The following is a 115,343-nucleotide window of genomic DNA, read 5'->3' on the forward strand; positions in this document are numbered from 1 at the left end:
ACCGGACCCTTGCGGCGCGTCGAAGCGGCCATCGAGCACGATCTTCAGTTCGACTTCGTCTGCGGTGCCCGCGTAGCGTGTGAGCAACTCGTCCTCGGCCGCGCGCACCGCATCCGGCGCCGGCTTGCCCTTGACGATGCCCCATGCCGTCAGGCCATAAAGCGCACAGCACAGCTGCGAGCGCACGTGGCCGTGCGTGACGACGCTTTGCTTGCACGCAAGCCGGATCGCGTCGTCGCGCGAGGCGGCGACCATCACCACCGGGAAGCAGCGCATCAGCGAGCCGTTGCCGTTGTCGCGCTCGCCGTCAGGGCCGGCAACGGCGGGCGCCGCGCCGGCCGCCAGCGCATGGAACGCACGCTGCGTCTGCAGGCCGACATCGAACACGCGGCCGTCCGGCGTGAAGGCGCCGCGATGAAACCAGTCCTGCAGGTTGCGGGCGAACGTGTCGAGATTCAGGTCACGGTCATCCGCGAGCGCGTCGAGCAGCGCGAGCGCCTGCGCGCCGTCGTCGCTCCAGGTGCCGGGCGGCACGCCGTCGTGTGCACGCGCAAAGCCGGGCGGCGGCGTCATGTCGATCGCGGCGGGCGGCGGGATCGACGCGGCATCGTGGAATTCGTACGGCACGCCCAGTGCGTCGCCGATCAGCAGGCCAAGCAGGCCGCCGCGCAGGCGGGATTGTCGGTTCGGAAGGGTCGTCATCGGAAGAGGTTGGGGTTGGCGGCTCGCGTTGCAGATTAGACCAATCGCATTCGCGTGCCTAGCCGGCGCATGCCGAAGGGCCGTAGGCAGCGGTGCGCGCGAATCGCCGGAGGTATGCTTGCGAGTCAGGACCGGATTCGCTGACCGACTGCGGAGCGGGTGGCGCCGAGTAGGGAGCAACGACATGAAACAGATCGTGGTAACGCGCGTCGCAGCGTATTCCGTCGACAGTGAATACGCGGAAGTGACGCCATGCTGCGGCGAGCACGAGATCACGGTGTTCTCGTTCGGCGGCACGGCGCGCTGCCATGCGGTGGCGCGGTCGAATTCGAGTGTCTGCGGCTCGACCTCTGAGCGGCCGAGCGACTGACGGCCTTGCCGGATTGCCGGCGCAAACTTACGCTTGGCCGGCACCCCGGCCCACGAACAGGATCGACCATGCAAGCCCATCCTCTGCGTCTTTCCCCCGGCGACGATCTGCGCCGTTCGATCGAGGAAGCATTGCGCCCGCACGGTGCGCACGCGGCCTTCGTGATCCAGGGCATCGGCAGCCTGAGTGTCGCGCAATTGCGCTTCGCCGGCGTCGACCAGCCGACCGAATTGCGCGGCGACCTCGAAATTCTGACGCTGGCCGGTTCGGTGTCGCCGGACGGCGCGCACCTGCACATGTCCGTTTCCGACGCGAGCGGCCGCGTGTCGGGCGGCCATGTGGTGAGTGGTTGCGTGGTGCGCACGACCGCCGAGATCCTGCTCGCGCTGCTGCCCGCCCATCGTTTCTCTCGCGAACCCGATGCGGGCACCGGCTTCAACGAGCTGGTGATCCGGCGAGAGCCGGGCGGCGAAACGGCATAAAAAAGCGCCGCAGGCCTTTCAGCCTGCGGCGCCATTGCGCGGCGCTGCGACGTGTCAACCGCCCGTCGCAGCTCGCCGTGCGTGCTTACATCTGCACGGTGTCGGCCACTTCCTTGAAGTCTTCGATCTGGTCGAAGTTCATGTACTTGTAGATCTTGTCGCCGTTGGCGCTGAGCACGCCCATGTCCGCCATGTACTCTTCCTTGGTCGGGATCTTGCCCAGACGCGAGCAGATGGCCGCCAGTTCCGCCGAGCCGAGATACACGTTCGTGTTCTTGCCGAGACGGTTCGGGAAGTTGCGGGTCGACGTCGACATGACCGTCGCGCCTTCGCGCACCTGGGCCTGGTTACCCATGCACAGCGAGCAGCCCGGCATTTCGGTACGCGCACCGGCCGTGCCGAACACGCCGTAGTGGCCTTCTTCCGTCAGCTGCTTCTGGTCCATCTTGGTCGGCGGCGCGACCCACAGCTTGACCGGGATGTCGCGCTTGCCTTCGAGCAGCTTCGACGCGGCGCGGAAGTGACCGATGTTGGTCATGCACGAGCCGATGAACACTTCGTCGATCTTGGCGCCGGCGACGTCCGACAGCGTCTTCACGTCGTCCGGGTCGTTCGGGCAGGCGACGATCGGCTCGTGGATGTCGGCGAGGTCGATCTCGATGACGGCCGCGTACTCGGCGTCGGCATCCGGCGACAGCAGTTGCGGGTCGGCCAGCCACTGCTCCATCGCCGCGATACGGCGCTGCAGGCTGCGCGGATCCTGGTAGCCCTGCGCGATCATCCACTTCAGCAGCGTGATGTTGCTGTTCAGGTATTCGATGATCGGTTCCTTGTTCAGGCGCACCGAGCAACCGGCGGCCGAACGCTCGGCGGACGCATCCGACAGCTCGAACGCTTGCTCGACCTTCAGGTCGGGCAGGCCTTCGATTTCGAGGATGCGGCCCGAGAAGATGTTCTTCTTGCCTTGCTTGGCGACCGTCAGCATGCCTTGCTTGATCGCGTACAGCGGGATCGCGTTGACGAGGTCACGCAGCGTGACGCCCGGCTGCATCTTGCCCTTGAAGCGGACCAGCACCGATTCCGGCATGTCCAGCGGCATCGTGCCGGTGGCGGCCGCGAACGCGACCAGGCCCGAACCTGCCGGGAAGCTGATGCCGATCGGGAAACGCGTGTGCGAATCGCCGCCGGTGCCGACGGTGTCGGGCAGCAGCATGCGGTTCAGCCACGAGTGGATCACGCCGTCGCCCGGGCGCAGCGCGATGCCGCCACGCGTGCTGATGAAGTTCGGCAGCGTCTGGTGCGTCTTCACGTCGACCGGCTTCGGATATGCGGCGGTGTGGCAGAACGACTGCATCACGAGGTCGGCCGAGAAGCCGAGGCAGGCGAGATCCTTCAGTTCGTCGCGGGTCATCGGGCCCGTGGTGTCCTGCGAGCCGACCGAGGTCATCTTCGGTTCGCAGTACGTGCCCGGGCGCACGCCCTGGCCTTCCGGCAGACCGCATGCGCGGCCGACCATCTTCTGCGCGAGCGAGAAGCCCTTGCCGCTGTCGGCCGGCTGGTGCGGCAGGCGGAACAGCGTCGACGGCGCGAGGCCCAGCGCTTCACGCGCCTTCGCGGTCAGGCCGCGGCCGATGATCAGCGGAATGCGGCCGCCGGCGCGCACTTCGTCGAACAGCACGTCGGACTTGACCTGGAATTCGGCGATCACGTTGCCGTCCTTCAGCGCCTTGCCTTCATACGGGCGCAGTTCGACCACGTCGCCCATTTCCATCTGCGACACGTCGAGCTCGATCGGCAGCGCGCCGGCGTCTTCCATCGTGTTGTAGAAGATCGGGGCGATCTTGCCGCCGAGGCACACGCCGCCGAAGCGCTTGTTCGGCACGAACGGGATGTCTTCGCCCGTGAACCACAGCACCGAGTTGGTGGCCGACTTGCGCGAGGAGCCGGTGCCGACCACGTCGCCCACGTAGGCGACCAGGTGACCCTTTTCCTTCAGCGATTCGATGAACTTGACCGGGCCGCGCTTGCCGTCTTCTTCCGGCGTGATGCCCGGGCGGGCGTTCTTCAGCATCGCCAGCGCGTGCATCGGGATGTCCGGGCGGGTGGTGGCGTCCGGGGCCGGCGACAGGTCGTCGGTGTTCGTTTCGCCCGTCACCTTGAACACGGTGATGGTCAGGCTTTGCGGCACTTCCGGACGGCTCGTGAACCATTCGGCGTCGGCCCAGCTTTGCAGCACGGCCTTCGCGTGCGCGTTGCCCTTGTCGGCGAGTTCCTTGACGTCATGGAACTGGTCGAACATCAGCAGGGTTTTCTTCAGTGCGTCAGCGGCGACGGCAGCGACTGCCTCGTCGGACAGCAGCTCGATCAGCGGCTGGATGTTGTAGCCGCCCAGCATCGTGCCGAGCAGTTCGGTGGCGCGTTCGCGCGAGATCAGCGGGCAGGCGGTCTCGCCCTTGGCCACGGCGGCCAGGAAGCCGGCCTTCACGCGGGCGGCTTCGTCGACGCCGGCCGGCACGCGATGGGTGATCAGGTCGACGAGCGTCTGCTCTTCGCCGGCGGGCGGGTTGGTCAGCAGTTCCACCAGTTCGGCGGTCTGCTGAGCCGTCAGCGGCAGGGGAGGAATACCGAGCGCGGCGCGGGCGGCCACGTGAGCACGAAAGTTTTCAAGCATGGGGAGACCTGCTGATATTGCGTTTGAGGGGAAGGCCTTGCCGGCACTCCGGGGCTGTTCCAGGCACTGCTTTGAGCGGGATTCTAATCTCAATGATCTGTAACGTCAAATGTCTTATGTCTTATATAAGAGTTGAGACTTGGGTACGGGAAAGTGCGGTGGCGCGGGGGAGCCGGTGTTTGCGGACGTGTTTCGGCGGCGCGCCGGGGCATGCCTGCGGGCGCGGTGTCTCGGGTGTCCCGACTGTTGATGCGAGGAGCGGGGCGGCGGTGTGCGTGACCGGGATCCGGGGTGTCCGTCTGCGTCGTGTCGCCCGCGTCGCGGCGCTGGCCGCTGTCGTGTGAACAGGCAAGGGGCGCCCGAGGCTGCCGCCCGCGCGGGGGCGCTGCTGGTTACGAATCCCGGAAGCCCGGAATCCCGGAAGCCGGCGGCGCACATTTCTGCACAAGCACACAGGAAACGGTACACACATACCGCTTTCGGGCGCCTACGCTGTATTTCACGTGCCTTTCAGCGATATTTCAAAAAAAGTGGGGCATTGGCGCGTGCCGGTCGCTTCGTCGTGAACGGCCGGCCGCGAACCCTCAAGTCCCGTCAATCCGGAACATGCGATCCAGAGAATCGATTTTCGTTGTCCTGTCGCTCGTCGCGTCGTCGCTCGTTCATGCGGCGGCGGCCGACGACGAAACGCGCGGCTTCGACAGCCGTCCCGTCGCACTGGTCTATCGCGGCCCGGCCGCATGCGACGGTTGCCCCGAGACGATTGCGAGGCGCCTGCGGGAATCCGAGCACAAGTTCCGGGTGCTTTACGTCGGGCCCGCGGAAAAACGCCGGATCACGCCTGCTGTCCTCGCCGGCGCCGCGCTGTATGTCCAGCCCGGCGGCGGGCAGGACATTCCCGGCGCGGCGGCCAGCATCGGGAAAGCCTCGATCGAGGCCGTGCGGCAATACGTGTCGAACGGCGGGCGCTATCTGGGCATCTGCATGGGCGCCTACCTGGCGGGCGACCCGGGTTTCGGGCTGGTCGCGGGCGAGATCGACTCGGAGGTCGACCGGCCGCGCTCGACGCTTCACGGTATCGCGGACACGGTGACGCCGGTGGTATGGCGCGGGAAAAAACGCTGGATCTACTTCCAGGACGGCGCGATGCTCCCGGCCGCCCCCGGCGCGGCCGTGCTGGCGACCTATCCGAACCGCGATATCGCAGCCGCGACCTATCGCTACGGCAAAGGGCGCGTCGGTCTTGTCGGCCCGCATCCCGAAGCCGACGAAAGCTGGTATCGCGAGTACGGTCTCCGGAATCCGGACGGGGTTCTGCCGGACATGGCGTACGACCTGATCAACGCGACGATGAAGCCATGACGGTGCGCGAGCTAATTCCGCCGTGCGCGATACGCGTCAAGATTCTTCCGCGCCTGTGCGCGGATCGCGCGTTGCACGAAAGGCGTCCAGCCGAGCAGCGCGCCTTTCAGTCCAAGCGCCTGACGCGCCCAGCGCCACAGGTCGAAGCTGTCGCGATGCTCGACGATGCGCCCGTCGCGAAACCGGAACCGCGCGTTAATCCGGTTGACCACCATCCGGCCGGTCGTGGTGAACCGGTAATGGGCGATCCATTCGGCGCGCCCGGCCTGCTGATCCGCGGCGACGTCGCTGAACGTCAGGGAAAAGTCCTGCGCACGCGCGACCAGCATGCGCCACATGTCGCGTGCGAGGTCGCCGCGCAGCTCGCCGAACGCGGGATCGCTGAAGACGACGTCATCGGCATAGCAGGCGAGCATCGCGTCGATGTCGCGCTGCTGGAACGCCGTGTAGAAGCGCTGGATCAACTCGGTGTGCGGATGGCTCATCGTTGGGTGGGGTGTCGTTGCAGATGAAACGGAGTCTCGACGCGGCGGCCGGACATTCGACCGGTTGATCGACGGGGGCGCGCCATACGGCAGGAATGCCCCGATCGAGCGGATGTCGACGTGTCTTCCGCGCGACGATGCAGGTCACGTGCGGGCGTTCGGCGTGACCGCCGCCCTGAACGTGACATGCGTCGCGGCATGTCGCGATATCGATCGAAACAAGCGGGAAGGGATAAGGGCGTGCGCGGCTCCACCGGTTCAGCCGTCGCGACCGGAACCCGGCCGGAGCGTCGGCGAATGCACGTCAGCGGTTCGCCAGCGCCACGTCCTGGTTGCCGCGCCCCGTCACCAGGCAGCCCGACATGAATGCCTCGCCCTGGCTGCTGGCCGCTGCTTCGCCGAAGCCGCGGCCGAGCGCGTCGACCTTCACTTGCGCGGCGCCCTGTTCGCACGCGAGCGGGCTGGTGTCGCGGCCCTGCGCATGCAGGATCGCGCGATCGCCGATGAGATACGCCAGCAGCGCGAAAACAGCGATATGTACGGCTCGTCTCATGGTTCGTCTCCTCGTCGCACAAGCGTAACGCGGACACGTTCGACGAAGCACTTGGGGGTTCCCCCGGTAAACGTCTGCTGAATCGGGGGGCGGGCGGGGTGATCGTGTCCCGTTTTCGCGTGTTGCGGGCGGAGCGAAGGCACGGTTTCCATGCGGCCGGCGGGCGAAACCGGACGTGCGGCGAGACATTCGAGCGATGGTTTTCAGCGCGACAGGCACGCGATTCGCGCGAGTTTGACGAATGTCAGGAGACGGGCGGGAGGGGGCGGTCGGACGGCCGTTCACAGCGATAGCATGAACGCATGATTTGACGGAACGCGATCGCGGAGGAGTGCATCGGTTCCGGCAAGCAGGTGCGTGTTGAACATCGCTGTCGAAATAGTGAGGAATCCAAATGCTTAACGTCTCTTCCGTCCTGATCAGCCTCGCTCCGATGTGGGCCATCCTGCTCGTTGCGTCTTCGGCAGCCGCCTATTTCGTGTTCTGGCGCAAGGTCATCAAGTAAGCGCGGCGAGAAGGCCGGTGCGTGCGTGGGCGGTAACGCGGAACGCGCACGAGTGTCGCACCGCTCGCTGCAAACCTGCGGTCCGTCAGCGAACGGCCGCCGTCGCGTTGCCGCGCGTCATCGCCGTCATTGCACGGCCGTGACCGGCACGTTCGAAATCCGCACCAGCCGGCTCATCACGCTGCGGCGGAACACCGACATCAGCGCATGCAACGGATCGTGCCGCGGCGCGACGACCACGATCTCGTCGCACCCCATCTCCGCCGCTACGGCCGCGATCGTATCGGCCACCGGGCCGACCTTCATCACGACGCTGTACTTGACGCCGGCTTCCCGCAGGATCCGCTCGGCCGTGGCCAGATCGGCGGACGCGAACTTCTCCTCGATCGAACGCAGCCGCGACAGCGGATGGTAGGCCTCGAGCCGCGTCGATTCGAGCGGCGCCTGTACGTTGATCAGTACGATTTCCGACGCGCACCGTTCGCGATACAGGAATGTCGCGTGGCGAACCGCCTGTAGCGAGCGGGGAGAGTGGCCGACCGGAACCAGCAGCTTGAGCATGAACGTTGTCCAGGAAACGAGATGATTCCAGCGTAGCGTGCCGCCGGGACGAACGATCTAAAGAGAACGGCCGACCGCGTAAAAATGTCGTTAACGCGCGCCGTCTCGTGCTGCGCCTGATAGAAATATAAGAAATTTAAGTTTATGCGCATAAACGATTTCATCCGCGAGGGCGGCGCGTGCGCAGCGTGGCATGTCGCCCCGATTTAGTCGGAACCGCAATGAATCGCGGCGGAAAATATCGGAGGTTGCCGATCCGGCGTCGCGTAGAGTAGTGCATCGGCCGCGGCGCGGCCCCGCCCGTCCGTTTCGGGGGGCGTCCGCCGCCAGGCGGCCCGCCATCCCGTTCCGATTCCAGGAGACTCCGCATGCCGCACGGCGCCCCGCAGCTTCTCGCTCCCGCTTCCATCCCCGTCGACCCGATCGTGCGCCTGTCGGCCGGCGAACTCGCGTCGGCGATCCGCGGCAAGGCCGTGTCGTGCGTCGAGACGATGCGCGCGTATCTCGATCACGTCGAGCGCGTGAACGGTGCGGTCAACGCGATCGTCGCGCTGCGCGATCGCGACGCGCTGCTCGCCGAAGCCGCGGAAAAGGATGCCGCACTGGCGCGTGGCGAGTACCACGGCTGGATGCACGGGATGCCGCAGGCGCCGAAGGATCTGGCGATGACGAAGGGGCTGCGGACGACCTACGGCTCGCCGATCTTTCGCGAAAACGTGCCGCAGGCCGATTCCGTGTGCGTCGCGCGGATGCGCGCGGCCGGCGCGATCTTCATCGGCAAGACCAACACGCCCGAATTCGGGCTCGGCTCGCACACGTTCAACGAAGTCTTCGGCGCGACGCGCAACCCTTACGACCTGACGAAAAGCGCGGGCGGCAGCAGCGGCGGCACGGCGGCGGCGCTCGCGTCGCGGATGCTGCCGGTCGCGGACGGCAGCGACTTCGGTGGTTCGCTGCGCAATCCGGCCGCGTTCTGCAACATCTACGGCTTCCGCCCGTCTCAGGGGCGCGTGCCGCGCTGGCCGGGCGTCGACGTGTTCGTGCAGCAGCTCGGCATCGAAGGGCCGATGGGCCGCACGGTCGGCGACGTCGCGCAGCTGCTCGCGATCCAGGCCGGCTACGACCGCAACGATCCGCTGTCGCTCGCGGAGGATCCGGCCGTGTTCGCGCAGCCGCTCGACACCGACCTGCGCGGCAAGCGCGTCGCGTGGGTCGGCGACTGGAACGGCTATCTCGCGACCGAGGCCGGCGTGCTCGCGCTGTGCGAACAGGGGCTGGCGACGCTGCGCGAGATCGGCTGCGACGTCGACGCCGCACTGCCGGCGTTCGCGCCCGACCGGATCTGGCGCCTGTGGCTCGCGCACCGGCACTTGTTGTCCGGCGGCGGGCTGCTGGCGCACTATCGCGACCCGGCGCGGCGCGCGTTGCTGAAGCCCGAGGCGATCTACGAGGTCGAAGGGCTGCTCGCGATGCAGGGCGCGGCCGTGTTCGAGGCGAGCGTCGAGCGCACCGCGTGGCATCAGGCCGTGCTGAGCTTCTTCGACCGTTACGACTTCATCGCGGCGCCGACCGCGCAGGTGTTCCCGTTCGACGTCGACCAGCGCTGGCCGACGGAGATCGCGGGCCGTGCGATGGATACCTACCACCGCTGGATGGAAACGGTCGTGCCGTGGACGCTGGCCGGCTGCCCGGTGATCAGCGTGCCGGTCGGCTTCAACGACGCGGGGCTGCCGATGGGGATGCAACTGATCGGGCGCCCGCGTGCCGATCTCGCCGTGTTGCAGCTCGCGCGCGGCTACGAGCAGGCGGCCGGCTGGGTGGACGGGCGGCTGCCGGCGTGGATGGCGGGGTGATACGGCGGCCGGGCGATAGCCGGTAGCGGATGGCGGATGACCAAGCGGGCGGCGGCAAGCCGCTCGTTTTGCTTTTGTTTTCGAACGTGTTGCCGGGGCATGTCAGGCCGAGCCCGTGGCACGGGCGCATGTGCGCGACGGCGTGGCGTCATGTCAATGACGCGGCACGGCACGTTCCGCGTCACGCTGCGCCGTGCTGTTCGTCGGCGCGCATCATGCTGATCCCGGCACGGGCGCATTTGCGCGACGGTGTGGCGTCATGTGATTGACGCGGCACGGCACGTTCCGCGTCACATACCGCCGGTCGATGTTGAATCCGACGTGCGGTTCAAGACGTGCGACGGCTGGCAGGCCACCGGCCGCGTCACCGTGCAGACGCCGACATTCGCCGCCATTGATGCGCCTCGAGAACGAATGTCGGCACACGCGCGATATCGCGCGGCAAACCGGGACAAATCCACTCGAGCGCGTACGCCGGCCGCGGAATTACAAGCCTCCGTGCCTCATGATTTCGTTTCGATGTGTTTCAGTCGTTGCGGCGGCGCGCGGCGCGCTTCGACAATATCGGCCTCGATCATTCCGGCACGAGGAACACACATGAAACACATTCGCGCGACGGGCCGGTACCTGGCCTCGGCAGGCATCGCGTTCGGCATCCTGGCAAGCGGCGCCGCACACGCGCAGCTCGACCTGCAGTCGCTCGGCGCGTCGCTGCTCGGCGGCGGGCAGCAGCAGGTGGCACCCGCGCAGGGCGGCGTTTCCCAATTGCTGCAGGCTTACGTCGGCGCGAACCAGCAGGTGCTGACCGGCCAGTCTTCGCTCGCGTCGGCGATGGGCCTGACCGGCGCGGCCGGGCAGGCGCAGCAGGCCGCGAGCCAGCTGGCCGGCGGCGATGCGCTGACGCCGGCCGCGCTGTCGCAGATGGGCGGCGCGCAGCAATCGGTGTCGCAGGCGCTCGGCCAGGCGTTCGCGAGCGGCGGCGCGACGCACGGGCCGATCGACAAGCAGGCGTTCAGCAACGGCCTCGCGTCGCTCGGGCAGGGGCTCACGCAGTATTCGCAGCTGCAGTCGGGGCTCGGCAATCTCGGCTCGACGAGCGCGGCGTCGCTGTTGCAGTCGGGCCTGAACCCGCAGAACATGCAGGCTGCGTCATATATCGCGCAAAGTGCGCCGGGCCAGTTGCAGTCGCTCGCGGCGACGCTCAGCCAGGCCGTGCAGTTCGCGACGAGCCAGGGTATTTCGGTGCCGTCGGTCGCATCGTCCGCGCTGAAGCTGCTGCCGTAACGTTGCGCGGGGCCGCGCGATGCTGTGCCGGCATCGCGCGCGACGACGAAGATCGCCCCGCACAACATGGGGATTTCGCGCGATGTTATCGTGGCGTGTCCCTTTTTTCGGTGCAGGTTCATGACTGACTCGTTCGACCTCTCGCGCTATTTCTCCCGCATCGGCTACGACGGCCCGGTCGAGCCGACGCTCGACGTGCTGCGCCGGCTGCACCTGCTGCACCCGCAAGCGATTCCGTTCGAAAACCTCAATCCGCTGACCGGCGCGCGCGTCGCGCTCGACCTGCCCGCGATCGTCGACAAGGTGATCGAACGCCGCCGCGGCGGCTACTGCTTCGAACTCAACAAGCTGTTCTACACCGCGCTCACGACGATCGGCTTTCGCGTGACGCCGATGATCGCGCGTGTGCGCTGGATGCAGCCGCCGGAAGTCGCCACCGCGCATACGCACATGCTGCTGCGCATCGATCTCGACGGCGCGGCGTGGCTCGCCGACATCGGCTTCGGCAGCGCCACGCTGACCGCGCCGCTACGGTTCGTGCCGGACGAGCGGCAACTGACGCCGCACGGCGCGTTCCGCGTCGTCGCCGCGCCGGTCGACGGTGAATTCGACATGCAGTTCGAGACGCCCGACGGCTGGCAGACCACCTACCGCTTCCAGTCGAAGCGGGTCGAATGGATCGATTACGACGCCGCGAACTGGTTTACGTCGACGTATCCCGAATCGATCTTCCTGCACAACCTGATCGCATGCCGCGTGCTGCCGGACGGCCGCGCTGCGCTGCGCAACACCACGCTGACGATCCGCGATGCAGCGGGCGCCGGGCACTCCGTCACGTTCGACGATGCGGCCGCATGGGGCGCGTGCCTGCGCGACACGATCGGCATCGATACGACGGGATTCGATCTCGACGCGCTGTTCGCGCGGCTGGCGGCGCGCGCTGCGACGTAACGCGGGCTCACGATACCCGATCGCGGCCCGCGCAAATGGGCTGCATCCGCACTTGATTTTTGCTAGATTGCTAGCATACTAGCCATCATGACCGACGAAGAAGTGAAGCAATTCAACGTGTACCTGCCGCCGAGCCTGATCCGGCAGGTCAAGCATCGCGCCATCGAAACGGAGCAGTCGCTGTCCGCGCTGGTGGCCGATGCATTGCGCGCGTACCTGGCCGCGCCGCAGCCGGGCGCGGGGCCGTCCATCGAGGAGGAGTGACATGTCATCCGAGCGAATCGAAGCCGTGTACCTGACGACGCACAACTGGGGCAAGTCGGCGAAGTTTTTCCAGGCGCTGGGCTTTACGCTGGAGTTCGAAACCGATCACAACTCGGGCCAGCTGCGTCGTGGCGACGGCCCCTTCCTGTTCATCGCCGAAGTGCCGCCGGGCGAAACGCCGGACATGCAGGTCGTGCTCAAGGTGCCGAATGAACAGGCGGTGCAGCCGCAGCCGATCGTCGACGTCGTCACGCCGTTCGAGGACACGCACTGGGGCACGCGCGACATGACCGTACGCGATCCGGACGGTCGCGTGTGGCGCCTGCAGGCGCCAGGGCAGCAGGGCGCGTGAGGCCGACATGACCGAACCCCGCGAAAGCGCCCCCGACAGCACCGCCGCGCGCGTCGCGCTGTGGCGTGCGCTGCACGTCGAACTCGATGCGCCGCCGCATGTGCTCGCCGACGAAGTCGGGCGGCAATTGCTCGCACCGGAACCCGGCTGGCAGCAGCGCGGTGACATGGATCCGCAGTTCACGCGGCCGTTTCGCGCGTCGATCGTCGCGCGGGCGCGCTTCATCGAGGATCTCGTGGTGGAGCAGGCCGCGCGCGGCGTGCGCCAGTACGTGATCCTCGGCGCAGGGCTCGACAGCTTCGTGCAGCGTCGGCCCGACATGGCGTCGCGTGTGACCGTCTTCGAAGTCGACCAGCCGGCGCCGCAGCGCTGGAAGCAACGGCGCCTCGTCGAGCTGGGTTTCGGCGTGCCCGACTGGCTGCGTTTCGTGCCGGTCGATTTCGAGGCGAAACAGTCGTGGCGCGCGGCGCTCGTCGGTGCGGGCTTCGATGCCGGCAAGCCGGCGGTCGTCGTGTCCACCGGCGTCAGCATGTACCTGACGCGCGAGGCGAACGCGGCCGCGTTGCGCGAAGTCGCCTCGCTCGCGCCGGGCTCGACGCTCGCGATGACGTTCCTGCTGCCGCTGGAAAATGCCGATCCGGACGTGCGTCCGGGGCTGGAAATGGCCGCGAAGGGCGCGCGCGCAAGCGGCACGCCGTTCATCAGCTTCTTCATGCCGGCGCAGATGCAGGCGCTCGCGCGGGAGGCCGGCTTCACGAAGACCGAGCACGTTTCGGCTGCCGAACTGACGCGCCGCTATTTCGCGGATCGTGCGGACGGACTCAGGCCGCCGAACAACGCGGAGGAACTGCTGGTCGCGACGGTCTAGCCTCGCGCGTACGCAAGCATGCCGGCAGCGCGCCGGTTCCGGTCACGCGGAACCGGCCAGCCTGGTCACGCGCGTTCGAGCACGGCCATTTCCCGCACGACCACGAGCAGCACCGCGAGGCTCGCGCCGCCGGACGCGCGCAAGTCGGCGAGCAGGTGCTCGTAGCGTGCGAGCGCGGCTTCGCGGCGCGCGCGCCACGCGCCGACGATCGTCTCCGGCGTGGTCGAATCCGGCGATTCCGCAAGCGCGCTCGCCGCGAGCGTGCGCTTGAGGCGCGCGACTTCCGCGAGCGCGGCCGCGCGCGCCAGCATGTCCCAGTGCGTCGGGGTCGGCAGCGTCGCCGCGCGCTCGCCGATCCAGCTGTAATTGAGCAGCGTGCCGAGCGAGAAATACACGCCCGCGACGAGTTCGAGGCTGCGGTTGCTGGTCGCGGCCACTTCGGCGATGTCGAGTAGCGCGGCCGAGATGTCGCCGCTCGCGACGCGCACCGCGAGCGCGCTGTCGACGCCGGCTTCCACCAGCACGCGCTGCCGCTCGGACAGCGCTTCGAGATCATCGGCCGGCAACAGCGACGGCAGTTGCGGCGCAAGCCGCTCGGCCGCGTCGCGGCAGCGCGCGATCAGCTCGGCGACGCCGCCGTCGGCCACCGCGCCGGATTGCAGATGCCGCAGGAACCACAGCGCCGCGCGTTCCAGCAGGCGCGCGACGTCGACGAACATGCGCGCCTGCACGTCGTCGGCGACGCGGTTGTCGAGCGCATCGATGTCGCGCCACACCGCATCGAGGTCGAACACGTCGCGCGCCATGATGCACGCCCGCACGATGTCGCCGGGCTTCGCGTCGGTTTCCTCCATCAGCCGATGCACGAATGCGCAGCCGACGCGGTTCACGAGCGCGTTGGTCAGATGCGTCGCGAGAATCTCGCGGCGCAGCGGATGGCGGCGCATCGGTTCGCTGAAGCGCTGCTGCAACGGCTTGGGGAAGTAGTCGACGAGCATCGCGGCAACCAGCGGATCCTCGGGCACGTCGGATTCGAGCAGCGCGTCATACAGCCACATCTTGCTGTACGCGAGCAGCACCGCGCGTTCCGGCGACGTGAGGCCGAGCTTCGCGGCTTGCCGTTCGGCGACTTCGTCGTCGGTCGGCAGGAATTCGATCACGCGGTTCAGGCGGCCCGCGCGTTCGAGCCAGCGCATCAGGCGCGCCTCGGCATCGAGCTGCTCGACCGCATAACGACCGGCGATCGACAGCGCCTGCGTCTGGTAGTAGTTGTCGCGCAGCACGAGCAGCCCGACTTCGTCGGTCATCTCCGCGAGCAGGGCGTTGCGCTGCTTCTCGGTCATCTCGCCGTCGGACACGACGAGCCCGAGCAGGATCTTGATGTTGACTTCGTGATCCGAACAATCGACGCCGGCCGAGTTGTCGATCGCGTCGGTGTTGATGCGGCCGCCGCGCTGCGCGAACTCGATCCGGCCAAATTGCGTGCAACCGAGGTTGCCGCCTTCGCCGACGACCTTGCAGCGCAGATCCGCGCCGTTCACGCGCACCGCGTCGTTTGCGCGGTCGCCCACTTGCAGGTGGGTTTCGCGCGCCGCCTTCACGTAGGTGCCGATGCCGCCGTTGTACAGCAGGTCGACCGGCGCCTGCAGGATCGCGCGGATCAGCTCGGCCGGCGGCAGCGCGTGCGCGTCGATGCCGAGCGCGGCCTGCACGGCGGGCGACAGCGGGATCGTTTTCGCGGTGCGCGGATAGACGCCGCCGCCCGACGAGATCGCGGCCGGATCGTAGTCGGCCCAGCTCGAGCGTTCGAGCGCGAACATGCGCGCGCGCTCCGCGAAGCTCGTCGCGGGATCGGGGTTCGGGTCGAGGAACACGTGCCGGTGATCGAACGCGGCGACGAGCCGGATATGCGGCGACAGCAGCATCCCGTTGCCGAACACGTCGCCCGACATGTCGCCGACGCCGACCACCGTGAAGTCGGTCGTCTGCGTATCGATGCCCATCTCGCGGAAGTGGCGCTTGACCGATTCCCACGCGCCGCGCGCGGTGATCGCCATCTTCTTGTGGTCGTAGCCGACCGAGCCGCCGGACGCGAACGCGTCGTCGAGCCAGAAGCCGTATTCGTGCGAGATCGCGTTCGCGTAGTCGGAGAAGGTGGCCGTGCCCTTGTCGGCGGCGACCACCAGGTACGGATCGTCGGGGTCGTGCCGCACCACGTCGGGCGGCGGCACGATCGCGTTGCCGGCCAGGTTGTCGGTCAGGTCGAGCAGGCCGCGCAGGAAGGTCTGGTAACACGCGATGCCTTCGCGCATCCACGCTTCGCGATCGCTCGGCGGCGGCGGGTTCTTCACGACGAAGCCGCCTTTCGAGCCGACCGGCACGATCACGACGTTCTTCACCATCTGCGCCTTCATCAGCCCGAGCACTTCGGTGCGGAAATCCTCGCGGCGATCCGACCAGCGCAGGCCGCCGCGCGCGACGCGCCCGCCGCGCAGGTGCACGCCCTCGACACGCGGCGAGTACACCCAGATCTCGAACATCGGCTTCGGTTCGGGCAGCCCGGGCACCTTCGCCGGATTGAACTTGAACGACAGGTACGGTTTCGACTCACCGTTTGCGTCGACGAGGAAGTAGTTCGTGCGCTCGGTCGCGTTGATCACGCCGAGGAACTGCCGCAGGATGCGGTCTTCGTCGAGGTTCGGCACCTGGTCGAGCGCGCCTTCGATCGCCTTCAGCAGCCGCTCGGCCTGCACGTCGCGCGTGTCGCCGGTGGCCGGGTCGAAGCGCAGCAGGAACAGCTCGACGAGCTGCCGTGCGATCGCCGGGTTGCCGGTCAGCGCGCGCTCGATATATGCGTCGCTGAAGGTCGAGCCGACTTGCCGCAGATACTTCGCATACGCGCGCAGGATCGTCACTTCGCGCGCACTCAGATGGGCGCGCAGCACGAGGCGGTTGAAGTCGTCGTTCTCGATCCGGCCGCTCCAGATCTGGTCGAACGCATCCTCGAACAGGCCTTTCACGCGCTCGATGTCGAATTCGGTGTCGTCCGCGAGCTCGAGGCCGAAGTCGTGCACCCACGCATGCGCGGCGTCCTGCGTCTGGATCCGGTACGGCCGCTCCTCGTCCACGCGCACGCCGAGATGCTCGAGCATCGGCAGGCTGCGCGACAGCGCGATCGGGTCGCCCGCGCGAAAGACCTTGAAGCGGAACGCACGCGCTTCCGCCTCGATCGGCCGGTACAGGTTCATCGCGAGCTGCCCCGAATCCTTCACCCGCTCGATCAGCTCGATGTCGCGCACGGCCGTGCGCGCCGGATAGTCGTCGCGGTAGCCGGCCGGGAACGAATCGGCATAGCGCTGCAGCAGCCGGTTGCCTTGCTCTTCGCCGAAGGCGTCGAGCAGCGCGTCGGCGAGATCGTCCTGCCAGCGGCGCGTGACCTGCACGAGCCGCGTTTCGAGCTCGCGCGTGTCGACGTCGGGCATCGTGCCCGGTTCCGCATGCACGACGAAATGAATGCGCGCGATCGCCGATTCCGACAGCAGCGGCGTGAATTCGACGTTCACGCCGTTGTACGCATCGACGAGCAGCTTCGCGATGCGCCGGCGCAGGTCGGTGTTGTACTTGTCGCGCGGCACGAACACGAGGCACGACACGAAGCGGTCGAAGCGGTCGCGCCGCACGAACAGGCGCGTGCGCTGGTGTTCCTGCAGCCGCAGGACGCCGAGCGCGATGTCGTAGAGCTGGTCTTCGTCGGCCTGGAACAGTTCGTCGCGCGGATAGGTTTCGAGCACCGTCACGAGCGACTTGCCGAGATGGCCCTTCGGCAGGAAGCCCGCGCGCCGCACGATGTTCGCGCACTTGCGGCGCACGATCGGGATCTCGGTATACGAACCGAAATAGGCGGTCGACGTATAGAGCCCGATGAAGCGGCGTTCGCCGGCGACCTTGCCGTCGGCGCCGACGAGTTTCACGCCGACGTAGTCGAGATAGCCGGGCCGGTGCACGGTCGCGCGCGAATTCGCCTTGGTCAGGAAGATCGGCCAGGGGCCGGTGATGATGTCGGCGGCGGCCTGCGGCAGCGGCGTGACGTCGGGGGCGCCGGACGTGCGCAGCGATTCGCGCAGGATGCCGAAGCCGGTGCCCTCGATGCCGCGCAGCCCGAAGCCCGTGCCGTCGGACACGAGCGCGTAGTCGCGCTGGCCGAGGAACGTGAAGTGATCGGCGGCCATCCATTCGAGGAACGCGCGCGCCTCGATGTCTTCCGCGGTCGATTCGCGCGCCTTCATCTCCTTGATCGTCGCGCGGGCGATGTCGACGATCTTCGGCCAGTCTTCCACCGATGCGCGCACGTCGCCGAGCACGTGCGCGATGTCGTTGCGCAAGGTGTTGAGCAGCGCGGCATCGCCGCAGCGATCGACTTCGAAATGGATGAACGACGCGAGCTGCGACTGGCCGTCGCCGGGCGTCGCGCCGCCCGCATCGACGCGCTCGATGCCGCCATCGGCGCCGCGCCAGATGCGGAACACCGGGTGCAGTGCCGAATGCAGCGCGAGCCCGAGGCGGTTGACGGCCATCGTCACCGAATCGACGAGGAACGGCATGTCGTCGTTGACGATCTCGATGACCGTGTGGTCGGAATGCCAGCCGTGCTGTTCGAGGATCGGGTTGTACACGCGCAGCCGTTCGCTGCCGGGCACGAATTTCTGGGCGGTCTGCCAGTGCGCCATCGCGGCGCCGTAGAGATCCGCGATGCTGCGGCTCTGCAGATCGTCGGCATCGGCGAAATCGTAGTAATGACGCAGGAAGGGTTCGACGATCCGGAACGTGGCTTCGGGCAGGCGCCCGCGCGCGAATTCGACGACGTCCGAGAGCAGGTGTGCGACGACTTCCTCGTTCTTCGCTTCCATGGCGGTCTCCTCGTCGGGTGGCCATCGGCTGCTGCGTCTGAGCCGCATTATATGCACCGATCGCGTGACAATGCGATGTGCGCGCGCACAACGGGAAGCGGAGAAGGAAGCCGCCTGCAGCGCCGCCTGGCGGGCGCCGCAGGTGATGTATCAGTGCGATGCAGGCGGGTGTTCAAGCATCGCCGGGTGTGACGTTCAGCGCTCGTCGCTCCACAGCTTCCCGGCCGTCGCCCAGTTCTCCTTCTTCACGTCGGTCAGGATGATGTCGACCGCGCCCGGCTCGCAGCCGAGCGTCTCGCACGTGACGCGCGTGATTGCTTCGACGAATTCGCGCTTCTGTTCGACGGTGCGGCCTTCGAAGAGCTGGATATTGAAAGTCGGCATGACAAGTGCTCCGGTTGAGTGTGTCGGGTTCGGCCGCGATCGCGGCCAGGGATGCGGCGTCAGTCGCGATACGACGGATCGATCCGGTCGAGCCGGCGCAGCAGCGCCGGCCATTCCAGTTCGCCCTCGATCGCGCCGCCGTCGCGCAGTTGTTCGGCGGTGCGGTCGGCCACCGCCGGGTCGGGCAGCACGAGCGGCCCGCCGCCGGCCTGCGCGCGCACCTGGATATCGCAGGCCTTGATCAGCGTGTCCATCAGCACATAGGCTTCGGCGACGGTGCGGCCGACCGTCAGCGTGCCGTGGTTGCGCAGCAGCATCGCGGATTTCGCGCCGAGGCTCGCGGTCAGCCGCGCGCCTTCGGCCGGCGAGAACGCGAGCGCCTCGTAGTCGTGGTACGCGAGGTCGCCGTGAAAGCGCAGCGCGTGCTGCGACGCGGGCAGCAGCCCGTCGCGCTGGATCGATACGGCGATGCCGGCCGTATTGTGCAGATGCATCACGCAGACGGCGTCGGCGCGGGCGGCATGCACGGCCGCATGCAGCGCGAAGCCCGTCACGTTGACCGCGTGCTCGCCGGCGCCGATCCGGTTGCCGGCCAGGTCGATCTTCACGAGGTTCGATGCGCGGACCTCGTCGAACGTCAGGCCGAACGGATTGATCAGGAAGTGGCCGGGCTCGCCGGGCACGGTCGCGGAAAGATGCGTGTAGATCAGGTCGTCCCAGCCGTTCAGCGCGACGAGCCGGTAGGCGGCGGCGAGGTCGACGCGCAGCCGGCGTTCGGCGTCCGAGATCGGGCCGCCGGGTTTCACGGCATCAGGACGGTGTGCGAATGACGACATCGGGTTCTCCGAAGGTGAGGCGGCGCGCGACGGCTACGGTCACCCACGATGCAAGGGCGAACGGCGCCGTGAACACGGGGACGCCGGCACGCATCGCGAGCCACTGGATCAGCGCGGCGAGTGCGGCGGCTGCAAGTGCCGCGCGCGGGCCGCGCGACATCAGCGCCAGTGCGGCGAGCGCGCCGTTGAAGCCGAGCAGGCCGTCGGCTAACAGCGCGCCGGTCGCGCCGAGCATGAGCAGCAGCACGGTCGACACGATCGCGCCGCCGAGCGCGAACGCGGCCGCGCGGCGCGACGCGACGGCGAGGCCCGCGACGATCAGCGCGCCGGCCCATGCGCCTTGCGCGAAGGTGGTCTGAGCAACTCCCGACAGCAATGCGCCGGTGACGGACGACGGCGTCAGTGCCGCGCCGGCCATCGCATCGGTCGCGTGTTGCGGTGCGACAAACGGCAGCCACAGCGCGGTGACGGCGAGGCACGGGCTCGAATACGGGCACTGGCGCCAGCGGGCGAGCGGCATGCGCATCGCGCGCTGCACGAGCGCCGCGCCGATCGCGGCCAGCGGCGCCAGCGTGACGGCCGCAAGGGAAGCGGGCGCGAACAGCGCCGCGATCAGCGCGGCGAGCGCGCCGTTGAAGCCGTGCAGCCCCTGTTCGACGTCGTGGCGCTCGGCGCCCGTCAGCACGGCGGTCATGCTGGCGGCGGCCGAGCCGAGCAGCGCCGCGCATGCCAGCCGCAGATCGGTCAGCGCCAGCGCGGCGAGCAGCAGCGCGCCGGTGAGCGCGTTCGCCTGCAGTACGATCTGACCGATGCCGCGCAGCAGAATGCGCAGGTCGATCGACGGCGAGGCGGGGCGGGCGATAGGCATGATGGCGGCGGAACAGGACGAGCCGCGAGCATAGGACACAATCCGATGCACCGGAATAGGGAATTCTGGATAGTCAGGATTTGTCGGCGCTGCCCCGAAATGGGGAATGCGGGTGGCTGGCCGTGTCCTGGCGGGCGTTGCATTGGCGTTTTTCGGGGCGAACGTTTCGTGGTGAGGGAATTCAGGCATCCGCCGGCGTTTTCGTCGGTGGATTCGTGCGACAGTGTCCCGCAGCGGGGAAACCGGGAGGGGGAACGATGCGTGAAGTGCGATGGGCGTCGCTCGAAGGCGACGGGGTCGAACATCTGGCGTTCGACCGGAGCGGCGGCGGGATCGTCGTCGAAAGCGCGGTGGTCGGCCAGCGGTACGGCCGTGCGTACGGGCTCGCGTATCGCGTCGAGTGCGACGCGCACTGGCGCGTGACGTATGCGGTGTTGAAGGTGATGGGCGGCGGCACGCTCGAACTGCGCGGCGACGGCGAAGGCCACTGGCGCGACGGCACGGGCCGCGCGCTGCCCGAACTCGACGGCTGCATCGACATCGACATCGCGGCGACGCCGTTCACGAACGCGCTGCCGATCGGCCGCCTCGGGCTCGCGCGCGGCGAGCGGCGGCCGATCGACGTCGCGTACATCTCGACGCCGGACCTGACGGTCACGCCGGTCAAGCAGGCTTACGCGTGCATCGAGCCGGGCCGGCGCTACCGCTACGAAGGCATCTTCCGGAATTTCACGGCCGAGATGGACATCGACGAAGACGGGCTCGTGATCGACTACGAGACGCTGTTCAGACGCCTGCCGGCGCCGACGGGCCGCTGAGCCGCGGCGTTCTCGACGGCCGGCCGCTCCTGCGCGGACGCGAAGCGGTCGATCCGCGACGCGATGATGTCGGGGTGGCGCAGCACGACCCAGTGGCTGCCGTCGATTTCCTCGCGCACGTGGTCGCCGAGCCAGCGGTCGAGGTCGACCGACATTTCGGGCGTCACGTAGCGGTCGCGCACCGGCACGAGGATCTGCACCGGCGCCTGCGCATACCGTTCGCGCGGTTTGCGCGCCCGCGCAAGGAAGTTCGCGCGGTAAAGCTGCATGCCGTTCAGCGCATTCTTCAGTTGCACGGGATCGCGCTCGGCACGCACGCGTTCGGTGATCTGCAGCCAGCGCGGCCACAGCGCCGCGCCGCCGAGCCGCCACACCAGCGACGGCACGACCGGCAGGTGGAAGAACGCGATGTACCACGACTTCAGGCTCTGCTTGAGCCGCATCTTCGCGCGGAACACGTGATCGAGGCAGGGGCCCGAGATCGACGTGTACGACGCGATCCGGCCGCGGAACGCGGGGTCGGTCACGGCCTCCCAGCACTGGATCGAGCCCCAGTCGTGGCCGACCAGATGGAACGGCCGGCCGCCGCAGGTCGCGTCGGCCACGGCCTTCAGGTCGCCAGCGAGCCGTTCGAGCGTGTAGTCGGCGCGGCGGCGCGGTGCATCGGACGCGCCGGCGCCGCGCACGTCGTACGCGATCACGCGGTAGCGCTTCGCGAGCCGCGCGCGGATCGGCGCCCACACGGCCGCCGAATCGGGGTAGCCGTGCACGAGGATCAGCGGCGGGGCGCGACGCGACCCGCTCACGTAGACGGCGAGTTTCACGTCGCCGGACTGGACGGTCAGCATCTCGTGGGCGCGCGCCATGGCGTCATGCCTGCGCAACCGGGTGCAGCGGCACGCGGCGCGGGGCGGCTTGCGCGGCGTAGCGCGCGTTGGTCGCGTCGATGTTCTCGAGCAGCGTGTTGAGCCCCTGCAGGTACTGGTGGTTGTCGTGGTCCCACGGGTGGAAGCCGGGGCGGAAGTAGTCGAGCCATTCGCGCGCGATGCTCGGGAACACGCCGTGTTTCGGGCCGTACAGGTACTTCACGAGCCGCCACATGCCGCCGAACTTGCCGTGTTCGCGACGGTGCGCGCGCATCAGGCGCACGTGGAAGTCGAACACGATCGTCCAGAAGAACACGGTCGTCGTCAGCATCGTGCCCGTGCGCAGCAGGTAGCTGCCGAGGCCCGGCTTCATCACGGTGGTCCATACGTCGTACGACACGGCCTTGTGCTCGGTTTCCTCCATCGCATGCCACATCCACATCTGCTGGTAGCCTTCGACCGAGCCGTCGATCCGGTGCTCGTGGCCCGACAGCAACTGGTTCGCGAGGATCGCCGTGTAGTGCTCGAGCGCGATCGTGATCGCGAGCTGCATCGAATGCGGCAGCACCTTCTTGAACCAGCCGAGGATCGTCCACAGGCGCTTGTCGAGCTTGTGCGCGGGCAGGCCGGACGACTGCAGCAGGTCGTTGTATTCGATGTGCTCTCGCGTGTGCATCGCTTCCTGGCCGATGAAGCCGAGTACCTGCTTCTTCAGTTCGGGATCCTCGATCCGGTCGCGATAGTTGCGCACCGAGTCCATGAAGAAGCGTTCGCCGGCCGGGAACAGCAGCGACAGCGCGTTCATGAAGTGCGTGACCGGCACGCCCTGTACATGCCAGTCCTTCGCGCGTTCCGGCGGCAGCGCGAAACGGATGTCGCGCCGCACCGGCATCATGTTCGGGGTCGTCATGATTGTTCTCCTCCCTGATTGCCTGCATTGTTGTAGGTGGCATGCAGCGGCGCGGGCGCCGGCGTGCCGCGGGCGGCGTCACGGCGCGCGCGGGCGGCCTCGCGGCGCGTCGCGAACACGACGAGCGCCTGGTACGCGGACGGCAGCACGCGCGCCATCCAGTCGCCGGCCTTCGCGTCGCGGCCGATCAGCACGCGGCGCTTGTTCTTGCGCACGCCCGCGAGGATCGTGCGCGCGGCATCGTCGGCGGTCGTGATGAAGAACTTCTCGAACGTGTCGCGGCCTTGCTGCTCGCTCGCGACCATGAAGCCGACCATGTTCTTCGACACGCGGCTCGCCTGCGCGATGTTCGTGCGGATGCCGCCCGGATGCACGCAGGTCGCCGATACGCCGCACTTCATCATGTCGAGTTCCTGGCGCAGCGATTCGGTGAAGCCGCGCACCGCGAACTTGGTCGCGTTGTAGCCGCTCATGCCCGGTTGCGCGAAGATCCCGAACAGGCTCGACGTGTTGATCACGTGGCCGTCGCCCGATGCCTTCAGGTACGGCAGGAACGCCTTCGTGCCGTGCACGACGCCCCAGAAATTGATGTTCACGATCCACTCGAGATCGTTGTAGTCCATCCCTTCGATCGTGCTCGACAGCGCGACGCCCGCGTTGTTGAAGACCAGGTTGACCTTGCCGTGTTCTTTCGCGGTGTCGTCGGCCCACGCGAACATCGCATCGCGCTCGCCGACGTCGAGCACGCGCGTCGAGACACGCACGTTCGGCGCGATCGTGCGGACGATCCGTTCGGTTTCGGCGAGGCCCACGCCGTTCTTGTCGGCGAGCGACACGTGGCAGCTTGCCTGTGCGAGCTGGATCGCGAGCGAGCGGCCCATGCCCGAGCCGGCACCCGTGATCGCGGCGACCTTGTTGGCGAAATCTCTCATGTCGGTTGCTCCTTGTCTGGCTCAGGCTGCTTCGGCGGAAGTCGAAGTCGAAGCAGCAGCGGCCGGCGCGGCGGCGGGCTGCGCCGTGGTGTCGAGTTGCGGCGCGCGATACGCGTGGTAATCGGCGATCGAGAAATGGGCGGTCGCCTGGCGGAAGCGCCACGTGAAGCCCGGCCACAGCGTGGTGTTCTTGCCGGTGCGCGGATCGAGGTACCAGCTCTTGCAGCCGCCCGTCGACCAGATCGCCTTTTTCAGCTTGCCCTGCAGGTCGCTGTTGAATTGCGCCTCGACGAGCGGGCGTACCTCGATCGCATCCGCGCGTTCGCGACGCATCGCCTGCAATGCGCCGAGGATGTACTCGATCTGCGACTCGATCATGAACACCATCGAGTTGTGGCCGAGGCCCGTGTTCGGGCCGACGATCATGAAGAAGTTCGGGTAGCCGGGGAGCGTCGAGCCGAGATACGCGTGCGCGCCGTCGCGCCATGCGTCGACGATGTCGAGCCCGCCGCGGCCGATGATCGCGCCGCGCGGAAACGGATCGGCCACCTGGAAGCCGGTGCCGTAGATCAGGCAGTCGACTTCATGGCGGCGGCCGTCGGTCGTCACGACCGCGTCGGCTTCGATGTGGTCGATGCCGGTCGTGATCACGTCGACGTTCTTGCGCGACAGCGCCGGGTAGTAGTCGTTCGAGATCAGCACGCGCTTGCAGCCGAGCGTGTAGTTCGGCGTGACGGTCTTGCGCAGCTCCGGATCGGGAATCTGCTTGCGGATGTGGCGCAGCGCGAGCTTCTGCACGTTCTTCATCAGCGACGGATGGATCGCGAAGCCGAGCACGCGCGATTCGAGCATCCAGTAGATGCCGCTGCGCACGGCCTTCTGCGTGAACGGCAGCGTACGGAACAGCCACTTCTCGAACCCGGTCAGGTTGCGGTCGGGCTTCGGCATGATCCACGGCGGCGTGCGCTGGAACAGCGCGAGTGCCTTCACGCGCGGCGCGATCTGCGGCACGAACTGGATGGCGCTCGCGCCGGTGCCGATCACCGCGACGCGCTTGCCTTCGAGCGCATAGTCGTGATCCCAGTGCTGCGAGTGGAACGCGCGGCCCTTGAAGTTCTCGACGCCGGGTATCGACGGCAGCGCGGCGCGCGACAGGCCGCCCATCCCGGACACCAGCACGCGTGCCGACAGCCGCTTGCCGTTCGCGAACGTGAGGCGCCAGCGTTGCGCGGCGTCGTCGTATTCGGCGCGCTGCAGTTCGTGGTTCAGGCGCAGGTGCGCGCCGATCCCGAAGCGCTGCACGCAGTCTTCCAGGTATGCGCGGATCTCGGGTTGCGGCGCGAACATGCGCGTCCAGCGCGGGTTCGGCGCGAACGAGAACGAATAGACGTGCGATTGCACGTCGCATGCACACCCGGGGTAATGATTGTCGCGCCACGTGCCGCCGACCGACGCGGCCTTCTCGAGGACGACGAAGTCGGTCACGCCTGTTTGCCGCAGGCGGATCGCCATCCCGAGGCCGGCGAAGCCGGTGCCGATGATGGCGATGTCGATGGTTTCGTCCAGGCCGTCGTGGCCGGGCGGACCGAAAGGCAACGTGCGAGCATTCATCCGGGTGTCTCCGATTTGGCTCATTTTCGAATGTTACATTGTTTGATGTAACGATAGTGGGTGAACCCGGAAACCGCAAGAGGCTAGAAGCGGCGCTCTAAGGGCCGGAAGCCAGGCTGGAAAAGGCTGAGCGGGGTTTGGAACAGGCCGGTTTCCGCATCGCGGAATGCGCGGAAAGGGCCGTCGGCAGGGCAAGAGAGGGAGCGGACGAGACCGCCGGCGTGCGGCGGTCTGTTTGAAACGGTATCAGGGACGGATCGGTTGGGCGGCCGTCTCATGGAAAACCCCGGCCACGATCGTGACCTGCGCGAGCGCGTAGAGGCCCCAGATCAGGTACTCGATGCCCGGAAAGCCGCCGAGGAAACGGCCGACGCCGATCAGCGTATCGGAGCCGACGAAGATCAGGCTGCCGACGGCCACCAGCGGGCCGCGCGTGCGGGCCGCGAGCGCGAAGCTCGCCATCACGCAGAGCACGAGCATGTAGACGGCGACGGGTGCGAGCAGCTCGCCGAGGTGCGGGAAGAACGCCACGTAGAACGCCGGGGCGGCGATCCACAGCCCGACGAGCGCGACGACGCGCCAGCCGTGCGGCCGTGCGCGCCAGCGCATGAAGATCGCGCAATAGCACAGGTGCGTGAGCAGGAACGCGCCGAGGCCGAGGACGAACGACAGCGGCCAGTCGGGCAGCGCGAGCAGCACGTCGCCGAGCACGGCGGTCACGAGCGCCGCGCACAGCCACGCGCGTTCGCGCGCCGCGCCGCAGGTGCTGCCCGCCGCGAGCAGCAGGATGCCCATCGCGGCTTTCGCGGCGGCCTGGCCCGGATAGGGGGCGGCAGCGAGCGACAGCCCGTACAGCAGCGCGGCGACGACGGCAAGCGGCCAGAGCCGGCGGTAGGTGGCGGGAAGCGTGGCGATCAAGGCGGGTGTCTCCGGTTTGTTGTTGTCTGCGGTGGACGGCGCACGGTCGAGGGCGCGGCTGCCGGCCATTATCCGGAAGAACGGGCGCGGGAAAACCGGCGAATCCTTCTAGGACGCGGCAGGCAGGGTACGCAAAGGCGCCTGGCCGCAGCCATGGCGATCCGGCGTTGCCGCGCGCACGACGGGCGAACGCCTTCACCCGGTTTCTTCGACGTGTTGCCCCGGTCGAGCCGTGGCAACGACATCAATTCGGCTTGTTATGATCGCCGCGGTATTGCCGTTGTCGTTGTTCCGCCCGGCCGCGTGACAGGATGCGCAAGCCGGTGTGTGCCCGATGAATCCATGCCGTGCCCGCTCCGCGCGTCGATGCAACGCGGCGCGGGCCGGCCCCCACGAAAAATGGTCCGACCATGACCGAACTTCTCCATGGCGACGGCGCGATCCGTCGCACGACGCCGTACGGCTCGTCGATCGAAAACACCTATGCGGGCGTGCTGTCGTTCATGCGCCGCAACTATTCGCGCGCGCTCGACGGGGTCGACGTCGCGATCTCCGGCGTGCCGCTCGACCTCGCGACGACCTATCGCTCCGGCGCGCGGCTCGGCCCGGCCGCGATTCGCGCGGCGAGCGTGCAGCTCGCGGAGCTTCACCCGTATCCGTGGGGTTTCAACCCGTTCGACGATCTCGCGGCCGTCGACTACGGCGACTGCTGGTTCGACGCGCACAACCCGCTGTCGATCAAGCCCGCGATCGTCGAGCATGCGCGCACGATCCTGCGCTCGGGCGCGAAGATGCTGACGCTCGGCGGCGACCACTACATCACGTATCCGCTGCTGGTCGCGCACGCGGAGCGCTACGGCAAGCCGCTGTCGCTGATCCATTTCGACGCGCACTGCGATACGTGGGCCGACGACGATCCGGACAGCCTCAATCACGGGACGATGTTCTACAAGGCCGTGAAGGAAGGGCTGATCGATCCCGCGACGTCGGTGCAGGTCGGCATCCGCACGTGGAACGACGATTTCCTCGGGATCGAGCGGCTCGATGCCGCGTGGGTGCACGACCACGGTGCGCGCGCGGCGGTCGAGCGGATCGTCGACATCGTCGGCGCGCGGCCCGCGTACCTGACGTTCGACATCGATTGCCTCGATCCGGCGTTCGCGCCCGGCACCGGTACGCCGGTCGCGGGCGGGCTGTCGTCGGCACAGGCCCTCGCGATCGTGCGCGCGCTCGGCGCGATCGACCTGGTCGGTGCGGATGTGGTCGAGGTGGCACCTGCGTACGACCACGCGGACATCACGGCGATCGCGGCCGCGCATGTCGCGTGTGACTTGCTGTGTCTGTGGCGGCAGAAGAAGGTGGCGGGGGCGCTGAAGTAAGCGGGCATGCCGGGTGCGCGCGTGCCGACGGCGCGGCGCGCGCACGTTGTCGGCTCGGCTGGGCTCGGCTCGATGCGCGGTGTGCCGATTGCCGTTTGCATCCGGTGGATCCGGCAACAGGCCATCGGGGAATTCCGCGGAAGGTTCTTGCCGATCCGTTGGCGACATCAGCGAAACGTCAGCGGGTGGCTGCCTTCGTCTGCCGGCGAGGCATTCGCGTGTCACCGATGCTGCGTGCCGGCGTCATCGAGCGAAAAGCTATCGATTCCTGAAGAAAGCGGAAAGCATGTCGTCGACCGGAGCAGCACGATGCTGCGTCGCTCGCTGCTTTCCCGATCGTCCGCGGGATCGCGCGCGATCCGGCTCGACACCGGTGCCAACCGGCCATGTTCCTGTATAAACCGCACGCGGCCGGATGAGATCGGATTGCGCGCGCTGCTCCAGCCCGTGCGCGATCCAGCCGATCGAGCGGCCCAGTGCGAACAGGCCGAATGCTGCACCGACGGGAAGCCGCAAATGTCTGCGCAGTGCCTCCAGCGCGAGATCCACGGAGGGCTTCTGGCCGGTGAGCGCGCTCCCTGCATCGAGCATCCTGTTCCATTGAGGGTGGCGCGGCAGGATCCGCGACAACAGGTACGTCGCGCGCACGTCGCCGTCGGGATAGAGCGAATGCCCGAAGCCCGGCAAGCCGTCACCCCGGGCGAGACGCTCGCTCATTTTCCGTTCGACATCCTTATTGCCGATTTCGTCCCACAGCGCTTCGCCGCGCGCCGTGGTGGCGCCGTGACGTTCGCCCGACAGGCCGGCCAGGCCGCCGACCACGACGGCCCGCAGGCTCGCGTTCGTCGACGCAATGCACCGGCCCGTGAAGCTCGACGCGTTCAGTTCGTGATCCGCGCACAGCACGAGCGCCGCCCTGATCAGCTCGGCGCCCGCGGGCCCGACGCCCCATGCCCGCGCGCATTGCACGTGGACGGGGGCCGTATCGATCCGGGTGCGCAGCAGGCACGCCGCCAGAATCCGCACGAGATCGCCGCAGCCCTGTGCGTGACGATCGGACGATTGCTGCCAGATCGCCGTCGGCGCGTCCTCGCTCGCGACGGTGAAGAGCGGCAGCAGCGCCTGCTCGGCACGTTGGTCGCCGTAGTGCCTGAAGAGCGTTCGCAGTACCGCGGGCGTAGCAGGGGCCTGGCGGCCGAAAGCGGTCTGCTCGTCGTTTCGCCATAGCAGCGCCGCGACTTCCTCGAGGCTCGCCCGGCTCGCGAGATCGAGCGCATCCGTACCGCGATAGAAGAGCCGGCCGCCGTCGATCAACGTGATGCTCGATTCGAGCACCGGGGCACCCCAGTTCAGCGCGGCCTTTGCCACTTCCTTCGGCTTGCGGCCTCGTGCGCGTTGATCCGCGAGCCGGTCGACGTCGGCCGCGAGGTAGCGGCTTTCACGGTGGCTGCCGCCGGGTTCCGCGCGAAGCAGGCCGCGGCTGACGTATGCATAAAGCGTTTGCCGCGAGACGCCGAGCCTTGCCGCGGCGTCGGTCGAATTCAGGTAGTTCGACATCGTGCGCAGAGTGAATCGTTCGACAGGTTGATCAGGATAATCAACGTTGACAGCAAATGCGAGCGAGACGATCTTTGCGTCACCTAATTCATGCGAGGCGAACATGCGTGTCGATCAAATATCGCGGGAACGGGCCACGGACGACGAGGATCGGGTGTCGCGCCATCTGCGGACGTTCTGGCTGGCGGCCGGCGGCTCTCCGGCGTTCCTCGAATCGTGCAGCTTCAGCGGCGCCGGAGAACTGGTCTCCGCGTTTCGCGTAACCGACATGGCCGCGGCGGCAATCGGGGCGGCGGGGACGTCCGTCGCCGAATTGCTGCATGCATCGGCAGGAACGTTGCCGGCGGTACAGGTCGACCGGCGCATGGCGTCGCTGTGGTTCGGCACGTCGCTGCGTCCGCAGGGCTGGACGATGCCGCCTCAATGGGATCCGGTGGCCGGCAACTATCGGGCGCGCGATCGCTGGATCAGGTTGCACACCAACGCGCCGCATCATCGACTGGCCGCGTTGTCGGTACTCGGCTGTGCCGCCGATGCGGAGTCGGTCGCGCAGGCGGTGAGTCGCTGGGATGCCGGCGCGCTCGAGGCGGCGATCGTCGAACGTGGCGGGTGTGCCGCGGCGATGTACTCGGCGCAGGAGTGGGCCGGGCATCCGCAGGGGCAGGCGGTCGCAACTGAACCGTTGCTGCACGTTCATCCCGCGACGGATGCCGTCGCGCATGCGTGGCGGCCTTCGAGCGACCGGCCGCTGCGCGGCATTCGCGTGCTCGACCTGACGCGCATTCTCGCCGGCCCCGTGGCGACACGATTTCTCGCGGGCCTGGGTGCCGAGGTGCTGCGCATCGATCCGTACGGCTGGGAAGAACCGGGTACGGTGCCCGAAGTCGTCCTCGGCAAGCGCTGTGCGCGGCTGAACCTGAAGGATGCCGCGGACCTCGATACGCTCAGGCAGTTGCTGCGCCGCGCGGATATCGTCGTGCACGGTTACCGGTCGGATGCGCTCGCGCGCCTCGGGCTCGATGCCGCGCAACGGCGCGAACTGAATCCCGCGCTCATCGACGTGTCGCTCGACGCCTATGGCTGGACCGGCGCGTGGCGTTGCCGACGCGGCTTCGACAGCCTCATTCAGATGAGCACGGGAATCGCCGAGGCGGGCATGCGCGTGACGGGCAGCGATGAACCGGTGAACCTGCCGGTCCAGGCGATCGACCATGCGACGGGCTACCTGATGGCGACGGCCGCCATCCGCGGGCTGACGACGCGAATGACGCAGGGTGTCGGTACCGAGGTCCGCGCCTCGCTGGCGCGCACGGCGGCCGTCTTGCAGTTGCGCCCGGAGCCGATGAGCGAGGTGGTCGAACTGGTCGCCGACGGTCAGCGAGATCGGGCGGACCACGTCGAGCTCACATCGTGGGGGCCGGCATCGCGGCTCCGCCCGCCATTGCAGATCGACGATGCGCCGCTGCGATGGTTTTATCCGGCACGTGCACTGGGTGCATATGAACCCGGGTGGTTGTCGTCGAACGACGATCTTTGAGGAAGCGCGTTTCCCGGTCTTCGGCGCCGCCCGCCCGGAAGGTCAACGTGACGCGATGAAGGCACAGGCGATGAACGGCCGGACGGCTGCCGACACCGTCGGCCGGCACGTGACCACATGGAGCAACCGGGTCAATGGAGGCGCGGAGCGGGGACGTTGGCGAAGCGGGCAGTTGCTCGCCGCCCGGATTCCGCAACGTCGGGCAGTGCAGAAAAGGCCGGCGGGCAGTGTGCCCGTCGGCCTTTTTCGTATGGACGTGTGCGAGCGTGGGTTCGCGCTACTTCGCGGCGAGCGCGGATGCGATGCTCTTGTCGCTCCACGCGTTGTCGGCCACGCTCAGCTTCTGCGGAATCAGCTTCGCCGCGTAGAACGCATCGGCGACGCCTTGCTGGGCCGCGACGATCCGGTCGTCGATCGGCACCGCGCCAAACGGGACACGCTTGATCCACGTCTCGACGAGCGGTTGCGGCAGGCCGACCTTCGGCGCGATCAGCGCGGCGGTGTCGGCCGGATGCGCGTTGACCCACAGGCCCGTCTCGCGCGCCTGCTTCAGGATCGCGCCGACCACGTCGGGATGCTGCTGCGCGAAGTCCCGCGTCGCTTCGTAGAAGTTGTTGGTCGCCGCGAGGCCCGTGTAGTCGGACAGCGTGCGTACCTTCAGCGTGTTTTGCGCGGCCGCGTAGTACGGATCCCAGACGACCCACGCATCGACGTTGCCGCTTTCGAACGCGGCACGCGCGTCGGCCGGCGCAAGGTACACGGGGTGGATTTCGTCGTAGCGCACGCCGGCCTTCTGCAAGGCTTCGAGCAGCAGGTAGTTCGCGCTCGAGCCCTTCTGCAGCGCGATTTTCTTGCCGCGCAGGCCCGTAACCGAACGGATCGGCGAATCGGCCTTCACGAGCACGGCTTCGTTGTGCGGCGCCGGCGGTTCCGCGCCGACGTAGACGAAGTGCACGCCGGCCGCCTGCGCGAACACGGGCGGCGGCGCGCCCGTATAGCCGAAGTCGATGCTGTTCGCGTTCAGTGCTTCGAGCAGTTGCGGCCCGGCCGGGAATTCGAACCACTGGACGCCATAACCGAGCGGCTTGAGCCGCGCTTCGAGCGAACCTTGGGCCTTGACGACCGACAGCAGGCCGGCCTTCTGGTAGCCGATGCGCACGACCTTGTCGGCGCTACCTTGTGCGAAGGCCGATGCCGCAGACAGCGTGACGAGCGTGACGGCGGCGGTGCGGGCGATCCAGCGGGTGAAACGAATCATCGAACGGACTCCATGCAAAACGTCTTCGGGCGAGCGGCTGTGCCGCTCGGTTGGAAGAATCGTCGCATGGGCGGTCGCGCCCGCAAACGAAGCATTGCCGATATGAATATGACGGCGGTGCGCCTATGCTTCGTCGTCGTGTTCCGATGCCGGCGTGCCGGACTGCCGTGCGGCCTCGTCGCTGAGCTTTTTGTCGAGGATCGTCGCGACGCGGCCGCCGAGATAGGCGCTCGCGGCGGTTTCCAGCGCGCGGTTCGTCTCGCCTTCGACGAACACGGCCGCGAGCGGACGCAGGCGCCAGATCGCGTCGACCAGCTCGGGCACGTCGGTGGCGGGCGGCAGCGTGCCGGCGTCGTAGCGGTCGAGCCGCTTCACGACGAGATCGACGAGCAGCCGCGCGATCGCGTCGAAATGCGGCCGCGCGAGGCTGATCACGTCGAGCAGCTCGCGCGGCGGGATGCCTTCCTTCGTCATCGCGGCCGCCGCTTCGAGCAGCGCGGGGCTCTTCGCGACGAACGACAGGCCGCGCCGTTCGAGCAGGCCGAGTTCGGTGACGCGAGACAACTGCGTGGTCGCCTGCGGGCCGAACATCTGCGCGAGCGCGGCGAGCGAATAGGTTTTCGGCAGTTCGTGCGACCAGCGGCCGCCGATCGCGTTTTCGAGGCCGAGGATCGAGCGCAGGTCGTGGCCTTCGTCGATCGCCTTGATCAGGTCCTGGATGTTCGACAGCGTGTAGCCGCGCGCGAGCAGGTGGTTGATCAGCTTCAGGCGCGCGACGTGCGTGTCGTCGTAAATGCCGACGCGGCCGCGCTTTTCCGGCGGCGCGAGCAAGCCGCGATCCTGGTACGCGCGGACATTGCGCACGGTCGTGTCGGACACGCGCGCAAGCTCGTCGACCGTGTACTCGTTGCGGGAGTCCGGCGCGGCCTCGTCGGGTGTGGAATGAGTCTGTTTTGACATGCGGCCATTCTAGCGCGACGTGGCGCGCCAGGGTCCGTTCACGCGCATGAAGGGCCGGCGCGAGCCGGTCATTCGCATGACCGGACCTTATGGCGAGACGGGGAGCGTGCGCGCGCCGTCGCCGAGCGGCCGCTGCAGCAGCGCCGTATCGATCCAGCGGCCGTGCTTGAAACCGGCCGCCTTCAGCATGCCGGCCGGCTCGAAGCCGAACGCGTGATGCAGCGACGTCGAGCCGCCGGTGCCGCCATCGGCGATCACCGCGATCATCTGCCGCCACGGGCCGGCCTCGCAGCGTTTGATCAGCGCCGCGAGCAGCGCGCGGCCGATCCCGCGCCCGCGCTGCGCATCGTCGATGTAGATCGAATCCTCGATCGTGAAGCGGTACGCGCTACGCGCGCGGTACGGCGTCGCGTATGCGTAGCCGGCCACGCGGCCGTCGCATTCGGCGACGAGGTACGGCAGCCCGTGGCCCAGTACCGCGTCGCGGCGCGCGCGTAGTTCGGCGACGTCGGGCGGCGTTTCCTCGAAGGAGGCGACGCTGTGGTGCACGTGGTGCGCATAGATCGCGTGGATCGCGTCGAGATCGGCGTCGATCGCGTCGCGGACGACGCAGGCGGCTGGCGAGATGGACATGGCGACGGAGCGACAGGGTGGGGTGCGGGAAAACCACTACTATGCGGGCGAATGCCCGGCGCGTAAAGCGGTGGCTGCGGCGATGGCGATGGCGATGGCGATGGCGATGGCGATGGCGATGGCGATGGCGAGCGGCGAGCGGCGAGCGGCGAGCGGCGAGCGGCGGCGACTGCGGCGGTAACCGCGTGTCCGGCGCCGCGGGGTTCAGTTCGGCGCCCGCTTCTTCTGCGTGTCGCGCGGCAACTCGTCGAAGCGGGCGAAGTAGTAGGCGGAAAAGCGGCCGAGGTGCCCGAAGCCGAACGTCAGCGCCGTATCGGTGATGCTGGCGGCCGGGTCGGTCAGCAACTGCACGCGCGCGGCGTCCAGCCGGATGTTGCGCAGCAGCTCCATCGGGGTCGCGCCGTGATAGCGGCGACACAGCACGTTCAGCGTCCGCAGGCTGACACCGGCCGCGCGGGCGAGATCCTCGAGCGAGATCGGCGCGCAGAGCCGCGCGTGGATGAATTCGTGCAGCGCATCCATCTGCCGGATGTCGCCACGCGATCCGGCTTGCGCGGGGGCGCCGCGTGCTTGCAGCGCCGGGCCGGCTTGCACGGCGGCGGGCGACGGCGGGCAATGCACGAGCAGGAACAGCGCGAGGCTCTGTTCGAAGTGGTCGCGCCATTCGGCCCGTATGCCGCCGTCGTCGGCAACGGCGAGCACGTTGAGCAGCGACTGCGCGATCAGATCCCACTGCGACGCAAGCGCCGTCGGCAACAGGAAGCCTGGCGCGAGGCCGGGCGCCGCGTCGTCGGGCCGGCGGCCGCAGACTGCGCGCATCAGCGAATCGGGCACCTTGACGATCAGCTGCCGGGTGCCGGTTCGCCAGCGGAGGCGGATGCGCGACGTCGGTGCCAGCACGGCGGTGCGCCCTTCGGACACGCCCATCACGTGCCCGTCGCACTCGATTTCGGCGCCGCCCGCGAGGGACGTGTGGACGAGCGAAAAGCCGTCGAACGGGCGCGGGGCGACTTCGACCTCGGCGCCGTACTGCAGCGCGTAGACGCTCAGGTGATTCAGTTGCCCCTTGAACAGCGCTGCGTCGGGTACGCCCTGCTTCCAGCGCAGCGCATGCTCGGCCAGTTCCAGCGAGACCTGCTCGTGCGCATCCGTGCGCAGGCCGGATCGGAACACGCAATTCCGATACAGCGCGGACAATGCGTCCGCATTCGGGGTGAGGGGCATGGGGCGTCTCCTGCGTGGCGTTTTTCGCGCAGCACATCAGCTGGCCGCGGATGCGCGTCGTGCCACATCGGTTTCTCTTGTGAGCGAGATATCCTGAAAGGATGATATTGATCTTTGTCAGGCTTGTCGAAAGTTTCGCAAGAATCGGATAGTCCCGTCCCCGCCGGGGAAAAATCCGGATAGCGCACGGCGTGCCGCACGAGAAAAACGAACCGGATTCGCGAGCGGCCTGCAAATTCCGGATAGTGGAAATCATTGTGGCTTCCTACACTGCGCCGGCAGCCGGACGAACAGCGGCGCATTTCATGGCAATGATTCGTACAACTACTAAATTGATGGGTCGATCGACCGTATTGGTTCGAACTCGCGTCATGCGACGGCTACCGCCGGGCCCGGATCCCCTCTGGAAAAGGAAGGAAGCTCCATGCGTCAAATCAACCTGCAGGCGCTCTCGGACGATGCGCGGCTGGGCAAGCTGCACGGCGTCGTGCTGTTCTGGTGCGCGCTGATCATCGTGTTCGACGGTTACGACCTGGCAGTGGCCGGCATCGCGCTGCCGGCGATCATGAACGAGATGGGCGTCAACCCCGCGCAGGCCGGCTTCATGGTCAGCTCGGCGCTGTTCGGCATGATGTTCGGCAACATCGTGTTCGGGACCGTCGCCGAGAGGATCGGGCGCCGCCGGGCCATCGCGGCCTGCCTGACGTTGTTCAGCGTCTTTACCGCGGCGGCCGGGTTGGCGCCGACGCCCGTGCTGTTCGGCGTCGCGCGCTTCCTCGCGGGCATCGGCATCGGCGGCGTCATGCCGAACGTGATCGCCCACATGACCGAATACGCGCCGCGCCGCGTGCGCAATACGCTGGTGACGCTGATGTTCAGCGGCTATTCCGTCGGCGGCATGCTGGCGGCGGTCATGGGCAAGGGGATGATCGACGCCCATGGATGGCAATCCGTGTTCGTCGCCGCGGGCGCGCCGGTGTTGCTCGTCCCGCTGCTCATGAAATGGATGCCGGAATCGCTGCCGTTCCTGATCCGGCACGGCAGGACGGACGAACTCGCGCGCATCGCGCAGCGGCTCGATCCCGCCTATCGGCCGCAACCGGGCGACTGTTATGTCGTTCCGCGCGCCGACCACGCGGGCAACGCGCCGGTCCGGCAGCTGTTCGACGACGGCCGCGGGTTCAGCACGGTCATGTTCTGGATCGCGTGCTTCATGTGCCTGTTCATGGTGTACGCGCTCAGTTCGTGGTTGACGCGGCTGATGGCGGGCGCCGGCTACAGCCTCGGCTCGGCGTTGACGTTCGTGCTGGTGCTGAACGCCGGCGCGATGGCCGGCGCGATCGGCGGCGGCTGGCTGGCCGATCGCCTGCCGATCAAGACGGTGCTCGTGTCGATGTACCTCCTTGCCGCCGTGTCGATCACGCTGCTCGGCTACCCGATGCCGACCGCGCTGCTGTTCGTGCTGGTCGGCCTCGCGGGTGCGTCGACGATCGGCACGCAGATCGTCAACTGCGCATATGCGGGGCAGTTCTATCCGATGGCGATCCGATCGACCGGTATCGGCTGGACGTTGGGTGTGGGCCGCAGCGGCGCGATCCTGGCGCCGATCGTCATCGGCGTGCTGGTGGGCATCGATCTGCCGCTGGCACAGAACTTCATGGCGATCGGGCTGCCCGCGCTGGTGGCGGCCGTCGCGGTCGGCTTGATCGATCAGCGGCGCTCGGCGTCGCGCCACGGCCTGGCGGCTTCGGCCGCCGAACGGCACGTGCCGTCCGCCCGGCAGTCCTGAACGGCTTATCCGCGGCGCCGGCGCGCGGCCGCCGGCCGTTCGCGCACGGCGACGCCGCGGCCCGCATCCTGTGAAGGGGACAGTCAGTCATGCATCTCGATTCAAGGGCGTCGAAGGCGATGCTGGGGTGGAGTGTGTTCGCATCGTCGCTGACCGCGACGACGGGCACCGTACAGGCGCAGGGCAGTGTGACGCTGTACGGCATCGTCGACACCGGCGTTTCGTACTACAACCATGCGGCGAAGGGCGGATCGGCGGTGGGCATGCCGCATCTGACCGGCGAATTGCCGTCGCGGTGGGGCGTGAAGGGTACCGAAGACCTGGGGGGCGGCAACCGGGCGTTTTTCGTGCTGGAGAACGGCTTTCAGCCCGGCACCGGTCGGCTCAACTACGGCGGGCGACTGTTTGGCCGGCAGGCGAACGTGGGGCTGAGCAGCGCATACGGAACGCTCACGCTCGGCAGGCAAATGAACATGACGGCCCATGCGCTGGCCAACGCCGACGTGATCGGGCCGTCCATTCATTCGCCGAGCAACTTCGACGCCTATCTGCCGAATGCGCGCAGCGACAACGCGATCGGTTACCTGGGCAAGTTCCGCGGGCTCACGATCGGCGGCACCTACAGCTTCGGCCGCGATGCCGCCGGGCCGGCCGGGCCTTCCGCGACCGGCTGCGCGGGGCAGGTGCCGGGCAATCCGCTCGCCTGCCGGCAATATACGGCGCTGGTCGCTTACGACGCGGCGCGCTTTGGCGTCGCGGCGTCCTACGACGTGAAGCGCGGCGGGGCGGGCGCGTCGGCGCCGCTCGACAGCAGCGCCCATACGAGCACGCACGGCGTCGTCGGCGGCTATGCGGTGGTGGGGCGCGCGAAGCTCGGTGCGGGATGGATCAGGAACAACGTCGCGGCGGCCGGCCATTTGCAGACCGATATTGTCTTCGCGGGCGTTGCCTATGTGCTGACGCCTGCGGTCACGTTCGATGCACAAGGCACGCGTTATCTGCAACGCGGGCCCGCGAGCAATGCGAACGCGACGTTGCTGGCCGGGCGCGCCAACCATCAGCTGTCCAAGCGGACGCGCGTCTATACGTCGGTCGGCTACATGCTGAACGGCGCGACCGCAGGCAAGGCGGTCGCCGCCGGTGGCACGGTCGAAACGGGGCAGAGCCAGCTGGGGATCATGGCCGGGCTACAGCAGCGGTTCTGACGAAGCCGGGGCGTCAGAGCCGCCCATCCGCCGCGCGAACCGCCTCGGCGATCGCATCCGCGACACGCTGTACGCGCGGCGAGCGGCGCACGTCCGGGTGGACGACGAGCCAGATTTCGCGCTCGATATCGCAACGCGGCGCGGCGGTCAGTTCGACGAGCGGCGCACCGGCCTGCGCGGCCGGATCGTCGACGAGAAAGCGCGGCAGCAGCGCGACGCCGGCGCCCGCCGCGCACGCGCGATGCTGCGCGGCGAGGTCGTTCGCGATGAACGCGAAACGGCGCCCGGCCGCGAAACGCTCGAGCCACTGCTGCTGCGGCGTTTGCGCGAGCGCGTCGTCGTAGCCGACGAACGTCCAGGTGTCGGGCGGCGCGCTCGCCCATTCCGGCGATGCGCACAGCGCGAAGCGCATCGTGCCGAGCCGCCGCGCCGCGAGCCCCGGCTCGGTCGGCCGCGACAGCCGCACCGCGAGATCGGCTTCGCGCGCGTACAGGTTCGCCGCGTGCATCTCGCCCATCAGGTCGATCCGCAGCGCCGGCCATGCGCGCTGCGCGCGGGCCAGACGCGGCGCGAGGAAATGGCTGGCAAACACCGGCGACGCCGATACGCGTACCACGCCGTCGAGCGCAGCCGCACCCTGGGCGGCGCGCGCGAACGCATGCGCGTCCGCTTCGAGGCGTGCGGCGTGCTCGGCAAGGTGCAGCCCTTCGTCGGTGGGCGGCCAGCCGCGCGGCAGCCGGTCGAACAGCCGGATGCCGAGCGCGGATTCCAGCGTGTCGATGCGGCGCGCGACCGTCGAATGCTGAACCTGCAGCGTCCGCGCGGCCGCCGACAGGCTGCCGCCGCGCATCACCGCGAGGAAGTAGCGGATGTCGTCCCAGCTCATCGGCGGCGCGGCCGTGGATGTGGATGCTCGATCGGTCGAATTTTGCACAGTAGATGGGCGATCAGCGGGAATTCCGATCGATTATGCACGATGGGATGATCGTGTCACTTCATTCGATTGCGAGGAACGTCATGACCCAAACCACGACCGCCATCCGGATCGGGATCGACCGCTACGGCGACGCCGGCGTGCTGCGCCGCGTCGATGCACCCGTCGCGCCGCCCGATGCCGGCGAGGTACGGATTCGCCAGACCGCGATCGGCGTGAATTTCGTCGACATCTATTTCAGGACGGGCGCGCATGCGTTGCCCGCGCTGCCGGACGCGCTCGGCGTCGAGGCGGCGGGTGTGATCGACGCGGTCGGGCCGGGCGTGACGGATCTCGTCCCCGGCCAGCGCGTCGCGTATGCGGGCATGCCGACCGGCAGCTATGCGAGCCTGCGCACGATGCCGGCCGAGCGCGTGGTGCCGATCCCCGACGGCTTGAGCGATGATGCAGCGGCCGCCGGGCTGCTGAAAGGGATCACCGTCTACATGCTGATGCATCGCGTCCGGCAGGTCCGCGCGGGCGACACGGTGCTCGTGCATGCTGCCGCCGGCGGTGTAGGACTGCTGGCGACGCAATGGGCGCGTGCGCTCGGTGCGCGGGTGATCGGCACGGTCGGGTCGGCGGCGAAAGCCGCGCTCGTGCGCACGCATGGCGCCGAGGCGGTCGTCGATTATCGCGAGGAGGATTTCGTCGCGGCGGCGCGCGCGTTCGGCGGCGGCACCGGGGTCGATTACGCGATCGACGGAATCGGCGGCGACGTGCTGACGCGCACGCTCGGTGCGGTCCGTCCGTTCGGGATGGTCGCGAGCATCGGGCAGGTGGCCGCGATCGGCGCACGGCACACGTTCGATCTCGACGAACTGGGGCCGGCGCGCTCGATCGCGCTGGCGCGGCCGAGCGTGCTCGGCTTCATCGCGCGCGACGTCGACGGTTATCGGGAGGCTGCGCGCGCGACACTCGAACGGCTGGCGAGCGGGATGCACGTGGAGATCGGTGCGCGGCTGCCGCTCGAACAGGCGGCCGACGCGCACCGGCTGCTGGAGTCGCGCGCGACGACGGGCGGGGTCGTGCTGGTGCCGTAACGGCGGGTGGCGGCGAATCGCGAGGCGGCCCGGCGGCTGCATCGCGGTTCACCGGCCAGTCAGTTGTGCTTGCGCAACGGCGCATCCTCGACGAACCACGCGAGCACGAACGCGATCGCGATGACCGTCGCCGCCGCGAGATAGACGACGTGCAGCGAACCGGCGAACGCATGCAGGTACGCGTCGCGCACGGCATCCGGCAACTGCTGCACGGCGGCCGGGCCGAGCGCGGGCGGCAGCTCCGTGCCGGCCGGCAGCGCAGCCGTCACCCGCGACTGCAGCCCGTGCGAGAACAGCGCGCCGAACGCCGCGACGCCGAGCGAGCCGCCGATCGAGCGGAACAGCGTCGCACCCGACGTCGCGACGCCCATGTGCCGGAATTCGACCGTGTTCTGCACGGCGAGCGTGAGCACGGGCATCACCATGCCGAGGCCGATCCCGAGCAGCGCCATGTACGCATACATCGTGTGCAGCGGCGTATCGAGCGTCAGTGTGGACAGCAGCGCCATCGCGACGCCGCCGGTCAGCGTGCCCAGGATCGGAAACATCCGGTACGAGCCGAGCCGCGAGATCAGCCGGCCGCTGACGACCGACGTCACGAGCATCCCGCCCATCATCGGCAACAGCTGCATCCCGGCCTGCGACGGCGTCGAACCCTTCACGACCTGCAGGTAAAGCGGAATGAACGTGACCGAGCCGAACAGCGCGATGCCGACGACGAAGCCGATCAGGCTGACCAGCACGAAGGTGCGATGGCGGAACAGTTCGAGCGGCATGATCGGCTCGGCCGCGAGCCGTTCTTCGTAAATGAAGCCGCCGATCGCGACGACGCCGAGCACGAGCGTCATCCACAGCTGCGGCGACGTCCACGGCAGCAGCGAGCCGCCTTCGCTCGTGAACAGGATCACGCAGGTGAGGGCGGTGGCGAGGAACGCGGCGCCCATGTAGTCGATCCGGTGCTTCACGTGCGCGGTGTGCGGGCGGAACGCGACGCCGATCACCGCGAGCGCGAGAAAGCCGAGCGGCAGGTTGATCGTGAAGATCCAGCGCCACGACAGGTGCTCGACCAGGAAGCCGCCGAGCAGCGGGCCGACGATCGTCGCGAGGCCGTACACGCCGCCGAACATCCCCTGATAGCGCGCGCGGCGATCGGGCGGCACCAGATCGCCGATCGCGGCCATCGTCACGACCATCAGGCCGCCGCCGCCGAGCCCCTGCAGCGCGCGCAGCACGATCAGCTGCGTCATGTCCTGCGCGACGCCGCACAGCGCGGAGCCGGCGAGGAACAGCACGATCGCGGCCTGCAGCACGATCTTGCGGCCGTACAGGTCGCCGAGCTTGCCGTACAACGGCAGCACGACGGTGGACGACAGCAGGTACGCGGTAACGACCCACGACAACTGGTCGAGCCCGCCGAGCTCGCCGACGATCGTCGGCAGCGCGGTCGACACGATCGTCTGGTCGAGCGCGGACAGCAGCATGACGAGCAGCAGCGCGGCGACGATCAGCCCGGTCGGCGCGTCGCGGCGGGCCGTTTCGGCGGCCGGCGGAGTGAGGAGGGTGTCGGTAGTCATCGATATATCTGCCATGGCAGGGAATTGGTTCGAACTATAGCGATGGATAGTTGACCAGTCAATTTCTGCCCAGCCTCGATCTGTTGCAACCGTAACCGTAGATTGCCGACGCAAAAAATTGACCGGGATCAGTCGGATAGCAGGGCCGGACTCAAGTTTTTTGCAGGCAATCCGTAATACAGCGTGCTGCGGACCGATTTCCGCGGCACTTTTCACCGCTCACGTCCCGTCATGAACCTGAACGCCCTGTTTTCCCGTTTCTCGATCCGCACGCGGATCTTCTCCACGCTCGGCCTTGTCGCCGTGCTGCTCGTCGTGTCGGGGCTGATCGGCCTCGCCGGCATGCAGAGCTCGAACCGCGCGCTCGACGAGGCCTATACGCAGCAGCTGGCGGCGAAGACCGCGCTGTCGACGGCCAGTCTCAACCTGACGATCGTGCGCACGACGCTCGACCGCGCGCTGCTGCACCCGGAAGCGCCGGACGTGCCCGATCTCGTCAAGAAGGCCGAGAGTTATCTCGCGAAGGCCGACACCGCGTGGCGCGGCTACGCGTCGATGCCGCACGACGGCGACGAAGGCCCGCTCGCGAGCCGCCTCGATGCCGCGCGCCAGGCGCTGATCGGGCAGGCGCTGAAGCCGATGATCGACGCGGTCCGCGACGGCCGCCGCGACGAGGCCGACCGGCTGCTGATGTCGGTCGCGCCGCCGCTGTCGGTTGCGCTCACGCAGGCGACCGATGCGCTCGATGCGTACCAGGGCGCACGCGGCAAGGAGGTGTACGACACCGCGCAGACCTACTACGGCTGGATGCGTGCGGGCGCGATCGCGGGTATCGCGTTCGGCCTGGCCGCGTGCCTCGGCTGCGCGATCGGCCTGCATTACGCGATCACGCAGCCGGTGAACCGCCTGCTGTCGCATTTCCGCCGCCTGTCGGAAGGCGACCTGACGTCGGAAGTGCGCTGGTCGTCGCGCGACGAGATGGCCGAACTGGTCAACGGCGTGACCGGCATGCAGCGCAGCCTCGCGGACACCGTGCGCCAGGTCAGCCAGGGTTCCGAGGCGATCTCGACGGCGACGCACCAGATCGCGGCCGGCAACACCGACCTGTCGCAGCGTACCGAGGAACAGGCGTCCGCATTGCAGGAGACTGCCGCGAGCATGGAGCAGCTCACCGCGACCGTGAAGCAGAACGCGGACAACGCGGTGGAGGCGCAGGCCTGCGCGGACACCGCGAGCGAGATCGCCACGCGCGGCGCGACCGTGGTCGGCGAGGTGATCGGCACGATGAACGAGATCGACCAGAGCTCGCAGAAGGTCGCCGACATCATCGGCACGATCGAGGGGATCGCGTTCCAGACCAACATCCTCGCGCTGAATGCGGCGGTCGAAGCCGCGCGTGCCGGCGAGCAGGGCCGCGGCTTCGCGGTGGTCGCGGGCGAGGTGCGCACGCTCGCGCAACGCTCGGCGTCGGCGGCGAAGGAAATCCGCACGCTGATCGGCGAATCGGTCGAGCGCGTCGCGAACGGCTCGCGGCTCGTCGGCGTGGCCGGTACGACGATGCAGGACATCCAGCAGGCGATCGGCCGCGTGACGGGCATCATGACGGAGATCGCGGCCGCGTCGAACGAGCAGCGCGACGGGATCGAGCAGGTGAACCGCGCGGTGTCGCAGATGGACCAGGTCTCGCAGCAGAACGCGGCGCTCGTCGAGCAGGCTGCGGCTGCGGCGGCTTCGCTGGAGGAGCAGGCGGACGGGTTGCGTCGCGCGGTGGGGGCGTTCCGGGTGGCTTGAGCGACGGCGTGGCGTGGTGGCGGGTTTGTCGGTTGACGTAACCCGTCTCGCGGATCAGTCCGTGTGCTCGCGGATGATCCGGTCGAGCAGATCGGGGATGTCGGAAGGTGCCTCTGAACCCGTGAACGTACACACTTCGATGTGCCCGTCACGAAATACGTCTACTTCGACGCGCAGTGCGACTATCGTCATCGAGACCAGCACGCTGTCCGGTCGGTTGCGGCTCAACGTGTAATGGATCTTCGCGGTATCGAGGCGGTCGAGCAGGTTGAATAGCGGATGTGTGGTCATGACCCGAAGGATTGTTTGCTGAACACGTGCCCTTGCGTGATCGCCCAAGTAGTTCGCTTGCCACTTCATGCCGCCGCAAGTTCAAACGCCCGGGGCCAGGCTCAACCCGATCGCCTCGCACAGCACGGCGACTTCCGCGCCGCATGAAGGCTCGAGCACGAACAACGCCTTGCGATTCGCGTCGAGATCGGCCAGATATTGATCGAGCAGCGCCTCGTCGACGCTTGCTGCTTCGAAATCTTCCCGGCTGTGCATCCACTTCAGCCACTCGCATACGTCGGCCGCCGAAAACGCGTATGCGGGGGATATCAGAAGGCGTGACACGACATTCTGTTCCGCAAAATCGATTACGCGTTGGGAGATGACGCCGGTGAAGCGAAACGTGCCGACCCTTCCGTCGATTCGACGAAACCGAAGCCGCAATTCCCGAGCAGTCGGACGATGGTCAATGGTGACGAGTTCGGCATCGTGGAAGGTCGGCATGTCGTCGAGCCCGATCACGCTTTGGTAAGTCACGTTGCCCATGAATGAAATCCCCTGCCGGTGTATGTAATCCAGCGCTCTGTGCGTGTCGTTCGCGACGCTTGCGGCCGGCTCGTCCGTGTCTCGTCTTGGTTGGAACGTCAATGCGCCCGGAGAAACGGGATTGTTCCAGGTGGCTTGCCTGCCGAAATCTAAAGCGATTTCAACCCGCCGCGAGCTGCGCGGCCGCGCGCGACGACGCGACGATCAGCAGCTTCATCGTCGCGCGCGTCGCGCCGACGAACAGCTTGCGCGCGGCACGCGCGTCGAGCGTGTCGAAGTCGACCTCGGTGAGGATCACGCAAGGCGCCGACTGGCCCTTGAAGCGGTAGATCGAATCGAGCAGCACGTCGCCTTCGCGATATTCCGGGTTGCCGAACAGGTCGTACTTGCCGGTGAAACTCTTGAGCCGATGCGGGCCGAGCTGGTCGAGCGGCGCGAGCACCGAGCCTTCGCGGCCGCGATACGACAGCACCGCGATGTCCTGCTTGCGAAAGCCAAGCGACAGCGCGTGCGTGATCGCCCGCTTGGTCGCGTCGACGCAGGCTTCGGCCAACGCGTCTTGCGACGCGCCTTCTTCCCCGTACGCCGACACCGACGGATCCGAACCGTCGAACGGGCTGCCCGAGCGCAGCTCGGCCGCGAGCGGCTCGACCCTGCCGACGATGTCGCGCACGAATTCGAGCAGGTCGCGCGGGCTCCGGTAGTTCGTGAGCGCCTTCAGCGTGACCCAGCCCGGCAGCGCGACGGGCTCGCGCATGTACAGGTTCTGCAGCGGATCTTCCAGCCACCACCATGCGCCGTCCGGCACCAGCAGGCGTTCCAGCGCGGCCGCCCACGGCGCATGGAAATCCTGCCCTTCGTCGACGACCAGCACGTCGAAGCGCCAGCGTTCGGAAATGGGCGTTTGCGCGAAGCGCGCCTCGAGCCGTTCGAATTCGCCGGGCACCTGGAAGTCCGGCGTATAACCGCCGTCGCGCGCGACCCAGTCGCACAGCTGGTGGTAATTCGCGATCTTCGCGCCGGGCGGCGCGATGCGCGTGATGTAGTCGGCGAGCGGCCGGTTGAAGCACACATAGAGCACGCGCTTGCCGGCCGCGACGGCATCGCGCATCGCCTGCACCGCGAGCTGCGTCTTGCCCGAGCCGGCCGTGCCGGTGACGCGCAGCCGGAACGGCGCGAATTCGAGCTGGCGCGCCCATGCGGCGAGCCCGCCCGACAGCCGCGTGACAAGCGTGCCGGCCTGCCCGACGAGCGCGCTCGTATCGGGCGTGAGTGCGAGCTCGTCCGCGAGGAAATGGTGGAGTTTCGGCGCGTTCGGAAAGTGCTCGTCGTCCTCGGGCAGGATCCGCAGGATCACCTGCGCGAGCTGCGCCTTGCGCGACGCGTCGACGATGCGGTCGGCCGCGACGCCGGCGATCGACGCGTCGCGGATCGAGTAGTCGGGGCAGTACAGCAGCGCCTCGACGCCGTAGACACCCGCGCCGAGCGCGGCCGTCAGGCGCCGGTGCAGCGTTTCCTGCGTGCGCGCGAGCTGGATCGGGACGTTGCGTTCCTTCTGCAGATAGACCTTCACGAGCCCCTTCGGCGTTTCGCGCAGGAAGCCGGCTTTCTGCTCGATCAGCAGCACGCGGCCGGCCGGGCTCACGACGACGAACGCGGCCTCGCCGAACACCGAGAACGCCTGGTCGGCGCGCGTCCAGTGCACGCCGTGATACACGGTGTAGCCGTCGGGCAGCGCGTGTTCGAGGGCCGCGAGCGTTTCGCGCTCGCGTTCGGCCGCGCCGGTCGCGGCGAGGCTTTTCCAGTCGTCGGGGATGAGGCGGGCCATGGCGTCGGGCGGCGGATGCCGGCGTGGGCGTGAACGGGTGCGGCTATTGTACTGATCCACGACCCTGTTCACGACCGCCGTGCCGCGCGGACGATGGCCGTCCGGACGGGGAACGGCCCGGGGACGTTACCCGCGTGCGAGCCGTTTCGCGAGATCGGCGCTGAGGATCGCCATGCGCGCGGGTTTTTCGTAGCAGACGACGTCGAACGCGCGGATCACTTCGCTGATGTCGGCCTCGCTCGCGCGGCCGGTGAGCAGGTCGCCCGTCAGCACGAAGATCGGCGCGCCCGGGTTGTCGGACGTGCGCACGGCCTTGATCGCGGTGGCGGCCGTGCTGTCGTCGAACAGCCATTCGGTCAGGACCGCGTCGAACGCCTGGCCCTGCAGCGCGTCGACGAACGGCGCGAGGCCGTCGAATGCGGCCGTCGCGAAACCCTGGCGTTCGAGATAGCGGCACAGCTCGGTCGCGCTGACGCGATCGGGGTCGATCACCGCGACGACGAGCTTGTCGCTCTCCGCGCGGCGCGGATAGATCTCGATCTTGTGCACGTCGTACGCGTTCTGGTACAGCACGCCGGTGTGGCGCAGCACGCGCCAGCGGCCGTTCTGTTCGTACGCGACGAATTCGGGGCGCGCGCCGGCTTCGAGCGGCGCGCCGATCCATGCGGTGCACGGAATCTCGGCGACGCCCGCATAAAGTACGGCCTCCTGCGAATAGGCGCCGACCATGCCGGGGTCGAGCGTTTGCGCGCCGAACAGCTGGGCGGCGGGTTCGCCGTACGCTTCGGCGACTTTCTTGATCTGCGCGAGCGTCCAGGGGCTGCTGCCGCGCAGCTTACGATGGCCTTGCGAAAAGCTCAGGTCGAGGATGCGGCATAGCTCGGTGGTCTGCTGGCGCTTGCCGATGCCGTTGCGGGTCATCAGCTCGCGCACGCGCTCGGCAACCGCGAGGGAATCCGTGGTGATTGCTTCAGTGGTCATGCTACGGGAACGGATCGTGACGTTCAGAACGACGCCTTGCGGCAGTCTCGACGGACAGTCTTCGTGACGTCCAGGGGCGAGCCGACCGGCCACGCGCGGAAAAGATAACTTTACCGCAAAATGGTCGTTATTCAGCGTCGTGAAAGGTGCGTTTGTGTGAAAGGTGTGTCACGACGTTACCACCGCCGCCCGTATCCGGATGTATTAACCCCTGACAGGAAACAATGACGACCACCTATCCGCTGCACGATGCCCTGACCCTTGGCGATACGCCATTCCCGGCCGACGCCGACGTCGTGATCGCCGGCGCCGGCATCATGGGCTGCGCAGCCGCGTATTACCTGGGTCTGCGCGGCCTGAAGGCCGTCGTGCTCGACAAGTCGCGTATCGCCGGGCAGCAGTCGACACGGGCGTGGGGCTTCGTGCGGCAGCAGGGCCGGGAAGCTGCCGAGGTGCCGCTGATGATGGCCGGCATGCGGATCTGGGAAACGTTAGAGGAAACCCTCGGTTTCGATCTCGAATGGCGGCAGGGCGGCTGTCTTTATATTGCGGACAACGAAACGGACTGGGCGTCGTTCAACGCGTGGCTCGCGGTCGCGCGCGAGCACGGACTCGACACGCGCACGCTGACGCGCGCGCAGATCGACGAGCGCGTCAGCGGCCTTTCGCCGCAGGCACGCACGCTCGGCGGGCTGTATACGGCGACCGACGGGCAGGCCGAGCCGCGCCGGGTGGCTGCCGCGTTCGCCGCGCGTGCCGTCGAGGCCGGCGCGCGCTTCTTCGAAGGCTGCGGCGTGACCGCGATCGAGACGGCCGGCGGCGCGGTGGTCGGCGTCGTGACCGAGCGCGGCACGATCCGCACGCGGCGCGTGATCTGCGCGGCGGGCGCGACCAGCTTCCGGCTGCTCGACGGCGTCGGCATCCGGCTGCCGCAGCAGGCCGTCCGCGGTACCTGCATGCGCACCAATGTGGTGCCGCCGGTGTCGGCGTCGACGGTGTGGGGGCACGGCCTCGGCATCCGGCAGCGCAAGAACGGCGCGATCAATCTCGCCGACGACATGCAGGTCGACGTCGACCTGACGCTCGGCCACCTGCGCGGGTTGAGCCTGTTCTGGCCGGAGTTCTGGTCGCAGCGCGACAAATTCCGGCTGCACGTGAACGGGGCTGCCTGGCGCGATGCGCTTGCGCGCATCAACGGTGCGACCGGGCCGATCGAGCCGCGCGATCCGCAGCCGCAGCCGAATCGCGCGCATGCGCCGCGTGCACTCGCGAAACTCAAGACGATCTTTCCCGCGCTGAAGGACGCGCAGATCGTCGAGGCCTGGGCCGGCCTGATCGACGTGCTGCCCGACGGCATTCCGGTGATCGACGCGCCGGGCACGCCGTCCGGGCTCGCGATTGCGACGGGGTTCTGCGGCCACGGTTTCGCGATGGGGCCGATCGTCGGGCGGCTGCTTGCCGAATGGATCGACACCGGCGCGCCGTCGCTCGACCTGTCGGCGTTTCGCGCGCAGCGCTTCGTCGACGGGACGATGGTGCGGCCGCGCAGCATGCTGTAACGGACGAATCGATGCGATGACGTCGGCCGGTCGCGGCCGACCCATCGTAGAATCGAGCCCGCATCCTTCAGGAGATTCCCCGTTGGCATCGCCCTCCGCCCAGCGCCGTTCGTTGCGCTCACGCCTGCGTCGCGCGCGCAACCCGTGGCAGGCGCCGCGCGCGCGCACGCTGTTCACGCGTCGCGCGACGTCGCCGCGCCGCACGCTGCTGTTCCGTCTCGGCGCGGTCGCGCTGCTGTGCACGCTCGCGTTCCTCGTGCTGTATCTCGATCGCGACGGGTTGCGCGATTCGACCAAGAGCACGCCGATGACCGTCGCCGATCTCGTGTACTTCACGATGGTCACGGTCGCGACGGTCGGCTACGGCGACATCGTGCCCATCACCGCACGGGCGCGTCTCATCGATGCGTTCTTCATCGTGCCGATCCGCATCGTCATCTGGTTCATTTTCCTGGGCACGGCCTATCAGTTCGTGATCCAGCGCGTCGTCGAGGAATTCCGCATGAAACGCCTGCAAAAGCAATTGTCCGATCACATCGTCGTATGCGGTTATGGCCTGTCGGGCTCGATCGCGGTACGCGAATTGCTCGAGAGCGGCGTCGATCCGGCGACGGTCATCGTGATCGATTCGCAGCAGCAGGCGCTCGAGGCCGCGACGTCGCTCGGTGTGACGGGGCTGCTCGGCGATCCCGCGCACGAGGATCTGCTGCAGCAGGCGCAGGTGCGTTCGGCGAAGGCGGTGATCATTTCGGTGACCGACGATCCGACCGCGATCCTGCTGACGCTGTCGGTGCGCAGCATCGCGCCCGATACGAAGATCGTCGTCCGGATCCAGGAGAACCTGTACCAGCGGCAACTGCGGCAGGCGGGTGCCGACGTGATCGTGTCGTCGACGAAGATCGGCGCGCTGCTGCTCGCGGACGCCGTGCATAGCCGCTATATCGTGCCGTTCGTGAACGACATGCTGTCGACGCGAGGGCGCGCGACGCTGCTGGAGCGCGAGGCGATGCCGCAAGAGGTCGGCTGCATGACGAACGTCGTGCCGGGTGCGATCGTCGTCGGGCTCGATCGGTGCGGGAAGATTTTTTCGTTCTACGAGGACCCGCCTTGCCGGATCGAGGCAGGGGACACGCTGGTTGTGATTCAGTCGGCGCGGATTCCGGATCCGGATGTTTAGGGTTGGATGATTCTTAAAAAAATAATATTTTCAATGTATTGCGTTCGTTTCCCTCGATAAATTTTTTGTTTCATTCCTCATGTGTAGGCACCGTGTAGGCGTTCTGGAGGAACTTATATCAACGCCGATCGCCGCAGGTGCGCTGTCTGGTGCGACTGTGTGTGCGCATACTCGAGGAATGGCGCGCTCATTTGGACGAAGCCGGCATAGCACATTCGTTGGCGCTCATCGGTGCCTTAGCTGGCTTTTTGTGATTGAGGGGTGTGACGGCGAAACCGCTTCGCCCACGGGGGATGCGAAAACGGTAAAAGACTACGACCTGCAACAAGGACAATCGAATCGAGGCTTTAAGCGCATGCGCAGCGATGGCACTTTCGACCCGGTAGTTCTTGAATTTTCCGAGGCCGCAGGTCGCATGCTCGATAGCATGCCGCAAATGATCAAGGCGCGGTTCTGGAGCGTCGGACAATTGCCTGAAATGGAGCCGTATCTATTGCGGCTTCCCGTTCTCATGGCGCGAACTGCTGGCGTACTTCATCGCTTCGAAGGCGATGAAGGGCTGATCTCGGTTGCAACGATGCGGGTGGCTGCTGAGCTGGGGTTCTGGTTGGCGCAGGAGACGAGCCAGGTGCTTTTGCGCTCGAAAGAGCCTTCAGCAGCGGACAAGAACGACATCGACATACTCGTGCACATGCTACGTGTCCATGTTCTCCGGTGCCGCCGTCCGTTTGTCACCAGAGGAGAGCTCGCGGACATGGCCCCTGGATTTGGTCTCGACGATGCCCGTTGCAAGCGGGCGCTGCATGCCTTGTGTCAAGCCCACTGGGTGTCGCTGGACAGCCGCGGGAGTGCCAAGTTCATTCGCCTGAGGGTGAGGGCGCCCAGGTCGTTGCACCGATCCAGCAAGGCGACTCCTTCGGATGCCGAGCAGTAGTGGTGGCTTACTCCGAATGGTGGGCCACCGGCGCACGGATCTAGCCTTCATTGCTGACACGGACTAGCCATTTTTTCGGCCGGAAGATGAAATCCGTTTGAACTCGGAAAAGCTGGTGAGCGACTACGATACGTACTCAATCGTCACGACCACGGACCTGTTTCACGACGAGGCGTGCCGGCACATCGAGCGAGAGCATCATGCGGAGAGACGTCACCTCGCTTGCCGCTGAATGTCTGATGGCGATGAGTCGCTTGGCCGGGTGTTGCTTTCGCGTTTCAGCTGGACGCAACTGGACAAGACTTGTCCTGAGTTTCCGATATCTTTCAGCAGGCTTGACCGAAGTAATGCGCAACTGACTTGTCCGGAGGTTAGGACGGCATGAAAATTAACGGGTGACTGGATGAGCCGTATCGGATGGATCGATTTTTCTTCGACGGATCGCAAGCGCGTGCACGAAGTGCTCGCGCTGATGAAAGAACCGGGCACACTAGATGAGCTGGGCTTCGGACAACTCCGAGATGCATACGCGGACACGCTCTTTCCCGGCTTCACTACGGTTCAGACGCGCGCAAGGTATTTCCTCGCCGTGCCGAAGATCATGCTGGACTGGGCGGAGTTGCCAGACGCGAAGCGCCGCCGCCGACCGCTCGACGAATATCTGAAGATCGCGGAGAACGAATTCGCCAGGACGCTCAAGACCAACTACGATGCGGCGGATCTGGAACCTGAAGGCGTGATCGGTCACACCGTGGTGGAGCAGGGCGGTGTTGCGCGACGTCCGTCCTCAACTTACTGGAACGGCCTGCGCGTGTTTGAAATCGTACGCACGAAAAGTTCGCTCGCGGAATTCTGCCGCTACTGGCATCGCGACGGGGATGCTCAGGAAGCCGTAAGCTCCGAGGAAGGCAGCGATGACGCCGGGCAACGCGTCGAATCCGTCGTGCGTCGGCCGCCCGGATCGCGAGGCGACTGGCCGGCCGGTCTCACCTTGAAATTGGACGAGGATGAAGCGCGTTTCCTGCGCGAGCGCTTCACTACCGCGCGTGACCTTGATGACACGGTTTGCGCCCAGTTGCTTTCCAACGACCTGACGGTCAGTGCGCTGAGCGACGATCACGCCAGCTTTGCCGCGTTCAGCGCATGGGCAGCCAGACAAATTTCGCTCAGCCAGACATGCCGCAACAACATCGCGGCAGCGCAGCGCTTCAGCCTTGCAGTCGAGGGCGCGCATATCGTTTTCAACCGGCTGATTGCGGAAGGCATCGACGATGACCGTCTGCACGCGGTCTGCGATGAGCTCTACTCCGATTGGCGCGTAACAGTCAAACTCGCCGGTATCTTCCATCCGGGTGCGGATCTCGAGTGGCTGAGCGTCGCCGAAGCGGGCGGCACGCGTGTGAAGCGGCGGACCATCGAATTCCTCGAACGATGGAATGCGCTGAATCAGGCTGACGCGCCAAAGCAGGCCGATCTCGATGCACTTGTCCGTACTCAGGCCGTCGACAACAAGCCCGCGCGCTCGTTGTTGATCAAACTACCGCGCGAGCGTGCCGACTGGTACGGCATGAGTGCGCTCGACTACCGCTGGCAGACCGTGCGGCGCATGTTGAACGATATCGTCGAGGTGTTGCCTTGCTGACGCTCGAAAACGATCGTCTCGACTACGGCGGTCAATTGCGCGCGCCGCCGGGCTATGCGTTGCACTCAGCTATCGCAACCACCTTCTCGCTCGATCTCGAAACGCTCGCCGCCGCTTCGCTCGCGCTCACGCTGGATCAGACGCTGGAAGAAGAGGAGGAAGGCGAACTGTCGGGCGAGCGTGTGGCGTTGCTCGAATCCATCGATCAGCTTCAGAAGCGCCTGATGGTGTTTTATCAGCGCGGCAACATCAAGGTGCCGGGCAAGTTCAATCGCCTCTTTACGTTGCTCGAGCCGCTGCTCGTGCCGGTCGTCGCGCTCGAAGGCGCAGACGGCGCGTTCGCGTCGTTCCATCCTAAAGTGTGGCTGCTACGCTTCACCGCGCTGGATGAGGATGGTGCGGATCGCTGGCGCTTGCTGGTGTTGTCGCGCAACCTCACGTTTGATCGTAGCTGGGATCTCGCCGTGTCGATCGACGGCGAAACGGCACGCAACGGCAACGGCGATCCGCGCCTCCTCGCGTTTCTGCGTTCTCTGGCGCAGGACGCTCACAACATTGCGGAGATCGAAGCCTGGTGCGATGCCCTCGGACACGTCGCCTGGACGGCGCCCGATCAGTTCGACCCGGCGTTCGAGGTGCTGCCGGGCTTTCACGGCGACGAGAAGACCGCTGGCGTGCCGCTGGATCTGCCGGACAAGTTCGACGATTTGCTGGTCGTGTCACCTTTTCTCGATGCCGATGGACAAAGCATGCTCGCCGAGCTGGCCAGCCGCACGCGCGATGACGCGAGACGCACGCTCATCAGCCGGGGTGACACGCTCGACAAGATTGGCAGAGACGCGCTGGACAACTGGGATTGCCTGTCGCTGTCGGAGCGCGTGGTCGACGGCGAGGAGCGGCTCGAAAGCCGCGCGCCAGCGCAACAGAATCTTCACGCCAAGCTCATCGTCGCGAAGTACGGCGCGCAGGCCATCTGGCATGTTGGTTCGGCCAATATGACGAACGCCGCGTTCGGGCAGCCGGGCAAGCTGGCGCCGCCCCGCAATCGCGAACTGATGCTGCGACTGACGGGCAGGAACCGCAAGATCGGTCCCGACGCCTTGCTGGAAGCATGGAAGACGTCCAACGTGTTCCATAAGCACGAGTTTCGCGAGGCCGGGCCGGCCAGCCCCGAGGAAGACAGCGCGATGCGCCGCGCCGTGCATGCACTAAGTTCCGCCGGGTGGCTGCTCCACGTGAAGGAATATCGGAGTGAGCCGGGCCGGTTCGACCTGCGGCTCGACATGCAGCCTGACGGCGCGGCCGTACGATTGCCGGCGGGCTATGAGGCCACCGCGCGCCTGCTCTGCCGCGACGATCCGCGCGCGCTCGGCGCTTCGATGACGTGGACCGGCGTCAGCCTGACGGACATTAGCGCATTCCTGCCGGTCGAGATCGTGTCGCCGAAGGGCGTGCGCAAGCGATTCGTCGTGCAGGCGGCGTTGTCCGTCGACTTGCTCGAGCGGCGCAAGGGTGCGCTGTTCCGGGATATCGTCGGCGACGGCCGAAAGCTCCTGCGTTACCTCGAATTGATTCTGCACCTGGATCCGTCGCGCACCGACTGGTCGCGCGCCGACGGCAACGGGCAGGGCGCAGACGTGTTCGGGCTCGACGGCAAGGGCGCGCTCTACGAGCAACTTCTGCGGGCGGCCTCCCGCGCGCCGCGCCGGATGAGCCGTGCCGTCGATATTTACCGGCGCATTCGCGCCGAGGTCGAGACTTTGCCGGAAGGGCTGGACGCGCTCTTCGACAGTTTTGTCGCCTACCATCGGGAACGAAACGCATGATGCATGAAGCGCAACAGCGCATCCAGGACGCGCTCGGTGACTTGAGGGACTTTCAGCGCGCAACAGTCACGCAAGCGTGCATGCGTCTCGATGGCCCGAACGGACTGCACGGCCGGCTGCTGGTCGGCGATGAAGTTGGACTTGGCAAGACGCTGGTGGCGCGCGGGGTCGTGGCTTCGCTTTTGAGCCGCCGCCTGGAAGACAATCTTGCGGCGCAACCGCTCAGAGTGGTCTATATCTGCTCGAATCAAGCGCTCGCGCACGAGAACGCGGGCAAGCTCGCAGTGTTCAGCGGCAGTGAACAGGAGCAGTGGGTCAGTTCGCTGAAATTCGGCCGTCTCGCGGAACTCGGTCTCAAGCAGGACGACCCGGAACCCGGCACGCTGATGGAATCGTGCTCGCTCACGCCAGCGACTTCGTTTTCGCTGAGCCGGGGAGGCGGGAACGCGCTGGAGCGCTACATTCTCTGGCTCGCCGTGAGGAGCGCACGCCAGATTAATGACACCGAGCAACTGGAAGAATTCTTTCGCAACGGCGTGAAGGGCGCATGGGAGTATGCCGCGTGTTATTGCGATAACCGGGAGCTTGAGGCTCAGGCGCTCGCGGAGTTCATTGGGCGCCTCAAGGAGCGGCCGAAGCTCGATGCGTCCGCGCGAACCGCGGCGAAAGCGTTGCAACTGAATCTGCATTCGTGGGCCACGCTGATCCAGAGCCTATCCGAAGCGGCGGCGGAAGATGTCAGGGCGATCAAACACGGCACGCATCTGACGACCTGTGTGCGCGGCGGCATCCGGCAGATGTTTGTCGAAGCCTGCGCGCGCAATCTGAAGGCGGATATCTTCATCCTGGATGAATTCCAGCGGTTTTCGGCACTGCTGCACGCCGGCTCCGTTACGGCGGATGCGGCTACCGGCGAGGACGCCGTTTCGGAGGAGCAGATCATCGCGCGGCGGGTGCTGCATGAAGGCACCGGCTATGCAACGCTTCTGTTATCGGCAACGCCGTTCAAGGCGCTGACGCATCTGGACGAAGATCAGGAAGGCCAGGCGCACGAGAAGCAGCTCAACGAGCTGCTCGGCTACCTGTGCCGGGACAATAAGGACGTGCTCTGTCATTACGCTAGGGCGCGCGATGCCCTGCTGCGCCAATTGCTGACGCTGCCGGCAGCACCGCTTGTACCGGGCACGCTCAGCACGGCCGAGCGCGACCGCGTCGAGGATGCGCTACGTCCTTATATCTGCCGTTCTGAGCGGGGTGCAATCGAGCCGGACATCGAGAAGATCTTCGTGACAGTACGGGCGCACGAACTGGATGCACGCCCGCAAACGGCGGAGATCGATGGATTCGTCGCGCTCGACCGGCTCGCCCAGGCGCTCAAGTCGGTTAGCCGTGGTCACGCCGTGAGCGATGTCATGCAGTTCCACAAGGCCGCGCCCTGGAGCCTGTCTTTCCTGAGCGGCTATCAGCTTCGTGAGACGCTGCGCCTGCATGCCAGAGAGACGCCCGTCAAGGAGGCGCTGAAGGAAGCCGGCGCGGGCTGGATTCCGTACCAGCGCTTCCGGAACTACAGTCTGGATCTGACGCGCGAGGCGCCGAGCGGACGCTTCGCGCAAGTGTTGCGTGCGGCCGCGCCAGAGGGCGCCGAACGCTTGCTCTGGGTGCCGCCGAGCCTGTCCAACTATGCAGGCTGCGGCCCCTTCAAGGACAAGGAAGGCTTCAGCAAGACATTGTTGTTTTCCTCGCTTGTACTGGCTCCGCGTGCGCTGAGCAGCTACGTTTCGTACGAGTGCGAACGGCGTTTGCTGGCCAGGGGGCGCAGGCGTCACGATTATCTCGACAACCGCGACGCGTACAAAGGCACCTTGCTGTTCGACGGATCGAAGATCGGCCCGGCGTGGGGGCTGATTTATCCGTCCGCGCGTCTGGCGGCCGTGCCGGTATGTCATCCCGGCGCCTCGCTCGATGAAGTCAGGCAGCGCGTGCGCGACGAACTGACGGCGGATTTCCGCCTGCTGTGCGAGCGCTACGGGCACGGCGCGCAGCGTTACAGCGCGCGCTGGTACGCGCTCGCGCCGTTCCTGCTCGACATGATTCGCGATGGGGACAACGACACGCAGGCAAGCGTGACGCGCTGGGCGCGCGCATTCGAGCGATTTTCGGCGGCCAGTCAGGCGCGTAAGGCTCACGTGCCGCGCGTTCTGGAGCTCCTTGCCCGCGCCGGTGGCGGACTCGGTGAGCCGCCTGACGACCTGCTCGGCTGGCTCGTGGATCTTGCCATCGCCGGGCCGGCGGTGTGTATGCGGCGCACGCTCTGGACGGTCTGGGAGACCGGCGCGGCCGACGAGTCCGACGACAAACTGCTAGCGCACGCGACGGACTGCGCATCGTCGTTCATCGACAAGATGAACCGCATGGAATCGCAGCGTGTGCTACGGGCCGTGCTGCCGGGCGCCAAGCCCTGGGTAGCCGTCTCATCGTACGCTGCGATGGGCAATTTGCAGGCCGTGTTCGACGAGTTCCTGCATCTGCTCAAATCGGTTTATCGCGGCATAGACGAGTCGGTCGGGGCGTTTCACGTGGCCATTGCGCCGGGTGCGGTGTCGCTCACGGCGCAGACCGCACTGCCGCCGCTGAAAGGCCAGGTGAAACGGCACGACGTGACGTTCCACTGCCACTATGCCGTGCCGTTCGGTAATCAAAGCAGCACAGAGGAAGAGGGCATCAAGCGGATCGCCAACGTGCGTGCATCGTTCAATTCGCCGTTCTGGCCGTTCATGCTCAATTCGACGTCCATCGGTCAGGAAGGACTTGATTTTCACTGGTATTGCCGGCGCGTCGTGCATTGGAGCCTGCCTGCCAATCCGATCGATCTCGAGCAACGTGAAGGGCGCATCAACCGCTATAAATCGCTGGTGGTGCGCCAGCGTGTCGCGCAGGCTTATGGCAACGCGTTGACTTTCCCAGTGGCGTCGCAGTCACTCGACGTATGGACGCGTCTTTTCGATTTGGCAAGCAAGGATGAGCGCCGCACGGATCTCGTGCCGTACTGGTACGTCCCGCGTGGCTACGCGTGCCTAGAACGGATCGTGCCGGTGGCACCGTTCAGCAGCGAAATTGACCGGCTTGATGAGATTCTGCGGATTCTCTCTCTTTATCGATTGTCGTTCGGCCAGCCGAGACAGCAGGAACTCATCGAGAACCTGCTTAGGCGGAATTACGAGGACGCCGATCTGCGAGAGGGGGGTGTCAGGATTTCCGTGTTCAAGGCGGGTTGAGATTCACACGGATGGTCGAACGAATCGATCCTCGTAAAGGATGGCGAACTGGTTCATAGCCGCCTTCCAGTCATGAGCAGCACGCCCCCAATCGGCGGTGATGTTGCGCAGTGCCAGCCAGATGAGCTTGGTGGCAGCCTCATCGGTCGGGAAGTGTCCTCGAGTCTTGATGATCTTGCGCAGCTGCGAGTTGATGTTCTCGATGGCGTTCGTAGTGTATATAACCTTGCGAACCGCCGGCGGAAACGCGAAGAACGGAATCACACGATCCCAGGCGTTGCGCCATGCCGCACTGACTGTCGGGAATTTCTGGCCCCATGGCCCTGCGGCAAAGGCGTCGAGTTCTGCCTGAGCCGCCTCCGCACTCGGTGCGCAGTAGATTGGGCGAATCACTGCGGCTAATCCTCGACGGTCTTTCCAGCTGGCGTAATCGAGGCTGTTGCGGATCAGGTGAACGATGCAGGTCTGCAGCGTGGTCGCCGGAAACACGGCAGCCAGCGCCTCGGGCATGCCTTTGAGGCCGTCGGTCACGGCGATTAGGATGTCGTGAACGCCACGTGTCTTGAGATCGTTGAACACCTTCATCCAGAACTTGGCGCCTTCGGTGCCTTCGATCCACAAGCCTAGAATATCGCGCGTGCCGTCGGGCAGAACGCCCAGCGCAAGGTAGATCGCCTTGTTGCGCACCACGGCGTCTTCGCGAATCTTGACCCGCAGCGCGTCAAAGAACACCACCGGATACATCGGCTCGAGCGGCCGCGCTTGCCAGGCGGTCACTTCGGCCATGACCTCGTCGGTGACCGAGCTGATGAAATCGGGCGAAACCTCGGTACCGTATTGCTCTTGCAAAAATCCCTGAATCTCACGCACGGTCATGCCCCGGGCGTACATGGCGACGATCTTGTCGTCGAAGCCCGTGAAGCGTCGTTCGTGTTTGGGAATCAGCAGCGGTTCGAAGCTGCCGTCGCGGTCACGAGGCACCTCGATACGGATCGGGCCGTCCTCGGTCAGCACCGTCTTGGCGCCCGTGCCATTGCGCTGATTGGTTACGGCGCTCGGCTTGGCCGCGCCAGGCGGGTAGCCCAGATGATGACTCATCTCACCGCCCAGTGCTCGCTCGATCAGCGCCTTCTTGAGGGCCATCGTTGCGGCGTTGATCGCTTCGGCCGTCATCGGACCGCTGCCGAATTGCTCAAGCAACGCGGCGGGAATCGCCGGCAGGTCTATCGGTTTGGCTTTCGGTTTGCGAGGCATATAGTCTCCTTCGGAGCATCATATGCCTTGAACACGAAATTGCTGACAGGCCCCTGCGAGAGATCCGCAGAGCGCTTCTAGTCGATCTAGCGCCGATCAACCATGTTCTCAAAGCGGCATGCAAAGACTGCGCAGACGCGGCTTGAGGAAACGCCCCGGCAGTTGCCATCCGGCCGTTGCAACGCCGCTCCGCCTATTCTTCTGTCACCACTCGCCTTCAAAGGTCATCCGTCCGCCGCTCCTAGAAACCGGACTCGTCGTGGGGAGCGATTTCCATCACTGTCTGAACGCCACTTCGTGTCGTTCAGAGACGTTCGCGTCGTGCCAGAACCGCCATTCGCGGTCGCGTGCCAATCCTGACGTCGGGATGAACGCGACAGCGAGATTGGGAACCTTATCACCATGGCGCGATGGTCGGTTCAAACTCAGGTTCCGCATACCGCGTGGTTGCTGATGCCAGCTTCCCGGGAAGTTGACATCGCTCCTCGCGACTCTGGGCTCGGTGACAATGCGGTGACTGGACGTGCTCCGGCGGCCCAGAATTGACGCGTAATATATTGGACTGGCTTTGCTTGGGCGATCGCCCGAGCACGATATCGCTTTGCTGGCGTTCGACAAATTCTCCAAGACTCCCACATGCGTATCCCTCCGCTCAAGGCGATCATCGCGTTCGAAAGCGTCGCCCGGACCAAAAGCGTCAACCGAGCGGCGGAAGAGCTCGGCCTGACCGCGTCCGCCGTCAGTCACCAGCTCAGCAACCTCGAAGCGCAGATCGGTCAACCGCTGTTTCAGCGCTCGGGGCGAGGCCTCGTCCTCACGCCGACCGGCGAACGCTACCTGGCCGACGTCACCGGCTCGCTGGCCGACCTCAGCCGCGCGACCGAGCGCGCGTCGAGCCGCACCGAAGTCGATATCCTGCGCGTGCATTCGAGCCCGAGCTTCGGGCTGATGTGGCTGCTGCCGCGGCTGTCGTCGTTTCAGGAGGCGAACGGCGATATCCAGCTGAACCTCGCGTGCTCGTACGAAAACGTGTCGTTCTCGAACGGCTTCTACGATATCGACGTCCGGCACGGCTATGGCAACTGGGACAACCTCGAGGTGAAGACGGTGCGCGGCGAGTTCATCGCGCCGCTCGCGTCACCGCGGTACCTCGAGCAACATCCGGTGCACGCACCGGAAGACCTGCTCGCCCATCGTCTGATCTATTCCGAAACGCCGCTGGTCCAGTGGAAGCAGTGGTTCGGTCGCACCGGCGTGCCGCTGGCGGCGCAGAAAACCTTCGACTTCTCGTTCGACCGCTCGTACATGTCGCTCGAAACCGCCGCGCTCGGCCTCGGCATCGCGCTCGAAAGCCTGATGCTCGCGTCGGTGAAGATCCGTCAAGGGCTGCTGGTGCCGGTGTTCGGCGAGCGCCATGCGGTCGAAGTCGGTGCTCATCATCTCGTTTACCCGCGGCAGAACGCGGAATTGCCGCGCGTGAAGCGCTTCCTGGCGTGGATCGAGCGGGAAGTCGCCGCTCATCGGCAAGCGGGTTGACCGCGTCATCCGGCGGCACGCCCCGCGATATTGCGCTGCAGCACCGGCTATTCGCCGTCATCTGAAATTTTCTCAACTATGGCTGAGCGTTTCCGCGTTGATGCGGGTGTCCGGTAAGCCGACACTCCGGACAACACATCAACACAGGAGACAAGCGATGTTGCTCGACAACAGGACCATCATCGTGACCGGCGCCGCATCGCCACGCGGAATCGGCAAGGCAACGGCCCGCGCGCTGGCCGCGCACGGCGCACGGGTGGCGATCCTCGACCTTCGCCGCGACGACGCGGAAGCGGCCGCCGCCGAACTGGGCGCCGGCCATCTCGGCCTCGCCTGCGACGTAACCGACCGCGACGCGTGCGCGGCGGCAGCCCGCGTCGCGCTTGAGCACTTCGGCCGCATCGACGGCCTCGTGAACAACGCCGGCATCACGCAGCCGGTGCGCACGCTGGAGATCTCGGCGCGCGACTTCGATGCGATCGTCGACGTGAACCTGCGCGGCACGCTGTACATGTCGCAAGCGGTGCTACCCGCGATGAAAGAGCAGCGCGGCGGCAGCATCGTCTGCATGTCGTCGGTGTCCGCGCAACGCGGCGGCGGCATCTTCGGCGGGCCGCACTATAGCGCCGCCAAGGCCGGCGTGCTCGGCCTCGCGAAGGCGATGGCGCGCGAATTCGGCGCCGACCGGGTCCGCGTCAATTCGATCACGCCGGGCCTGATCCAGACCGACATCACCGGCGACAAGCTGACGCCCGACATGCGCGAGGACATCATCAAGGGCATTCCCCTCGGCCGGCTCGGCGAGGCCGCCGACGTCGCGCATGCGTGCCTGTTCCTGCTGAGCGACCTGTCGAGCTACCTGACGGGCATCACGCTCGACGTCAACGGCGGGATGCTGATTCACTGAGAACGGCGCCGCCCGATGCGCGGCGCCGACCATCATGCACCCGGGACAACCCGGGGCCATGGCAGGAGACAAGGATGAGAGCAAAGTACCCCGCACCGCCCGTCGAGGGCGAGATGCTGCAACGGGACGACGCGCGGACGTTCGAAGCGGCCACCTACGCGAAGGTCGCGCGACGGCTGATCCCGTTCCTGATGTTGTGCTACCTCGGCGCGTATCTCGACCGCGTCAACGTCGGCTTCGCGAAACTGCAGATGCTCAACGACCTGCGCTTCAGCGAGACGGTCTACGGGATGGGCGCCGGCATCTTCTTCCTCGGCTATTTCCTGTTCGAGGTGCCGAGCAACCTGATCCTGCATCGCGTCGGCGCGCGCCGCTGGCTCGCGCGCATCATGCTGACCTGGGCGGTGATCTCGGCGAGCTTCGTGTTCGTCAAGTCGCCCACCGCGTTCTACGTGCTGCGATTTCTGCTCGGCGTCGCCGAAGCCGGCTTCGCGCCGGGCGTGATCCTGTACCTCACGTACTGGTTCCCGTCGGCGCGGCGCGCGAAGGCGCTGTCGCTGTTCTTCATGGCGATTCCGCTCGCCGGGATCATCGGCGGGCCGCTGTCGGGCGCGATCATGCATTCGCTGCACGGCGCGATGTCGATGGCCGGCTGGAAGTGGCTGTTCCTGCTCGAGGCGCTGCCGTCGTTCGTGCTGGGTTTCGCGATCCTGCTGTATCTCGACGACGGCATCGCCGGCGCGAAATGGCTGACCGACGCCGAAAAAGCCTTGCTCGCGCGCAACGTGTCGGCCGACGCCGCGCACACCACCGCCCACCTGTCGATTCGGACCTTCGTCGCGGACCGCCGGCTGTGGCTGATGGCCGCGATCTACTTCTGCGTGGTGCTCGGGCAGTACGGCCTTACGTTCTGGCTGCCGACGATCATTCGCAAGGCGGGCGTGGCCGATCCGCTGTGGGTCGGCCTGTTCACCGCGATTCCGTATGCGTGCGCGATCGTCGCGCTGCCGCTGATCGGCATCAGCGCGGATCGTCGCCGCGAGCGACGCTTCCATCTCGCGGTGCCGATGCTGGTCGCGGCGGCGGGCTTCGCCACGTTGCCGATGCTCGGCAGCGTCGGCGCGTCGATCGTGTGCCTGAGCATCGCGTCCGCCGGCATCCTCGCGTCGTCGTCGCAGTTCTGGTCGCTGCCGACCGCGTTGCTGGGCGGGATGTCGGCGGCGGCGGGCATCGCCGCGGTCAACTGCTTCGCGAACCTCGCGGGCTTCTTCTCGCCGGCGATCGTCGGCTGGCTGAACGACCTGACCGGCAAGTCCACCGCGGGGCTCGTGTTCATCTCCGTCGCGATCACGGCCGGCGCGCTGCTGGTGTTCCTCGTGCCCCGATCCGTGAACCGCTGATCACCGCTGATTCATTTGCATTCCTTCCGACCCGATACTGGAGTGATCGATGGAAACCGAAACCGTCCATGAAGCGGTCACGCTCGCCGAGCGCGCGTACCGTATCCGAAGAAACGCCGTGCTGATGGGCGAAGTGCAGGGGCAGGGCTATGTCGGCCAGGCACTCGACATCGCCGACGTGCTGGCCGTCGCCTATTTCGGCGCGATGCGCTATCGCGCCGACGATCCCGACTGGGAAGGGCGCGACCGCTTCCTGCTGTCGAACGGGCACTACGCGATCGCGCTGTACGCGGCGCTGTTCGAAGCCGGCATCCTGCCGGCCGCGGAACTCGAAACCTATGGCAGCGACGACAGTCGCTTGCCGATGTCCGGCATGGCCAGCTACACGCCCGGCATGGAAATGTCCGGCGGCTCGCTCGGGCAGGGGCTGACGATCGCGGTCGGCCGGTGTCTCGGCCTGAAGCGCAAGGGCTCCGATGCGTTCGTCTATACGCTGTTCTCCGACGGCGAGCTCGACGAAGGCGCGATCTGGGAAGGGCTGATGTCGGCCGCGCACTGGAAGCTCGACAACCTGATCGCGATCGTCGACGTGAACAACCAGCAGGCCGACGGCCCGTCGACGCAGGTCATGGCGTTCGAGCCGCTGGTCGACAAGCTCGAGGCGTTCGGCTGGTACGTGCAACGGGTGGACGGCAACGACATCGACGCGGTGAAACGTGCGTTCGACGATGCGCGCCGGCACGACGCGCCGCAGCCGCGCATCATCGTCTGCGACACGAAGATGGGGTGCGGCGTGCCGTTCCTCGAAGCACGCGAGAAGAGCCATTTCATTCGCGTCGATGCGCACGAGTGGCAACTCGCGCTCGACGCACTCGAAGCAGGGAGACACGCATGAGCACCGCCGACAACAAGCCGCGCCTGAAGACGTCGGCGATGATCGCCTCCATCGCCGCGGAAGGGCAGGCGACCCGCTCCGCGCCGTTCGGCCATGCGCTGACCGAACTCGCCCGCACCAACGCCAACGTGATCGGCATGACAGCCGATCTCGGCAAGTACACCGACCTGCACATCTTCGCGAAGGCGTTCCCGGAGCGGTACTACCAGATGGGGATGGCCGAGCAACTGCTGATGGGGGCCGCCGCCGGCTTCGCGCACGAAGGCGCGCAGCCGTTCGTCACGACCTATGCGGTGTTTGCGACGCGCCGCGCGTACGACTTCATTCATCAGGCGATCGCCGAGGACAATCTCGACGTGAAGCTGATCTGCGCATTGCCGGGGCTCACGACCGGCTACGGGCCGAGCCACCAGGCCGCCGAGGACCTCGCGCTGATGCGTGCGATGCCGAACATGACGGTGATCGACCCGTGCGACGCGCTGGACATCGAGCAGATGGTGCCGGCGATTGCGGCGCACAAGGGGCCGGTGTACGCGCGCCTGCTGCGCGGCAACGTGCCGGCCGTGCTCGACGAGTACGACTACCGGTTCGAGCTCGGCAAGGCCAAGCTGCTGCGCGACGGCAACGATGTGCTGCTGATCTCGTCCGGGATCATGACGATGCGTGCGCTCGAGGTGGCGAAGGCGCTCGAAGCCGATCGCGTCGATGTCGCCGTGCTGCACGTGCCGACGATCAAGCCGCTCGACACGGCGACCATCGTCCGCGAGGCCGCGCGCAAGGGGCGCATGGTAATCGTCGCGGAGAACCATACGGTGATTGGCGGGCTTGGCGAAGCGGTCGCAACGGCGTTGCTCGGGGCTGGTGTCGTCGTACCGTTCCGCCAGATCGCGCTGCCGGATGCGTATCTCGCCGCGGGTGCGTTGCCGACGTTGCACGACCGCTACGGGATCTCGACCGGAGCGATGCGCGCGAATATCAGGTCCTGGCTCGGATGACGAATCGGAAGCGCGGGCGTGCCGGGTGAATGGCATCTCGCGCGGCGACGTGGTTGTGGCGGTCTTCCGGATCCTGCCGTATGCGCTCAAGCAAGCCGGCGGTTCGCTCGGGAGCGTCGATACGAACTGACATCGACGGCCGGCAGGATGCATTGCCGCGCGTGCCGGACCACGCAGGAACGGCGTGTCCGTTGCGCCCGTGGAAGGACCGGAGTCTGGGCGAGAGGCAGACGTGCGCCGCGCAAGAGTTGCGGCACGTCGGCTATCGCCCGGATATCGGCTCACGGTACGATTGGTCACAGAATTCCGCCGCGGGTCAGCGTGAGCACGTCCCGCAAATGAAGCTCATCATATCGACCTTGCGCCTGCTGCCCAGCGTGCAGGAAAATCTGCCGCACATAGGGCAGGTTCGCAGCAGCGAGCGTCGAACGTGGCCAACCCGTGAATATGGAATGGGTCTTCGGCAATCATTTTCTCGATATCCCGTGGTTGGCCCGCATACGCCAGTACGAAGCCGCCGTTCTCTTCATGCAGCGGACCCGCGGCAAGGATATTTCCCGCCTGAGCGTATCTGACGAGCCATGCCTTGTGAGCATCGAGATGCGCCTGGATCTCTTCAATCGGACGGACGTAGCCGAGCTTGATGGCAAACAGCATAAGCGACCTCTGTTACTGGACGGTTTGCGCACCGGACGTGCGCGAGTTGACGAGTATCTCGGTCAGGGACGCCCTGGCGAGTGCGATGCCCTGGTCCCGGACGATTTGACCTTTCGACGCCCCCTCCGCCCGTACGAACCGGACGTCGGTGATCCCCAGGAAACCGAAGAACGCCTTCAGATAGCCTTCCTGAAAGTCCATGTGCGCGAGCGGTGTCTCCGCGTAAAACCCGCCGCGCGCAGAGGCTACGATTACCCGCTTGCCGCTCGCCAGGCCGACCGGGCCGCTTTCGGTATACCGGAACGTGCGCCCCGCCTGTGCCACACGATCGAGCCATGCCTTCAACTGGCTCGGTACCGAAAAGTTGTACATTGGCGCACCGATGACAATGACGTCGCTCGCCAGAAACTCTGTGACGAGTACTTCGGATAGCCGATGTTCGTGTGCGGTGTTGGTGTCAAAAGCACCGACGTCGATCTGGCGAAATCCGGCTGCGATCGGACCGGTGAGATGCCGGATTTCGTCGCCGACGAGATCACGGTACGTCACCTGCGCTGATTGATGCTGCGCCCGGAGACCAGCTACCACGACCGCGGACAGTTCTCGCGTGATGGAGCTGCTGCCGAGTATGCTCGAATCGAGATGAAGGATGTTCATTGAAGCCTCGCTGTCAGGGGAGGAGTGAAGCGCGTCGAAACGTGCTGGAATTCATTGCGATGCCTTCCGGGCGGCTAGGTCGATCAGCTTCGCGACCTCGTCCGGGTGAGACAGCATCGACATGTGGCTGGAGCGAATCGATGTGACGGTTGCGCCGATGTTCTGTGCAATTGCTTGCTGTACGGCGGGCTTCAGCGCATTGTCGTTGGTGGTTCGCAGATACCAGACAGGCTTGTCGTGCCATGCCGCGTGCTGGATCTTCCCGGTGAAGCAGGCCGCCGCGACAGGCTGCTGGACCGATGTCAGGACTCGAGCCTGCTCAAGCGGAATGTCTGCCGCCATGACGTGCTGAAATGCGCGTGCATCGTCGAGCCAGATCAGCCCCTGGGCGTCCGGTGTGAGGCCGGTCATTGGCGCGTTGAGGCGTTGTAGAAGGTCGGCGACGGACTCGCCGTTGTCCGGTACCAGCGCGGACAGGTAGACCAGGCCTTTCACATTGGCAGCATTGCCTGCTTGCGTGATGACCGCGCCGGCCCAGGAATGGCCCACCAGCAGTACGTCGCCGGTTTGCCGATGCAAGACGCTCTCGGTGGCGGCAACGTCGTCTGCCAGCGAAGTGAGCGGGTTTTGCACGGCAGTGACTCGGTAACCCATGCGTTGCAGCCTGACGATCACCGGGCTCCAGCTCGATCCATCCGCAAAGGCACCATGCACGAGGACAATGTTGCGCACAGCCGGCGCCGCAGTCGCTGCCGCATGAGCCGTTGTCAGCGTCGCCGTGAAGGCTACGGCAGCAACCAGCCGGCTGAACCATGCGGACCGACGGCGCGCGCATCTCTGAAAGAGCGAGACCGGACAGTTGTGAAGGAATGGGAATTTCATGTGAAAGCGAATCGTTGAGGGGACGTGTCAAATCTATCTGACTTCAGTGAACCGTTGCAGGTGGCAAACCCGCCAACATTCATGCAAAATTCGCCAACCCTCCCTGAGACACGGAGCGCGCCGTGCGCATAGGAATCGTTGCAGTCGAAGGCAGCCTGCTCTCCGCCATTAGCGGCCTTGCCGACCTGTTCTGGATGACGGAGCAGGCGTTACGCGCACCGCCTGCCGAAGCGTCATATGACCTGCCCGGCCGAGCCCTCCCAACCTTCGAGACCATCATCGCAAGCGCGGATGGAAAGGCCCGGTGCGACCCGCAGGGCCGGTTGATTCCGGTCGACGCTTCGTTTCGGGAATTGACGCATTGCGACGTGGCGCTTGTCACAGGCATGGCGCTGGGGCCGGACCGGCTCCCTCCTGTATCCGCATCGATCAGCCACGCGGCAACGTGGCTGCAAGCGCGCCATCAGGCCGGTGCTTTGGTGGGTGCTGCGTGTGCAGGTACCTTCGTGCTGGGAGAGGCCGGATTGCTGAACGGCAGGCGTTGTACGACCACTTGGTGGCTCCACCATGCGTTCAGGCAGCGGTTTCCCAAGGCATGCGCGGTTTGGGGCACTGCAGTGGAAGAGCAGGATCGGATCGTGACGACAGGCGGTCCGCTGTCCTGGGTGGATCTGGCCTTGCACGTGATCAGAAGCGAGGCAGGGCCCGATGTGGCCCGTCTCGCGGCAGATATCTCCGTGGCCGACAGCTTGCCGCTGCCGCAACTGGTTTATGCGCCCCGCGGGTTCGTCAATGCCACCGACCCGCTGCTTCTGCAAGCAGAGCAGATCGTTCGCCATGCTAGCCCCGGATTGTCCGCTGAAGCGCTGGCGAGCGCGCTAAGTCTTAGCGAACGAACACTGCATCGGCGGCTGAAGGGCTTGACCAACGAGTCACCCAAAGGGTTCATTACCCGCGTGCGGATCGAAATGGCCTGCATGTTGCTCGAGCGGCCTGGAGCAAGCATTAAGCAAGTCGCATCGCAATGCGGCTACAGCGACGAAACATCATTCCGACGGGCCTTCGGTCAACTCACCGGTATGACGCCGGCCGACTACAGGCGCTGGGCGAATGGGCGAAACCCAAGACGTTTGCGCCCCTCGCACGATAGCAGCCTGGGTCGGGAATGACGCTGCAGCAGAGGGCCCTGATCGCGGCATTTCGCTGCACTTACGTGCAACGTTGATCCACTATGTCGACGCGCGGGCCTATCGCGCGGCCGCGCGTTGACTTTGTCTTGCCCCGGTTCAACATGGCGGTTCGGCAATGGACCGCCGACAGGACATCGTGCATCAGCAAAACTCTGGCAGTTTTTGCAGATGCGTTGTCATCTTCCACAAATTCATGCTGGCTGGATGTCGATAAAGTACGCATCACGCAGACGCTTCAAAGCACCGACGTGCCGGGTTCCCGTGCTTCGACCCGGTAGTGAACAAGCGTTGTGCGATGTCGATGGCCGCAATGCGTCATGAACCCATGATGCAGCGCTTCGAGCGCTGCTCAGCACCATCGACGGATTGCCGAGAGATCGACCGTAAGGTCGGGTCAGATTGGGGAGTCAATCATCATGAAACTTGTCATTTCGAAAGTCGCAAAGGCAATCGTGTCCGCGTGCGCCATTCAGAGGGCCGACGTCATGGTCTGCAATTCGGCGGGACAGCAGATCCCGTACGTCATGTTGTTCACCATGTATGGCTTCGTCTGAGCGCGGCGCCACGGCCTCACAAGGAAGGAGATTCTCATGCGCACGACAATTGCAGCGATACTCTGGTTCGTCACGTGCATCCCGTTTGCCGCGAGCGCCGGTGTAGTCGATGCGGGCTGCGCCGCGGCCGTGGTCACGAGCGGAAAGACGCGCGCCGAAGTGCGGGTCGAACTCGTTCAGGCAGAACGCGACGGCTGGATTTCGACTCACTCGCCCAGGCAGCGGACCTATCCGCCCGATATGGCGCAGGCTCGCCGGAATCGGGATGTCCGCGATGCAGGCGCGGTGGCGACGCCATCCTTGCAGGCGTCGAACCAGCAGCCTTGAACAATGACCCTGGCGTCCGCATGCTGGCGCTGCAATATCGCTGCATCGTCATGTAGGCTCCAGGGCGAGCCACGCTCAGAACTTATGTCGTATAGCGAGCCGATAAACCATCTGGTGGTTATTCGACGAATCTCCGGAGCCGCCGATGTTGGCGACGGCTGGCGCGCCCGTCGACGATGTGCCCGAAGCGCGCTGCCAGCCGCCGGAGAAGTACACGTCGGTACGCTTCGACAGCAGATAATCCAGCGTGAACGCCACCTGATTGTAGTGCTGGTTGCCGACGGCATTGCCTTGTGCCGTCGTGACGCTCCGCGCGTTCATGTAGTCGTACGCGACGCCGACGAAAAAGACCGGCGTGACACGGTAGTTCAACCCGATGTCGTAGTTGTTGAAGACGGCGGTACCGTTCATGAACCCCGCACCGAGATTGGCGTATTGAACGTTCGAATACGATGCGCTGATCGTCGCGTTTCCGATCGTGTAGGCCGCCGCGATGACGGCGTCCTGATAGGCCTGCGCGACCTGATAGGCCGAGTTCAGAGAGGAGGCGAGTAGATTGAAGCCGCTTGCATAGTTGGTGAACCATCCGTTGCCTGGCGTCGAGGTCGGGTGTTTGAAGTAATCGAACGCCGCGCCGATCTGAAGCGGACCGTGTGTGTAACCGACTCCAAGCGAATAGCCCGACATCGACGTGAAGTCGCCGGGTACGCCGCCAAGGCTATATTCGACGCCAAAGGAGAAGCCGCGGAAGTCCGGGCTCATGTAGCGCACGGAGTTGTTGAATCGCACGCTGTTGCTGGTGTTGTCGAAATCTCCCGGATGCGCGCTCGGCAGGTCGCCAACCGCCGCGGATCCGGCAAGAAACTCGGGGAAATACCACACCATGTCGTACTGACGGCCGGCGGTGAGAGAGCCGTAAGTGTCGCTGCTCAGTCCGACGAAAGCCTGCCGGCCGAACGCCGTGCCGCCCTGGGCAAACTGTCCGTTGTTCACGTTGATGCCGGACTCGAGCGTAAAAATCGCCTTGAGACCGCCACCCAGGTCTTCCTTGCCGGTCAGCCCCCAGCGGCTGCCGTCGATGCCGTCCAGCGAGTCCATGTAGACGGCTTTGCCGCCGCCTACGTTGGTCTGGTAATGAATGCCGTTGTCGATCTCGCCATAGAGTGTGACGCTGCTCTGGCTATGCGCGACGGAACTGGCCAGCCCCACGAGCGAGCCGACAATGATTTCGATTTTTTTGGTTTTCATGAGATCTCCGCAATCAAAAGGCCATACAAAAGAACGGTTCACTTGACGTTCATCGATTCAGCGAGCGGTACCGGTCAGGCCGAAAAGGATTTCTTCAGGCCGTTCTTCGTCAGGCCATAGCAAGCGCCCATCAGCGCCACGCAAGCCGCTGCAATGAGGATTGGCGCGGCTGCCACGCGAAACATCGCGTCGACGCTCCAGTTGTTCGCGTACAGGACGCCCGCGAGGTAAGTGCCGCCCGCGGCGCCGAGCCGACCGAATCCGTAGGCCCACGCGACGCCCGGGGCGCGCAATTCCGGGCTATAGAACAGCGTGCACAACGCGATCGCGCAGGTTTGTCCGCCGCTGATGCAAAAGCCGCAAAAGAAGATCGTCGTGAGTAAAGCGAGATGCGATGAGCCGATCGCGATGGAGATTGCGTACATCGACACGGCGCCGCCGACGTAGACCGCGGACAGAATTCTGTAAGGGCTCGTGCGATCCATGATGGGTCCCATCAGCAGACTGGCCACCATGCCGCCGATGATCACGGTGATGGTCGCCCAGACCACGAGCGCGGGTGGGAACGAGATGGACGCGAGAACGGTCGGCAGCCAGCTCTGCAGAAAATAGAACGCGGCCAGGTTGATGGCGAATACGGCCCACAGCAGGAATGTCCCCACGCGGAATTGTGCGGAGAACAACCCGAGCACACTTGCGTCTGCCGGCTTCTCTTCGTGAGTGACCAGTTCGCTGTCCGCTTGCAGCGTGAAATCGGGAAAGAGGCGCTTGGTTGCACGAAGCAATTCACCGGGCTGCGCGTTCGCCGACAGGTAGGCCACGGATTCCGGCAGCAGCGGGACGAGCAACACCGTCAAGCCGACTGCCGCGAGCCCGCCCAGCCACAGTGGGCCTTCCCAGCCGAACCGCGGGATCAACGCGCTGCTGCAGATGCCCGCGAAGATGAACCCCAGCGCATATCCCATGTAGACGAGAATGACGAAAGTCGCGCGGGTTCTCTTCGGGCTGAATTCCGAAACGAGGCCCACCGCGCAAGGCGTGGCCGCTCCGAGCCCGATGCCGGTGAGGAACCTCAAGGCGATCAGCTGCGGCACGCTGGTGGCAAAGACGGTCAGGACGGTGAACAGGCCGAAAGCAGCGGTTGCCACGAAAGCGATCTTCTTCGTGCCGAAGCGTCGGGTCGCGAACGGAATGCCGAAATTGCCGATCAGCAACCCGAAGAACACCGCTGAAAAAATCGCGCCGAATACCGCCTTGGGCAGTTGCCATTCTTTCGCGAGAACGGGCACGATGAAGCTGATGACCTGGGTGTCGAAGCCGTCGAAAAGCATCAGCAGCGCGCAGAAGGCGACGATGAAATACTGCCTCCTGCCGATTCTGCGACTGTCGATGATGTCGTAGACGTTGATTTTCCGTATTTCCACATCGTTCTCCTCGCGTTAAAAGAAAAGGTTTTACTTCGGGTATTGCATTTTCTTGCCGGGTTAAAGGTGGTGGCGCGAATGGGCGAGCATTCGGTGCCATTAAAATGGGATTGAAGAATCGACGATTAATGCGACGAATACTTGATTAATTTACGAAGCTGATTGTTGATGCAAATGCGGCGGCCCGGCGGATTCGATCGACGACCGTGCCGTCCCGTCCCGAACGGGGCAAGCGCCATGCACAATGGTGCGGCGCCATCGTCCGTTCGGTATTGGTGTGAAAAAACTGTCTCGCTTGATTTATTATTCCGTCGCTCCGTATTTCATTGCGTTTGAAGAAATCCGGGGCGCCGGGATCGTGAAGTCATCTTGATTGCACGGAGAAATATTGCCGCAGTCCAGGCAGTATTTATTATTCTTGTGTTGCCGCGGCGGTGCTCCGTTCGGCAGATTGTGCGGTGAGAGCGGTCGATCGAAGCGTAATTCGCGGTCGGTGGCCCGCTGAACTTCGCGGTGCCGTCCACGCCGATCTGCTCGACGCCATCGTGGGGTTCGCCCGGCTCGTCGAGCGTGCACGTGACGCGCCACAGCCCATGTACGAAGCACAATCGGGGCCGAACCGGACTGCATGGGCATCGACACCGTCGAACCGCTCACGCGCGAGCCCGGACGTCGGGCGTCCGGGAAGGGGCGGTCTCGCGCAATGAAGTCGTGGCGCCATTCCAGCGTGGCACGTGATGCGGCTGTGCCTGGTTATGCTTCGCATCGTTCGCCACAATTTCAACATGTCGCTAGAATGCCCGATATGAACCGTTACGTTAGCCTTCCTGATTTTGCGGATCCGGACGCGATCGATCGGCCGGCGGTAGCGATGTGCATGCACGTCGACGAGCATGCTGCCGAAATTCCGGTTCACAAGCACCAGAAGGGGCAGCTGGTGCTGGCGTTGCACGGCGCCGTGACCTGCCGGGTCGCGGGCGCGTTCTGGATCGTCCCGCCGCAATGCGGCGTCTGGATTCCCGGCGAGATGCCGCACAGTAACCATGCGACACCCAATGCCCGGCTTTGCTATCTGTTCGCCGAGCCCGGTGTCGTCGACTTGCCGACGGAGTGCTGCACGCTGTCCATTTCGCCGATGCTGCGCGAAATGATTCTGCATCTGGCCGGTGCGCCGCTCGACTACGAGCAGGGCGGCCATACCGACCGGCTTGCGCGCGTGCTGTTGCATGAGCTGACGTTGATGCCGGTCGAGCGCCTCTATCTGCCGGTTACGGATCATCCGCGCATCCGGCAGATGGCGGACGCATTGAACGCCAATCCCGGCGATCGCAGCACCGTCGCGCAATGGGCGAAGCGTCTCGCCATGAGCGAGCGTTCGCTGGCAAGACTCGTCGTCAGTGAAACGGGACTGACCTTCGGCCGCTGGCGGCAGCAGTTGCAACTGCTCGTTGCGGTGCGCGAGCTTGCCGGCGGCGCTTCCGTGCAACGCGTGTCGGACGAGCTCGGCTATGAGTCGGTAACCGCCTTCATCACCATGTTCAAGAAAGCGCTCGGGCATTCGCCAGGCCGCTATTTCGCCGCGCTGGCTCGCACGCAATCGGAGGCCGGGCTCGCGCCGGCGGCTGCGACCGAGATGGACGACCGAGCGGATGGCGCAGCGGACGTTGTGGGCGATGCATGAAGCCGCGCCTTCGCCCATTTTCCCGCCCGTGACGCCGGGTTCTCCATGCGAGACCGCGCGCATCGAATAGAAATGCTGTAGATCGCGCATTCCGCAGAAGACACTGCAGCCGATACCGCTTTGGCGGCCTTCAATACGACCACACATTCTGCGGCATCCCCCGTAATCTTTGCGCACTCGCCACTGAACTCGCATTGCTTTTACGGAGTTGCAAGATGACCGACTTATCGACGGGGACACCCTCGATCCTTTCCCTGGGCCAGACGAAAGTCGACGACGACCCACTCGAAACCGCCGAATGGCTCGATGCGCTCGATGGCGTGGTTCGGCATGCCGGTGCCGAACGGGCTCAGTACCTGTTCGATCGGCTCGCGGCCCACGCGTCGTCCAACGGTATCGCAACGGCGCGCCTCAATGTCACGCCCTACGTGAATACGATCGCCGTCGCTCAGCAGCCGCCGTATCCGGGAGACTTCGATATCGAAGAAAAGCTTGCCGCCGCGCTGCGCTGGAATGCGCTGGCCATGGTCGTGCGGGCCAATCGCGCCTACGGTGAACTCGGCGGGCATATTGCCAGCTATGCGTCGGCGGCCGACCTGTTCGAAGTGGGCTTCAATCATTTCTTTCGCGGCGCGAACGATGCCAACGGTGGCGATCTCGTCTATTTTCAACCCCATTCCGCGCCGGGCGTTTACGCGCGGGCTTACCTCGAAGGTTTTCTCGACGAAGCGCATCTCGAGCATTACCGACAGGAAATCACCGGTGCGGGCCTGTGTTCCTACCCGCATCCGTGGCTGATGCCGGACTTCTGGCAGTTCCCGACCGGCTCGATGGGCATTGGGCCGATCAACTCGATCTACCAGGCGCGCTTCATGCGCTATCTGCAGAACCGCGGACTGCAACGCACGGAAGGCCGCAAGGTGTGGGGCTATTTCGGCGATGGCGAAATGGACGAACCCGAGGCGATCGGCGCGCTGTCGCTGGCCGCGCGCGAGCGGCTCGACAATCTCGTGTTCGTGATCAACTGCAATTTGCAGCGGCTCGACGGACCGGTGCGCAGCAATGGCCGCATCATCGACGAACTCGAGGCGCAGTTTACGGGGGCGGGCTGGAACGTCATCAAGGTGTTGTGGGGTTCGGACTGGGATCCCCTGTTCGCACGCGATCGCAGTGGGGCGCTGTTGCGCGCGTTCGCGCACACCGTGGACGGCCAGTTCCAGACTTTTTCCGCCAACGACGGTGCCTACAATCGTGACCGCTTTTTCGGTCAGAACGCCGAACTGGCCGCACTCGCCGCGCATCTGAGCAACGACGATATCGACCGCCTGCGGCGCGGCGGCCACGATGTGCGCAAATTGCACGCTGCCTACGACAAGGCGTCGAAACACAGCGGGCAACCTACGGTGATTCTCGCGAAGACGATGAAGGGCTTCGGCATGGGCTCGATCGGCCAGGGGCGCATGACCACACATCAGCAGAAGAAGCTCGACATCGAACAGTTGAAGGCGTTTCGCGACCGCTTTCGCCTGCCGCTCTCCGACGACGATGTCGAACAACTCAAGTTCTACAAGCCGGACGAAAGCAGTGCCGTCATGCAGTATCTGCACGCGCGCCGTGCGGCGCTGGGCGGCTACCTTCCGCGCAGGCGCACTGCGGCGTCGCACGCGCCGGCCGTGCCCGCGATGTCGTCGTGGGGACGATTCGCGCTCGATACCAACGACAAGGAAATGTCGACCACGATGGCGTTCGTGCGCATGCTCGGCAACCTGTTGAAGGACGCCGAGCTGGGGCCGCGTGTGGTGCCCGTCGTCGCCGACGAGGCGCGCACCTTCGGCATGGCGAATCTGTTCCGGCAAATCGGCATCTATTCTCCGCTCGGTCAACTGTACGAGCCGGAAGACATGGGTTCGATGCTTTATTACCGTGAGGATACCGGCGGCCAGATTCTGGAAGAGGGCATCTCCGAGGCGGGCGCGGTGTCGTCGTGGATTGCCGCGGCGACGTCATACAGCGTGCACGATCTGACGATGCTGCCGTTCTATATCTACTACTCGATGTTCGGTTTCCAGCGCATCGGCGACCTGATCTGGGCGGCTGCCGATCAGCGCGCGCGCGGTTTCCTGATCGGCGCGACGGCCGGCAAGACGACGCTCGGCGGTGAAGGTCTGCAGCATCAAGACGGCACGAGCCACCTCGCGGCCTCGACGATACCGAACTGCCGCGCGTACGATCCGGCCTTCGCGTACGAAGTGGCGATGATCGTCGACGAGGGCATGCAGGAGATGATCGCGCGTCAGCGCGACGTCTTTTACTACATGACGGTCACCAACGAAAACTACGCACAACGTTCGTTGACTGAAGCGGATCTCGATCGCGTCCGTAGCGGCGTGCTCAAGGGGATGTACGTGCTGGAGCCCGCGCAGATCGAGATCGCGCAGGTGCAGTTGCTCGGCTCGGGCGCGATTCTCGGTGAGGTCCAGGCCGCGGCACGGATGTTGAAAGACGACTGGAATATCGACGCGGCCGTCTGGAGCGTGACGAGCTTTACCGAATTGCATCGCGACGGCGTGTCCGCGGAGCGTGCGCAGCGGCTACTGGATCACGGCGAGCCTGCGGTGCCCTACGTGACGGCCGCCCTGGGCGCCGCACGTGGACCGGTGATCGCCGCGACCGACTATGTGCGCGCCGTGCCCGAGCTGATCCGCGCGTATGTACCGTCCCGCTACGTCGTGCTCGGCACCGACGGCTTCGGGCGCAGCGATACACGTGCGGCGTTGCGTGCGTTCTTCGAAGTGGACCGTGCGTCGATCGTGATCGCCGCGCTGAAAGCACTCGTCGACGAGGGCCGGCAGGACCCTGACGTCGTGCGTCAGGCGATCGACCGATACGGGCGAAGCGGAACCGGGCTGACCGAACCCTGGCTGGTCTAGCACCCGTTGACCGGTGAGCGTCGTGCGAGCGGCGCGCGAAGTGGCTGCTCGAAGGCCTTGCGCGTCCATCGGTCCATCGCGGGAAATCCGATCGAATCAAGTGCGTCCGACCTGATGAAGAGGGGGCGTTGACTGTTGAAATGCTTGCTGTTGGAGACGAATGTGCGGGTGACACGAATAGAAGTGCCGGATATCGGCGATTACAAGAACATCCCCGTGATCGAAGTTCTGGTGGGAGTCGGACAACGCGTCGAACGGGAGCAGTCGCTCGTCGTGCTCGAGTCGGACAAGGCGACGATGGATGTGCCCAGTCCCACCGCTGGCGTGATCAAGGAGATGAAGGTCGCCGTCGGCGAGACGGTGTCGCAAGGCACGTTGATCGCGCTGCTCGACAGCGACGGCGAGCGGCAGGACGACGCGGCGCCTGTGCCTGCGGCCGCCTCGGCTGCGCGCGATCTCGCGTGTCCGTCGGCGAATGTCGCGACAGGGCTGGTGCCGGCGCTTGCGCCGGCGCCCGAACTGAACTCCGCATCCGCGCCATTGCATCGCGCGCCGGCGCGCGAAGGCGAGCCGTCTCGCGCCAGTCACGCATCGCCGTCGGTGCGCAAGTTCGCGCGCGAACTCGGCGTCGACGTCGCGCGCGTGTCGGGCAGCGGCCCGAAGGGCCGCATCACCAAGGACGACATCACGGGCTTCGTGAAGGGCGTGATGTCGGGCCAGCGCGCGGCGCCGGGCGCGGCAGCCGCGCCGGCAGGCGGCGGCGAGCTGAACCTGCTGCCGTGGCCGAAGGTCGACTTCGCGAAGTTCGGCCCGTTCGAGCCGAAGCCGCTGTCGCGCATCAAGAAGATCTCGGGCGCGAACCTGCATCGCAACTGGGTGATGATCCCGCACGTCACGAACAACGACGAAGCGGACATCACCGAGCTCGAAGCGCTGCGCGTGCAGCTGAACAAGGAGCACGAAAAGGCGGGCGTGAAGTTCACGATGCTCGCGTTCGTGATCAAGGCGGTCGTCGCCGCGCTGAAGAAATTCCCGACCTTCAACGCGAGCCTCGACGGCGACAACCTGGTGTTCAAGCAGTACTACCACATCGGGTTCGCGGCCGACACGCCGAACGGTCTGGTCGTGCCGGTGATCCGCGATGCGGACAAGAAGGGCCTCGTCGACATCGCGAAGGAAATGGCCGAGCTGTCGAAGGCCGCGCGCGACGGCAAGCTCAAGCCCGATCAGATGCAGGGTGGCTGCTTCTCGATCTCGTCGCTCGGCGGGATCGGCGGCACGCACTTCACGCCGATCATCAACGCGCCGGAAGTGGCGATCCTCGGGTTGTCGCGCGGGCAGATGAAGCCGGTGTGGGACGGCAAGCAGTTCGTGCCGCGGTTGACGATACCGCTTTCCCTGGCGTTCGATCATCGCGTGATAGATGGCGCCGAAGCCGCGCGGTTCAATGCTTATCTTGGCGCGTTGCTCGCGGATTTCCGTCGCATCATTCTTTGATGAGAAGAGGGGCTCGCGGGGGCGTGCGTTTTTGTCGGTGCGCCCCGTACTGTCGTTGAACCTGTTTTGCATACGGTCTGCTAGCGTCGCCCCTGCGCGGGGCGGCGGTTACTTTTCTTTGTCTTCCAAAGAAAAGTAACCAAAAGAAAGGCGCGTCCTTGGGCGGACAGCAAAGGTGGTTCTGCCCAGGTTCGCGTTCTCTTGTCAGGCCGTGGCCGGTTCATCGTGCGAGTTTCCATTCCCTCTCTCCGTAGCCAACAAGAAGGGGACGTACATGAGTCTCATCGAAGTCAAAGTTCCAGATATCGGCGATTTCAACGGCATCGATGTCATCGAAGTCAACATCAAACCCGGCGACGTGATCGAAAAAGAGCAAACGCTCCTCACGCTCGAATCCGATAAGGCATCCATGGAAGTGCCCAGCCACATCGCAGGCACCATCAAGGAAATCAAAGTCAAAGCCGGCGACAAAGTCTCCCAAGGCACCGTGATCGCACTCGTCGAAGCGTCCGCAAACGCCACCGCACCGGCGAAAGCACCAGAGCCCGCCAAGCCCGTCGCGGCCGCGGCACCGGCAGCGGCTCCGGCACAGGCCGCAGCCGCTGCCGCTGCCGCTCCGGCGCCGCAAGCCGGCAGCTACGGCGGCTCAGCCGACATCGAGTGCGACATGCTCGTGCTCGGCGCCGGCCCCGGCGGCTACTCGGCCGCGTTCCGCGCCGCCGACCTCGGCATGAAGACGGTGCTCGTCGAACGCTATTCGACACTCGGCGGCGTATGCCTGAACGTCGGCTGCATCCCGTCGAAAGCGCTGCTGCACACGGCGCTGGTCGTCGAGGAAGCCGCAGCGCTCGCGTCGCACGGCATCACGTTCTGCAAGCCCCAAGTCGACCTCGACAAGCTGCGCGACTTCAAGGGCGGCGTCGTCAAGAAGCTGACCAGCGGCCTCGCCGGCATGGCGAGGGCGCGCAAGGTCGAAGTCGTGACCGGCATCGGCGCATTCGTCGACCCGTTCCACATGGAAGTGCAGGGCGACAACGGCAAGAAGATCGTCAAGTTCAAGCAGGCCATCATCGCCGCCGGCTCTCAAGCAGTGAAGCTGCCGTTCATGCCGGAAGACCCGCGCGTTGTCGATTCGACCGGTGCACTCGAACTGCGCCAGCTGCCGAAGCGCATGCTCGTGATCGGCGGCGGCATCATCGGCCTCGAAATGGCGACGGTGTACTCGACGCTCGGCGCCGAGATCGACGTCGTTGAAATGATGGACGGCCTGATGATGGGCGCCGACCGCGATCTCGTGAAGGTCTGGGAAAAGTTCAACGCGAAGCGCTTCGGCAACGTGATGCTGAAGACCAAGACGGTCGGCGCGGAAGCGAAGGAAGACGGCATCTACGTGAAGTTCGAAGGCGAGAAGGCACCCGCGGAAGCGCAGCGCTACGACCTCGTGCTCGTCGCGGTAGGCCGCAGCCCGAACGGCAAGAAGATCGGCGCCGACAAGGCGGGCGTCGCCGTCACCGAGCGCGGCTTCATCGACGTCGACAAGCAGATGCGCACGAACGTCCCGCACATCTTCGCGATCGGCGACATCGTCGGCCAGCCGATGCTCGCGCACAAGGCCGTGCATGAAGGCCACGTCGCAGCGGAAGCCGCGCACGGCGAGAAGGCGTACTTCGACGCGCTGCAGATCCCGTCGGTGGCTTACACCGATCCGGAAGTGGCGTGGGCCGGCAAGACGGAAGACCAGTGCAAGGCCGAAGGCATCAAGTACGGCAAGGCCGTGTTCCCGTGGGCCGCATCGGGCCGCGCGATCGCAAACGGCCGCGACGAAGGCTTCACGAAGCTGATCTTCGACGAGGAAACCCATCGCGTGATCGGCGGCGCGATCGTCGGCCTGAACGCGGGCGACCTGATCAGCGAAGTCTGCCTCGCCGTCGAGATGGGCGCGGACGCGGAAGACATCGGCAAGACGATCCATCCGCACCCGACACTCGGCGAATCGGTCGGCATGGCCGCCGAATTGTATGAAGGCGTCTGCACGGACTTGCCGCCGCCCAGAAAGGCCTGATCGCCATCTCGGCTTGCGTGTCGCAAGTATGACGAGTTGCGGGTTTTCCCGAACGTGCGGCGACAATGACCGTTTTTGGTGATAACTCGACTTTTTATCAGAATTTTCCGCGGAGCTGCCAGGCATAAACTTGTTCATCAGGTGATGTTGTTCGAATGCCTGCTGGAGCGGAAATCGATGTTCTGCCGCGCAAGCGAGCGTTCGAACTTCAGGGCACCGGAGCCTTGTGCAAAGAGGAGACGCGGGCTATGAACGTTGCGCTGGACAGGATAGACCTTAGCATCCTGAGTGAACTTCAGGAGGACTCAAGTTTGACGAATCTCGAACTGGCGGCTCGAGTCAACCTGTCGCCCTCTCCCTGTCTCGTCAGGGTCAGAAATCTGGAGCGTCTCGGTGTAATCAGCCGACGCGTCGCCGTGCTCAATGCGTCCCTGCTCGGCCTGGGCATCATGGCCATCGTCGAGATCAGTCTGGAGCGGCAGGGCATGCAGGCGCGGGAGAGTTTTGCCGACACGGTCAGAGGCATCACCGAAGTCATGGACTGCTTCATGATGACCGGGCAAACCGACTATCTGCTGCGGGTGGTGGCGAGAGATCTCGTCGAACTCGAACACATCATCACGCACAAGCTGACGTCGCTTCCCGGTGTGGCCAGCGTTCGCTCGAACGTCGTCCTGAAACGGCTTGCCAACAAGACGACGCTTCCCATCGACAAGACGCGGCCTATCCAGATTCATGGACTGGCGCAGGCGTCGTGATCACATCGCGTAAGGTGCTCTCATGAGTAACGCAATGTCCGCCGGCCGGCCGGCAGATTCGCGCGCCGACATCGCAACGGCGTTGGAGATTATCGAAGAAGCGCGCGCCGGGCGGATGTTCATTCTGGTCGACGACGAGGACCGTGAGAACGAAGGCGACCTCGTCATTCCCGCGCAATTCGCCACGCCCGACGCCGTCAACTTCATGGCGACGCATGCGCGCGGCTTGATCTGTCTCGCGATGACTCGCTCGCGCTGCGAATCGCTGGGTTTGCATTTGATGAGCCGAATCAACGGTTCGCGGCACGAGACGGCCTTCACGGTGTCGATCGAGGCGCGTGACGGTGTGAGCACCGGCATCTCGGCGGCCGACCGCTCCCGCACGATTTCGCTGGCGATCAATCCGGAAACGGGGCGAGACGAGCTCGTTTCTCCCGGACACGTCTTTCCGCTCATGGCGCGAGACGGCGGCACGCTCGTGCGCGCGGGCCACACCGAGGCGGCGGTAGATATCGCCCGGCTGGCCGGGCTCGCACCGGCCGGTGCGATCTGCGAAATCATGAACGACGACGGCACCATGGCGAGGCTGCCGGACCTCATCGCCTTTTCACGGCGGCATCAGCTGAAGCTGGGCACGATCGCCGATCTCATCGCGTATCGCCGACGAACGGAACGGCTCGTCGAGGCCGTTGAACACGGGAGCTTCACCGAGCCGAATGGACGGCATTGGCGGATCGTGGTCTACCGGAACCGGATCGATCAGGTCGAGCATATCGCCTTCGTCATGGGCGATCTACGGGGCGCCGACCCCGTTCTCGTGCGCATGCATGCGATGGATACCATGAACGACGTCATCGGCGGTCACCACCTCGCGTCCCTGCGCGGCGCGGCGCGTTTGCTGGAGAACGAGAATCGCGGCGTCATCGTGGTGATCCGCGAATCCCGCCCGACGGCCGTGTCCGAGCGGGTGCGTGCCATGATGCATCCCAAGCCTGCCGAGCCGGAACTGCGCGATTACGGAATAGGCGCGCAAATTCTCACCGAACTCGGCGTGAAGAACATGATCCTGCTCTCCAATCATGAAAGAACGATCGTGGGCCTGGAGGGCTACGGTTTGAACATGGTCGAGCAGAGAAAAATAGAGCGAATTCACGACGATCAGGAAGTTTGACGCCATCCGGTCGCGCCGCCGTGCCGATGCAGAAATCGGGTCGTCCCGTTCCGATCGCGGGAGCGTTGTTCCGGATGAAGTCGTGACGCTCATCGCAGGGCGTTTCGTGACCATAAATGCAACTGGAGGAGAGATGAGACACGCAGAAAACCCCGACATCGTCGGCGCGCGCGCGAGCGCCGTGGCCGCGGGGCGGCCCGCATGAAAACGACGGCGGAAAATCCCTATACGATCGGACTCGAGCGCGACCCGGCGAACTTCATTGCCTTGTCGCCGCTGACGTTTCTCGAACGCGCCGCGTCCGTCTGGCCGGAGCGCACGGCCATCGTGCACGGCACGATACGCCGCGACTGGGCCGAAACCTACCGGCGGTGCCGGATGCTCGCCGGCGCGCTGCGCGGGCGCGGCATCGGCAACGGCGATACGGTGGCGATGATCGCGGCCAATACGCCCGAACTGTTCGAGGCACATTTCGGTGTACCGCTTTGCGGCGCTGTCCTGAACACCATCAACACACGGCTCGACGCCGACACGATCGCGTTCATTCTCGGCCACGGCGACGCGAAGCTGCTGATCACCGACCGCGAATTCTCCTCGACGGTGAAGAAGGCCCTGGCACGGCTCGGCCGCGCCATTCAGGTCATCGACATCGACGACCCACAGTTCGGAGAAGGTGATCTGCTCGGCGAAAAAGACTACGAGGCGTTGCTGCAGGAGGCCGCGCACACAGAATTTTCTGTCGCGATGCCGGAAGACGAATGGCAGGCCATATCGCTGAACTACACATCCGGCACGACGGGCAATCCCAAGGGCGTCGTGTATCACCATCGCGGCGCATATCTGAACGCAGTATCGAACGCACTATCGTGGCATCTGGACGAGGACACGACCTATCTATGGACCTTGCCGATGTTTCACTGCAATGGCTGGTGCTTTCCGTGGACCATGGCGTTGGTGGCCGGCACCAGTGTTTTTCTGCGCCATACGCGGGCCGAGCGGATTCTCGCCGCCATCCGCACCGAGGCGGTCACGCATTTTTGTGCGGCGTCCGTAGTGTTGAACATGATCAATAACGCCGCGCCGGAGCTGAAAGCCAGCATCCGTCATGGAGTCAAGGTCATGACCGGCGGTGCGCCGCCGCCCGCTTCGGTGATCGCCGGCATGGAGCGCATGGGCTGGGACGTGACGCACGCCTACGGGTTGACCGAGTCCTATGGGCCGGTCGTGCAATGCGTGTGGCGCGACTCGTGGAATGCACTCGATCTCGATGCGAAAGCGCGGCTCAAGGCCCGCCAGGGAGTGCGCGGCCCCGCTCTCGAGGCAGTGATGGTAGCCAGCCCCGATACGCTGGAGCCTGTTCCAAAAGACGGGCAAACGCTCGGCGAGGTATTTCTGCGCGGCAACAACGTGATGAAGGGCTACCTGAAGAATTCGGACGCCACCGTGGAGGCATTTTCCGGCGGGTGGTTTCACACGGGCGATCTCGCGGTATGGCATCCCGATGGCTACCTGGAAATCAAGGATCGCTCGAAGGACATCATCATCTCGGGAGGCGAAAACATTTCGTCGATCGAGATCGAGGACATACTGTATTCCCATCCCGCCGTTCTGGAGGCGGCAATCGTCGCGCGTCCCGACGACAAGTGGGGCGAGACACCTTGTGCTTTCATCGCGCTCAAAGACGATTCGGCGGTGACCGAAGCGGAAATCATCGCGTTTTGCCGCGAGCGGCTGGCACATTTCAAGGTGCCCAAGACCATCGTGTTCTCGCCGCTGCCGAAGACAGCGACCGGCAAGATCCAGAAGTTCCACTTGAGGGAGCGGGCGCGCCAGCTGTGAAAGGGGCGGCGGCATAGCGCCAGCCGCCGCGTTTCGATCAGCGCGAGGACGCCTCCTTCTGGTCCACGCGAAACTTGCCGGGACTTTGTCCCATGGTCTTCTTGAACATGGTGATGAACGAGTTCGGACCTTCATAGCCGAGCTCGAGCGCCACTGCGTGAACCGACGCGCCTGCCGACAATCGCTGAAGCGCAATGATGATATGCAGACGCTCGCGCCAGCGCCCGAAGGTCATGCCGGTTTCGCTGCGTACCAGCCGCGCGAGCGTACGTTCGCTCATCGCATATCGGCGCCCCCATTCCGCGATCGTGCTGCGGTCGGCGGGGTTGTCGAGCAACGCCGAAGCGATCTGTTGAAGACGGGGATTGTCGGAGATCGGGAGAAAGACGTCGTCGGGCGCCAGCAGCGCGAGCTGATCCAGCAGCACTCTGGCGAGCCGGCCCACCGGGCCGTCCTTCGGATAGTCGGGCGGAAACCTGGCCAGTGAACGGATCAACTCGCGGATGAGCGGCGTGATCGTAAAGCTGCGGCAGTCGGTGGGCAGGCCGGCCTCGTCGGGCGGAATGAAGATGACGTACAGCTTGGCGAAATCGGAAGCATGATTGCTGTGCGGAATGCCGCCCGGAATCCACACCGCGCCGTTGGGCGGGACGATCCACCATCCGCTCGGCGATCGGCACATGACCGACCCGCTCAATGCGACGACCAATTGCCCCTTGCGATGAACGTGCATCGGCAGCTCATCCTCTTTTCCGCTCGTCTCCAGGAGAACGGAAATGACCGGCAAATCGACGGAGTCCGGATCGAACGGCTGATAGTTGATCTTCACCGGGTCTGTCATGGCTCGCGAAGCGGACATGCCGATTTCAGGATTGTTGGGTTCCACGGTTCACTCGCTTTCTGCGCCTGCCTGGCCTCGGTGAATTCATGTATCGCCGCCCTCGGTGCAACATACGGTGGGCCATCCGACTGACGCGATTTTAATCCGCCGAATCAACGATGGCGCCGGCAAATCAAAATTAAATTTGGCCCCGTCGGACCTACACTGACTCGATGTAAATTCACGAGACATCAGGTATGAAAACCGACGAATTGATTTGCACACGGATCGACGCGGACGTCGTGCAACTGACGATCGACCGGCCGCCGGCGAACGCACTGAACGAACCGCTCATCACCGCATTGATGTCCGTCTTCCGCGACTTCGCTCGACACGACGTGCCACCCGGCATCGTGCTCACCGGGGCGGGAGAGAAGTTCTTTTGTGCCGGCGGCGATATCAATGAAGTGGCGGACCATGAGCTCGCCCTGTCGCGCATGGAAGCGTTCCATGCGTTCCTGGCGCAACTCGAGCAATATCCGAGCCCGCTCGTGTGCGCGGTCAACGGCTATGCAGTGGGTGCCGGATTCGAAATGGCGCTGCATGCGGACTACGTCGTCGCGTCCGCTGAATCCCGGCTAGGATTTCCCGAGATCAATCACGGCCTGTTGCCCGCGGCAAAAGGCATGCGCCACGCAGCGGCCCTGCTGGGTCGGCGTGCCGCGCGTTCGCTGCTTTTCTCCGGTGAACTGATCACGGCCGGAGAAGCGTTGGCGATAGGCGCGGTGGACGCGATCTCCCCGCACGATGAAACGCTGAGAGACGCGCTGGCCAAATGCCGCGCGCTTTGCGCCAAAGATCGCCAGCTGTTCGCCGCCATCAAGCGAACGCTGCGCGAGAGTCCACGGATGAACGACGAAGCTCTGCTGCAGATGACGCTCGATGACCTGCGTGGATATCTCGGCAACGCGCGGACCGCGGACGCAAGATCCATATTTCTGAACCGCAATAAGAAGGCCTGATCGTGAGCAATCTCAAACTGCCGGAAACGCTGCATCTTGCGCGCATGACGTATGAGGGCGTGGCGGCCGCATTGGCCACGCAGTTCGATCGCGTCATCATTCCTTGCGGCGCAATCGAGCAGCACGGCCCCCATCTGCCGCTGAGCATGGATGCCGATCATGCTGACGCGCTGGCCGTGGAAATCGCCACGTTGCTGGGGCGAACCCTGATCGCGCCGACGATACGAGTGGGATGCTCGAAGCACCACATGGCCTTCCCGGGCACGATCTCGTTGCAGGAGCACACGTATGCCGCGCTCTGCCACGATTACTGCGTGAGCCTCGCGGCACATGGATTCAAGTGCATCTATCTGTTCTCGGCGCATGTCGGTAACTTCAATGCCCTTCATGCGATGTTGCCGGAATTGCGACAGGCCGTCGGGCCAGACGTCCAGGTGCTTGCCTATACGGATCATCAGGCGTGGCTGCGCGAATGGCGACTGGCCGTCGAGGAAGCCGGCGGCGATCCGGAATCCGTGGGCGGACACGCAGACATCGCCGAAACCTCCCTGATGATCCACCTTGATCCGGACAGTGTGCGACTCGCTCGACTCACGGCCGGCCACGTGGGCGCCATGACGACCGAGCAATTGAACCGGATGTGGAAGGAAGGCGTGGCGTCGATCTCCCGAAACGGCGTGCTGGGCGATGCGCGAGGATCGTCACGCGAGATCGGCGAGGCCTGTTTGCGTGCGACCGCGAGGCTTCTCGCGTCGGCATTTGCGGCCGAATCGTCGACCTAGAAAAAGACGGAGAGCCGGCAGCATGATCTGCCGGTATCGGCAAGGTTGCGGCATGAAAAGAATAAAAAATGCTGCGGGATGTGCGGCAATATTTATTCACGAAAACAAAAGAGACATCAAGACAGAAAAGGCATCCGGATGGATGAGTATCGCTATCCAATCTGGATGGGCTGTTTCTAAATCAAGTTAAACGACGATGTTAATTGGTTGGCGGCGTGACACTGCCCGAACCTCGGCAGCAGTTCGCGCGCGCCGTGAATTTTCGAATTACGACTGTCAAGGAAAAGAAAATGCCATTGAAATTCGGTTTTTGGTCCGAGCAGGAGACGCAGGTCGGGCATAGCTACTCGAACAGGCTTCGCGAGCTGGTTCGCGAAGCGCGCTTCGCCGAGCAAATGGGTTTCGACTTTGTTGCGTTGTCGGAGCAGCACTTTGCGCTTGGCGGCGTGTCGAGTTCGGCGCCTGAAGTGGTGTTCGGTTATCTCGCGGCCGTCACTTCGCGAATCAAGCTGCGTCCTGCCGTGGCGCTGATGCCGAAGGCCATCAATCACGCGCTGCGTACCGCGGAACGGCTGGCGGCCACCGACATCCTCTCCGAAGGCCGGATGGAGATGTATTGCGGGCGCGCGAACACGACGATCGCAATGCGCGCGTTCAACGTATCGCCGGAGGAAACCCTGCCGCAAATGGAAGAGGGCATGGCGCTGTTGCGCAAAGCGATGCGTGAGGACGTGTTCACCTTCGAGGGAAAGTATTACCAGGTGCCGCCCCGGTCGCTCGTGCCGAAGCCGTTGCAAAAACCGTATCCCGTCCTCGGCGTTGCAGCCACCAGTGCGAACAGCCATGCCTGGGCCGGCTCGGAAGGTCTCGCGGTGATGAGCCATGCGATTTATCAGGGATGGGAGAAACAGAAGGGGCTGCTGGACACCTACTGGAACAGCTGGAAGCGCGATGAGACCGGGCCGTTGCACAAGCCGCGCGCCGGCATGCCGATCTTCATCGGTATCGGCAAGACCGACCAGGAAGCGAAGGACATTTACGCCGGCGCGATCATGAACTATGCGCGCATCTCGACCGATGCGTATCCGCGGCTCGCCAAACTCGCGGACAACTACGCATACATGGCCGAAAGCGTGCCCGCGATGCAGCGCGCCGCCGAAGATTGGGACTACCTGCTGAACGAATCCGCCACCACGGTGTGCGGAAGCCCCGATACCGTCATCCGTCAGTTGGAGCAATACGAGAAGCTCGGAATCGACGAGGTGCTGCTGCATATCGACTCGGTGCCGCACGAGCAGATCATGTCGACGATCGACATGGTGGGCCGTTACGTGATTCCGCATTTCAACGATCGCAACAATATCGTCCGCCCGACCGACGAGTTGCTCGAGAAGATTCGCGCCATGCGTCCGCAGGCCGCCAACCCGAAGCAAAGTCAAGGATGAACCTATGAATACGTCTTCGCGCTATCAGTATCTGAATGTCGAACAACGGTCCTCCGGTGTCGCGATCGTTACGATGAATCGCCCGGAAATCCTGAACGCCATCAATTGGGACATGCACGACGAACTCGAACGGGTATTCGTCGAGCTGGATCACGACAAAGCGGTCAAGGCGATCGTGTTGACCGGCGCCGGTCGCGGGTTCTGCTCGGGCGGCGACCAGAAGTCGATCGACAACGGCAATATCCCGTCGGCGACGCGTGGTGGCCGTCACCTCATAAGAAACATGCTGGAGGTCGAGGTGCCGATCGTGGCGGCGGTCAATGGCGTGGCCGTGGGCCTGGGCGCGACGCTCGCGCTGTTCTGCGACATGATTTATGCGAGCCCGACCGCACGGTTCGCCGATACGCACGTCAATGCCGGTGTCGTCGCGGGCGACGGCGGTGCGGTGATCTGGCCGCTTCTGCTCGGGCCGGTCCGCGCGCGGCACTATCTGATGACGGGCGACTTCGTCAGCGCGGAGGAAGCGCTGACGATGGGGATGATCAACAAGATCGTCGAAAGCGACAAGCTGCTGGAGGCGGCGATCGATTACGCGGAACTGCTCGCGAGCGGCCCGCGCGACGCGATCGTCTGGACGAAGTACTGCGTCAACAAGCTCGTCAAGCAGAATGCCCATCTGCTTCTCGACACGTCGATCGCTCTGGAGACGATCACGTTCAATTCCCCCGAGCGCCGCGAAGCGGTGGCTTCGTTTACCGAAAGGCGCAAGCGCTTTGGAGACAACTGGAAATGAGCGCGGCACCGTGGACTTCCGGCAATCAATTCGCGACCACCACCATTCCGGCCTTGCTGATCGAGCGCGTGAAGAACGACGCCGACGCAAACGCGTTCTTTCAGAGGCGTGCCGGAGCGTGGGTGCCCACCACCTGGAAGGGCTATGCGAACGCAGTCTGTTCCGTATCCGCAGCCCTCGGCGCGGCCGGTGTCGCACGAGGCGATCGGATTGCCATCATGGGCGACGTATCGCAGGAGTGGCTGATTGCCGACATGGCGACGATCTGCTCGGGCGCGGTGACGGTAGGCGTCTATTTCACCGCGTCGGTCGAAGAGGTGCGCTACTACCTGGAGGATTCAGGGGCGACACTCGCTTTTGCCGGAAGTGCCGAACAGCTTCGGGTCATGAAAGCGGCCGATACGTCCAGCCGGCTCCTCAAGATCGTGGTGCTCGATCCGGACTGGAAGCGCTCGCCTGACGAAACCGGCATGAATGTCGTTTCACTCGCCGAGTTCGCGTCGCATTTTGACGGCGACGAAGTCGCTTATCTGCGTGAGCAGTCCGAGCTTGCGCGGCCGACGGACCTGGTGAGCCTGGGTTACACCTCGGGAACCACGGGGGCGCCGAAAGGCGCGATGCTGACGCACGTGTCGATGCTCGCGGGCGCGTTCACGTGGCCGACCTTCTGTCCGGCGATGTTGTCCGAACCGCAGCGCATGGTGATCCATCTGCCGCTTTCGCACACGGTCGCGCGCATTCAGGCGACGACGCTGCCGTTGATCGCGAAGACGGTACCTTACTTCGTCGACGTGTCGGCCGATTTCGCGAAGTGCATTCAGGAAGTCAGACCGACGTCCTATATGGCGCCGCCGCGCTTCTATCAGAAGTTCGCGACCCAGATCATCAACCACGTGAACGGCAGCAGCGAAGCCGAGCGGAGAAACTACACGCTCGCGCTCGGCATCGCGCGGGAAGTGCTGGCCGATCGCCAGGATGCAGGCACGGGCGACCCGTTCAAGGAACAGCTCTACGCCATCTGCCGTGAGCACGTGTTCAAGCCGTTGCTGGCCAGAATCGGCTTCGACGATTTGCGTTATCCGTACACGGCCTCCGCTCCGGTGCCGCCCGAGGTCGTCACGCTGTTTCAGTTGTGGGGCGTCAACCTGAAAGAGAATTACGGGCAAACGGAGATGGTCGGCGGCAACCTCGCGCAGGTGACCGACTGGTCGAGGCCCGGCAACTCCGGCGTCCCGCTCGACGACCCCGCCTGGGAAACCCGCGTGTTGCCGGACGGCGAAATGATCGTTCGGGGGCCGGGGCTGTTCATCGGCTACTGGAACAAGGAAGCCGAAACGAAGGCCGCGCTGCGGGACGGCTGGCTGTACACCGGCGATATCGTCGACGTCGGCGCGGACGGGTCGTACAAGCTGATCGATCGAAAGAAGGAGCTCATCAATACGGCCGCCGGCAAATCGATCAGCCCGGTGCAGGTCGAAAACGAACTGCGCCAGAGTCCGTACATTACTGAGGCACTCGTGATCGGCGAAGGGCGCAAGTATCTGACGGCGTTGATCGAAGTCGACGGCACGCTCGCCATGGACTGGGCCAGGACGCACGACCCGTCGGTCACGCAGTACGCCGATCTGGCCAGTTCGCAGCCCGTTATCGACCTGATCCGTGAAGAAGTGGAAAAGGCAAATGCGAGGTTGGCGCGCGCGGAGCAGATCAAGGCGTTCAGGATATTCCCCGAGGAACTCACACCGGAAAACGGCGTGATGACCGCCACGCGCAAGAAACGCCGCAAGGCATTGATGGCACGCTACGCGCACATTATTGCCGGCCTTTACGACGATGCCGAAGAGCAGTTGATCAAGGAGCAGCTCGTCGGTTCAGGGACAGCAGCGTCCGTTCACCGGCAATAGGAATCGCCGGCAGCGCAATTGGCCACGAGAACCCGTCGACGGTGCGGCGTGGGTGATGAACGGTGCAACGCCACGGGTACTTCGCCACGCATGCTTCATGCAAGGACCCGTGGCGCGCCGCCACGAAGCCGCACCGCCGTTCCGTCCACCGAGAGAGGTACCGCCGTGATAGCACTTTCCCCCGACCGCACGACCTTCCGCGAAGCCATGTCCCGTATCGGCGCAGCGGTGAATATCATCACCACCACGACACCTTCCGGCGATGTCGGCATGACGGTGTCCGCGGTGTGCTCCGTCACCGACGATCCTGCTACGGTGCTCGTTTGCATAGGTCGGTCCAGCCGTCAATATGGACACTTCAGCAAGGCGGGCATCATCTGCGTCAACGTTCTTTCCCATGAGCACGAGATGCTTGCACCGATCTTCGCGGGCAAGGGCGATGTCCAGATGACCGAGCGCTTCACGTACGGCGAGTGGATCCGTCTCGTCACGGGTGCGCCGGTGCTGGCCACAGCGGCCGCGAGTCTCGACTGCACGGTGGACCGGAGCATCGACATCGGCACACATACGGTCTTTTTCTGCGCCGTGCAGGCGCTACATCTCGGCTCCGCGTGTACGGGCCTCGTCTATCACGGGCGCGCTTATCATCGGCTGCCGCAGCAGCATGCGTGACACGGCGCGGCCGTTCCCCAGCGACCACAAGGCCAGGCCGATTGTTGCCGTTCGAAGTTTCTGCTGACAGTGTCCGCCGATACTGCTGATGGGTGCGTTTGCGGTGGCGTAGTCAGCAAAGGACGAGAGCTACACCGGGACGATTGTAGGCGTTCATTATTAGCGCTAGCCGTGTTCAGAAACGTTGCTAGCGGAAACTCTCAAAGAAGCCCTGGCGAACAGGGACTTTTTGAAGTTTTCTGGCGGCTGCTTAGCCGTTGCGTTTCTGCAACATGGACCGGCCAGCCTTTCGTAGACATCTTCGAGCCATAATTTATGGCAACCGAGGAGGTCAGGATGAGCGGCAAGCGGTACACGGATGAGTTCAAGATCGAGGCAGTCAAACAGGTAACCGAACGGGGTCATTCGGTGGCGGATGTGGCGCAGCGGCTGGGCATCACGACCCACAGCCTTTACGCCTGGAAACTGAAGTTCGGCAGGCCCGACGTCGTGCGGCAAGCGGAGCTGGATCAGAGCGCCGAGGTTCGGCGACTGAAGGCCGAGCTCAAACGCGTGACCGAGGAGCGCGACATTCTAAAAAAAGCCGCCGCGTACTTTGCAAAGGGATAGCGGCAAGGTACGCGTTCATGCGAGCCCATCTCGGCGAGTTCCGCTTGTACTCGATGTGCCGGGTCCTTGGCGTGCATCGTAGCGGCTATTACGTCTGGCAGCGGCAGACAGTCGGGGCCCGCAAGCGTGAGGATGAGCGATTGCTCGGTCTGATCAAGCATGCGTGGCTGGCCAGCGGCGGTGTCTATGGCTACCGCAAGGTCACGATGGATTTGCGTGAATCGGGCGAAACGTGCAGCCGTCACCGCGTCCATCGCCTCATGAGAGGCGAAGGTCTGCGGGCAGAAGTGGGCTATGGCAGCAAGCCCCGCTATCGGGGTGGTCCGGTCGGCGTAATCGCCAACGTGTTGAACCGTGAGTTCGCGCCAACCGCACCGAACCGGGTCTGGGTAACGGACATCACGTACATCCGGACCTACGAGGGCTGGCTGTATCTGGCGGCTGTTATGGATCTGTACTCGCGCCAGATCGTCGGTTGGGCTACGCGCTCGACGATGACCAGCGATCTGGTTTTACAGGCGCTGTTGGCTGCGGTTTGGAAACGCAAACCGGGACCCGGTGTCATGGTGCATTCCGACCAAGGCAGTCAATTCACGAGCGATGACTGGCAGTCATTCCTGAAGGCACACCAACACTCGGATTCCGGATCCGGATGTTTGATGCTTGAACCAATGCATTTTCATCAGGATTCCCTGGGTGGCGACTGCTGGCGACGGCGCATCAACGTGCAAACGCGGCGCCAGACCCGGGCTGACTTCAATTGAACAAGGCGGGGTGCGCGTTGGGTCATGCCAAAACGCACGAATCGCGGGCACGCCGCGATTCGCGGCCATCAAGGCAGGCTTTGCCCTTCCTTGCGCAAAGACCCCGTCAGGCGACGCAATTCGTCCAGCAGCTTGACGGCGGGCGCGGGTAGCGTGCCTCGCCGGCGCCGGAATGCCGTCAGAGTGCGTTGCGCATCCAGGCCTTCGATATCCAGAGCGTCGATGACGCCCGCTTTGCTTTCGGTGTCGTACATCGGTTCGGCCATCCACGAGACAAAGCCACATCGCGCGACGAGGCTTTTGAGCACGGTGACCGAACGGGTCTCGACCGCGATGGCCGGCATTGGCAGGCCGCGGGCCCTGAAGGTTTCCTGCATGTGGGCATAAGGTCCGGTTCCCTTGGGCGTGAGTGCCCACCGTTGCGTCAATGTGTCGTCGAGTCGAAGGCCGCGCTTCGCCCGCAACGGATGATCGAGTGCCGCGACCACGAAACTCCTGTCGGTCCATGAACAATCGGAGAGCGCAGCGACGTCCTCGGTTTCGATTCCCGATGTGCAAAGCGCCAGGTCGATTTCATAAGCGAGCAAGCCCTCGACGAGACGATCCCACACGCCTTCGATCACCTCGACGCGCAGATTGGGCCATTTCTCCAGCACACACGCGATGGCCATCGGCAAGACGAGGCTCGCTATGCTGCCCACCGCGCCGACCTTGATCACGCCTTTCGCCAGGCCGCGCATCGCGTCCAGTTCCTCGCGCGCCTGTTCGGCTTCCCGTTGCAGCAACATGGCATGCGGCATCAATGCCTCGCCCAGCGCGGTCAGCTGCATCCCTTTCGTGTGGCGCTCGAACAGCGGCGCCCCGACCGATTCCTCGAGCCGCTTGATCGATCTGCTCAGCGCGGGCTGGGTCATGTCGAGCAGCGTCGCGGCTCGTCCCAGGCTACCGGCGGACACGATCGTCGTGAACATCGTCAACTGCTGCAGATTGAAACTCATCGCGGCGAACCTGATTGAAAGGGAATAAAGGGGGGCGAGCAGGGTCCCGAGTTGGACGGCGCTAGGTGTCTTCCCTGAAAGGCACCGCCGCGTACGCTCGCGGCGGCTGCCGGAAAACCGGTGCTGGCGGCGCTCAGCCCCGCCCGGTAAGGCTTCCGGCCTGAATGGGCCCGTCAGGCCACTCGGTGATACCATGCTTAAATGTAATGACTTTGAGCATTATTGGCAATTTTCAAACAAGGTATCGAATCCCATACTGCGGCTCATCCAATCACCGCCAGCCTGAGTGGCGAACCGCAGAGGATTCGAGATGCAACGAAATACAAGTGGGCAGCCGACCGTTCGCGATGCCGTCGTGGACTTGATGCGGCGCCTCGGCATGACGTCCGTGTTTGCCAATCCCGGCTCGACCGAACTGCCCATGTTCCGCGACTTCCCGGAGGATTTCCGGTACGTGCTGGGCCTGCAGGAAGCGGTCGTTGTCGGCATGGCGGACGGATATGCCCAGGCGACCGGCAACGCCGCGCTGGTCAACCTGCATTCGGCGGCCGGCGTCGGCAACGCGATGGGCAACATCTTCACGGCGTTCAAGAACCGCACGCCGCTGATCGTGACCGCCGGCCAGCAGGCCCGCTCGATCCTGCCGTTCGAACCGTTTCTGTCGGCATCGCAGGCAACAGAGTTGCCGCGCCCCTACGTGAAATGGAGCATCGAACCGGCTCGTGCCGCCGATGTGCCGCTGGCGCTCGCCCGTGCGTACCACGTGGCGATGCAGGAGCCGCGTGGCCCGGTGTTCGTTTCCATTCCGGTCGACGACTGGGATCAACCGGCCGGCTTCGTCGAGGCGACACGGGTCAGCACCCGGTCCCGCCCCGATCCGGAACGGATCGAGGAGATCGGCGATGCGCTGGATCACTGCCAGCGGCCGGCCCTCGTCGTCGGCGCGGAACTCGATCGTGCCGATGCGTGGAGCGAGGCCATCCAGCTGGCCGAGCGCCACAACGCGCGGGTTTATGTTGCGCCGATGTCGTCACGCTGCAGCTTCCCTGAAGATCATCGACTTTTCGCCGGCTTCCTGCCGGCGATGCGCGAAAAAATCGTTCGGATGCTGAACGGGCATGACCTGATCTTCGTCGTCGGGGCGCCGGCTTTTGCGTATCACGTCGAAGGCAGTGGCCCGCATGTGCCCGATGGCGCGGCGTTGTACCAGCTCATCGACGATCCGGCTACCGCTGCCTGGACCCCGGTCGGCACGTCGGTGGTGGCGAACATTCGCCTGGGGCTGGTGGACCTGCTCGCCCGGCCGGCACCGCGAGGCCGGCCCCTGCCGGCGCCGCGCGAGGCGGTCGAGCGAGCCGAGCCCACGGCAGTGATGTCGGTCGCTTATGCGTTGCAGACGCTGTCCGAAGTCCGCAACGCGGCCGATATCGTGGTCGAGGAGGCGCCCAGTTCGCGCCCCGTCATGCAACGTTATCTGCCGTTCACGCGCAGTCAGACGTTCTACACGATGGCAAGCGGCGGTCTGGGCTACGGCATGCCCGCCGCGGTGGGCGTCGCCTTGGCCAGACCCGGCAGCCGAGTGATCGGCCTCATCGGCGACGGCTCGGCGATGTATTCGCCGCAAGCGATCTATAGCGCGGTCCAGCTCGATCTTCCGATCACATTCGTGATCCTGAATAACTCGCGCTACGCCGCCTTGCAGGAATTCGCGCCCGTGTTCGGCTTCGCCGCGTCGGATCCGGTACAGGGCACCGACCTGCCAGGGCTGGATTTCGTTTCCCTGGCCAACAGCATGGGGTGCGAAGGCGTTCGAGTGAGCGACGCGCTGTCGCTGAAGCCCGCGCTGGAAGACGCGTTGTCTTCGGGAAAAACACGCGTCGTCGAAATTGTCGTGGCCTGACCGCGAGTCGGTGATTCGGCAGGCCGGTTTTTCAAGAATATTCCAGGAGACGGTAATGAATCAGGTAACGATGTTGATCAACGGCGAGCGTGCGATGGCTCGCGACGGCGCGACATTCGAGCGCCGTAACCCGCTCGATGACACGGTTGCCTCCACGGCGCCGGCCGCGACTGTCGCCGATGCACAAGCGGCGGTGCATGCGGCGGCCGCCGCGTTTCCCGCATGGTCGGCGATGGGCCCCGGCGAGCGACGCGCTCTACTGAACCGGGCCGCGGATGCGCTCGAAGAAAAAGGCGACGCTTTCGCGCTGGCAATGGCAACCGAAACGGGCGCGTCCCGCCTGTGGGCGGATTTCAACGTCAAGCTTGCTGCCGACGGGCTGCGCGAAGCGGCTGCGATGATCACGCAGATCTCCGGCGAGGTGATTCCGTCGGACGTGCCGGGCAGTCTTGCGCTCGGCGTGAGGCAGGCCGCCGGCGTCGTGCTCGGGATCGCACCGTGGAACGCGCCCGTCATCCTCGGCGTGCGTGCCATCGCGTTGCCGCTGGCGTGCGGCAATACCGTCGTGCTCAAAGGTTCCGAAACCTGCCCCGCGACCCACGGCCTCATCATCGAAGCGTTACAGGACGCCGGGCTGCCACGCGGCGTCGTGAACTTCGTCACGAACGCGCCGGCGAATGCGGGCGACATCGTCGAAGCGATCATTGCCGAACCGGCGGTCAGGCGGGTGAACTTCACGGGTTCGACGCGCGTCGGCCGCATCGTCGCGACTCAGTGCGCGAACTATCTGAAGCCGTCGGTCCTCGAACTCGGCGGAAAGGCACCGTTTCTGGTGCTTCACGATGCCGATATCGAAGCGGCGGTTCAAGGCGCGGCATTCGGGGCGTTCGCCAATTCCGGCCAGATCTGCATGTCGACCGAACGCATCGTCGTCGACACGAAGATCGCCGATGAATTCGTCGCGCGACTGGCGGAAAAGGCACGGAGCCTGCCGCTCGGCGATCCGAGAAAGGGGCCGACCGTGCTCGGCTCCGTCGTGGACATGGCGACGGTCAGGAGATGCAACGACCTGATCGACGACGCGCTGGCGAAAGGTGCGACCCTGGTATGCGGAGGGAAATCCGAGACCACGCTCATGCCGGCCACGTTGCTCGATCACGTGACGGCGGACATGCATATCTACCGGGAGGAGTCGTTCGGGCCCGTCAAGGCGATCGTTCGCGTCAATGGCGACGAAGAAGCCATCGCCTGTGCCAACGACAACGAATATGGCCTGTCGGCGGCAGTCTTCAGCCGTGACGTCGCGCGGGCGTTGACGGTCGCGAAGCGTATCGAATCCGGGCTTTGCCACGTCAATGGGCCGACGGTTCACGACGAGGCGCAAATGCCGTTTGGCGGGATGAAGTCCAGTGGTTTCGGGCATTTCGGCGGCAAGGCCGGAATCGCGGAATTTACGGATTTGCGCTGGATCACCGTGCAAACGACGCCTCGTCACTATCCGTTCTGATCGTTGCCGCGGTCATGGCACGTGTTTCTCATCATGGACGCGATGGGCTTCCGGATGGTGGGCACGAACACAATAACAACCCGATATCGTTGAGACGCCTTCGCTCCTGGAACGACGAGCGACCGGCTTAAGGAGACTGCAATGCCCGTCATCAATTTCGAGTCGTCGCTCGATCGCATCCGGTTCGAGTCCGACCGTCGCGTCGGAAAACGAATTACGCAGGACTGCGATTCAGACTTCGCCGCTCTGGCCGGGAGAGCGAAATGAACGATCGTAATCTACCTCAGCCGACCGTAGACATCGGCCGTGCCCTCGATGACGGACCGTTCTCGGCGTTCCAGCGAACGGTCGTCCTGCTCGCCGCGCTTGCGATCGTGATGGATGGCTTCGATGGGCAGCTCATCGGGTTCGCCATTCCCAGCTTGATCAAGGAATGGGGCATCACGCGCAACGCATTTGCGCCCGCCGTTGCGGCCGGCCTCGTCGGCATGGGTATAGGGAGCGCGTTCGCCGGGCTGTTCGCGGACAGGTTCGGTCGGCGCTGGGCAATCATCGGCAGCGTGCTGGTATTCGGCTTGGCGACGAGTTCGATTGCGCTATCGCCGGACGTGACGACCATTGCCATCCTGCGCTTCTTCGCGGGACTGGGTATCGGCGGCGCACTGCCTAGCGCGACGACCATGACGGCGGAATTTACGCCCGCTCGCCGGCGGACGCTCGCGGTGACCGCAACCATCGTTTGCGTACCGCTGGGGGGCATGCTTGCGGGGCTATTCGCGAGTGTCGTGCTTCCGCATTACGGCTGGCGCGGGCTCTTTCTGATTGGCGGCACGCTTCCCGTCGCACTGGCGCTCCTGCTGTATTTCGTCATGCCGGAATCGCCACGGTATCTTGCGCGTCATCAGGAACGCTGGAATGAACTGCGTCACCTGCTGTCCCGCATGTCCCGCTCGATTCAGCCGCACGCCGTATTCGCCGATCAGAAGGAGCAGAAAGCGGGGCAGCGCCCAGGCTTTCGCGCGTTGTTCGCGGACCATCAAGGCCGTGACACGCTCGCAATCTGGGTCGCTTTCTTCATGAACCTCGTCGCGGTCTACAGCGCATTCAGCTGGCTGCCGACGATGCTGGCAGGCGAGGGACTCAGCGCTTCGGTGGCGGGGTCAGGTCTTACCGCCTACAACCTCGGCGGCGTACTCGGCGCAATGGGCTGCGCAGTGGCGATCGGTCGGTTCGGGTCGCGCTGGCCTTTGCTCGTATGTTGCCTGATGGCGTCCGCGAGCGCGCTTTTCCTGCGCGGTCTCGACGTCTCTGCCCACACGACGTTGCTCGTGTTCGGAATCGGGTTGCACGGCCTCTTCGTGAACGCGGTTCAGTCGACGATGTATGCCCTTTGCGCGTACGTCTATCCCACCGAGATTCGCGCGACCGGGACCGCATCCGCGCTCGCGTTCGGGCGGCTCGGCGCGATTCTCAGCGCGTTCGCGGGGGCTTTCGTGATCACGCAGGGTGGAGCGTCTGCGTACCTGGGCATGCTGGGTGCCGCGATGGCGATGGTTTTTATCTGCCTGATGATCGTGCGTCGTCATATTCCGCCCATCAAGGGCGCTTGAGATCAGTGTCGAGGGCGACGTTTGTCACGCGCTCCGCGCAGAGCACGTAACGATGTCGCTCATGTTGAACCGAATGACGGAAAACGTCCGGCAGTACCTTCAGTTGGAGATAGCATGCGCACTCAAGTAGGCATTATTGGCGCCGGTCCTGCCGGCCTCCTTCTTTCTCATCTTTTGCATCTGAAAGGTATCGAGTCTGTCGTGCTCGAAACCCGCCGACGCGAGCAGATCGAATCGACGATCAGGGCGGGTGTACTCGAGCAGGGGACGATGGACCTGCTCGAAGCGTCCGGTGTCGGTGAGCGTATGAAGGCAGAAGGAGCGTTGCATCACGGCTTTGAACTCGCCTTCGACGGAAAGCGGCGGCGCATCGACCTCAAGGCGTTGACCGGGCGGACCATCACCGTCTATGCGCAACACGAAGTCATCAAGGATCTGGTGGCGGCTCGGGTTGCTGCAGGCGGCTCTATCCTGTTTGGTGTCGCGGATGTCTCGATTCACAAAATCGACACGTCGGCCCCGTCGATACGGTTCGTGCATCAAGGGCAATCACATACGCTGGACTGTGATTTCGTTATCGGATGCGACGGTTCGCAAGGGGTGTCCCGTTCGGTGATTCCCGAGAGCGTTCGCCGCGATTTCGAGCGCGTCTATCCGTTCGGTTGGTTCGGCATTCTGGTCGAAGGTGCGCCGTCCGCAGACGAGCTGATCTATGCACGTCATGATCGTGGTTTTGCCTTGGTCAGTACCCGTTCGCCGACGGTTCAGCGCATGTATTTCCAGTGCGACCCGAAAGATTCGGTCGACAACTGGTCCGACGACCGGATCTGGGCCGAAATGCACGCACGCGTCGACTCCGCCGATGGTCAGTGCGTTGTCGACGGGAAGATCTTTCAGAAGAATATCGTCGGCATGAGGAGCTTCGTCTCGACAACGATGCAGCACGGCCGACTGTTTCTTGCCGGCGACGCCGCTCATATCGTTCCTCCCACCGGAGCAAAAGGTCTCAATCTGGCAGTCTCCGACGTGCGAATCCTGAGCAGCGGACTCGACGCGTATTACCGGACCGGCGATGAAGCGCAACTCGCTTCGTACAGCGAGCTTGCGCTGAAACGGATCTGGCGCGCCGAGCATTTCTCCTACTGGATGACCCGCATGATGCATCGTCTCGACGATGCCTCGCCGTTCGAACAGCAGTTGCAGGTTGCCGAGCTCGAGCATGTGACTACGTCCGAGACTGCGGCGAGGTCCATGGCGGAAAACTATGTTGGGAGCGTTGTCGTCTAGCTTTCGACTTTGCGTCGTTACTCGGCCGTCTTCCGCCTCGAATGACCGAGGGAGACGCGCGAAACCGGCGTGCAGCGGGTCTCGTGCTTTTCGCATCACGATTTACTCTGACAGTACCCCGATCATGACAACAGGATTTCCCGGCATTTTCTCCGTCAGCGACTATCGTGACGAAGCCAGACGGCGGTTGCCACGCATGGTGTTCGACTATCTGGAAGGCGCGGCGGACGATGAATCGGGATTGACGCATAACCGTTCGGCGTTCGACCGGTTGCAGTTGTTGCCGCGCCGGCTGTCGGATGTCAGCACGCGAGAGCAGTCGGTGCCGCTTTTAGGGCGGCTGATTCCGTTACCGCTGGTGATCGCGCCGACGGGCCTCAATAGCGCGTTCTGGCCGAAGGGCGACCTCGCACTTGCGCGCGCAGCGGGCAAGGCCGGTATTCCGTTTGCGCTATCGACGGCTTCCAACATGTCCATCGAAGAGGTGGCAAAAGGGGCCGACGGAGACCTGTGGTTTCAGCTGTACGTCGTTCATCGCAACCTCGCGAAGAGTCTGGTCAATCGTGCCCGTTCGGCTCGCTATACGACCTTGATCCTCACCGCCGATGTCGCGGTGAACGGCTTTCGCCGACGCGATCTTCGCAATGGCTTTGCCATGCCGTTCAAGGCAAGTGCACGTGCGGCCGTCGACGGACTGTCGCACCCGCGCTGGCTTTGGTCCTATCTGATGAACGGCATGCCGGAGTTGAAGAATTTCGCCACCGACGATGCGTCGGACACCGCCTCCCAGGCGGCGATTCTTCGCCGGCAGATGGATGCGAGCTTCAGTTGGGACGACCTGCGCCGTTTGCGGGACGAATGGCCGGGCAAACTCCTCGTCAAGGGCATCGTGACGGCCGACGATGCCGCGCGGTGCGTCGCGCTCGGCGCGGACGGCGTCATCGTTTCGAACCACGGCGGCAGGCAACTCGCCGACCTGCCCGCGACGGCCGACGTGCTGCCGGATATCGTCGAGCGCACCTCAGGCACGACGGTCATTCTCGACAGCGGCATCCGGACGGGGGCCGACGTCGTCAAGGCGGTCGCGCTGGGGGCCCACGCCGTGATGCTGGGGCGGGCCACCTTGTACGGGCTGGCTGCCAGAGGGGAAACCGGCGTGAGCGACGTCATCGACATGATCAAACGGGAAACTGACCGGACGCTCGCCCTCATCGGTTGTCGCTCGGTGGGTGAGCTCGATCGCAGCTATGTTTCGAAGCGGCCGTCATAGGCAACTGCGCATTGACGGCGGATTCTGGATGCGCAATTGTTCGGGGTAACACTCCCGCGTATTTGCCGCCGGAACCTTGTGCCATGAATCAAGTGACGACCACGGATCATTACCATCGCGACGACCGGCTTTTGGCATGGGCGGATCAGGTTCGGGCCAGTTGCGTCCCCATGGTTTTCAGGACCGAATCCGATCAGGGATTTCGTGGCGAGATCTCCAGCGTGAACACGGGCGGAGTGTGTGTGTCGCGGATCGCGGCGGTCGATCACGTCGCGGCTCATGACTGGGACGACGTGCGGCGCACGGCGGACGACTACCTGCTCGTGTCGATACAGATCGAGGGGCGAGGTGCACTCGAGCAGGATGCCCGCACCGCGTTCGTCGACCCTACCGACATGGTGCTGTTCGACTCGTCGCGCCATTTCGTCTGGCATTTTTCCGGACAGCACTACACGATCCGCTTTCCCCGCCAGGCGCTGGAGAAATTGGTGCCGTGCGGCCGGCAGTACACCGCGGTGCGTATTCCTGCGGCCACCGGGATACGCCGTATCGCCGCCGACCATATCGCGTCGCTGCACCGAGTGCTTTCGTCAGACGAAGGCGCGATGACCGCTTGCGAGAGGCTTGGCGATGTGTCCGCCAACCTGGTCGCGCTGGCGTTGGCGGATTATTTCAACACGGTTCCGCTGCCCAGATCCAACGTGAAAGAGATGCATCTGCTGCGGGCGCGCGCGTTGATCAAGGACAGGATTCACGACCCGGAACTGGGACCCGAACAGATCGCCGATGAACTGGGGGTTTCCAGCCGTTACCTCTATCGACTGTTCGCCGAGGCCGGGGAGTCGATCGGCGAGACCATCTGTACGGCCAGACTCAACGGGTGCGGCGAGTGGCTTCAGCAACGCGCGTACGCTAATCGCTCGATTACCGATATTGCGATGGCTTGGGGTTTCAATAACGCATCGCATTTCAGTCGCACGTTTCGACGTCACTTTGGCGTGTCTGCGCGCGACTACCGTGCGAAGCATCGCGACGTTAGTTGAATCGCCCGTGAGCGGGCCGCGCGGTAATCCCGCCGGCTGGCAGCATAAGTAAAAATCCTGTTCTGTCAGAGTCAAGCGTCCGCCATATTGGCCCCGGACACTTCCTCTACAACGTTGCGGGCGTCCCGTCCCGCGAGTCGTGGAGGAGTATCTTGGCTCTCAACCATCCCCAATATAAGGCGGCTGTCGTGCAGGCCGCCCCGGCGTTCCTTGATCTTCAAGCCGGAATCGAAAAGTCCATATGCCTGATTGAAGAGGCGGCGCAGGCCGGCGCCGCCCTGATCGCATTCCCTGAAGTGTGGCTGCCGGGCTACCCGTTCTACATCTGGCTGGGTACACCGGCCTGGTATATGAGCAAAGGCTATGTTCAGCGATATTTCGACAACTCGCTGAGCTACGACAGTCCGGAAGCCGATGCACTGAGGGCCGCGGCCAGAAGAAACCGCATCACGGTGGTGATGGGGCTCTCGGAGCGCAAGGGCCATTCGTTATATATCTCCCAATGGATCATCGGCCCCGACGGAGAAACCCTCCTGCAACGGCAGAAACTCAAGCCTACCCACCTCGAGCGGACGGTCTTCGGTGACGGGGAGGGCAGTGGCCTGACCGTAATCGACAGTCCGTTGGGAAAGCTCGGCGGGCTTTGTTGTGCCGAACACGTGCAGCCTTTGACCAAGGCCGCAATGTATGCGCAAGGCGAACAGGTCCACGTTGCGGCCTGGCCGAGTTTCTCGCTCTATGAATTTGCCAGCGCATTGAGCCACCAGGTGAACAACGCGGTTTCGCGGACGTATGCCGTCGAAGGAGGTTGCTTCGTCCTCGCGCCTTCGACAGTCGTCACCGAGGAAATGGTCGAGAGCCTTTGCGACACCGAGGACAAACGTCAGCTGTTGCGGGCAGGCGGTGGCCATAGCGTCGGATACGGGCCCGACGGGGCGGAACTGTTCGACAAGATCGACGAAACCGCGGAAGGCCTGCTCTACGCCGATATCGACCTCGGCATGCAATCGCTTTCGAAGTGCGTTTTCGATCCCGTGGGGCATTACTCGCGGCCTGACGTCCTGCGGTTGCTGATCGACCGGCGACCGCGCCCCCCGGTCACCGAGATCCTCGATGGCCCCGCCGCGGAGACAGTCGCCGATGATCAAACATCATCGGACAACGGTTGCTCGCCAGAGCTGGCGAGAAGTGGCGGAGATCGGTAGCGGCCTGTCGGGCTCGCCATGCGATTCCGTGGCGAGCCGGACGGAGGTTTTCGTGTCGCTGCCGTATCGGCTCGATACCGATTGAAGCGGGATGGTTTTCCTTGAAACAGCAGCCATTCAATCACGACGATATATTTAGGATATCGATATGAACTACAAACAAAATAGAGAATACGAATGGAAGATGGTCATCTTTCTTGCGGTGCTGTTCGGCATCGTTGGACTCGACCGTCTGGTCATCGTGTATCTGTTTCCGGTTCTTCTGCCGGAGCTCAAACTGAACAACACGCAGGCAGGCGCAATCGCGTCGGTTCTCGCGTTGACCTGGGCCATTTCGACATGGGTGCTCGGGAGTCTGTCCGATCGCCATGGGCGTCGCAAGATTCTGCTGGGGTCGTCGATCTTCTTCTCGGTGATGACCTCCTTTACCGGCGTCGCCAAGTCGTTCCACAGCATGCTGCTCGTGCGAGGCCTCCTTGGCGTGGGCGAGGGCGGCGTCTTCAGCGCCAGCGTCGCGACGATCGACGAAATATCGACGCCGAGCCGGCGCGGCTTGAATCTGGGCATTCATCAATCGTTTTTCCCGCTCCTGGGCATCGGCCTTGGACCGATCATCGCTACCCAGCTCGTGATGCACATGCGCTGGGAGTGGGTGTTTTTCGTGCTCGGTATTCCGGGGCTTTTGCTGACGTTCCTGATCGGCAGGACCATGCGGAAGACGGAGGCCGGTCGCGACAGGCAGGTCCGGGCGGCCTCGGGCGGCCCGTTGACCGTGCTGAGATACAAGAACATCTGGTTGACCACGGTCATCGGATCGCTCTTCCAGACGGGCCTGTTCGTGTTCTCGACGTTCGTCGCGCTCTATCTGACCAAAGTCGTGGGCCTCAGCCTCGGCACGGTCGGCTTGATCATTTCCGGATGGGGTTTCGGCGGATTTATCGGAATGGTCGCCGTTCCGGCGATATCGGATCGGCTCGGGCGGCGTATCGTGCTCGTCGTCTCGGCGGCTTGTTATGGCGTCCTGATGTTGGCGTTCGTTCTTTGTCACGCTTCTCCGATCGTGATGTTCATCAACCTCTTTGCTGCCGGGATTTGCGGCTTCGGCATCGCACCTCTCTTTCTTGCCGTGATTCCTTGCGAATCCGTACCGTCCACGCTGACCGGTTCGGCCGTAGGCGTTCCAACCGCTGTCAGTGAACTCATTGGCGGGGTCCTGATGCCCGTGGTTGCAGGTGGGCTCGCCGACACGTTCGGTCTGGGTTATCCGATGCTGATCGTCGGGGGCGTGTCGTTGGTGAGCGCGCTCGTCGGGATGTTTCTCGATGAAACGGTGCCCGCCGCGACGTCGAAGCATTCCGTCTCGAACATCGACGCGGCCTGAACGTCCGTCGAAGCGCAGGCGGATTTCAGACCGTTGCGCGGACTCGCGCGACCGAGGCCGCCTGCGTCGGCCGCGGGGCGGTACCTGCGGCGATGAGGGGCGCTGACAGGGTTGGCTACGCCGTCGTCATTTCTGACGATGCGCTACAAAAAAGCCGACGCGCAATCTACGAAGACCGAAATGCACGAGAGACGTAGATGCCAACCCTGCCGCAGCTTTCAGTCGTCGACGCAAAAGGCGCGATCGATCGACGCGAGGTCTCCTGCCTGGAATACGTTCAGGCGCTGGTGGATCAACACGCCAAAACCGAGTCGCTGAACGGGTTCGTGTTTTTCGACCGTGACGCGCTGTTGCAAGCGGCGCGGGAACACGATGAATCGCTCACGGCCCGAACGGGCCGGTTGCCGCTTTCCGGCATTCCATTGGCCATCAAGGACAATATCGACTGCGCGGGCATGCCGACCGCCGCGGGAACGGCAGCGCTCCGCGACGCCGTACCTCGAGCTGACGCACCAGTCGTGGCACGCGTGATCGACGCGGGAGCGTTGGCCGCCGGCAAAGCCAACATGCACGAACTCGCTTTCGGCTGCACCAACGACAACGGATTTTTCGGCCCGGCCCGCAACCCGTATGACCCGTCCAGCATTCCAGGCGGAAGCAGCGGCGGGTCTGCCGTGCTGGTGGCGAGTGGTGCGGTGCCGGCGGCGCTCGGCACCGACACGGGCGGATCGGTGCGATCGGCGCCGAAACCATGGCGGTCGGATCTGAAGCGCTCGACGTCTTTGCCGCATACACACGAAATACCGAACCGGGCAGCAACGCAGGAGTACCCGGTATCACCGTTCCCGCAGGTCTGACCCGGGACGGGCTGCCGGTTGGATTGGCGCTGGACGGTGCGCCGCATTCGGATCAGCGCATCCTGCAAATCGGCAAGGAAATGGAGCGCGTTCTGTGTGCCGCGACGTTCCCGCGTCTCGACGCACACGTTTGATCCATCCGGCAACGGCTTAACGAAAAAGGCAAGCAAATGAATCGTCGAAATATCCTGAAAAGTATTGCGCTCGGTGCTGCAAGTGCCGCGGTGGGCGTTGGGGGGCTCGTGCCGGCATCGGCTCGAAGCCGTATTGGCGGTTCAGTCTCTTGTATCGGATGATTCGCGGCGTCGCGCGTACGTGGCCGTCGACCGCGCCGTTCGATCGTCATGACGGCGGGGGCGTTCCGGCCGCGGCGACGGAGGCAGCAAGCTCCGCGCGGTTGGAGAATCCCTTCTTGTCCATGATCCGCCGCAAATGGGTGCGCACGGTCGACAGGCTGATGCAGAGAAGACGGCCGATATCCTGATCGGTACAACCCTTTGCGACCAGCTGGGCGATCTCGCTCTCACGGTCCGTGAGCCCTGTCGCGCTGCCTGCCCGGCGTTTGATCGCGCGGCAAAGGAACGGCTCGATCGCATCGAGCACGAGTTTGTCGCGCATCTCGAACTCAGGCCGATTCCTCGTTCGCCAGATTCTCAGGTCGCTGAGCTGGCGTTCGCCGTCGAAGACAAACACGTTGATCCCGTGATGCAACCCATCCTGCGCGAGAAACTCGTTGTAGAACTCGCTTTTCTCCAGTGCAGGCCGGTCCATCACTTCTTCCACCAACGTGGCCCTGCGCCGCTTGCAGAGTTGCGCCGTCATCGGGTCATTGTGCTGGTACCAGCTCGTGTAGCGACGCACGTGATCCGAGTCGACATTGACTGCAATCGGGTCGGCGTACATCCCTTTTTCGGCATCCCAGTTGTAGGAGACGCAGAAATCGGATCGCAGCAGCCGGGTCAGGTCTGACAAAACGACGCGCCTGACATCCACGATCGGCCCGAGCTCCTCGAGCCGCCCGATGATGTCACCGAAAAGTCGGAGTTCGTCGAGCGTGAGATCGTGAACTTGTGGCTTCAAGGGTGCCTCATCGGTAGGTGGAATCGGGAGACAGCATGCGCAACAGCCTCGAAAGACTGGTTCGCATTACACATCAAGCATAGCAAGGCAAAAAATCCCGATCAGCAACGAACTTCACTGCCGTTGCCTGTCCGTTGTATTCATGCCGCAGTCAGGTCCACTGCCTATTGCAGATCGGAAGGGAGGTTCGCGAGGGCGCCCGCATTTCTTGAGCGCGGGCTCAGGCCAAGTTTTCCCTGTCGATATTTCTAACGATGGGGCTCAAAAAACGGTGCTCATAGAGTAGACGCGCAGTGGGAAGCGGACGTGCCGAGACGGTTCGTTGTAGCGAGGCAAGCTGGAGGATTACCCGGACACGCCTGCCCATTGACCAAACGATTCCGATGCATTTCCAGCGGGACGTTTTCCTCAGTCATTTTCGTCAACGAAAGCTACACATAAAATTAGGAAAGCGATATGAATACGGTCATCAAGCGAAGCATGGTGGTGTGCGCCGCGGTCGGATGCGGCGTGGCACATGCACAGTCCTCAGTGACGCTTTACGGTCTGGTGGATGCGGGTATTACGTACACGAACAATGCGACATCGAGCACCGGACATGGCGCGCTCGTGCAGTTTGCGTCCGGGTCTTCGCAGGGAGATCGCTGGGGGCTGACGGGTAAAGAGGACCTGGGTGGCGGACTCAAGGCGATCTTCACGCTCGAAAGCGGCTTTCAACTTTCCAACGGGGCCCTGGCGCAAAGCGGGCTGCTGTTCAATCGTGCAGCCTTCGTCGGCGTTGACGGGCGGTTCGGGACGCTGACGCTCGGGCGGCAATACGACTTCATCGGCGATATCTTTCCGGCGTACTCGATTGCGGGAAATACGGCAGCGGGGATCCTCGCATGGGGCATTCCGGCGTATGCGGCTGGCGGATATACGCTCGATAACCGACTGTGGGGCGATAACGTCAACAACTCGGTGAAGTATCTTTCGCCAACGATTTCGGGCTTCAGTGTCGGGGCGATGTACGGTTTCGGCAACGTCGCCGGCTCGTTGGGCACCAACAGCTCGATGAACTTTCTGCTGAACTACAGCCAAGGCGGGCTCGCCGCATCGCTGTCGTATTTCAAGCAGCATAACGCGACCAGCTCCGCGAATCTGACGGAATACGCCGGCGGTGCAACCTACAGCCTGGGGAAAGCGCAGATATTCGGTGTCGTGACCGATGTTCAGTTGAGCAGCGGCACCCAGGCTCGGGCGCTGACCTACGACGGTGGCATGACTTACTTCGTCAAGCCCGATATTTCGCTTGGAGCAGGGTTCCAGTTCCAACAGCGCAACAACGGCGTCGGCAGCGCGAACCAGGTGACCATCGGGGCGGATTACTTCATTTCCAAGCGAACGGACGTGTATTTCGTCGGGGCGCTCGCGCACGATCATGCACACGGCGCGCAAATCGAAGCAGCGCTCGGATCACCGTCCAGCACGAGTTTTCAGACTGCGGCACGGATCGGCATTCGCCACAAGTTTTGACGGTCGCGGGTCGAGCGCGATGGCGAACCGGGAGGCGCCTATTTGTCTTCGACGCGGTATCGGCCGCTACATCGCCGCACCATAAAGATGATGCGCGTCGGTCAGTGCATCCGCGACGAGTTCCAGGCCGTCCCGGCACTGCTCCCGATCCTGCGGCCCGCCAAGGCAGATACGGATCGCCGCCGGCGGGTCGCCGTCCGTCGAAAATGCCGCGCTCGCCACGGCGGCGACGTTTCGACTCCGCAGATGCTGCGCCAGATCCGGTGCGGTCCATAGGCAATCGCGCGGAATCGGCAACCAGAGATGGAAACCGTCGGGGTGGGCATCGAAAGGCCATGCGCCGAGAACGCGGCTGGCGATCGCCTGCCGTGCATGCGCCTCCGATCGAATCGCGGCCAGCATCTCGCTCGCCGTGCCGTCGTTGATCCATTGGGTGGACAGCAGCATCGTGAACGGGCTCGGCATGACGGTCGTGGCGCGTAATGCACCCGCGACACGCTGTGCTTCGCGCACCGTCGGTGCCAACAGGTAGGCGATTCGCAGCCCGGCGCCGAGATTCTTCGACATGCCGGTCACGTAGTAGGTCAGTTCAGGGGCCAGCAGCGCCAGCGGGGGCGGCGCGCTCTGCGGCAGCATCGCATAGGCATCGTCCTCGATGATGGGCACGTTGTAGCGTGTGGCGATATCGGCCAACGCTTCGCGGCGTCGGAACGGTATCGTGAGCGTGCTCGGGTTCTGCAGGGTCGGGTTGCAGTACAGCGCAGCGGGCTGTCCGCTTCGGCAGAGCGATTCGAAGGCATGCGGCAACGGCCCGTCGTCGTCCCGCGGCAGCGGCTGTAACCGCACGCCCAGTTGCGATGCGATGGCCTTGATGCCGGGGTAAGCGAGCGAATCGAGGCAGATCGAGTCACCGCGGCTCGCAAGCCGGGAAACGAGCGCGACGAGGGCGCTGTGAATTCCCGGGCAAACGAGCACGGTATCGCTGCTGCAGCCGGGCAGGCGATTGGCCAGCCATGCGCGGCCGGCGGCGCGATCCGCCGGTGTGCCGCCGAAATCCTGATATCGCATCAATTGGTAAGGGTCCGCCGTGGCGAACAATGCGGCAGCCGATTCCTGCAGCCGCCCGGCCATCCCGGGTGGCTCCGGTGGCATGTTCATCGACATCTCGATGCCGCTCCCGCCCGACAGCGGGATCGTCCGGGTTGGGCCGCGCACGAACGTTCCGCTTCCTGCCCGCGTATCGAGCAAGCCGCGTCTGCGGGCTTCAGCATACGCGCGGGCCACCGTCGTGTAGTTCAGGTTCAGCGCACCGGCAAGATCGCGCAGCCCGGGTAGGCGGTCGCGTGGTTTCAGCCGGCCCGCCGCCAGGTCTTCCTCGATCAGGTCCGGGATCAGCAGGTACGCCGGCTTCCTGCTTTCCAGGAGTCGCTTCGACCAATGATGGATGATGTAATCCATACCTGTTTCCATTTGATGATTCATCAAAACGTTAGCATGGCGCATTAATCGGAAATATCTATCTCGCCAATCCGAAGCCAGATGATTGCATTGATCGCATCGTGTATCGGATTGATGCATGGATGCACGCTCGATGCGCACGCATGCTCGCTTGTTGCTTCACACGGGTGCGCGCCGTCGCCCGGACGGGCCACTTCTCGTCCGAACCGCATTCGGTCACGCAAGGATCGGACCGGCTGCATCGGCATTTATCGATTGAATGATCGGAGAGTGATCGCATCAGGTCTGTGCCCGGTTGGCATATGCGTTGCGTTAATGAGTTCGCCCGGACTCGAAAGTTTTCGGGAACATCACTGAACTCATTATCAAACGGAGCGTGCCATGCCCGCAGTCAATCAGCCGTTGCACAAGAAGGGAGATTTCCTCGTCGATTACGAGGAAAAGGTGTTCGAAGACGTCAAGGCGGAACCGGGCGAGAAAGCGCTCGTGACGTTCCACACGGTTGCGTTCGAGGGATCGATCGGCTTCGTGAACCTGCTGCAGGCGACTCGCCTGCAACGCAAGGGATTCGAGACGTCGGTGCTGCTCTATGGCCCCGGCGTGACGCTCGGCCTCCAGCGCGGGTTTCCGACGCTCGGCGACGAGGCGTTTCCCGGTCATCTGAACTTCAACAAGCAACTCGTCAAGTTCATGGAGGAAGGCGGGAAAGTCTACGCGTGCCGTTTTGCGCTGCAGGCGCTCTACGGGCATGGCGAAGCGTCGTTGATCGAGGGCATTCGACCGATCAATCCGCTCGACGTGCTGGATATCCAGCTGCTTCACCGCAAGGAGAACGCGCTGGTCATCCATACCTGGACCGTTTGATCGAATGACGGGTGCCATCATGTCCGACAAACGCATCGTCCGGGCGGCAGCCGTCCAGATCGCTCCCGATCTGGAACGCGCCGGCGGCACGCTCGACAAGGTCTGCGCGGCGATCGACGAGGCCGCTGGCAAGGGCGTCCAGCTGATCGTCTTTCCTGAAACATTCGTGCCGTACTACCCGTACTTCTCGTTCGTGCGGACGCCGGTCGCATCCGGCGCCGATCACATGCGGCTATACGAGCAGGCGGTGGCGGTGCCGGGCCCCGTGACGCATGCCGTTGCGGAGCGCGCGCGTCTGCACGGAATGGTGGTCGTGCTCGGCGTGAACGAGCGCGACCACGGCAGCCTGTACAACACGCAGCTGATCTTCGACGTCGACGGGCGCCTCGCGGTGAAGCGCCGCAAGATCACGCCGACGTTTCACGAGCGGATGATCTGGGGGCAGGGCGACGCGGCCGGACTCAAGGTTGCGCAGACCGGTGTCGGACGGGTCGGTGCGCTCGCGTGCTGGGAGCACTACAACCCGCTCGCCCGTTATGCGCTGATGACGCAGCACGAGGAAATTCATTGCAGTCAGTTTCCCGGCTCGCTGGTCGGCCCGATCTTTGCGGAACAGATCGAAGTCACGATCCGCCACCACGCGCTGGAAGCGGGCTGCTTTGTCGTCAATGCGACCGGCTGGCTGACGGACGCCCAGATCGAGTCGATCACGGGCGATCCGAATCTGCAGAAAGCCCTGCGCGGCGGATGCAATACCGCGATCGTGTCACCGGAGGGGCAGCATCTGGCCGAGCCCTTGCGGGAGGGCGAAGGGATGGTGATCGCCGACCTGGACATGTCGCTGATCACCAAGCGCAAGCGAATGATGGATTCGGTCGGCCACTATGCGCGGCCGGAACTGCTGAGTCTTGCCATCAACGATCGGCCGGCGACGACGGTGACCCCGATGGGGATCAGCGTGCCGGCCGCACGCGACTTCGAGGGACATTGCCATGAGCGCGAACGCGAAACCGTCGGTGCAGAGCCGGCAATTGATGACTGAACTGCAGTCGGTCGGGCTGCGCCTCGCGGATCCGCGGGTGGGCGCCGCGAGCCGGCGCGGTGGCGCCGGGCCGTCCGATCACAAGGCCGTGACGGTCGACGGCGTGACCATCATGGTGCCGGTGCACACGAGTACCGCGTGGGATTCGCCGTTCGTCGCGGCGGCGCCCGATGCGGCGGGCGTCAGCCTGCTCTCGCGCGGCACCATCCCGATCGCGAGCATCAGCTTTCCGTCGAGCCCGCGCTTCTACGCGTTGCAGACCCTGGAGGGCGTGCCGTATTCGCACATCGCGACGCTGCATGGTGCCGACGTGCTGGCGACCACGGTGTTGCAGACCTGCATTCGCTACGAGAGCCGGCGCAAGACCTGCCAGTTCTGCTCGATCGGCCAGTCGCTCGCGGCCGGCCGGACGATCGCCCGCAAGACGCCGGAACAGCTCGCCGAGGTTGCGCGCGCGGCGGTCCTGCTCGACGGCGTCAAGCACATGGTGTTGACGACCGGCACACCGCCGACGCCGGATCGCGGTGCGCGCGTGCTGTGCGAAAGCGCGTTCGCGATCAAGGCGGCCGTCGATCTCCCGATCCAGGCGCAATGCGAGCCGCCCGACGACGACAGCTGGTTCGACCGGATGAAGGCAAGCGGGATCGATACCTTGGGCATGCATCTGGAAGCCGTGACGCCGGCGGTGCGCGAACGGATCATGCCGGGCAAGGCGAGCGTGCCGCTGTCCCGATACATGGCGGCATTCCGCGCGGCCGTCGGCGTGTTCGGCCGCGGCCAGGTCAGCACCTACATCCTCGCCGGGCTCGGCGACAGCGCGGCCGCGATCCTCGACATGTCGCGCGAACTGATCGGGTTGGGCGTGTATCCGTTCGTCGTGCCGTTCGTCCCGATCAGCGGCACGCCGCTGGAGAGTCATCCCGCGCCGTCGCCGGACTTCATGCGGGCGGTGCTCGAACCGCTCGGCGCCATGTTGCGCGACGCCGGCATGCGCTCCGCCGACATCAAGGCAGGCTGCGGAAAGTGCGGCGCCTGCTCGTCGCTTTCGACCTACGAGGGGTGAGCATGTACTGCGCAGAGATGGGGCTGGCCGACTGCCGCGACACCTACCGGCCCGCCGAATACCGGATCAAATGGGCGGCGCTTCCGTGGGAAATCGACGAAGCGTACAAACTGCGCCGGGCGGTGTTCTGCATCGAGCAGGGGATCTTCGCCGGCGACGATCGCGACGATATCGATCGCCACGCGCAACTGCTGGTCGCAGTCAGCTGCTGCGCGGGGCTGCCCGAGCAGGTGGTCGGCACGGTGCGGATTCATGAAACCGTGCCCGGAACCTGGATGGGCTCGCGGCTGGCGGTGCATCCGGCGTTCCGCAGGCAGGGCAGGATCGGCTCGATGCTGATCGCACTTGCCGTCAGCAGCGCGCATGCCGAAGGTTGCCGGACCTTCGTCGCACACGTGCAATCGCAGAACGTGCCGCTGTTTCGTCGGCTTCACTGGGATGCGCTCGGCGAGGAAACGTTGTTCGGACGTCCTCATCAACTGATGCAGGCCCGGCTGGCACACTATCCGCCGTGCGGCACGCCGTTCGAGGGTTTCGTCCTGCGCTCGGAGGTGCGGCAATGAGTGTCGGCGATCGCATCGCGACGCTGCGCGCAAGTCGCGGCTTCCAGCACAAGCACGACATCTCCGGCGTGGTCGCATCGCTCGCGGCGTCATTGCCGAACGGCGAGCGGGATCTTGCACAGGCGGTGGCACTCGGCGACGACTGCGCGGCGATTCCCGACGCGGACGGTTACCTGTTGTTCGCGATCGAGGGCATGGTCGGCGATTTCGTCGAGTCGATGCCGTGGTTCGCGGGGTACAGCGGCGTGATGGCGAACATCAGCGACATCTACGCGATGGGCGGGCGGCCGATCGCCGTCGTCGATGCATTGTGGAGCGACGGAATCGACGCCGCGCGGCCGGTGCTCGCCGGGATGGCCGCGGCTGCGTCGGCGTATGGCGTGCCGATCGTCGGCGGCCACAGCAACACGCGCAGCGCGCAGGGGCAGCTTGCGGTATCGATCCTGGGCCGGGCTCGCGCGCTGCTGTCGAGCTTCAGCGCGCGGCCGGGCGATCGCCTGATGATGGCGGTCGACCTGCGTGGCGCATTCGAGGATCCGTATCCGTTCTGGAATGCGTCGGTCGGCGCGCCGCCGGCCCGGCTGCGCGGCGATCTCGAGATCCTGCCGGCGCTGGCAGAAGACGGGCTGTGCGATGCCGCGAAGGATATCTCGATGGCGGGCGTGCTCGGTACGGCGCTGATGCTCGTCGAATGCTCGCGCGTCGGCGCGCGCATCGAACTCGACGCGATTCCGCGTCCGCCCGGCGTCGACTTCGATCGCTGGCTGACGGCCTTTCCGAGCTACGGGTTCCTGATGTCGGTCCGGCCGGCGCATGCCGACGCGATCGTGGAACGCTTCGCGGCGCGCGGGCTCGCGTGCGCCGTGATTGGCGATATCGACGCCACGCGCGAGGTCGTCGTCGAAGAAGCGGGCGAAACGGCGGTGCTGTGGGATTTCCGGATCGAACCGTTTATGACCGGCGGCGGAGGTGTCCGATGAGTGGCGATGCGTTGCGCATCGCGCTGCTGACCCATTCGGTGAATCCGCGCGGCGGTGTCGTGCACGCACTTGAACTCGCCAGTGCGCTGCACGAAGCGGGCAGCGACGTCACCGTGTTCGCGCCGGCCGCGCCGGGCGAGGCGATGTTCCGCGATGTCCCGTGCCGCGTCGTGCTGGCGTGCGTCGATGGCCGTCCTGGCAGCGTCGCGGAAATGGTGTCCGCGCGGATTGCCGCGATCAGGCGTGCATTGCTGGAGCACGAGGCGGGTGGGTTCGACGTTCTGCATGCACAGGACAGCATCACGGGCAATGCGCTGGCCGAGTTGCGGCAGTCAGGCGCAATAGACGGTTTCGTACGGACCGTGCATCACCTCGACGTATTCGACGACCCGCAGCTCGAACGCTGGCAGGAACGTGCGTGGCGCGCGGCGGACCAGGTGCTGTGCGTGAGCGCCGTGTGGGCGGCCACGATGCGCAAGACGTTCGGGGTCGACGCAAGCGTGGTGCCCAACGGCGTGGACGTTGCCCGGTTCTCTCGTGCGGACCAGGCGGACATGCAGGCGGTGCGGCAGCGGTATGGCCTGCACGGCGGTCCGATTGTCCTGGCGATCGGCGGGATCGAGGAGCGAAAAAACTCGATCGAGTTGCTCGAGGCGTTCGCCCGATTGCGCGGCACGATGCCCGATGCACGGCTCGTGATCGCGGGCGGCGCGAGCCTTCTCGATCACGACGCATACGCACGCCGCTTCGTCGCGCGCGCCGCTGCCCTCGGGCTGGGGATCGGCGTCGACGAACCCGTCGTGTCGACGGGGCCACTCGACGACGCGGCGCTGGTCGCGCTGATGCACTGTGCCGACGTGGTGTCGATGGTGTCGGTTCGAGAGGGATTCGGCCTGGTCGTGCTCGAGGGGCTTGCTTGCGGAAAGCCGGTCGTCGTGTCCGAAATCGAACCCTTTACCGAGTATCTGGACGAGCACGCGTGCGTGTGGGCCGATCCCGGCGATGTGGATTCGATTGCCGACGCGCTGCACGACGCGCTCTCGGGACGGCGTGTTCCCGATTTCGCACATGCCGTCCCCGCAGTGCTGAACCGCTACTCATGGGAAGCGAGTGCGCGAAGGCATCTGGATATCTACCGGGCCCGGCTGGCGCAGCGTGCGCGAGTCGTGTCCACTGAATGAGGAGGAATCATGCCGGTCATGCATTTTCGGGTTCGTTGGCCCGATCAGTCGGAAACAAATTGCTATTCGCCTTCGACCGTCGTGTCGGAATTCTTCACGCCCGAGACGCAGTACGCGCTCGACGACTTCGTCGAGCGAGCCCGACGCGCACTGGGTATCGCGTCCGATCGCGTTCGCGAGAAATACGGATTCGCGTGCTCGGCCGCGATGGACGAGCTGGCACGGATCGAAGCGAACGCGGAACGATTTGCGCCGCAGGGCGACGCGACCGTGACCGTCATCGAACTCGTTTGACGCGTATGGCACGCAGGAATCCACTGTCTTCTTCAACACACATTCAGGACTGCATCATGTCAAGCGAACCCGTTGTTTCATCCAGCCTCCCGGATTCCGATTCCCATCTGCGCGTAGCCGTCATCGGCGGCGGGCAGGCGGGGTTGTCGATCAGCTACTACCTGAAGCAGGCAGGTATCGATCATCTCGTATTCGAAAAGGAGACCGTGACGCACACGTGGCGCAAGCAGCGCTGGGACGCGTTCTGTCTCGTGACGCCGAACTGGCAGTGTGCGCTGCCGGGTTATCCGTATCGC

Annotated in this window: 98 protein-coding genes and 1 pseudogene (2 of these 99 cut by a window edge); 64 read left to right on the forward strand and 35 right to left on the reverse strand. The window is 64.9% G+C overall.

All coding sequences use genetic code 11. The features are described from left to right. Nucleotides 1-702: the 5' portion of an ADP-ribosylglycohydrolase family protein gene (locus PQB87_RS23200; RefSeq protein WP_060173490.1), read on the reverse strand. Its footprint begins 225 nt before the window's first position; 702 of the gene's 927 nt are visible here — the first part of the coding sequence; its start codon is at nt 700-702; its stop codon lies off the left edge, out of view. Between the two features lie 184 nt (nt 703-886). Here PQB87_RS23200 and PQB87_RS23205 point away from each other — a divergent pair, with 184 nt between their 5' ends. Together PQB87_RS23205 and PQB87_RS23210 are read left to right on the forward strand one after the other, a co-directional pair. After that, nucleotides 887-1,072, forward strand: a complete 186-nt coding sequence (locus PQB87_RS23205; RefSeq protein WP_489243969.1) for a hypothetical protein — start codon at nt 887-889, stop codon at nt 1,070-1,072. 68 nt (nt 1,073-1,140) lie between these two features. Then, nucleotides 1,141-1,554, forward strand: coding sequence for a PPC domain-containing DNA-binding protein (locus tag PQB87_RS23210; protein WP_489243970.1), 414 nt, complete (start codon nt 1,141-1,143; stop codon nt 1,552-1,554). An 85-nt stretch (nt 1,555-1,639) separates the two neighbouring features. On the opposite strand, the gene acnB is transcribed toward PQB87_RS23210, so the two are convergent. After that, nucleotides 1,640-4,225: a bifunctional aconitate hydratase 2/2-methylisocitrate dehydratase gene (acnB, locus tag PQB87_RS23215; RefSeq protein ID WP_027789367.1), complete on the reverse strand. Its 2,586-nt coding sequence runs from the start codon at nt 4,223-4,225 to the stop codon at nt 1,640-1,642. Nucleotides 4,226-4,831: 606 nt separating this feature from the next. On the opposite strand from acnB, the gene PQB87_RS23220 reads away from it, so the two are divergent. After that, nucleotides 4,832-5,587, forward strand: coding sequence for a BPL-N domain-containing protein (locus PQB87_RS23220; RefSeq protein WP_301862481.1), 756 nt, complete (start codon nt 4,832-4,834; stop codon nt 5,585-5,587). 11 nt (nt 5,588-5,598) lie between these two features. Here the strand turns inward: PQB87_RS23220 and PQB87_RS23225 are convergent, their stop codons facing one another. From PQB87_RS23225 to PQB87_RS23235, 3 genes are all read right to left on the reverse strand, one after another. Continuing rightward, on the reverse strand, nt 5,599-6,072 hold the full coding sequence (locus PQB87_RS23225) for a nuclear transport factor 2 family protein (RefSeq protein ID WP_059484814.1): 474 nt from the start codon (nt 6,070-6,072) through the stop codon (nt 5,599-5,601). A 304-nt stretch (nt 6,073-6,376) separates the two neighbouring features. Beyond that, complete coding sequence (locus PQB87_RS23230) at nt 6,377-6,625, reverse strand: hypothetical protein (RefSeq protein ID WP_021161497.1); 249 nt, start codon at nt 6,623-6,625, stop codon at nt 6,377-6,379. Nucleotides 6,626-7,256: 631 nt separating this feature from the next. Further along, the gene (locus tag PQB87_RS23235) at nt 7,257-7,691 is read right to left on the reverse strand and encodes a universal stress protein (protein WP_153489296.1); all 435 of its coding nucleotides are present in this window, start codon (nt 7,689-7,691) and stop codon (nt 7,257-7,259) included. A 368-nt stretch (nt 7,692-8,059) separates the two neighbouring features. On the opposite strand from PQB87_RS23235, the gene PQB87_RS23240 reads away from it, so the two are divergent. The 6 genes from PQB87_RS23240 to PQB87_RS23265 all read left to right on the forward strand — a co-directional run bounded on the left by PQB87_RS23240 (nt 8,060) and on the right by PQB87_RS23265 (nt 13,263). Further along, on the forward strand, nt 8,060-9,544 hold the full coding sequence (locus PQB87_RS23240; RefSeq protein ID WP_301862479.1) for an amidase: 1,485 nt from the start codon (nt 8,060-8,062) through the stop codon (nt 9,542-9,544). Between the two features lie 597 nt (nt 9,545-10,141). Continuing rightward, entirely contained in the window at nt 10,142-10,828 is a 687-nt protein-coding gene (locus PQB87_RS23245) for a hypothetical protein (RefSeq protein ID WP_489243974.1), read from the forward strand. 120 nt (nt 10,829-10,948) lie between these two features. Continuing rightward, nucleotides 10,949-11,779 (forward strand): arylamine N-acetyltransferase family protein, encoded by an 831-nt coding sequence (locus PQB87_RS23250; RefSeq protein WP_060061463.1) that lies wholly within the window; start codon nt 10,949-10,951, stop codon nt 11,777-11,779. 87 nt (nt 11,780-11,866) lie between these two features. Then, nucleotides 11,867-12,043: a ribbon-helix-helix protein, CopG family gene (locus PQB87_RS23255; protein ID WP_489243975.1), complete on the forward strand. Its 177-nt coding sequence runs from the start codon at nt 11,867-11,869 to the stop codon at nt 12,041-12,043. 1 nt (nt 12,044) lies between these two features. After that, entirely contained in the window at nt 12,045-12,395 is a 351-nt protein-coding gene (locus PQB87_RS23260; protein WP_060061464.1) for a VOC family protein, read from the forward strand. A gap of 7 nt (nt 12,396-12,402) precedes the next feature. Continuing rightward, nucleotides 12,403-13,263, forward strand: a complete 861-nt coding sequence (locus tag PQB87_RS23265) for a class I SAM-dependent methyltransferase (RefSeq protein ID WP_111940713.1) — start codon at nt 12,403-12,405, stop codon at nt 13,261-13,263. 65 nt (nt 13,264-13,328) lie between these two features. On the opposite strand, the gene PQB87_RS23270 is transcribed toward PQB87_RS23265, so the two are convergent. From PQB87_RS23270 to PQB87_RS23285, 4 genes are all read right to left on the reverse strand, one after another. Then, nucleotides 13,329-18,170: an NAD-glutamate dehydrogenase gene (locus PQB87_RS23270; RefSeq protein ID WP_489243977.1), complete on the reverse strand. Its 4,842-nt coding sequence runs from the start codon at nt 18,168-18,170 to the stop codon at nt 13,329-13,331. 195 nt (nt 18,171-18,365) lie between these two features. Continuing rightward, complete coding sequence (locus PQB87_RS23275; protein WP_021161485.1) at nt 18,366-18,554, reverse strand: 4-oxalocrotonate tautomerase; 189 nt, start codon at nt 18,552-18,554, stop codon at nt 18,366-18,368. Between the two features lie 59 nt (nt 18,555-18,613). Next, nucleotides 18,614-19,390 (reverse strand): class II aldolase/adducin family protein, encoded by a 777-nt coding sequence (locus PQB87_RS23280; protein WP_027789355.1) that lies wholly within the window; start codon nt 19,388-19,390, stop codon nt 18,614-18,616. Continuing rightward, entirely contained in the window at nt 19,365-20,258 is an 894-nt protein-coding gene (locus tag PQB87_RS23285) for an urea transporter (RefSeq protein ID WP_489243979.1), read from the reverse strand. The genes PQB87_RS23280 and PQB87_RS23285 overlap by 26 nt, the downstream gene beginning before the upstream one ends. Nucleotides 20,259-20,515: 257 nt before the next feature. Between PQB87_RS23285 and PQB87_RS23290 the strand changes: the two genes are divergently transcribed. Next, nucleotides 20,516-21,076: a putative glycolipid-binding domain-containing protein gene (locus PQB87_RS23290; RefSeq protein ID WP_153489303.1), complete on the forward strand. Its 561-nt coding sequence runs from the start codon at nt 20,516-20,518 to the stop codon at nt 21,074-21,076. Here PQB87_RS23290 and PQB87_RS23295 read toward each other — a convergent pair. From PQB87_RS23295 to PQB87_RS23315, 5 genes are all read right to left on the reverse strand, one after another. Then, nucleotides 21,031-21,942 carry an alpha/beta fold hydrolase gene (locus PQB87_RS23295; RefSeq protein ID WP_153489304.1) on the reverse strand — a complete coding sequence of 304 codons (912 nt, stop codon included), beginning with the start codon at nt 21,940-21,942 and terminating at the stop codon, nt 21,031-21,033. The genes PQB87_RS23290 and PQB87_RS23295 overlap by 46 nt on opposite strands. 4 nt (nt 21,943-21,946) lie before the next feature. Beyond that, nucleotides 21,947-22,852 carry a metal-dependent hydrolase gene (locus PQB87_RS23300; protein WP_153489306.1) on the reverse strand — a complete coding sequence of 302 codons (906 nt, stop codon included), beginning with the start codon at nt 22,850-22,852 and terminating at the stop codon, nt 21,947-21,949. Next, nucleotides 22,849-23,784 (reverse strand): SDR family NAD(P)-dependent oxidoreductase, encoded by a 936-nt coding sequence (locus PQB87_RS23305; RefSeq protein ID WP_489243982.1) that lies wholly within the window; start codon nt 23,782-23,784, stop codon nt 22,849-22,851. Before PQB87_RS23305 ends, PQB87_RS23300 begins: the two co-directional genes overlap by 4 nt. 21 nt (nt 23,785-23,805) lie before the next feature. After that, nucleotides 23,806-25,395 (reverse strand): flavin-containing monooxygenase, encoded by a 1,590-nt coding sequence (locus PQB87_RS23310; RefSeq protein WP_048022544.1) that lies wholly within the window; start codon nt 25,393-25,395, stop codon nt 23,806-23,808. Nucleotides 25,396-25,641: 246 nt separating this feature from the next. Further along, nucleotides 25,642-26,313, reverse strand: a complete 672-nt coding sequence (locus PQB87_RS23315) for a lysoplasmalogenase (protein ID WP_048022562.1) — start codon at nt 26,311-26,313, stop codon at nt 25,642-25,644. Nucleotides 26,314-26,723: 410 nt separating this feature from the next. Between PQB87_RS23315 and speB the strand changes: the two genes are divergently transcribed. Next, nucleotides 26,724-27,692, forward strand: a complete 969-nt coding sequence (speB, locus tag PQB87_RS23320) for an agmatinase (protein ID WP_048022543.1) — start codon at nt 26,724-26,726, stop codon at nt 27,690-27,692. 258 nt (nt 27,693-27,950) lie between these two features. On the opposite strand, the gene PQB87_RS23325 is transcribed toward speB, so the two are convergent. Continuing rightward, the gene (locus PQB87_RS23325) at nt 27,951-29,249 is read right to left on the reverse strand and encodes a citrate synthase family protein (protein WP_489243985.1); all 1,299 of its coding nucleotides are present in this window, start codon (nt 29,247-29,249) and stop codon (nt 27,951-27,953) included. A gap of 103 nt (nt 29,250-29,352) precedes the next feature. Here PQB87_RS23325 and PQB87_RS23330 point away from each other — a divergent pair, with 103 nt between their 5' ends. Next, nucleotides 29,353-30,786 carry a CoA transferase gene (locus tag PQB87_RS23330; RefSeq protein ID WP_175829892.1) on the forward strand — a complete coding sequence of 478 codons (1,434 nt, stop codon included), beginning with the start codon at nt 29,353-29,355 and terminating at the stop codon, nt 30,784-30,786. A gap of 277 nt (nt 30,787-31,063) precedes the next feature. On the opposite strand, the gene PQB87_RS23335 is transcribed toward PQB87_RS23330, so the two are convergent. The 3 genes from PQB87_RS23335 to PQB87_RS23345 form a co-directional block, all read right to left on the reverse strand. Further along, nucleotides 31,064-32,044: a sulfonate ABC transporter substrate-binding protein gene (locus tag PQB87_RS23335; protein WP_048022540.1), complete on the reverse strand. Its 981-nt coding sequence runs from the start codon at nt 32,042-32,044 to the stop codon at nt 31,064-31,066. Between the two features lie 123 nt (nt 32,045-32,167). Then, nucleotides 32,168-33,004, reverse strand: coding sequence for a MerR family transcriptional regulator (locus PQB87_RS23340; protein ID WP_021156869.1), 837 nt, complete (start codon nt 33,002-33,004; stop codon nt 32,168-32,170). 87 nt (nt 33,005-33,091) lie between these two features. Continuing rightward, nucleotides 33,092-33,637 carry a GNAT family N-acetyltransferase gene (locus PQB87_RS23345; protein WP_489243988.1) on the reverse strand — a complete coding sequence of 182 codons (546 nt, stop codon included), beginning with the start codon at nt 33,635-33,637 and terminating at the stop codon, nt 33,092-33,094. Here PQB87_RS23345 and PQB87_RS23350 point away from each other — a divergent pair. Continuing rightward, nucleotides 33,636-33,818: a hypothetical protein gene (locus tag PQB87_RS23350; protein ID WP_489243989.1), complete on the forward strand. Its 183-nt coding sequence runs from the start codon at nt 33,636-33,638 to the stop codon at nt 33,816-33,818. The two genes, PQB87_RS23345 and PQB87_RS23350, sit on opposite strands and share 2 nt — an antisense overlap. A gap of 23 nt (nt 33,819-33,841) precedes the next feature. Here PQB87_RS23350 and PQB87_RS23355 read toward each other — a convergent pair whose 3' ends face one another. Beyond that, entirely contained in the window at nt 33,842-34,861 is a 1,020-nt protein-coding gene (locus PQB87_RS23355) for an AraC family transcriptional regulator (protein WP_059686122.1), read from the reverse strand. A 424-nt stretch (nt 34,862-35,285) separates the two neighbouring features. Here PQB87_RS23355 and PQB87_RS23360 point away from each other — a divergent pair, with 424 nt between their 5' ends. Together PQB87_RS23360 and PQB87_RS23365 are read left to right on the forward strand one after the other, a co-directional pair. Beyond that, nucleotides 35,286-36,650: an MFS transporter gene (locus PQB87_RS23360; RefSeq protein WP_226144197.1), complete on the forward strand. Its 1,365-nt coding sequence runs from the start codon at nt 35,286-35,288 to the stop codon at nt 36,648-36,650. Nucleotides 36,651-36,769: 119 nt separating this feature from the next. Then, on the forward strand, nt 36,770-37,855 hold the full coding sequence (locus tag PQB87_RS23365) for a porin (RefSeq protein WP_489244270.1): 1,086 nt from the start codon (nt 36,770-36,772) through the stop codon (nt 37,853-37,855). A 13-nt stretch (nt 37,856-37,868) separates the two neighbouring features. Here the strand turns inward: PQB87_RS23365 and PQB87_RS23370 are convergent, their stop codons facing one another. Further along, nucleotides 37,869-38,741 (reverse strand): LysR family transcriptional regulator, encoded by an 873-nt coding sequence (locus PQB87_RS23370; RefSeq protein ID WP_111940731.1) that lies wholly within the window; start codon nt 38,739-38,741, stop codon nt 37,869-37,871. A 131-nt stretch (nt 38,742-38,872) separates the two neighbouring features. Between PQB87_RS23370 and PQB87_RS23375 the strand changes: the two genes are divergently transcribed. Beyond that, the gene (locus PQB87_RS23375; protein ID WP_111940909.1) at nt 38,873-39,871 is read left to right on the forward strand and encodes a quinone oxidoreductase family protein; all 999 of its coding nucleotides are present in this window, start codon (nt 38,873-38,875) and stop codon (nt 39,869-39,871) included. Nucleotides 39,872-39,930: 59 nt separating this feature from the next. On the opposite strand, the gene PQB87_RS23380 is transcribed toward PQB87_RS23375, so the two are convergent. Continuing rightward, nucleotides 39,931-41,445: an MDR family MFS transporter gene (locus PQB87_RS23380; protein ID WP_174413863.1), complete on the reverse strand. Its 1,515-nt coding sequence runs from the start codon at nt 41,443-41,445 to the stop codon at nt 39,931-39,933. 231 nt (nt 41,446-41,676) lie between these two features. On the opposite strand from PQB87_RS23380, the gene PQB87_RS23385 reads away from it, so the two are divergent. Beyond that, nucleotides 41,677-43,236 carry a methyl-accepting chemotaxis protein gene (locus tag PQB87_RS23385; RefSeq protein WP_059686131.1) on the forward strand — a complete coding sequence of 520 codons (1,560 nt, stop codon included), beginning with the start codon at nt 41,677-41,679 and terminating at the stop codon, nt 43,234-43,236. Between the two features lie 54 nt (nt 43,237-43,290). Here the strand turns inward: PQB87_RS23385 and PQB87_RS23390 are convergent, their stop codons facing one another. The 4 genes from PQB87_RS23390 to PQB87_RS23405 form a co-directional block, all read right to left on the reverse strand. Then, a complete protein-coding gene (locus PQB87_RS23390) occupies nt 43,291-43,527 on the reverse strand; it encodes a hypothetical protein (RefSeq protein WP_175829896.1) in 237 nt (78 codons plus the stop codon). A gap of 81 nt (nt 43,528-43,608) precedes the next feature. Further along, on the reverse strand, nt 43,609-44,052 hold the full coding sequence (locus PQB87_RS23395; RefSeq protein ID WP_489243993.1) for a hypothetical protein: 444 nt from the start codon (nt 44,050-44,052) through the stop codon (nt 43,609-43,611). Nucleotides 44,053-44,212: 160 nt separating this feature from the next. Beyond that, nucleotides 44,213-45,880 (reverse strand): ATP-binding domain-containing protein, encoded by a 1,668-nt coding sequence (locus tag PQB87_RS23400; protein WP_059697542.1) that lies wholly within the window; start codon nt 45,878-45,880, stop codon nt 44,213-44,215. A gap of 126 nt (nt 45,881-46,006) precedes the next feature. After that, a complete protein-coding gene (locus PQB87_RS23405; RefSeq protein ID WP_006485970.1) occupies nt 46,007-46,861 on the reverse strand; it encodes a helix-turn-helix domain-containing protein in 855 nt (284 codons plus the stop codon). Between the two features lie 224 nt (nt 46,862-47,085). On the opposite strand from PQB87_RS23405, the gene PQB87_RS23410 reads away from it, so the two are divergent. From PQB87_RS23410 to PQB87_RS23435, 6 genes are all read left to right on the forward strand, one after another. Further along, nucleotides 47,086-48,420 carry an NAD(P)/FAD-dependent oxidoreductase gene (locus PQB87_RS23410; protein ID WP_027789332.1) on the forward strand — a complete coding sequence of 445 codons (1,335 nt, stop codon included), beginning with the start codon at nt 47,086-47,088 and terminating at the stop codon, nt 48,418-48,420. Between the two features lie 82 nt (nt 48,421-48,502). After that, nucleotides 48,503-49,597 carry a potassium channel family protein gene (locus tag PQB87_RS23415; protein ID WP_301862469.1) on the forward strand — a complete coding sequence of 365 codons (1,095 nt, stop codon included), beginning with the start codon at nt 48,503-48,505 and terminating at the stop codon, nt 49,595-49,597. Between the two features lie 355 nt (nt 49,598-49,952). Then, nucleotides 49,953-50,531, forward strand: a complete 579-nt coding sequence (locus tag PQB87_RS23420; protein ID WP_181523054.1) for a DUF3987 domain-containing protein — start codon at nt 49,953-49,955, stop codon at nt 50,529-50,531. A gap of 403 nt (nt 50,532-50,934) precedes the next feature. Then, nucleotides 50,935-52,173 (forward strand): DUF6361 family protein, encoded by a 1,239-nt coding sequence (locus PQB87_RS23425; protein ID WP_111940739.1) that lies wholly within the window; start codon nt 50,935-50,937, stop codon nt 52,171-52,173. Further along, nucleotides 52,167-53,999 (forward strand): phospholipase D family protein, encoded by a 1,833-nt coding sequence (locus PQB87_RS23430; RefSeq protein WP_111940741.1) that lies wholly within the window; start codon nt 52,167-52,169, stop codon nt 53,997-53,999. Before PQB87_RS23425 ends, PQB87_RS23430 begins: the two co-directional genes overlap by 7 nt. Further along, nucleotides 53,996-57,274, forward strand: coding sequence for a helicase C-terminal domain-containing protein (locus PQB87_RS23435; protein ID WP_502291562.1), 3,279 nt, complete (start codon nt 53,996-53,998; stop codon nt 57,272-57,274). Before PQB87_RS23430 ends, PQB87_RS23435 begins: the two co-directional genes overlap by 4 nt. 3 nt (nt 57,275-57,277) lie before the next feature. Here the strand turns inward: PQB87_RS23435 and PQB87_RS23440 are convergent, their stop codons facing one another. Beyond that, on the reverse strand, nt 57,278-58,528 hold the full coding sequence (locus PQB87_RS23440; protein ID WP_489242314.1) for an IS256 family transposase: 1,251 nt from the start codon (nt 58,526-58,528) through the stop codon (nt 57,278-57,280). A gap of 636 nt (nt 58,529-59,164) precedes the next feature. Between PQB87_RS23440 and PQB87_RS23445 the strand changes: the two genes are divergently transcribed. From PQB87_RS23445 to PQB87_RS23465, 5 genes are all read left to right on the forward strand, one after another. Then, nucleotides 59,165-60,064 carry a LysR substrate-binding domain-containing protein gene (locus PQB87_RS23445; protein WP_111940745.1) on the forward strand — a complete coding sequence of 300 codons (900 nt, stop codon included), beginning with the start codon at nt 59,165-59,167 and terminating at the stop codon, nt 60,062-60,064. Between the two features lie 157 nt (nt 60,065-60,221). Then, entirely contained in the window at nt 60,222-60,971 is a 750-nt protein-coding gene (locus PQB87_RS23450; RefSeq protein WP_111940747.1) for an SDR family NAD(P)-dependent oxidoreductase, read from the forward strand. Between the two features lie 74 nt (nt 60,972-61,045). After that, a complete protein-coding gene (locus PQB87_RS23455) occupies nt 61,046-62,371 on the forward strand; it encodes an MFS transporter (RefSeq protein WP_011549819.1) in 1,326 nt (441 codons plus the stop codon). Nucleotides 62,372-62,420: 49 nt separating this feature from the next. Further along, nucleotides 62,421-63,266 (forward strand): transketolase, encoded by an 846-nt coding sequence (locus PQB87_RS23460; RefSeq protein WP_012336786.1) that lies wholly within the window; start codon nt 62,421-62,423, stop codon nt 63,264-63,266. Further along, nucleotides 63,263-64,261, forward strand: coding sequence for a transketolase family protein (locus PQB87_RS23465; protein ID WP_233344078.1), 999 nt, complete (start codon nt 63,263-63,265; stop codon nt 64,259-64,261). Before PQB87_RS23460 ends, PQB87_RS23465 begins: the two co-directional genes overlap by 4 nt. 348 nt (nt 64,262-64,609) lie before the next feature. On the opposite strand, the gene PQB87_RS23470 is transcribed toward PQB87_RS23465, so the two are convergent. The 3 genes from PQB87_RS23470 to PQB87_RS23480 are packed head-to-tail and all read right to left on the reverse strand — an operon-like array spanning nt 64,610 to nt 66,457. Beyond that, a complete protein-coding gene (locus PQB87_RS23470; RefSeq protein WP_111940751.1) occupies nt 64,610-64,918 on the reverse strand; it encodes a YciI family protein in 309 nt (102 codons plus the stop codon). Between the two features lie 12 nt (nt 64,919-64,930). Continuing rightward, nucleotides 64,931-65,575 carry an FMN-dependent NADH-azoreductase gene (locus PQB87_RS23475; protein ID WP_111940753.1) on the reverse strand — a complete coding sequence of 215 codons (645 nt, stop codon included), beginning with the start codon at nt 65,573-65,575 and terminating at the stop codon, nt 64,931-64,933. Between the two features lie 51 nt (nt 65,576-65,626). Beyond that, nucleotides 65,627-66,457 carry an alpha/beta fold hydrolase gene (locus tag PQB87_RS23480; RefSeq protein WP_111940755.1) on the reverse strand — a complete coding sequence of 277 codons (831 nt, stop codon included), beginning with the start codon at nt 66,455-66,457 and terminating at the stop codon, nt 65,627-65,629. Nucleotides 66,458-66,579: 122 nt separating this feature from the next. On the opposite strand from PQB87_RS23480, the gene PQB87_RS23485 reads away from it, so the two are divergent. Further along, nucleotides 66,580-67,626: a GlxA family transcriptional regulator gene (locus PQB87_RS23485; protein WP_111940757.1), complete on the forward strand. Its 1,047-nt coding sequence runs from the start codon at nt 66,580-66,582 to the stop codon at nt 67,624-67,626. A 611-nt stretch (nt 67,627-68,237) separates the two neighbouring features. Continuing rightward, complete coding sequence (locus PQB87_RS23490) at nt 68,238-68,528, forward strand: DUF4148 domain-containing protein (protein ID WP_081064731.1); 291 nt, start codon at nt 68,238-68,240, stop codon at nt 68,526-68,528. Nucleotides 68,529-68,603: 75 nt separating this feature from the next. Here the strand turns inward: PQB87_RS23490 and PQB87_RS23495 are convergent, their stop codons facing one another. Then, nucleotides 68,604-69,776, reverse strand: coding sequence for a porin (locus tag PQB87_RS23495; RefSeq protein ID WP_011548543.1), 1,173 nt, complete (start codon nt 69,774-69,776; stop codon nt 68,604-68,606). Between the two features lie 74 nt (nt 69,777-69,850). Further along, on the reverse strand, nt 69,851-71,200 hold the full coding sequence (locus PQB87_RS23500; protein ID WP_059686293.1) for an MFS transporter: 1,350 nt from the start codon (nt 71,198-71,200) through the stop codon (nt 69,851-69,853). A gap of 703 nt (nt 71,201-71,903) precedes the next feature. On the opposite strand from PQB87_RS23500, the gene PQB87_RS23505 reads away from it, so the two are divergent. The 7 genes from PQB87_RS23505 to PQB87_RS23535 all read left to right on the forward strand — a co-directional run bounded on the left by PQB87_RS23505 (nt 71,904) and on the right by PQB87_RS23535 (nt 83,138). Further along, nucleotides 71,904-72,881: an AraC family transcriptional regulator gene (locus PQB87_RS23505; RefSeq protein ID WP_111940911.1), complete on the forward strand. Its 978-nt coding sequence runs from the start codon at nt 71,904-71,906 to the stop codon at nt 72,879-72,881. Nucleotides 72,882-73,096: 215 nt separating this feature from the next. Further along, nucleotides 73,097-75,811, forward strand: coding sequence for an alpha-ketoglutarate dehydrogenase (mdeB, locus tag PQB87_RS23510; RefSeq protein WP_011694457.1), 2,715 nt, complete (start codon nt 73,097-73,099; stop codon nt 75,809-75,811). 162 nt (nt 75,812-75,973) lie between these two features. Continuing rightward, complete coding sequence (gene aceF / locus PQB87_RS23515) at nt 75,974-77,308, forward strand: dihydrolipoyllysine-residue acetyltransferase (RefSeq protein ID WP_233344077.1); 1,335 nt, start codon at nt 75,974-75,976, stop codon at nt 77,306-77,308. Between the two features lie 274 nt (nt 77,309-77,582). Further along, complete coding sequence (gene lpdA / locus PQB87_RS23520; protein WP_233344076.1) at nt 77,583-79,370, forward strand: dihydrolipoyl dehydrogenase; 1,788 nt, start codon at nt 77,583-77,585, stop codon at nt 79,368-79,370. 248 nt (nt 79,371-79,618) lie between these two features. Beyond that, a complete protein-coding gene (locus PQB87_RS23525) occupies nt 79,619-80,128 on the forward strand; it encodes an Lrp/AsnC family transcriptional regulator (RefSeq protein ID WP_011661374.1) in 510 nt (169 codons plus the stop codon). 22 nt (nt 80,129-80,150) lie between these two features. Continuing rightward, nucleotides 80,151-81,299 carry a 3,4-dihydroxy-2-butanone-4-phosphate synthase gene (gene ribB, locus PQB87_RS23530; RefSeq protein WP_011548535.1) on the forward strand — a complete coding sequence of 383 codons (1,149 nt, stop codon included), beginning with the start codon at nt 80,151-80,153 and terminating at the stop codon, nt 81,297-81,299. A gap of 201 nt (nt 81,300-81,500) precedes the next feature. Then, a complete protein-coding gene (locus PQB87_RS23535) occupies nt 81,501-83,138 on the forward strand; it encodes an acyl-CoA synthetase (protein WP_111940763.1) in 1,638 nt (545 codons plus the stop codon). Between the two features lie 37 nt (nt 83,139-83,175). On the opposite strand, the gene PQB87_RS23540 is transcribed toward PQB87_RS23535, so the two are convergent. Beyond that, the gene (locus PQB87_RS23540; protein WP_011694458.1) at nt 83,176-83,997 is read right to left on the reverse strand and encodes an AraC family transcriptional regulator; all 822 of its coding nucleotides are present in this window, start codon (nt 83,995-83,997) and stop codon (nt 83,176-83,178) included. Nucleotides 83,998-84,215: 218 nt separating this feature from the next. On the opposite strand from PQB87_RS23540, the gene PQB87_RS23545 reads away from it, so the two are divergent. The 7 genes and pseudogenes from PQB87_RS23545 to PQB87_RS23575 all read left to right on the forward strand — a co-directional run. Further along, nucleotides 84,216-84,980: an enoyl-CoA hydratase/isomerase family protein gene (locus PQB87_RS23545; protein ID WP_111940765.1), complete on the forward strand. Its 765-nt coding sequence runs from the start codon at nt 84,216-84,218 to the stop codon at nt 84,978-84,980. Between the two features lie 2 nt (nt 84,981-84,982). Continuing rightward, nucleotides 84,983-85,762 carry a creatininase family protein gene (locus tag PQB87_RS23550; protein WP_011548531.1) on the forward strand — a complete coding sequence of 260 codons (780 nt, stop codon included), beginning with the start codon at nt 84,983-84,985 and terminating at the stop codon, nt 85,760-85,762. 290 nt (nt 85,763-86,052) lie between these two features. Further along, nucleotides 86,053-87,207, forward strand: a complete 1,155-nt coding sequence (locus PQB87_RS23555) for an LLM class flavin-dependent oxidoreductase (protein ID WP_011548530.1) — start codon at nt 86,053-86,055, stop codon at nt 87,205-87,207. A gap of 4 nt (nt 87,208-87,211) precedes the next feature. After that, nucleotides 87,212-88,000 (forward strand): enoyl-CoA hydratase/isomerase family protein, encoded by a 789-nt coding sequence (locus tag PQB87_RS23560; protein ID WP_011548529.1) that lies wholly within the window; start codon nt 87,212-87,214, stop codon nt 87,998-88,000. Further along, complete coding sequence (locus tag PQB87_RS23565) at nt 87,997-89,904, forward strand: AMP-dependent synthetase/ligase (protein WP_111940767.1); 1,908 nt, start codon at nt 87,997-87,999, stop codon at nt 89,902-89,904. Before PQB87_RS23560 ends, PQB87_RS23565 begins: the two co-directional genes overlap by 4 nt. A 165-nt stretch (nt 89,905-90,069) precedes the next feature. Next, a complete protein-coding gene (locus PQB87_RS23570) occupies nt 90,070-90,576 on the forward strand; it encodes a flavin reductase (protein WP_226219082.1) in 507 nt (168 codons plus the stop codon). Between the two features lie 336 nt (nt 90,577-90,912). Next, nucleotides 90,913-91,814, forward strand: a pseudogene (locus tag PQB87_RS23575) (IS3 family transposase); the annotation flags it as partial. A gap of 203 nt (nt 91,815-92,017) precedes the next feature. Here PQB87_RS23575 and PQB87_RS23580 read toward each other — a convergent pair. Further along, the gene (locus PQB87_RS23580) at nt 92,018-92,947 is read right to left on the reverse strand and encodes a LysR family transcriptional regulator (RefSeq protein ID WP_111940769.1); all 930 of its coding nucleotides are present in this window, start codon (nt 92,945-92,947) and stop codon (nt 92,018-92,020) included. A 310-nt stretch (nt 92,948-93,257) separates the two neighbouring features. Between PQB87_RS23580 and mdlC the strand changes: the two genes are divergently transcribed. From mdlC to PQB87_RS23635, 11 genes are all read left to right on the forward strand, one after another. Then, on the forward strand, nt 93,258-94,847 hold the full coding sequence (gene mdlC / locus PQB87_RS23585; RefSeq protein ID WP_060061536.1) for a benzoylformate decarboxylase: 1,590 nt from the start codon (nt 93,258-93,260) through the stop codon (nt 94,845-94,847). Nucleotides 94,848-94,902: 55 nt separating this feature from the next. After that, nucleotides 94,903-96,354, forward strand: a complete 1,452-nt coding sequence (locus PQB87_RS23590) for an aldehyde dehydrogenase (protein WP_059686480.1) — start codon at nt 94,903-94,905, stop codon at nt 96,352-96,354. A gap of 141 nt (nt 96,355-96,495) precedes the next feature. Continuing rightward, entirely contained in the window at nt 96,496-96,621 is a 126-nt protein-coding gene (locus PQB87_RS23595) for a hypothetical protein (protein ID WP_431207762.1), read from the forward strand. Continuing rightward, nucleotides 96,618-97,964, forward strand: coding sequence for an MFS transporter (locus PQB87_RS23600; protein ID WP_174413860.1), 1,347 nt, complete (start codon nt 96,618-96,620; stop codon nt 97,962-97,964). The genes PQB87_RS23595 and PQB87_RS23600 overlap by 4 nt, the downstream gene beginning before the upstream one ends. 114 nt (nt 97,965-98,078) lie before the next feature. Further along, nucleotides 98,079-99,251: a 4-hydroxybenzoate 3-monooxygenase gene (locus tag PQB87_RS23605; RefSeq protein ID WP_489244003.1), complete on the forward strand. Its 1,173-nt coding sequence runs from the start codon at nt 98,079-98,081 to the stop codon at nt 99,249-99,251. A 124-nt stretch (nt 99,252-99,375) separates the two neighbouring features. Then, on the forward strand, nt 99,376-100,521 hold the full coding sequence (locus PQB87_RS23610; protein WP_233344074.1) for an alpha-hydroxy-acid oxidizing protein: 1,146 nt from the start codon (nt 99,376-99,378) through the stop codon (nt 100,519-100,521). An 83-nt stretch (nt 100,522-100,604) separates the two neighbouring features. Then, nucleotides 100,605-101,564 carry a helix-turn-helix domain-containing protein gene (locus tag PQB87_RS23615; RefSeq protein ID WP_489244005.1) on the forward strand — a complete coding sequence of 320 codons (960 nt, stop codon included), beginning with the start codon at nt 100,605-100,607 and terminating at the stop codon, nt 101,562-101,564. 152 nt (nt 101,565-101,716) lie between these two features. Next, entirely contained in the window at nt 101,717-102,769 is a 1,053-nt protein-coding gene (locus PQB87_RS23620; RefSeq protein ID WP_489244006.1) for a carbon-nitrogen hydrolase family protein, read from the forward strand. Between the two features lie 148 nt (nt 102,770-102,917). Continuing rightward, on the forward strand, nt 102,918-104,150 hold the full coding sequence (locus PQB87_RS23625) for an MFS transporter (RefSeq protein ID WP_489244008.1): 1,233 nt from the start codon (nt 102,918-102,920) through the stop codon (nt 104,148-104,150). Nucleotides 104,151-104,347: 197 nt separating this feature from the next. Further along, nucleotides 104,348-105,007: an amidase family protein gene (locus PQB87_RS23630; protein WP_489244010.1), complete on the forward strand. Its 660-nt coding sequence runs from the start codon at nt 104,348-104,350 to the stop codon at nt 105,005-105,007. Beyond that, nucleotides 104,902-105,141 carry an amidase family protein gene (locus tag PQB87_RS23635; protein WP_489244011.1) on the forward strand — a complete coding sequence of 80 codons (240 nt, stop codon included), beginning with the start codon at nt 104,902-104,904 and terminating at the stop codon, nt 105,139-105,141. Before PQB87_RS23630 ends, PQB87_RS23635 begins: the two co-directional genes overlap by 106 nt. 208 nt (nt 105,142-105,349) lie before the next feature. Here PQB87_RS23635 and PQB87_RS23640 read toward each other — a convergent pair whose 3' ends face one another. Then, nucleotides 105,350-106,087 carry a helix-turn-helix transcriptional regulator gene (locus PQB87_RS23640; protein WP_059686491.1) on the reverse strand — a complete coding sequence of 246 codons (738 nt, stop codon included), beginning with the start codon at nt 106,085-106,087 and terminating at the stop codon, nt 105,350-105,352. A 456-nt stretch (nt 106,088-106,543) separates the two neighbouring features. On the opposite strand from PQB87_RS23640, the gene PQB87_RS23645 reads away from it, so the two are divergent. Continuing rightward, complete coding sequence (locus PQB87_RS23645) at nt 106,544-107,602, forward strand: porin (protein WP_021156897.1); 1,059 nt, start codon at nt 106,544-106,546, stop codon at nt 107,600-107,602. 66 nt (nt 107,603-107,668) lie between these two features. Here the strand turns inward: PQB87_RS23645 and PQB87_RS23650 are convergent, their stop codons facing one another. Then, complete coding sequence (locus PQB87_RS23650; protein ID WP_489244014.1) at nt 107,669-109,060, reverse strand: aminotransferase-like domain-containing protein; 1,392 nt, start codon at nt 109,058-109,060, stop codon at nt 107,669-107,671. Nucleotides 109,061-109,441: 381 nt separating this feature from the next. Here PQB87_RS23650 and PQB87_RS23655 point away from each other — a divergent pair, with 381 nt between their 5' ends. The 8 genes in view from PQB87_RS23655 to PQB87_RS23690 are tightly spaced (at most 56 nt apart) and all read left to right on the forward strand, a layout consistent with a single transcriptional unit that may run on beyond the window. Next, nucleotides 109,442-109,924, forward strand: a complete 483-nt coding sequence (locus PQB87_RS23655; RefSeq protein WP_006405208.1) for an MSMEG_0572/Sll0783 family nitrogen starvation response protein — start codon at nt 109,442-109,444, stop codon at nt 109,922-109,924. A gap of 19 nt (nt 109,925-109,943) precedes the next feature. After that, nucleotides 109,944-110,966 carry a Nit6803 family nitrilase gene (locus tag PQB87_RS23660; RefSeq protein WP_060061953.1) on the forward strand — a complete coding sequence of 341 codons (1,023 nt, stop codon included), beginning with the start codon at nt 109,944-109,946 and terminating at the stop codon, nt 110,964-110,966. Then, complete coding sequence (locus PQB87_RS23665) at nt 110,959-112,029, forward strand: MSMEG_0568 family radical SAM protein (protein ID WP_059697794.1); 1,071 nt, start codon at nt 110,959-110,961, stop codon at nt 112,027-112,029. The genes PQB87_RS23660 and PQB87_RS23665 overlap by 8 nt, the downstream gene beginning before the upstream one ends. Nucleotides 112,030-112,031: 2 nt before the next feature. Beyond that, nucleotides 112,032-112,592 carry an MSMEG_0567/Sll0786 family nitrogen starvation N-acetyltransferase gene (locus PQB87_RS23670; RefSeq protein ID WP_006408568.1) on the forward strand — a complete coding sequence of 187 codons (561 nt, stop codon included), beginning with the start codon at nt 112,032-112,034 and terminating at the stop codon, nt 112,590-112,592. Further along, nucleotides 112,589-113,572 (forward strand): sll0787 family AIR synthase-like protein, encoded by a 984-nt coding sequence (locus PQB87_RS23675; protein WP_489244017.1) that lies wholly within the window; start codon nt 112,589-112,591, stop codon nt 113,570-113,572. Before PQB87_RS23670 ends, PQB87_RS23675 begins: the two co-directional genes overlap by 4 nt. Then, a complete protein-coding gene (locus tag PQB87_RS23680) occupies nt 113,569-114,753 on the forward strand; it encodes an MSMEG_0565 family glycosyltransferase (protein ID WP_489244273.1) in 1,185 nt (394 codons plus the stop codon). Before PQB87_RS23675 ends, PQB87_RS23680 begins: the two co-directional genes overlap by 4 nt. Nucleotides 114,754-114,762: 9 nt before the next feature. Then, a complete protein-coding gene (locus PQB87_RS23685) occupies nt 114,763-115,047 on the forward strand; it encodes an MSMEG_0570 family nitrogen starvation response protein (RefSeq protein ID WP_021156903.1) in 285 nt (94 codons plus the stop codon). Nucleotides 115,048-115,103: 56 nt separating this feature from the next. Continuing rightward, nucleotides 115,104-115,343 carry the 5' portion of an MSMEG_0569 family flavin-dependent oxidoreductase gene (locus PQB87_RS23690; RefSeq protein ID WP_489244018.1) on the forward strand. The gene runs 1,062 nt beyond the window's last position, so 240 of the gene's 1,302 nt are visible here — the first part of the coding sequence; its start codon is at nt 115,104-115,106; its stop codon lies off the right edge, out of view.

It is taken from the genome of Burkholderia sp. KL41 (assembly GCF_057005415.2).

What these genes read in the sequence shown, in the direction of transcription:
- PQB87_RS23325 (WP_489243985.1), bottom strand. Translation starts at nt 29,249, where the DNA reads ATGTCGAACTACCTGAATTCGACCGACGCCGCGGCAAGGCTCGGCGTC.
- speB (WP_048022543.1), top strand. Translation starts at nt 26,724, where the DNA reads ATGACCGAACTTCTCCATGGCGACGGCGCGATCCGTCGCACGACGCCG.
- PQB87_RS23300 (WP_153489306.1), bottom strand. Translation starts at nt 22,852, where the DNA reads ATGACGACCCCGAACATGATGCCGGTGCGGCGCGACATCCGTTTCGCG.
- PQB87_RS23400 (WP_059697542.1), bottom strand. Translation starts at nt 45,880, where the DNA reads ATGGCCCGCCTCATCCCCGACGACTGGAAAAGCCTCGCCGCGACCGGC.
- PQB87_RS23345 (WP_489243988.1), bottom strand. Translation starts at nt 33,637, where the DNA reads ATGTCCATCTCGCCAGCCGCCTGCGTCGTCCGCGACGCGATCGACGCC.
- PQB87_RS23340 (WP_021156869.1), bottom strand. Translation starts at nt 33,004, where the DNA reads ATGTCAAAACAGACTCATTCCACACCCGACGAGGCCGCGCCGGACTCC.
- PQB87_RS23680 (WP_489244273.1), top strand. Translation starts at nt 113,569, where the DNA reads ATGAGTGGCGATGCGTTGCGCATCGCGCTGCTGACCCATTCGGTGAAT.
- PQB87_RS23220 (WP_301862481.1), top strand. Translation starts at nt 4,832, where the DNA reads ATGCGATCCAGAGAATCGATTTTCGTTGTCCTGTCGCTCGTCGCGTCG.
- PQB87_RS23280 (WP_027789355.1), bottom strand. Translation starts at nt 19,390, where the DNA reads ATGTCGTCATTCGCACACCGTCCTGATGCCGTGAAACCCGGCGGCCCG.
- PQB87_RS23250 (WP_060061463.1), top strand. Translation starts at nt 10,949, where the DNA reads ATGACTGACTCGTTCGACCTCTCGCGCTATTTCTCCCGCATCGGCTAC.
- PQB87_RS23235 (WP_153489296.1), bottom strand. Translation starts at nt 7,691, where the DNA reads ATGCTCAAGCTGCTGGTTCCGGTCGGCCACTCTCCCCGCTCGCTACAG.
- PQB87_RS23275 (WP_021161485.1), bottom strand. Translation starts at nt 18,554, where the DNA reads ATGCCGACTTTCAATATCCAGCTCTTCGAAGGCCGCACCGTCGAACAG.
- PQB87_RS23355 (WP_059686122.1), bottom strand. Translation starts at nt 34,861, where the DNA reads ATGCCCCTCACCCCGAATGCGGACGCATTGTCCGCGCTGTATCGGAAT.
- PQB87_RS23330 (WP_175829892.1), top strand. Translation starts at nt 29,353, where the DNA reads ATGCGTGTCGATCAAATATCGCGGGAACGGGCCACGGACGACGAGGAT.
- PQB87_RS23310 (WP_048022544.1), bottom strand. Translation starts at nt 25,395, where the DNA reads ATGAATGCTCGCACGTTGCCTTTCGGTCCGCCCGGCCACGACGGCCTG.
- PQB87_RS23490 (WP_081064731.1), top strand. Translation starts at nt 68,238, where the DNA reads ATGCGCACGACAATTGCAGCGATACTCTGGTTCGTCACGTGCATCCCG.
- PQB87_RS23295 (WP_153489304.1), bottom strand. Translation starts at nt 21,942, where the DNA reads ATGGCGCGCGCCCACGAGATGCTGACCGTCCAGTCCGGCGACGTGAAA.
- PQB87_RS23685 (WP_021156903.1), top strand. Translation starts at nt 114,763, where the DNA reads ATGCCGGTCATGCATTTTCGGGTTCGTTGGCCCGATCAGTCGGAAACA.
- PQB87_RS23605 (WP_489244003.1), top strand. Translation starts at nt 98,079, where the DNA reads ATGCGCACTCAAGTAGGCATTATTGGCGCCGGTCCTGCCGGCCTCCTT.
- mdlC (WP_060061536.1), top strand. Translation starts at nt 93,258, where the DNA reads ATGCAACGAAATACAAGTGGGCAGCCGACCGTTCGCGATGCCGTCGTG.
- acnB (WP_027789367.1), bottom strand. Translation starts at nt 4,225, where the DNA reads ATGCTTGAAAACTTTCGTGCTCACGTGGCCGCCCGCGCCGCGCTCGGT.
- PQB87_RS23565 (WP_111940767.1), top strand. Translation starts at nt 87,997, where the DNA reads ATGAGCGCGGCACCGTGGACTTCCGGCAATCAATTCGCGACCACCACC.
- PQB87_RS23625 (WP_489244008.1), top strand. Translation starts at nt 102,918, where the DNA reads ATGAACTACAAACAAAATAGAGAATACGAATGGAAGATGGTCATCTTT.
- PQB87_RS23495 (WP_011548543.1), bottom strand. Translation starts at nt 69,776, where the DNA reads ATGAAAACCAAAAAAATCGAAATCATTGTCGGCTCGCTCGTGGGGCTG.
- PQB87_RS23545 (WP_111940765.1), top strand. Translation starts at nt 84,216, where the DNA reads ATGAAAACCGACGAATTGATTTGCACACGGATCGACGCGGACGTCGTG.
- PQB87_RS23225 (WP_059484814.1), bottom strand. Translation starts at nt 6,072, where the DNA reads ATGAGCCATCCGCACACCGAGTTGATCCAGCGCTTCTACACGGCGTTC.
- PQB87_RS23245 (WP_489243974.1), top strand. Translation starts at nt 10,142, where the DNA reads ATGAAACACATTCGCGCGACGGGCCGGTACCTGGCCTCGGCAGGCATC.
- PQB87_RS23230 (WP_021161497.1), bottom strand. Translation starts at nt 6,625, where the DNA reads ATGAGACGAGCCGTACATATCGCTGTTTTCGCGCTGCTGGCGTATCTC.
- PQB87_RS23255 (WP_489243975.1), top strand. Translation starts at nt 11,867, where the DNA reads ATGACCGACGAAGAAGTGAAGCAATTCAACGTGTACCTGCCGCCGAGC.
- PQB87_RS23445 (WP_111940745.1), top strand. Translation starts at nt 59,165, where the DNA reads ATGCGTATCCCTCCGCTCAAGGCGATCATCGCGTTCGAAAGCGTCGCC.
- PQB87_RS23365 (WP_489244270.1), top strand. Translation starts at nt 36,770, where the DNA reads ATGCTGGGGTGGAGTGTGTTCGCATCGTCGCTGACCGCGACGACGGGC.
- PQB87_RS23370 (WP_111940731.1), bottom strand. Translation starts at nt 38,741, where the DNA reads ATGAGCTGGGACGACATCCGCTACTTCCTCGCGGTGATGCGCGGCGGC.
- PQB87_RS23675 (WP_489244017.1), top strand. Translation starts at nt 112,589, where the DNA reads ATGAGTGTCGGCGATCGCATCGCGACGCTGCGCGCAAGTCGCGGCTTC.
- lpdA (WP_233344076.1), top strand. Translation starts at nt 77,583, where the DNA reads ATGAGTCTCATCGAAGTCAAAGTTCCAGATATCGGCGATTTCAACGGC.
- PQB87_RS23455 (WP_011549819.1), top strand. Translation starts at nt 61,046, where the DNA reads ATGAGAGCAAAGTACCCCGCACCGCCCGTCGAGGGCGAGATGCTGCAA.
- PQB87_RS23440 (WP_489242314.1), bottom strand. Translation starts at nt 58,528, where the DNA reads ATGCCTCGCAAACCGAAAGCCAAACCGATAGACCTGCCGGCGATTCCC.
- PQB87_RS23460 (WP_012336786.1), top strand. Translation starts at nt 62,421, where the DNA reads ATGGAAACCGAAACCGTCCATGAAGCGGTCACGCTCGCCGAGCGCGCG.
- PQB87_RS23590 (WP_059686480.1), top strand. Translation starts at nt 94,903, where the DNA reads ATGAATCAGGTAACGATGTTGATCAACGGCGAGCGTGCGATGGCTCGC.
- PQB87_RS23350 (WP_489243989.1), top strand. Translation starts at nt 33,636, where the DNA reads ATGGCGACGGAGCGACAGGGTGGGGTGCGGGAAAACCACTACTATGCG.
- PQB87_RS23375 (WP_111940909.1), top strand. Translation starts at nt 38,873, where the DNA reads ATGACCCAAACCACGACCGCCATCCGGATCGGGATCGACCGCTACGGC.
- PQB87_RS23450 (WP_111940747.1), top strand. Translation starts at nt 60,222, where the DNA reads ATGTTGCTCGACAACAGGACCATCATCGTGACCGGCGCCGCATCGCCA.
- PQB87_RS23595 (WP_431207762.1), top strand. Translation starts at nt 96,496, where the DNA reads ATGCCCGTCATCAATTTCGAGTCGTCGCTCGATCGCATCCGGTTCGAG.
- PQB87_RS23670 (WP_006408568.1), top strand. Translation starts at nt 112,032, where the DNA reads ATGTACTGCGCAGAGATGGGGCTGGCCGACTGCCGCGACACCTACCGG.
- PQB87_RS23535 (WP_111940763.1), top strand. Translation starts at nt 81,501, where the DNA reads ATGAAAACGACGGCGGAAAATCCCTATACGATCGGACTCGAGCGCGAC.
- PQB87_RS23240 (WP_301862479.1), top strand. Translation starts at nt 8,060, where the DNA reads ATGCCGCACGGCGCCCCGCAGCTTCTCGCTCCCGCTTCCATCCCCGTC.
- PQB87_RS23470 (WP_111940751.1), bottom strand. Translation starts at nt 64,918, where the DNA reads ATGCTGTTTGCCATCAAGCTCGGCTACGTCCGTCCGATTGAAGAGATC.
- PQB87_RS23645 (WP_021156897.1), top strand. Translation starts at nt 106,544, where the DNA reads ATGAATACGGTCATCAAGCGAAGCATGGTGGTGTGCGCCGCGGTCGGA.
- PQB87_RS23630 (WP_489244010.1), top strand. Translation starts at nt 104,348, where the DNA reads ATGCCAACCCTGCCGCAGCTTTCAGTCGTCGACGCAAAAGGCGCGATC.
- PQB87_RS23335 (WP_048022540.1), bottom strand. Translation starts at nt 32,044, where the DNA reads ATGATTCGTTTCACCCGCTGGATCGCCCGCACCGCCGCCGTCACGCTC.
- PQB87_RS23635 (WP_489244011.1), top strand. Translation starts at nt 104,902, where the DNA reads ATGGCGGTCGGATCTGAAGCGCTCGACGTCTTTGCCGCATACACACGA.
- PQB87_RS23655 (WP_006405208.1), top strand. Translation starts at nt 109,442, where the DNA reads ATGCCCGCAGTCAATCAGCCGTTGCACAAGAAGGGAGATTTCCTCGTC.
- PQB87_RS23425 (WP_111940739.1), top strand. Translation starts at nt 50,935, where the DNA reads ATGAGCCGTATCGGATGGATCGATTTTTCTTCGACGGATCGCAAGCGC.
- PQB87_RS23435 (WP_502291562.1), top strand. Translation starts at nt 53,996, where the DNA reads ATGATGCATGAAGCGCAACAGCGCATCCAGGACGCGCTCGGTGACTTG.
- PQB87_RS23285 (WP_489243979.1), bottom strand. Translation starts at nt 20,258, where the DNA reads ATGCCTATCGCCCGCCCCGCCTCGCCGTCGATCGACCTGCGCATTCTG.
- PQB87_RS23540 (WP_011694458.1), bottom strand. Translation starts at nt 83,997, where the DNA reads ATGTCCGCTTCGCGAGCCATGACAGACCCGGTGAAGATCAACTATCAG.
- PQB87_RS23610 (WP_233344074.1), top strand. Translation starts at nt 99,376, where the DNA reads ATGACAACAGGATTTCCCGGCATTTTCTCCGTCAGCGACTATCGTGAC.
- PQB87_RS23265 (WP_111940713.1), top strand. Translation starts at nt 12,403, where the DNA reads ATGACCGAACCCCGCGAAAGCGCCCCCGACAGCACCGCCGCGCGCGTC.
- PQB87_RS23290 (WP_153489303.1), top strand. Translation starts at nt 20,516, where the DNA reads ATGCGTGAAGTGCGATGGGCGTCGCTCGAAGGCGACGGGGTCGAACAT.
- PQB87_RS23665 (WP_059697794.1), top strand. Translation starts at nt 110,959, where the DNA reads ATGACTGAACTGCAGTCGGTCGGGCTGCGCCTCGCGGATCCGCGGGTG.
- PQB87_RS23600 (WP_174413860.1), top strand. Translation starts at nt 96,618, where the DNA reads ATGAACGATCGTAATCTACCTCAGCCGACCGTAGACATCGGCCGTGCC.
- PQB87_RS23380 (WP_174413863.1), bottom strand. Translation starts at nt 41,445, where the DNA reads ATGACTACCGACACCCTCCTCACTCCGCCGGCCGCCGAAACGGCCCGC.
- PQB87_RS23405 (WP_006485970.1), bottom strand. Translation starts at nt 46,861, where the DNA reads ATGACCACTGAAGCAATCACCACGGATTCCCTCGCGGTTGCCGAGCGC.
- PQB87_RS23395 (WP_489243993.1), bottom strand. Translation starts at nt 44,052, where the DNA reads ATGGGCAACGTGACTTACCAAAGCGTGATCGGGCTCGACGACATGCCG.
- PQB87_RS23560 (WP_011548529.1), top strand. Translation starts at nt 87,212, where the DNA reads ATGAATACGTCTTCGCGCTATCAGTATCTGAATGTCGAACAACGGTCC.
- PQB87_RS23480 (WP_111940755.1), bottom strand. Translation starts at nt 66,457, where the DNA reads ATGAAATTCCCATTCCTTCACAACTGTCCGGTCTCGCTCTTTCAGAGA.
- PQB87_RS23305 (WP_489243982.1), bottom strand. Translation starts at nt 23,784, where the DNA reads ATGAGAGATTTCGCCAACAAGGTCGCCGCGATCACGGGTGCCGGCTCG.
- PQB87_RS23555 (WP_011548530.1), top strand. Translation starts at nt 86,053, where the DNA reads ATGCCATTGAAATTCGGTTTTTGGTCCGAGCAGGAGACGCAGGTCGGG.
- mdeB (WP_011694457.1), top strand. Translation starts at nt 73,097, where the DNA reads ATGACCGACTTATCGACGGGGACACCCTCGATCCTTTCCCTGGGCCAG.
- PQB87_RS23385 (WP_059686131.1), top strand. Translation starts at nt 41,677, where the DNA reads ATGAACCTGAACGCCCTGTTTTCCCGTTTCTCGATCCGCACGCGGATC.
- PQB87_RS23360 (WP_226144197.1), top strand. Translation starts at nt 35,286, where the DNA reads ATGCGTCAAATCAACCTGCAGGCGCTCTCGGACGATGCGCGGCTGGGC.
- PQB87_RS23660 (WP_060061953.1), top strand. Translation starts at nt 109,944, where the DNA reads ATGTCCGACAAACGCATCGTCCGGGCGGCAGCCGTCCAGATCGCTCCC.
- PQB87_RS23650 (WP_489244014.1), bottom strand. Translation starts at nt 109,060, where the DNA reads ATGGATTACATCATCCATCATTGGTCGAAGCGACTCCTGGAAAGCAGG.
- PQB87_RS23270 (WP_489243977.1), bottom strand. Translation starts at nt 18,170, where the DNA reads ATGGAAGCGAAGAACGAGGAAGTCGTCGCACACCTGCTCTCGGACGTC.
- PQB87_RS23505 (WP_111940911.1), top strand. Translation starts at nt 71,904, where the DNA reads ATGAAGTCGTGGCGCCATTCCAGCGTGGCACGTGATGCGGCTGTGCCT.
- PQB87_RS23580 (WP_111940769.1), bottom strand. Translation starts at nt 92,947, where the DNA reads ATGAGTTTCAATCTGCAGCAGTTGACGATGTTCACGACGATCGTGTCC.
- PQB87_RS23475 (WP_111940753.1), bottom strand. Translation starts at nt 65,575, where the DNA reads ATGAACATCCTTCATCTCGATTCGAGCATACTCGGCAGCAGCTCCATC.
- PQB87_RS23615 (WP_489244005.1), top strand. Translation starts at nt 100,605, where the DNA reads ATGAATCAAGTGACGACCACGGATCATTACCATCGCGACGACCGGCTT.
- ribB (WP_011548535.1), top strand. Translation starts at nt 80,151, where the DNA reads ATGAGTAACGCAATGTCCGCCGGCCGGCCGGCAGATTCGCGCGCCGAC.
- PQB87_RS23420 (WP_181523054.1), top strand. Translation starts at nt 49,953, where the DNA reads ATGCGCAGCGATGGCACTTTCGACCCGGTAGTTCTTGAATTTTCCGAG.
- PQB87_RS23525 (WP_011661374.1), top strand. Translation starts at nt 79,619, where the DNA reads ATGAACGTTGCGCTGGACAGGATAGACCTTAGCATCCTGAGTGAACTT.
- PQB87_RS23465 (WP_233344078.1), top strand. Translation starts at nt 63,263, where the DNA reads ATGAGCACCGCCGACAACAAGCCGCGCCTGAAGACGTCGGCGATGATC.
- PQB87_RS23205 (WP_489243969.1), top strand. Translation starts at nt 887, where the DNA reads ATGAAACAGATCGTGGTAACGCGCGTCGCAGCGTATTCCGTCGACAGT.
- PQB87_RS23390 (WP_175829896.1), bottom strand. Translation starts at nt 43,527, where the DNA reads ATGACCACACATCCGCTATTCAACCTGCTCGACCGCCTCGATACCGCG.
- PQB87_RS23210 (WP_489243970.1), top strand. Translation starts at nt 1,141, where the DNA reads ATGCAAGCCCATCCTCTGCGTCTTTCCCCCGGCGACGATCTGCGCCGT.
- PQB87_RS23410 (WP_027789332.1), top strand. Translation starts at nt 47,086, where the DNA reads ATGACGACCACCTATCCGCTGCACGATGCCCTGACCCTTGGCGATACG.
- PQB87_RS23260 (WP_060061464.1), top strand. Translation starts at nt 12,045, where the DNA reads ATGTCATCCGAGCGAATCGAAGCCGTGTACCTGACGACGCACAACTGG.